Raw genomic sequence first — 115,343 nt, forward strand, 5'->3', positions numbered from 1 at the left:
GAGTTCGCCGGCTATCTCGGCTCTCTTGATGGAGTCGACGCTGAGGTCGGCTTCGAGGTCGAGGTCGGGTTCGATCATGTCGACGGGGTAGCCGGTACGTTCGCCGATCACGTCGAGGACGAGGGCCAGGACGGACTCGGCGGTCGGGGCGGTCCCTCTGGCGGGGGCGGAAGCGGGCGCAGGGGCGGCTACCGGGCCGGTCACCCGCTCGACCAGCGCGGTGATCGCGGCGGCGGTACGCGCCTTGGTCAGCTCTTCCACGTCGGTGTCGCCGGTCGTGGTGAGGCCGAGGCGGGTGGCGAGTTCGCCGGCTATCTCGGCTCTCTTGATGGAGTCGACGCTGAGGTCGGCTTCGAGGTCGAGGTCGGGTTCGATCATGTCGACGGGGTAGCCGGTGCGCTCGCCGATCACCTCGAGCACGACCGACAGCACCGAGCCACCTGCCGGTACGGCCACGGCGACCGGCGCGGCGGCGGGCAGAGCGGTCACCGTGACCGGAGCGTCGGTGTACGTGATCGGGGCGGGGGCGGGGGCGGGGGGACGTACCCCCGGATCCGCTCCCAGGTACCCCAGCATCACATCCCGCTGCGCCGCGATCATCTCCCGGCTCGTGCGCAGGAACTCGCTGATCAGGGCCTCGGATCCGGTGGCCGCCGCCACTGGTCCGACCGGGCTGCTGTGGGTCACGAGGGCCTCCGGGACGCGCTCGGCGGGGTGGAGTGCGGCGGCGGGGATCACGCCGTCCGCCGTACGGATCAGATGGCCGTCGACCGTCCACGCGGCGCGTCTGGGACGCGGGGCGCGGGTGTCGGCGGGGACCGCGTCCCGGCCCTGGAAGAGCCACGAGGCCTTGATGTCCGCACCGGCGACGGCCAGTTGGGCGAGCGCGGCGAGGAACCCGGGGAGACCGGCACGTCGGCCGTCCTCCAGGGCGACCGTGCGGTGCGGCCGGTCGCCGAGGACCGCGCCCACCAGCCGGGTCAGCACCGAGCCGGGTCCGGCCTCGACGAAGACCCGGGCCCCGGCCTCGTACATCGCCTCGATCTGGTCGGCGAACCGGACCGGGGAACCGATCTGCGCGGCGAGTTCGGCCCGGATCTCCTCGGGGCCCGGCGGGTAGCGGGTGGCCGTACGGTTCGACCAGACCGGGAAGTCGATGGGAGCGAACGGGACGTCGGCGAGCACCTCGGCGAAGGTCTCGCCGGCCGCCGCGACCAGCGGACTGTGGAACGCGCAGGCGACCGGGATGCGCTTGGCACCGAGCCCCTGGGCACGCAGTCGCTCGACGGCGGTGAGTACGTCCTCGGTGGGGCCCGAAATGACCGTCTGGCGGGGCGAGTTGCGGTTCGCCGTCACCACCGAGTCGGCCAGATGCGCGGCGGTGAGAGCCGCCGCGACCTCCGGTTCGCCCGCGGCGACGGCGGCCATGGTGCCGGGGTCGCCCTTGCCGGTGGCGCCCAGGATGGCGGCGGCGCGTGCGCGGCTGGTGCGCAGCAGGGCGTCGGGGGTGAGGGCGCCCGCCGCGGCCAGCGCGGCCAGTTCTCCGTAACTGTGGCCCGCGGCCATCGCCGGGCGCACTCCCGCCCTGGTCAGGAGCTGGAACGCGGCGAGCCCGGTCAGACCGAGCGCGGGCTGCGCGACGGTGGTGTCGGTGATGCGCTCCTGCTGCTCCTTGCGGCCCGTCTCGTCGAAGGCCGCCGGCGGGAAGAGGACGCGGGCCGTCGTCTCGTCGAGCCGCAGGTTGCGCTGGAGTTCGGGGAAGGCGACGAAGAGTTCGGCGAACATCCCGGGTCGCTGGCTGCCCTGCCCGGGGAAGAGCAGCGCCACGTCACCCGTCGCGTCGTCGTCGGCCGTGAACAGTCCTTCCTTCGGGGCGTGTTCACCGGCGACCGCGCGGCGCAGCAACGGCGTCAGCTCCTCGGCCGACCCGGCGACGAGGGCGATCCAGGTCCGGGCGCCCCGGGTGGTGGCGGCATCGGCGCGCCGGGACGCGGCGAGCGCGAAGTCCCGCAGCCGCCACGGTTCGTACGGTCCGGCGTCCGCCTCCACGAGGGTGAGCAGTTCGGAGGCGGCCCGTACCGCAGCCGCCCGGTCCGCGCCCCGGAACGTGAAGAGCTCGGCGGGCCAGTGCTGGGCCGAGGTGACCGGCGGCGGCCCGTCCTCGTAGGCCCTCAGGACTACGTGGAAGTTGGTGCCGCCGAAGCCGAAGGCGCTGACTCCGGCGACCCGTTCGGCCGGGGCGGCGGACCAGGGGCGGGCCTCGGTGTGGAAGGCGAACGGGCTGCTCTGCGCGTCCCAGGCCGGGTTCGGCTCGGTGAGGTGCAGGGTCGGCGGCTTCACGCCGGTGTGCAGGGCGAGCGAGGTCTTGATCAGCCCGGCCAGCCCGGCCGCGCACTTGGTGTGCCCGATCTGCGACTTGACCGAGCCGAGCGCGCACGCGCCGGGCGGAGCCCCGGCCTCCTCGAACACCCGGGTGAGGGAGCCGAGTTCGGTGCGGTCACCGACGACGGTGCCGGTGCCGTGCGCCTCGACGAGCCCGACCTCGGCGGGCGAGATGCGCGCGTTGCGGTAGGCCCGGGTCAGCGCGTTGTACTGGCCCTCGGGCCGGGGTGCGGTCAGGCCGAGCGCCCGGCCGTCGCTGGCGCTGCCGACGCCCTTGATCACCGCGTACACCCGGTCGCCGTCCCGCTCGGCGTCCGCGAGCCGCTTGAGGACGACACAGCCGACGCCCTCGCCGAGCGCGATGCCGTCGGCCGCGCTGTCGAAGGGCGCGGAGCGTCCCGAGGGCGAGAGGGCGTGCGCGGAGGCGAAGAGCAGGTAGTCGTTGATGCCGTTGTGCAGGTCGGCGCCGCCGCACAGCACCAGGTCGCTCGTCCCGCTCGCCAGTTCCTTGCACGCCACGTCGACGGCGGTGAGGGAGGAGGCGCAGGCGGCGTCCACGGTGTAGTTGGCGCCGCCGAGGTCGAGGCGGTTGGCGATCCGGCCCGCGATGACGTTGGCGAGGATGCCGGGGAAGGAGTCCTCGGTGAGCTTGGGCAGCCGCTCGTCCAGCGCGGGCGGCAGGCTCCCCAGGTAGGCGGGCAGGACGGAGCGCAGGGTCATCGCGTTGGACAGGTCGCTGCCCGCCTCCGCGCCGAACACGACCGACGCGCGGGCCCGGTCGAAGGACCGGCTGCCGTAGCCGGAGTCCTCCAGAGCGCGGCGCGCCGCCTCCAGGGCGAGCAGTTGCACCGGCTCGATGGCGGGCAGCGAGGCGGGCGGAATGCCGTACCGCAGCGGCTCGAAGGGGATCTCGGGGAGGAAGCCGCCCCAGCGGGACGGGGTCTTCTCCCCGGCGCCCCGCGGGTCGTGGTACAGCTCGGCGTCCCAGCGGGTCGCGGGCACCTCGGTGACGGCGTCCTCGCCCGCCAGCACGTTCGCCCAGAAGGTGGCGAGGTCGGGGGCGCCGGGGAACATGCAGGCCATGCCGACGATCGCGATGTCCAGCGGTTCGGGGGAGCGTTCGGCGGCGGGTTCCCCGATGCCCAGGGCCTCCCGCCGTGCCGCCAGGAAGCCGGCCGCGCCGCTGGTGACCGAGGTGTGCAGCTCGGCGACGGTGGTGACGGCGGAGCGCAGCACGGCGACCTCGCCGGCCATGAACATGCCCTCGGCGAGCTGTCTGTCCTCGCCGACCGGGCTCAGCCCGCCGTCGATCCGCTCGATGCCCTTGCTGGCCAGCCGTAGCCGCCCCACGTTGAGCCGCTCCAGCTGCTCCCAGGCCTCGCGGCCGGGTGTCCCGCGGGCGGCCAGGTCCTCCTTGACCGCGGCGAACTCGTCGGTGAACGGACTGCGGACACAGCGGGTGGCGTGTCCCGGCGCGGTCTCCAGGAGGTCGGTGCGCTCGGCGTCGATCACCTGCCGCTGGAACAGGGGCAGCACCGCGCCCGCGTTCACGGCCTCCTCGGTGAACAGGTACGCCGTGCCCATCAGCACGCCCACGGCCGCGCCCCGCGCGCTCAGCGGCGCGGCGAGCGCGGTGACCATGGCGGCGGAGCGTTCGTCGTGCACCCCGCCCGCGAAGAACAGCCGGAGTTCGGTGGCGGTGCCGTTCTTCGCGCCCGCCAGGAAGTCTTCGAGTACGCCGAGTTGCGCCTCCCACAGAGGGAAGCTGCCCCGCGGTCCGACATGGCCGCCGCACTCGGCGCCCTCGAAGACGAACTTGCGCGCGCCCGCTTCCAGGAACTGCTTCAGCAGCCCCGGCGACGGCACGTGCAGGAAGGTGGAGATGCCCACCTCCTCCAGCGCGGCGGCCTGCGCGGGACGCCCGCCCGCGATGATCGCGTGGGACGGGCGGATCTCCCGTACGACCTCCAGCTGGGCGGCCTTGATCTCCTCGGCGGCGAAGCCGAGGACGCCGACGCCCCAGGGCGCCTCGCCGAGCGCGTCCCTGGTCTGCTCCAGTACGGCGCGGGTCTGGTCGGCGCCGGACAGCGCGAGCGCGATGAAGGGCAGCCCGCCGTGGTTGCTGACCTCGGCGGCGAACGCGGCCTGGTCGCTCACCCGGGTCATCGGCCCCTGGGCGACGGGCAGTTCGCTCCCGAAGGGGCGGCTGCCCGTGCCATCGGGGCCGAGCGAGGGACCCGCGCCCTTCGCCGAGTCGAGAACGGGAGCCGCGCTCTTCGCCGAGTCGAGACCGGGCCCCGCGCTCTTCAACGCGTCGAGCACGGCGTCCCGTACGCCCCGTACCGCCGCGTGCACGGTGCCCCAGCGCTCCTGGAAACGGGCGGCGAGGAAGCCGTCCTGACCGATCTCGGGGGCCGGCGTGCCCTTCTGGGCACCCCGGCGCCGTACGACTCGGCGGCCGTCCTCCACGGTGGTCTCGGAGCCGTCGAGCCCGGCGAGCAGCGCGGAGGTTCCGGCGGGCAGTTCGGCCTCGGCCTCGGCGAGCAGGGCGAGCTGGGTGTCCAGGACGACACCGGCGCCGCCTCCCGCGACGACGGCCGCCGCGGTGTGCGGGCCCGCGCCGCCGCAGGCCCAGACCGGCAGGTCCAACTCGTCGTCGGCGAGGAGCTGTTGGAGGAGTACGAAGGTGCTCAGTTCGCCCACGGGACCGCCCGCCTCGTGGCCCCGGGCGATCAGCCCGTGCGCCCCGGCCGCGGCGGCGTATAACGCCTGCGCGCGGCCGGTCACCTCGACGAGTACGCGGTGGCTGGGGAAGTCGGCGGGCGTGCAGGAGGCGTCGAAGGTCAGCAGGACGGTGTGGACACAGGCGGGGAGGTCCCGCGCGGGAAAGGCATCGTTGTCGCGGAGTCGTACGCCGAAACCGGCGGCCGACCATTCCTCGGCCAGCGCGAGTTCCGCCGCCGCCCGGCGCCCACCCGCGGTGAGGTCGAGCACTCCGAGACCGCCCGCCCGAACGGCGGCCGCGGTGACCCGTGCCGAGGGGACGGCGAACGGGTTCAGGGCGACGACGATGTCCTCTACGGCAAACAGGCCGGACGTATCGAAATTCGGCACAGGCACGCGAACGCTCCAAATCGCACGAGGGTGAGGATTGGTGGGGGAGAGCGGAGAGCGCTTGCGCTTCACAACAAGCCGACAGCCGATGCGAAGCACGCTCATGCTTATTGCGCATCCACGTGAAAGTCAAACTCTCAAGGAGGCTGTCATTACCGGACGTAACACGGTCGACACAGCCACCGTTGAGTCAGGTGCGAGCTGGCAACAGAGGCCTTGTTCGGGGGAGTTGACAGGGTCGGTGACCGCTGGTCGGGTCGCCCCGCGACCCCGATTCGGCCTGCGGCAATGCCTGCTGACGTAGTGTCGAACACGGGGTCCACTTCGATCTTGCGGAAACGAACTGTTTCCCCCGCTGTAAATTGAAACTTTTATTAGTTCCCCTCTTCATAATCAAAATTCACGTTGGCCGAAAGGGTCAGATTTTGGCAGTTGAGGGTGAATGGCAACGATTCGTACTCGCTGGTAAGTTGGCTCATTTCAACAGCACAGCCCGGTCGCGGGAGCGGCCGGGCTGTGCTGGATCCAAAGGTGCCGGGGCGGGTCACTCGGCGTAGAACGTCGCGTCCGCCCTGGCGAGCGTCGTGTCGGCGGGCTGGGTGAGAGCAGGTAGTCGTAGTACCGGAGGTACCGGCCGGCGCCGCTGTACGACTCGAACGAGACACCGGAGGTCAGCGGGTTCGCGGCGTCGCTCAGTTCGGCACAGGAAGCCCCGCCGTACGCAAGACCCTGCGCTCGGCGTCGACCGCGAACACCTCGCACCCTTCGCGCGACGCGGCCCACTCGACGCCCTCCGCGCCCATCGCGAACGCCGCCGTCGCCGTCGCGTCCGCCTCGGTCAGTGACGGCGCCACGACGGTGATGCTGAGCAGCCCGGTGGCCGGGCGGCCGGTGCGCCCGTCGAGGATGTGGTCCCCGCGTTCGTAGCGCGCGGAGGTCGCCACCGCGCCGTCGGTGATCTCCAGCACCGTGCACAGCCGGTCGGCCCGCTCGGGATGGCGTACGCCCACCCGCCAGGGACCGCCCGCGGCCACCACGTCACCACCGGCGTTCAGACAGAACCGCGAGGTTCCCCGGCCGGTGAGGAGGTTCGCGGCCCGCTGCACCGACCAGCCCTTCACCATCGCGCAGGGATCCAGGCCGCGGCCGGGCAGCCGTACGTCGAACGCGCCGCCGGTCGCGACCCGGTACTGCTCGCACAGGCCGAGGACCTCGGTCAGGTCCGGGCTGAGCTCGTGGGGGGTGAGCTCACCCCGGTCGAGCCGGGACACCTCGCTGTCCGCACGGAACGGGCTGAAGCGGGCGTCGACCTCGCGCAGCCACGCGAACACGGGGTCCGCGGTCCGCTCGGACGCGCTCTCGTCGTCGATCCGCAGTGAGACCGGGAACCCCATGACCTGTTCGACGCGCCGCATCCCGCTATCCCTTCGCGTCGAGGGCGGCCTGCAGCGAGGTGACGTATCCGTCGCTGGTGATCGTGGCGCCGGACACCGAGTCGATGTCGGCGCTCTGTGCCTGGAGCGTCTCCTGGATCAGCTTCGGCACGGCCGCCGTGGTCTGCGGGTGGTTCGGCTGCTGGAGCATCCGCACCGAACTGATCTTGTCGCCCTCGAAGGTCACCTCCACCTGCACGGCGCCCTTGGAGGTGTTCACGGTGGAGCCCTGGACGACTCGGGAGGCCGCGGCCGAGGACGAGGAGGGCGAGGACGAGGACGAGGAGGGCGAGGAAGGCGACGGAGACGACGAAGAAGACGAAGACGGGGTCGAGGCGGGCGCGGCGACCTCGGTGGTCGTCGTCGTACCGCTCGACGGCGCGTAGCGCCACAGCGGGACCAGGCCGGCGATGGACAGGGCCAGTACGGGCAGTGCTCGTTTCACGGTGTCTCTCATCCCGCCAGGCTGAAACGCTCGAAGTGGATCTGCGGCTTGGGCACGCCCAGGTCGCGCAGGGTGCGCAGCACCGCGCTCGTCATGGCGGGCGGCCCGCACACGAAGACGTCCCGTTCGGCGACGTCCGGCACGAGCCGCGCGAGCTCGCGCGGCGCCAGCTTGTCCGGCGTGGCCGGTCCGGTCACCACGTGCAGCTCGGCTCCCTTGGCGTACGCGAGCTCCCGCAGTTCGTCGAGGAGCACCGCGTCCCGGTCGGTGGCCACCCGGTAGATGAGCACGACATGGTCGTGCAGGTCCTCCAGCAGGGCCCGGATCGGGGTGATGCCCACGCCGCCCGCGACGAGCAGGGTCTCGGAGCGGGTGCGGTGCAGGGTGGTGAAGGCGCCGTAGGGGCCTTCGGCGAAGACCCGTGTGCCCACCTTCAGATGCCGCAGGGCCGCGGTGCCGTCGCCGGCCGTCTTCGCGGTGAGCCGCAGCCGGTTGCCGTCCGGGGCGGCCGACAGGGAGAACGGGTTCGCCTGCCACCAGCGGTCCTTGGTCAAGAACCGCCACAGGAAGAACTGCCCCGCCCGCGCGGGCATCAGGTCGAGGTCGCGCCCGGTGACGTAGACCGAGACGACGTTGTCGGACTCGGGGACGACGGCCGAGACCCGCAGCTGGTGGCGCAGGTTCCGCCGCACCGGAAGGACCACCCGGCCCAGGAACACCGAACCGAGCGCGACGCCCCACAGGCCCCACCAGTAGGCGGTGGCCGCGGACGAGGTGGTGAAGGTGGTGCCCACCGCGACCTGGTGCGTGAAGGCCAGCACCACCGCCACATACGTGTAGAGGTGGATGAAGTGCCATGTCTCGTAGGCCAGCCGGCGCCGCGCGAAGCGCGCCGACACCCCGCCGATCACGAGGATCAGGGCCAGCGCGACGATCGCCCGCAGCACGCCCTCGGTCGTCGTGGCCAGCTCCACCAACTCGTCCCAGAAGGACGCCGACGCTGCCCCGGCGTAGCCGAGGGTGATGAACAGCGCGTGCGACAGCAGCGTCCACAGCAGGCCGAAGCCGACCCAGCGGTGCCAGGAGGTCAGCCGGTCCATGCCGATCCGGTGGTCGAGCCACGGCAGGCGGGCGACCAGCAGCAGCTGGAAGGCCATCAGGAGCGCCCCGTACAGGCCCGCCAGCCGGCCGAGCGTGATCAGGGTGTCAGGGCTGGGCCCGGCCTGGAGGAAGAACACGGTCACGACGGCCGCGTTCACGGCCAGCAGGGCGTACAGCCCGGTGCGGGCCACCACCTTCGGGCGTATCGCCGTCGGGGGCGGCTGGACACGTTCGACAGTGGTCACGGAGAGCAGCTCCTCGTTCGGGTGTGGGGACATCGAGCCTGCCCGGTGGGAGCTGTCGTTTTCCTGTCGGTCAACTTTCAAGTTTTTATCGATGTGGATCAGAGACGTCGGCGGCTATGGCGTCGGTGGCCACGTCACGCACTATGAGCAGGTGGAAAAAGTGCGCCTCCTGGTCGTGGACGACGACCCTCCCATCGCCGACCTCGTCGCGACGGTCGCCCGCTACGAGGGCTGGGAGGCGATGACCGCGTACTCCGGCGAGGACGCGCTGCGCCGCGCCGCCGAGTTCCACCCCGACATCGTGGTGCTCGACCTGATGCTGCCCGGCCTCGACGGGTTCGCCGTCCTCGACCGGCTGCGGCAGTCCGGGACGATGGTGCCCATCGTCTTCCTCACCGCCCGCGACGGCGTCGCGGACCGGGTCGCGGGCCTCACCCGCGGAGGCGACGACTACCTGGTCAAACCGTTCGCCGTGGAAGAGCTCATGGCGCGGCTGCGGACCGTCCTGCGGCGCGCCGCGGGCCCCGGCTTCCAGCGCTCCGTGCTCCAGGTCGCGGACCTGACGATGGACGAGGACACCCGTGAGGTGCGCCGCGCCGACCGGCTGCTCACCCTCACCCCGACCGAGTACGAGGTCCTGCGCTACCTCATGCGCAAGTCACCGACCGTCCTCACCAAGGCCCAGATCCTCGACCACGTGTGGGAGTACGGCTTCGGCGGCCGCTCCAACGTCGTGGAACTCGTCGTCAGCCGGCTGCGCCGCAAGCTCGACGGCAACAAGCTCGACGCCAACGGCGAGTCCGACAGCGGCGAGTCGCTCATCCACACCGTGCGCGGCGTCGGATACGTGGTGCGACAGGTCGCCGAGTGAGCGGCTCCGGGAGTCGCGGTGCGCTTCGCCGCCTGCGGGGCGCCTATCGCCGGACACGCCTGGGCACCCGGCTGGCCCTCGGCATCGGCGTGCTGTCCCTCGTCGTGTTCGCCGTCGTCGGCACGGCCCTGACGACGTACATGAAGGACTACCTGGAACGTCAGCTCGGCGAGCAGATGAAGCTCGTCCAGGTCACCCAGTCCAAGGACGCCCAGGCGCACGGCACCGTCCAGCGGCGGCCGTACTACGGCTGGTTCACCGCCGTGTACGACGTCAAGGACGGTACGGCGGTCCTACGCAAGCCCGCCGACGTCCCCGCCGACACCGCCGAACTCACCGCCGCCGCGCAGGCGTTGCCGGACGGAGGCGACGCGCATCTGCTGCGCACCGCGCACATCGCGGGCGAGGGCACGTACAAGCTACGCGCCTGCGAGGTCGACCCCGGGGTCGTCCTCGTCACCGCGGCGCCCATGCAGGACATGCGGGCCACCGTGCGGCAGCTGATCACGGTCCAGGTCGTCACCTTCGCGCTCGCCCTGCTGGGGCTCGTCGTGCTCGGCCGGACGGTGTTGCGGCGCGGGCTGAAGCCCTTCAGCGACATGGCGCACACCGCCCGCGGCATCACCTCGCACAACCTCACCGGCTCGGCGCGGCTGGAGGTGCGGGCCGGGGGCGGGCGCGGCGGACCCGAGGTCGAGGAACTGCGCACCGCGTTCAACACCATGCTGGAGCACATCGACGACGCGCTCGCCGTCCGCACCGAGGCCGAGCAGCGGCTGCGCCGGTTCGTCGCGGACGCCTCGCACGAGCTGCGTACGCCCCTGATGTCGGTACGCGGCTACGCGGACCTCTTCCAGTACGCCGCCGCCAACGAGCCCGAGGAACGCGAGAAGCACCTGGCCCGGTTGCGCGCCGAGGCCGCCAGGATGGGCGTACTCCTCGACGACCTGCTCCTCCTCGCCCGCCTGGACGCCGCCGAGGTGGAGACACCGCTGCGGCTGGAGGACGCGGACCTGGCGGAACTGGCGCGGGAGGCCGCGGACGCCTTCCGTGCCGGGCGAGGGGAGCATGCGCTGTCCGTGACGGCCGGACCCGACCCGGTGCGCCTGCGCCTGGATCCCCTGCGTATCCGGCAGGTCCTCGACAACCTGCTCACCAACGCCGCCATGCACACCCCGGCGGGGACGAAGGTGTGCCTGGAGGTGTCGGCCACGGGGACGGGGCGGCCCGAGCGCGCAGGCACGTCCGGCACGGCGGTCGTGCGGGTCTCCGACTCCGGGCCCGGGATCCCGGCCGCCGACCAGGAACGGGTCTTCGACCGGTTCTACCGCGTCGACAAGGCCCGCAGCCGCGACCGCGGCGGCAGTGGGCTGGGCCTCGCGGTCGCCCGCTCACTGGTCCGGGCACACGGCGGCACCATCGAAATGACCAGCCGCCCCGGCTCGACGGCTTTCACGATCCGCCTCCCCCTCCCGCCCGCGCTCCCGTGACCACGGGGGAGTACGTCCACGCGGCCGCCGTCGGCTCGCTCAGCCGGTGCCTCAGCCGGTCGCGCGGACGGCGTCGCGGATCAGTTCGGCGACCAGCTTCGGCCGGGACACCGCGACGGCGTGCGAGGCGCCCTCGACCTCCAGGGTCGTCGCTCCCGCACGCTTCGCGCCGAAGCGCTCGACCTCGGGGTTGATCGCCTGGTCCGCGGCGGCGACCAGGGCCCAGGAGGGCTTGGTCTTCCACGCGGCGGCGGTGGCCGTCTCCGTGAACGCCCCGGCGGCGAGCGGACGCTGGGCGACCGCCAGCACCTTGGTGACGTCGGCGGGGACGTCCGCGGCGAAGACGGACGGGAACGCCTCGGGGACGATGGTGACCTCGACGGCCGGGTCACCGCCCTCGACGGGATACGTGGCCTGCTTCAGGCTGCTGCCCAGCGGCGAGTCGGGGAAGCGCCCCTGCAACTCGCCGAGGCTCTCGCCCTCCTCCAGGACGTACGCCGCGACGAAGACCAGACCGACCACGTTCTCGGCGGTGCCTGCGACGGTGATGACCGCGCCGCCGTAGGAGTGACCGACCAGCACGACGGGGCCGTCGATCTGCGCGGCCACCGAGGCGATGTACGCGGCGTCGGAGGCGAGAGAGCGCAGCGGGTTCGGCGGCGCGACGACGGGGATGCCGTGGTTCTGCAGTTCCGCGATGACGCCGGACCAGCTGGCCGCGTCGGCGAACGCACCGTGCACGAGCAGGGCGGTGGGAGTGGTGTTCCCGGACATGACTGTCTCTCCTTGTCGGTCGTGTGGACCCGGTCAGCCCGCGTGCAGCGCGGTGTGCAGCGTGCGGGTGGCCATCGTCAGCGCGGCCTCGGCGGCGTGGGTGCCGCGCAGGGCGTTGAGCATCACGAAGTCGTGGATGATGCCCTGGAAGCGCACGGCGGTGACCGCGACGCCCGCCTCGCGGAGCTTGTTCGCGTAGGCCTCGCCCTCGTCGCGCAGGACGTCGGCCTCGCCGGTGATGACCAGGGCCGGGGGCAGGCCGGTGAGCTGCTCGGTGGTGGCGCGCAGCGGGGAGGCGGTGATCTGGGCGCGCTCGGCCTCGTCGGTCGTGTACTGGTCCCAGAACCACTGCATGCCGTCGCGGCGCAGGAAGTAGCCGGTGGCGAACTGGCGGTAGGAGCCGGTGTCGAAGTTCGCGTCGGTGACCGGGTACAACAGCACCTGCTGGAGCAGCGGGACATCGCCGCGCTCCTTGGCCATCAGGGTCAGGGCGATGGTCATGTTGCCGCCGACGGAGTCGCCGGCCACCGCGAGGCGGCTGCCGTCCAGGCCCTTGGACGCGCCCTGCTGCACGACCCACTGTGCGACGGCGTAGTTCTGCTCGATGGCGACCGGGTAGCGGGCCTCGGGCGAGAGGTCGTACTCGGGGAAGACCACCGCGGCCTCGGCGCCGACGGCCAGTTCGCGGACCAGGCGGTCGTGGGTGTGGGCGTTGCCGAACACCCAGCCCGCGCCGTGGATGTAGAGGATCACCGGGAGGGTGCCGGTGACGCCGGCGGGCTTGACGATCCGGGCACGGACGCTGCCCGTCGGACCGCCCGAGACGGTGATCCACTCCTCGTCGATGTCCGGCATCTCGATCTCGCCGGACTGCACCTCGTCGACGGCCTTGCGACCCTCCGCCGGGGCGAGGTCGAACAGGTACGGCGGATTGGCGGTGGCTTCCGCGAAGACGGCGGCCGCCGGTTCCAGTACAGGCTTGACCGGCTCTACGGCGTCGGACATGGGCATCTCCTGAAGCGTTGTTTCCTGGGTCGCCGGGCAGTGCTCCGGCCTCGCAGCCACGCTAGAGGCGCGGTGTGGGCGTGAATGGTCCCTCAGCGCACCGCCGTTGAACTCACAGCGCCCAACATGTCGAACCGCCGCACATCGGCGACCGCCTCAGCGGCGGCCGGCGGCCGCGCCGCGGCCGACGCTGTCCCGCCATTCGCTGGGCGACATGCCGTACGCGGCCCGGAAGACCCGGCTGAAGTGGGTGGCGCTCATGAACCCCCAGCGGTTGGCCACCGCCGCGATGGTCCGACTGCCCCGGGCCCGGATCATCAGGTCCCGGCGGCACTCCTCCAGCCGGCGCCGCTGGATCCACCGGCCGACCGTGGTGCCCTCGTCCTGGAAGAGCCGGTGCAGATAGCGCGCGGAGATGTGATGGGCCCCGGCGATCGTCTCGGGGGAGAGGTCCTCGTCGGTCAGGTGCAGGTCGATGAACTCCAGGATCCGGGCCATCAGCGGTGTCTGGGCGTCGGGCGTGCCGGTGGCGTCCCGGCCCAGCCGCTCGGTGGCGAGGGTGGCCAGCACGTTCACGGCGTTCCAGGCGAGCAGCTCGCCGACCGGCGGCCGGGACGAGGAGGCCGTGTCGGCGAGTTCGGACAGGAACGGTGACAGCAGGCGGCCCAGCCGGGACGCTCGGGGAACCGGCGTCCCCGCGAGCCGGGGCACGTCGGCCGCGTCGAGCCCGAGCGACTCGTACGGCACGAGGAACACCTTCATGCGGAAACGCTCGGGGAAGTCGAGCGTCGCCGGATCGTGCGCGTCGTAGAAGCAGATGTCTCCCGGCCCGAGGAAGACGTCCTCGGGCCGCCGCGGACCGTGCGCGCCGCTCCCGCCTCGTACGCCTGTCGCGCCCCGTACGCCTGTGGCGCCTCGTATGCCTACGAAGAGGTACTCGCCGCTGTCCCGGGCGACCAACCGGTGTGCCCGCCGGGCCGGGTAGGGCCGGCCCGCCCCGGGCAGCTCTGCGGGCGCCGCGCCCGGGACGACGATGTCGAGGCCCATGGGCATGCGGCACCTGCCGGTCTCACCCGTCTCACCGCGGTCGGTCCCCATGGTGCTGAAACTGGACGTCATCCGCCGTTGCCTCCGAGCCCTGCCGAACTGTCGAGAGGAGCGACGACGCCTCGTGGGACGGTCGTCCACTCCGCTCGGAGAGTAGGTCGGGCGGAGTTCAAAAAGAGTGACGCGGAAGTGACAGGGACTCCGCCGCGGCGGCCTCGGCGGCTTCCGCGAGCTCGGCGGCGAAGGCGCGCAGCAGGGTGTGCACGGTGTAGCGGCCCGGAGTGACTTCGCACACGAGATGGGCGTCGGCGAGACGGCCGAGGATCGGCCGGGCCTCGCGGGGCGACAGACCGGCGAGGTGGGCGGCGGTTTCCGCCGCGATGCCGGGGCCGGGGTGCAGCGCCACGAGGCGGAAGAGCCGGGCGTCGGCGGGCGGCAGCGACCGGTGGGACGCGGCGAACGCGGCGCGGGCGTCGGCCGTCCCGCCGACGCCCGCGAAGGCGTCGAGGCTCCCGTGCGCGGCGCGGAGTTCGGCGGCGAGGGCGGCCAGCGGGAAGTCGGGGCGGCTGACGGCGCGCGCGGCCACGATGGCCAGGGCCAGCGGCAGCCGGCCGCAGCGGTCGATGATCTCCTCGGTCGCCGCGGGCTCGGCGGCCGACCGCCGGTGGCCGACGCGCAGGGCCAGTGCGGCGCGGGCGTCGGCGGCGGACGGCAGGTCCAGACACAGCGGCCGCGCCCCGGAGGCGATCAGACCGGGCAGCCGGTCACGGCTGGTGACCACGGCCAGGCAGCCCGGGGCGGTGGGCAGCAGCGGACGTACGTGCTCGGTGTCGGCCGCGTCGTCGAGCACGACGAGGACCCGGCGGTCCGTCAGCAGCGCGCGGTAGAGGTCCGTGAGCGCGGCCATGTCGTTTGGGAGGTGCCGGGGCGGTGCTCCGAGCGCCGCCACCAACCCGCGCAGCGCCTCCACGGGTTCCGGCGCGGCCCTGGCGGCCGGGTCGCAGCCGCGCAGCTCGACGTAGAGCTGACCGTCCGGGAAGCGATGCGCGGCCTCATGGGCCCAGTGCACGACCGACGCGGTCTTCCCGACGCCCGCCATTCCGCTGACCAGGATCGTCCCGGGCGCCCCGGAGGACGCCGCCGCCCCGGCGAGGGCGGTCAGCTCCCCGAGCTCCTTGCTCCGACCGGCGAAGACCGTCAGGCCGGGCGGCAACTGGGCAGGCCGTGCGAGGAGTTCCACCGGTTCGGACAGTGCTGTCCTGACCGGTCGGTGCGCCGGGGACGCGGACGTGCGCAGCTCCTGACGGAGAACCCGGGTGCGGGCCTCGCTCAGCTCGGCGCCCGGGGCGACCCGCAACTCCGCGGCCAGTCGGCGCCGTACCTCCTCGTACGCCGTCAGCGCCTCGGCCTGCAGTCCGCAGGCCGCCAGCACCATCACGAGCCGGGCGTGCAGGGACTCGTCCAGGGGCTCCAGTGCGACGGCCCGGCGCAGGCTCGGCAGCACGAGGCCCGCCGTGCCGCACAGCAGGGCCGCGTCGGCAGCCATCCGTGTGGTGAGGACGAGTTCGTGCTCCACGGCGCGGAACAGGGCGTGCTCGCGAGCCGACGCGGGGATCCCCATCGCCACCGGCCCGCGCCACTCGCCGAGGGCCCCGACGAACTGCCGTACGGCCACCTCGGGCCGACCGGTGGCGGCCGCCCGCTTGCCCTGCAGGGTGAGCTCGCGGAACCGCAGCAGATCGATCTCGTCAGGCTCCGCGTCCAGGAGGTAGGCACCGGTGCGGCGCGGCAGACGAAGGCCGGGCGCCCGGGGCGACAGCCCCGGTTCGAGCAGCCGCCGCAGCGCGCCGACGTACCGGCGCACCACGTTCGGGGCGCTGGCCGGCGGACGGCCCGCCCACAGCACATCCACGATCTCGCTCACCTGCACCGGCCGACCCGCCCGCACCATGAGCAGCGCCAGGAGGGCGCGTTGCTGCGGGAACCCCAGATCGAGTTCCCGCTCCGCCCGTCGTACCCGCAAGGGGCCCAGCACCTCGAACCGCATCACCTCGTCGAACTCCCCTTCCCCCCACCCATGACGCTACGGGACCACCCTCCGTGCGCCCTCGGTCAGGTGGTCGGAGGCGGTTCGTCCGATCGGCCGTGAACGGCGCTCCCCGACGCGGCCGACGCCTGCCATGCGCTGGGGGACATGCCGTAGGCGTCCCGGAAGGTGCGGCTGAAGTGCGAGGGGCTGCTGAACCCCCAGCGCTGCGCCACGGCGGCCACGCTCAGCCTGCGGTTCGCGCTCCGGCCCAGCTCGCGTCGGCACGCGTCCAGCCTGCGCCGCCGTATCCACCGACCCACCGTGGTGCCCTCCTGCTGGAACAGCTTGTGCAGGTAGCGGACGGAGATGTGGTGGGCGAGCGCGATCGACTCCGGCGACAGATCCGGATCCGTCAGATGCTCTTCGATGAAGGCCCGGATCCGGGACACCGTCTCGGTACCGACGTCCGAGGCGTCGGGGGTTTCCTCCCCGAGGAGTTGCATGACGAGTACGGCGACGAGGTCGACGGCGTTGCGAGCGAACCGGTGCCCCGTCCTCGACCTGCGGAAGTCCGTCTCGGCGGCGAGCGCCGAGAGGAAGTTGGACACCAGCGCGCCGACACCCTCGTCGCCCCGCACGCGCCGGCCCATGACCCGGTGCAGGTCCGAGGGCGAGATCCCCAGGTGACTGCGGGGCACCCGGAAGACCGTCAGCCGACAAGGGCCGCTGAAACGCAGGTGGTCACGCCGGGCCGGATCGTGGAACACCAGGTCGCCGGGGGCCAGGAACACCTGGGTGTCGCCCCGAGTCACCGAGACCGAGCCCTGGACGTGCAGGCCCAGGTGCAGGTACGCGTCGTCGGTCGAGTCAGGCAGCCGGAAGAGACGACGTACCGGCTCGGTGTCGCGCGAGGCGTCGCGTGGGGCGGCGGAGTTCGCGTGCGGGCCGTACGTCTGCTGTGCCGCCGTCTCGAGGTAATTCTCGACGTCCATGCTCGCCATTGTGGATCGTCGGCGTCTTTGTGGTCCGGGAGTTTGGGTGTCGCAGGGGCGCGTGACCGAGCACTTGAGCCGGCCGGTCGAGCGTGTCGGCGTCGGTGCCATGCTCCCAGGCCGACGACGTGATCACTTGGCGCTGCTCTGCGAGATCGCCGTGTCGGTGGCACGGCATAGGGTGCGCCCAACAACCAACGGCCGCTGAGCGAGGGGCGAAGACATGCACGACGGGATTCGGTGGCTGGTCGATCTGGAGCACTGGATGTCCAGCGTGGTGTTCGCACGCGGGATGTCCGCGCAGGAACTGGCGGTACGTATGGGAGGCGACCGGGACGCGGCGACCGAGCCGATCACCGACGCCGCAGCGTGGGACCTCGGCGAGTGGTACCGCCCGGGCGAGGACGGCGATGGTGTGGTACGGGTCGGAGAGCATGGAGGCTGGTCGTTCGCTCTGGAGTACGGGGACTCGACCGGCGGGGACCGGCTGGCGGAGATCTCCCGCGATGGTGCCGAAGCCGTCCACTACGTGCCGATGCAAGAGCATCCGCCGGCCACCGTCTCTTACGCTCGGGACGGCGTGGAACTGTGCGGCTTCGGACTGGGCGAGGAAGTGTGGCGCTGGGGCCGGGAGCCTGACCTGCTGCTCCCGGACCTCGTTGCCGGGCACGTGCTGCAGCCCGACGGGACCACCCTCGTCGTTCACGAACGCGAGCACTACACGGATACCTACCGGCGCACCCTCGGCGTCATCGAGCAGCGGTTCGGCCTCTCGCTCTCCCCGGCCTACCTGAGGGAGGCCCGCCTGCCGGCGTATGCGGTTCGCGGGACCCCCGACACGCACATCTGAGGAGGCCGGCCGCTCGTCATCATGGCCTTCATCGCCCAACCCGGCGGACCTGTGCGGTCACAGCACTAGGGCTGTGCCACCGCATAACCGGGTACGGATGGCCACCGAACCGTCAGTACTACCGACTCCTCCTCCGCGAACCAGGAGTGGTCGACTCCGCGGCCCCACACGACGTAGTCACCCTGCTGTTCCAGGAGAACACTGCGGCCGGGTAGTTCGACGCGGAAGCGACCGCTGATGAGCAGCAGGAGGGCCGTTCGCTCCTCGCCTCTCACCCATTGCCTTCGCTCGTCACCACGCGGATGGACGCCCCATTTGATCTCAACAGCCTCGCTGTGGCGCGGATCGTCGGCGTTCTTGAAGTGTCCGAGGAGCCATCCCCGGTCCAGTGCCGCGTCCTTGCCCGCGCTGCCCACGTACACGCTCTCGTTCATGATCCGGACGCTAGCAGCCGCTCCTGCCGGCACGACCAGGGCTTTCGCAACAGGCGTTGGCGCTGCATCAGGCAACGTCCGCCCTGTCGACGACCCGGCGCGGCGCGGCAACCGGCGGACCCATTGGGCGGCAAACCCGCGTCGCTCGCGTCCCCCCCCCCGCGCCCCAGTCGCCAGAATCACCGAACGGTGAGGGGGAATCCGGCCCACCCCAGGAGGCGAACGGCGTGGAGCCTCCTCTACCACGCCTTCGCCTCGGCGGCCGTGCTCACCGGCGGCGGCCGGACCCTCGGCGCGTTCCCCACCCTCGCCGACATGTCCGCCCGCTACGCCGAGCTCGGCGCCCACGGGTTCGGCCGACGCGCTCGCGGGGCAGCGGATTGCTCACGAGGGTGCGGGGGCCGGGTTGCCGTAGTAGGCGTCGGGCCCGTGTTTGCGGGTGTAGTGGCGGGCCAGGAGGTGTGGGGGAGGTGGGGCTGTCGGGGACAGGGCCAGGGTGTGGATGGCCATGTCGGCGACGGCCTCGCAGATGATGGCGTGTTCCAGGGACTTGCGGGCGGTGGTGCCCCAGGTGAAGGGGCCGTGGTTGGCGACGAGGGCGGCCGGGACTTCGGCCGCCTTCTGGTCGTCGCCGGCCAGCACGTCGACGATGACGCGGCCGGTGTTGTACTCGTAGTCCTTCTTGCACTGGTCGGCGGTGAGGTCGGGGGTGCAGGGGACGGGGCCGTTGAAGGTGTCGGCATGCGTGGTGCCGAGGACCGGTATGTCACGGCGGGCCTGGGCGAAGGCGACCGCGTGGGTGGAGTGGGTGTGGGTGACGCCGCCGATGGAGGGGAAGGCCAGGTAGAGGCAGCGGTGGGTCTCGGTGTCGGTGGAGGGGCGCAGGTCGCCGTCGACGACCTCGCCGTCGGACAGCCGGACCGTCACCAGGTGGCCGAGGGCGAGGTCCTCGTAGGGGATGCCCGAGGGCTTGATGACGAAGACCCCCGCCTCACGGTCGACGCCGCTCACATTGCCCCAGGTCAGCGTGGCCAGGCCGACCTGGGGGATCGAGAGGTTGGCGTCCAGTACCTCTTGCCGCAGGCCGTCACGGACTCGTGCGGTCATCGGTGGTCTCCTTGCGTGCGGATCACGGGGGTCACAGGGCCTGGGCGAGACGGTGGTAGGCGGCGTTCCAGCGGATCTCCTTGGTGAACTGCTCGGTGCTGGTGCTCTCGTCGATGGTGAGCAGCTCTACGCCGGTCATGGCGGCGTAGTCGGTCAGGGTCTCGGTGTCGACGGCGGTGCTGAGCACGGTGTGGTGCGGGGCGCCGGCGAGCAGCCAGCTCTCGGCGGACTCCGCGAGCGAGGGGCGCGGCTTCCACACGGCCCTGGCCACCGGCAGGCGGTGCAGGGGTTCGCTCGGGGTGATGACGTCGACGGTGTTGGCGGTCAGCCGGAAGCGGTCGCCGAGGTCGGAGAGGCCGACGACCACGGCGGGGCCGGGGGCCGCGTTGAAGACCAGACGGACCGGGTCCTCGCGGCCGCCGATGGACAGGGGGTGGATCTCGCAGCGAGGGCGGTCGTCGGCCACAGAGGGGCAGACCTCCAGCATGTGGGCGCCGAGGATGCGCGGGGCGCCCGGGCCGAGGTGGTAGGTGTAGTCCTCCATGAAGGTGGTGCCGCCGGGCCGGCCGGCGGCCATGACCTTCATCGTGCGCAGCAGTGCCGAGGTCTTCCAGTCGCCCTCGCCGCCGAAGCCGTAGCCGTCGGCCATCAGGCGCTGGACGGCGAGGCCGGGCAGCTGGCGCAGGCCGCCGAGGTCCTCGAAGTTGGTGGTGAAGGCGGTGAAGCCGCCCTCGGTGAGGAAGGTGCGCAGGCCGATCTCCTGGCGGGCCGCGTACAGCAGCGAGTCGTGGCGGATGCCACCGGGGCGCAGTGCGGGGACCACGTCGTACGACTCGACGTATTCGGCGGCGAGTTCGGCGGCCTCCTTGTCCTCGACCTCGTCCACGACGGCCACCAGGTCGTTGACCGCGTAGGTGTTCACGGAGTAGCCGAACCGCAGCTGTGCCTCGACTTTGTCGCCCTCGGTCACGGCTACGTCGCGCATGTTGTCGCCGAAGCGGGCCAGGCGCAGGGTGCGTGAGGCATGGCGGCCGACGGCGGCCCGTGCCCAGGCCGCGATGCGCCGGACGACCCTCGGGTCGGTGGCGTGACCGGCGACGATCTTGCGGTCGATGCCGAGGCGGGACTCGATGTGGCCGAACTCGCGGTCACCGTGGGCGGCCTGGTTGAGGTTCATGAAGTCCATGTCGATGCTCGGCCAGGGCAGCGACAGGTTGTACTGGGTGTGCAGGTGCAGCAGGGGCCGGTCCAGCGCGCTGAGTCCGGCGATCCACATCTTGGCCGGTGAGAAGGTGTGCATCCACACGATCACGCCCACGCAGGTGTCGGAGGCACTCGCCTCCTGGCACAGCCGCCGGATCGACTCGGCGTCGGTGAGGACCGGCTTCCACACGATCTTGACCGGGATCTTCCCGGGGGCGCCGAGGATCTCGGAGATGCTCTGGGACTGTTTGGCCACCTGGTGCAGGATGTCGTCGCCGTACAGGCCCTGGCTTCCGGTGAGAAACCAGATCTCCTGGTTCGGGTAGGGCGTGGCGTTGGTCTCCATGAGGGTTCCTTTCCAAGGGAGTTGACCACCGGGCGGGGGTGCCGCTCAGGCGGACGCCTGGGCGCGGAGGTGGCGCAGGCGGTGCATGACCTCGTTGGCCCCGCGGCCGAAGTAGTCGTGCAGGAGCCGGTATTCGGCGTACAGGCGGTCGTAGGCAGCGGCCCGCTCGGGGTCGGGCCGGTAGACGGCCGGGCGGGCCTTGCCCATGGCGTGGGCGGCGGCCCGGATGTCCGGGTACGCCCCGGCCGCGACCGCCGCGTGCATCGCCGCGCCGAGCGCGGGACCCTGCGCCGAGTCGATGACACCGAGGGGGAGACGGGTGACGTCGGCGTAGATCTGCATCAGCAGCGCGTTCTTCGTCAGCCCGCCCGCGATGATCAGCTCTCGGACCGGCACACCGGACGTCTCGAACGCCTCGATGATGGTGCGGGTGCCGAAGGCGGTGGCCTCCAGCAGCGCCCGGTAGACGTCCTCGGGGCGGGTGGACAGCGTCAGACCCACCAGGACGCCGCTCAGGTCATGGTCGACCAGGACGGACCGGTTGCCGCTCTGCCAGTCCAGGGCGATCAGCCCGTGCTCGCCCACCTTCTGTTCGGCGGCGAGTGCGGTGAGGTGTTCGTGCGGGTCGCGGCCGAGTGCGGCGGCCTCCTCGGCGTACGACACGGGGAAGGCGGTGCGCACGAACCATCCGAAGATGTCTCCGACGCCGCTCTGCCCGGCCTCGTAGCCCCACAGGCCCGGCAGGATGCCCCCGTCGACGACCCCGCACATGCCGGGCACCTCGGCCCACTGGTCGGAGCTCATCACATGGCAGGTGGAGGTACCCATGATGGCGACCATCCGGCCCGGTTCCACCGCGGTGGCCGCGGGTGCCGTCACATGGGCGTCCACGTTCCCCACGCACACGGCGATGCCTTCGGGCAGGCCCGTCCACGCGGCGGCCTCGGCCGTCAACCCCCCTGCCAGGTCGCCGAGTTGGCGGATCGGCTGGTCCAGCTTGGCGGTCACGAAGTCGGCGAAGCCGGGGTTGAGCACGGCGAGGTAGTCGGGAGAGGGGTAACTGCCGTCCTGGAGCTGGCCCTTGTATCCGGCGGTGCAGGCGTTGCGGACGTAGGTGCCGGACAGGCGCCACACGATCCAGTCGGCGGCCTCGATCCAGCGGTCGGTCAGCTCGTAGAGTTCGGGGTCCTCCTCCAGCAACTGCAGGGCCTTGGCGAACTCCCACTCCGAGGAGATCTTCCCGCCGTACCGCCGCAGCCAGGGCTCCTTGCGTTCGTCGGCCAGTGCGGTGATGCGGTCGGCCTGGGCCTGCGCGGCGTGGTGGCGCCACAGTTTGACGTAGGCGTGCGGGCGACCGGCGAGGTCGGGCAGTTCGCACAGGGGCGTGCCGTCCGCGAGGACCGGCAGGACCGTGCACGCGGTGAAGTCCGTGCCGATACCGATGACCTGCTCAGGCCGCACACCGGAGCGGGCCAGGGCCTCGGGTACGGCGATCCGCAGGACGTCGATGTAGTCCGCGGGCACCTGCAGCGCCCAGTCGGGCGGCAGCGGGGTCCCGTCGGGGAGCTTCCGGTCGAGGACGGCGTGGGTGTACGGGTGCTCGGCGGCGGCCAGTTCGGCGCCGTCGGCGAGGCGGACCACCACGGCCCGCCCGGACAGCGTCCCGTAGTCGACTCCGATGACGTAGGTGTCGGGGTGGGTGTGTTCGCTGTGCTCGGCGTTCACCACCGGGTCGCCCTTCTGTTCGGTATTTCGTGTTCTGTTCGACATGCTGGATGAGGTGGAGAGAGGAAATCTGCGGAGTAGGGGGTTCCGGTCGGGGCCAGGCTCAAGTGCCCGAGCCCCGACCGGGGTTGGGCGTCAGCCGGTGACCGGCGCGACGGTGATGCGGTCGATGTTCGGTGCGTAGGCGCCGGCGTCGGCGAAGGTGACCGTGTTGGTGCCAGCGGTGAGAGTGACCGGGACGGGCAGGTCCCAATAGGTGGACCAGCTGTAGTTGTTGCGGAACATGACGGTCTGCGCGGTGCCGCCGTTGATCGAGATCTGGGCCGCCCGGGAGACGACGTTGGTGTTGTAGTTCCCGGAGCCGGAGACCTGGTCGTTGGCGTAGCGGACGTTCATGACGTACCGCCCGGCACTGGCGGCGCTCACCTTGACGGTGAGGGTGTTGGCCGAGCCGTTGCCGATGTAGCCGACGTACTTGCCACCGGAGGCCCAGGTGTCCGACGTGGCGACGGCGGTTCCCGCGAGGGTGCCGCTCTCGGCCTCGTAGGCGGTGACGCCCGTGGTGTCGGCGCTCGCGGAGACGCGCAGGTCGCGCAGTGTCAGCGTGGTGGAGCCCGAAGTGGCCGCGGTGATGCGGTTGTTGCCCGCCGACAGGTACAGCCGCGAACTCTTGTCGGTGAGCGTGCCGCTCGTGGTGGCGAGGGTGACGGCGGTGGCGCCGTCCAGGGTGAGGGTGCCGGACCCGTTGGAGGAGTAGTCGGTGTGCACGGTGTAGTAGCCGTCGGTCGGCGCGTAGACGTCGAAGGCGGCGGAGGAGCCCGAGGTCAGGGCCAGGGCCCCGGCACCGGTCGTGCCGGAGGCCGTGTAGCTGTAGGTGGGCGAGCCGGTGATGTCCGCGTACGTGGCCGGGTAGGAGGTGTCCGCGGTGGAGGCCGCGGTGAGGTCGATCTTGTCGAGGGTGACCTCGTTGGTCCCCTTGGCCAGGGTGATCGTGTGGGTGCCCGCGGTCAGGGACACCGAGGCGCCGGCCGTGGAGCGGTAGGTCCAGTTCAGCGTCGGCGAGTAGGTGACCGTCTGGGACGAGCCGCCGTCGACGGTGAGGGTCTGGGTCGCCGGGCCGCCGGACTGGTTGCCGTAGAAGACGTTGAGGTTGTACGTGCCCGTGGTGGGGACGCTGACGCTGAAGGCGACCTTGCTGTCCGTCTGGTTCAGGCTGCCGACGTCCTTGGTGCCCGAGGTGGCGTAGCCGTAGGCGTTGGAGACGGAGCCCTGGGTGTAGACGGTCCCGTCCGTGATGGTCGCGTTCTCGGCCTCGTACGACGCCGACCAGGGCGTGCTCGCCGCGGTGGGCGTGCCGGTGCCCGCGGGGTTGACGACGATCCGGTAGGCCGCCATGGGGTCGAGGTTGGTCAGCGGCACGGTGATGCTGCCGTCCGAGGCGACGGTGTACGTACTGCGGGCCAGCACGGTCGGCGCGGGGCCCGCGCCCTCGTAACCGCTCCAGGCGGTGCGCTCCACCGAGACGTTGACGGTGCTGCCGAACGACGACGGTATGTGCTGCACGACGGTGTTCGCCGAGCCGGAGGTGCCGCCGCCGAGGAGGACCTGGGCCTGCTTACGGCCGGTGTCGAGGGACGCGATGCCCTGGAGCGTGTCGATCACGTTGGACTGCGGCGGGGTCACCTTGGCGGTCTGGCCGGTCAGCGCCGCATACCAACGCAGCAGCCACCAGTCGCCGTTGGGGACGTTGGTCTGGCTGACGTTGCCGTCCAGGTTCCCCGCGATGTCCCAGTACGCCTGGTCGGCGTAGACCTTGTTCCGTTCGAACATGGACATCCACTGGACCATCTGGCCCGGGACCGACAGGTCGCGGCGGTCACCGTACTCGTTGATGTTGACCGGCCGCGCGCTGATGCCGGCGTTGCTCTCGATGGTCCGGTAGGCGGCGAGGTTCCCCTCGAAGTTGGACAGGGAACTGGGGTCCAGTTCGTGCCAGGTGGTCATGTCCGGCAGGACGTTGTTGGCCTTGGCCCAGGGGTAGAAGTCCCCCATCAGGCGGGCGTCGTAGTGGGTCTCGTTGGGGCCGGCGATGCGGGCGTTCGGGATGATCGAGCGGATCTTGTTGTAGACCGTCGTCCAGTCGCTCTCGAAGCTCGCGAGCGCGCTGTTGTACGTGGCGGTGGTCGAACTGCCCAGCCCCGTGTACCAGTTGCCGTCCGGCTCGTTGAACGGCACCCACACGAACGTGCTCGCGTCGGAGCGGGCCGCGACCTTGCTGACCATCGTGTCGACCTTGGACAGATAGTCGCTCAGCCCCAGGTTCTCGTACGGCCACTGGGCGTAGATGTCCTGCATGTAGATCAGGTTGTCGCCGCCGCCCCCGCGGGCGAAGGCGGGCTGGACGGCCAGCGCGTCACCGTTGGGGTGCTGGGTGCCGTCGGGCGCCTTCTGGGCGATGCTCGTCATGTGCAGGGGCGTGACCAGGCTGTCGCCGGGCACGCCGTCGTCGCTGAGTCCGTACAGGGCGCCGTTGGCTCCGTGCATGACCGCGCCGGTGGTCGTGCCGAGATCGACTGTCAGCTGCGGGGTGGCCGCCTGCGCGGCGGGGACGGTCAGCGCCGTGCCCACGAGGGTGGCGGTCACCACGACCGCGCCCATGAGGCCGCGGACAGAACGGGGTCTGCGAGGTGTTCGAGGCATGGCTGTCCTCCTCCTCCCGCGGTGTCGCGGGAGGCTGTCGGTGTGCTTCGGGGTGACCTGGGCGGGCGAACGCGCCGCGCCCGGGAGCTACTTGACGGCGCCGCTCGTGATGCCGGAGACGATGCGGCGCTGCGCGATGACGAAGACGAGGACCATGGGGAGGCTCATCATCACAACGTAGGCGAAGATCAGGTGCCAGTTGTTGAGGTAGAGCTGCGCGTTGGCGACCTGGTAGAGGTTGAGCGGGAGAGTGGCCTTGGCGCCGCCGCCGAGGACGAAGAAGGCGTAGAAGATGTCGCTCCAGGCATAGAGCATCACCATGATCGTCGCCGTGGCGATGACCGGGCGCAGCAGCGGCAGAATGATGCGGAAGAAGACCCGCACCGGTCCGGCGCCGTCCATGCGGGCGGCCTCCTCCAACTCCTCGGGGAGTGCGCGGATGAACCCGGTCATGAAGAAGATCGAGGTGGACAGGTACATCCCGGCGTAGACGCCGATCATGCCGGGACGGGTGCCGGCCAGGCCCAGTTGGCGCAGCTCCATGACGATGGTGATCACCGCGGGAGGCAGCAGCAGCCCGCTGATGCTCAGCGCGTACAGGGTGTCGACCAGGCGCCCCTTGCGGCGGGCGAACACCCAGGCGGCACCGGCCCCGAGGAGCAGGACGAGGACGACGGACGGGGCGACGACCAGGAGGCTGTTGACGAAGCCCTGGACGACCTTGCCCTCGTCGAAGCTCTGCTGGTAGTTCGCGGCGGCCTGGACGTGGTGGGGCAGGGAGAGGTTGGGCTTGATGGCCTCCGCCTGCGGCTTCACCGAGGTGACCGCCACCAGCCACAGCGGGATGCCGATGGTGACGGCGGCGATCAGGAGGACGGCGAGCGGCTGGACCCAGCGCAGCGGGCGCAGGCGTGCGGGGGCGAACGCGGTAACGGTGGTCACTGGTTGTTCTCCCTGCGGCGCAGGCCGACGATGACGGGCACGGCGAGGACGACGACGATCAGGAAGAGCACCAGGCTCATCGCCGACGCCTGCGCGTACAGGCCCTGGCCGAAGATGCGGAACATGTAGATGTTGAACACCTCGGTCTCACTGCCGGGACCGCCCCCGGTGGTGGCCTGGACGATGTCGAAGGTGTTCATGGAGCCGATCAGCGCGGTCGTCACGTTGAAGGTGACCGCGGGCGCGAGCAGCGGGAACCGGACCGACCAGAAGGTGCGCCACCAGCCGGCCCCGTCGATACGGGCGGCCTCCAGCACATCACCGGGCATGCTCTTCAGGCCCGCCAGGTAGATCAGCATGGCCAGGCCCATCCACTTCCAGCCGTGGATGAGGGTCACCACGACCAGCGTCCACGTGGTCGAGCCGAGCCAGGGGGTGTCGACGTGGTGCCCCGCCAGCGAGGACAGCATGCTGTTGAGCGCCCCGTCCTGGGCGAGCAGGGCGCGGAAGATGTAGCCGACGGCCAGCGCGGAGATCAGCACCGGGAGGAAGAAGACCGCGCGGAAGAAGCGGTTGAAGCGGGTGTCGCGCTCCAGCAGCAGGGCGAGGGCGAGACCGAAGCCGTTCTGGAAGACGGCCACGAGGACCGCGTACACAAGGGTGATGCGGATGTCACGGGCCATCGACCCGTCATGCAGGATGGTGCTGAAGTTCGACAGGCCCACGAAGCCGATCTGTGAGTGGAACGCCGACCAGTCGGTGAACGGGTAGACGAAGTTCAGCAGGTTCGGCAGCAGGAAGAACACGCCGAACACGGCGAGCGCGGGCAGAGCGAACCACCACGGCTGGTTGGCCTTGCTGCGGAGTCGGTTGCGACGGGACGGCCGGTCCTGGTCGTCGTCGTGATCTCGGTCCTTCGCACGCGTGGCGTCGATAGCGTCCATCGTGGCGGTGTCCACCACTTTCTTGACCTCCGGTACGGGGCCCCGGGCACTCCGCCGACGGGCGGCCCGGGGGAGGGGCTGGGCTGGGGGTGTCCTGTGGATCAGGCCGGCTCCAAGAGGCGGTGCCTTCGAAGCCGGGCCGAGCGGGCTGTGGTTGGTCCAGCTGCAAGGCCGAGGAGGGCGTCGACGCGATGGGGGTCCCCCTGCTCGAGCGAAGTCGAGAGCTCGGGGGGAGTCGGCAACCGACGACAACGCCGCTGGGTCCCCCCACGCCCTCAGAGCAGTGGGGGAGTGCGTGCCCCCCCCGCGACTCCGGCGTGATCCACAAGGCACCCCCTGAGGGGCGCCGGTCAGAAGCCGGAGACGCCGCGTGCCTTGAGGACCTGCTTGAACTGGTCCTCGGCAGCCTGGGCGACCTGGAGCGGGGTCTTCTTGCCGTAGATCATGTCGGCGAGGGCGAGGTGCATGTCGGGAGCGGTGAGCGCCTTGACCTGGAAGACACCCGAGGCGGTGGACAGCGCCTTGGCCTGGGCGATCGCGGTCTGCGGCAGGCCGTCGGGGTTGGCCACGGACGGCTCCACGGACACGAGCTTGTTGGCCTTGAGGTAGGCCGGGTAGTCCGGGCCGAGCCAGAAGGACATGAACTGCCGGGCGGCGTTCTGCCGCCTGGCGTCACCGGTGTTGAAGGCGACCACGCCGTTGGTCTGGTCGGGGGAGTACTCGGCCTTGGCGGAGCTGTTGGCGACGGGGAACCAGCCGAGCTTCTTGTCGATGTCCGCCGTGCTGGAGGTCGCCTGGATCTCGGACTGGAGTGCGGTGACGTTGAGGGCCATCGCGGCGGTGCCGTCCATGATCGCCTTGCCCTGGTCGACGAAGGTGGCGGTCTTGTAGTTCTTCTGCGCCAGGCCGCCGTCGAGGACCTTCGTCTTGTACTTGGTGATCGCGTCGACGATGGTCTTGTTGGTCCAACTGTCCTTGTTCTTGTTGAGGTTGTCCCAGAAGGACTGCGGCAGGTCCGTCATCTGGGCCTGGACCTGCCACTGCAGGGGCCACTTGTCGCCGCCGACCTCGAAGAACGGGGCCACGCCCGAGACCTTCGACTTGATCTTCGCGGCGTCGGCGAGCATCTCGTCGTAGCTGGTCGGCATGGTGGTGATGCCGGCCTTCGCGAAGACGTCCTTGTTGTAGTAGACGCCGAGGACCGCGGGGCTGGTGACGATGGCCGCGTAGCGGTGGCCGTCCACCTGGCCGAGGGTCTTCTCCGTCGTGCCGAGCTTGGAGACCCAGTCCTCGTTGTCGAGCTGCAGCAGGTTCTTGGCCGGCTGGACGAACGGCAGGGTGCTGCCCGTGGGCTGCCAGAACATCAGGTCCGGCTTGACGCCCGAGGCGAGCTTGGTCGGGACGTTCGACTCGTAGGGGTCGGGTATCACCTCGGTGGTGATCTTGGCCCCGGTGGCCTTCTCGAACGCCTCGATGGCCTGCTTGGGCTCCGAGACGCTGTTCTGGGCGACCCACATGGTGAGGGTGACGCCCTTGAGGGAGGCGGTCGGGTTGACCGAGCCCTCGGGTGCGGCGGCCGTGGTGGCACCCGTGCTGTCACTGCACGCGGTCGCGGTCAGCCCGAGAACACAGGCGGTGGCAAGGACGGAGACGGCTCTTCTCATGGCGAGATCCTTGGTCGTACGCGGAAGGGAGGCGGGGCGGTGCTGCGGAGTCGGGCGATGACTGCGGGGAAGGCGGCCGACGGATACGGCGAGCGCGGGCGCAGCGGACGTGTCGGATATCGCGAGTGCGGACGTCCGGTGAGGCTCATGCGTCGCGTGGCCCCGAGCTCTCCCGGAGGATGAGGGTGGGTTCGGCCGGTACCGGAGCGGGTTCCTGCTGAGCGGTGTCGAGTTGGGAGCGCAGCAGCCCGAACGCGGCGCGGCCCAGCCCGTGGAAGTCCATGCGGACCGTGGTGAGGGACGGGGTGACGAAGCCGGAGTGCGGGGCGTCGTCGAAGCCGATGACGCTGATGTCCTGCGGGACCCTCCGACCCGCGTGGTGCAGGGCCCGCAGGACACCCAGCGCCAGGTCGTCGTTGCCGCACAGGATCGCGGTGACGTCCTGGTTCCGGGCGAGCTTCTTGCCGGCCTCGTATCCGGCCTGGGCGTCCCAGCCCTTGCCGCACGGCGCGGGCGGGGTGACGCCGGCCGCTTCCAGGGCCTGGCGCCAGCCTTCGGCACGAGGTCCCGCCAGACGCCGGGTTCCGGTCGAGGCGGGAATCGCTACGTAGTGGACGTTCTCGTGCCCGAGTGCCAGCAGGTGCTCCGTGGCGGCCCGTGCCGCCTCGCGGTCGTCGGCCCACACCGCCGGACGGCCGGGTGTACGGCCCGGCGGCGGCGCTTCCACCACCGCCGCGCACGGCACATGTGCCGGTACGCGATCCAGGGCGGCGGCACCGAGGCGGTCGAAGCCGATGACCACCACGCCGCCACCGGTGTCGGCGGCCGCGGCGATCGTGCGGTCCAGGTCGTCCTCGGGTGTCACGACCCGCACGCCCAGCGTGTATCCGGCGGCGCGGGACGCCTCCTCCAGGCCCTGCAGGGTGGCCGCATAGCCGTAGAGGACGGTGTTCGACGTGATGACCGTGACCGACCGGGTCACTCCGCTGGCCAGTGCGAACGCGGTGGCGTTGCGCCTGAACCCCAGGGCTTCGATGGCCGCCTCGACCCGCTTGCGGGTCTCCTCCCGGACGTTCGGGTGGCCGTTGATGACCCTCGAAACGGTCTGGTAGGAGACGCCCGACGCCTGGGCGACGTCGCGAATACTGGCGGCCTTCTGCTGCCCCTGACGGGGGTCGCCGTGGCTGCCGGAGCTTGTGTGACCGGTCACATCCATGCCAGGATTGTGAGCGGTCACAACGTGGGCGTCAAGAGACCGTAACTGGGGATTTACCTTTCGAACACGCCCGACGGCGCGGCACATTCCTCTCCCGCCGAGTGCGAATCACCAGCTCAGCAACCACGAAAGCCACCGCAGGACCGAACCATCCCGGAAGGGGAAAATGCGTTGACCGCTGTCGTCGCAACAGTCGAGAGGTCCCGTATCTGGTCGCACCCGGAGCTCGGGCTGCACGCCGTCCTGGACGCCACGGGGTCGGTGAGACTGGGGACACCCGGCCAGGACTGGGCCCGCCTGGTCCCCCTCGTCGAGGTCACCGCGACCGGCCACGGGCGCATGTGGTCGGGAGATCGATTCATAGAGACGGCCATCGGCGACCGTCTGACCTACCGCGACCACGAGACGGTGCGGGACGGACGGGACGGAGGCCGGGAGCGTACGACGATCCGGCTGGCGGACCCGGCGACCGGGCTGGCCGCCGAGGTCACCCTGGAGGCAGGCTCCGGCGCCGACTCCGGTGCGGGTTTCCTGCGCGCACGGGTACGTCTTGTCAACGAGGGCGCCGCTCCGCTCCGGCTGGAGAGCGTCACGACCCTGGCCCTCGGTGGCATCTCCGACGCCGACGGCGGCCTCGACGGACTGACCCTGCACTGGGCGGACAACGACTGGCTCGCCGAATGCCGCTGGCGGCAGGCCGCGTTCCGCGACGAGGTCGTCCCGCTGAGCCGAGCGGCCCACGGCCACGAGGGACGCGGCTGCTTCGAGCGCTACTCACAGGGCAGCTGGTCCACCGGCCGCCACCTCCCCGTCGCCGCACTCACCGACCGGGAGGGCCGCGCCTGGCTCTGGCAGATCGAGTCCAGCGCGGGCTGGCGCTTCGAGACCGGCGAACGCGAGGGCGCGGCCTACGTCGCCCTGTTCGGACCCGACGACGCCCACCACCAGTGGCACCACACCCTCGCCCCCGGCCAGGAGTTCCACACCGTCCCCGCCGTCTTCGTCCGCACGGAGACCGGCGGCCTGGACGCCGCCTTCGGGACCCTCACGGACTACCGCCGCGGCATCCGTCGCGACCACCCCGACCACCACACCCTCCCGGTGATCTACAACGACTACATGAACACCCTCATGGGTGATCCCACCACCGAACGGCTCCTGCCCCTCATCGAGGCGGCGGCGACCGCGGGCGCCGAGGTCTTCGTGATCGACGCCGGCTGGTACGACGACGACGCTCAGGGCTGGTGGGACGCCGTCGGCGCGTGGGAGGCCGCCCCCAACCGCTTTCCGGGCGGCATTCAGGAGGTTCTGGACGCCATCCGTCGGCACGGTATGACCCCGGGACTCTGGCTCGAACCCGAAGTCGTCGGCGTACGCAGCCCCTTGGCGCACTCCCTGCCGCCCGAGGCGTTCTTCCGACGCGGCGGCCTGCGCGTCACGGAACACGGCCGCCACCACCTGGACCTCCGTCACCCGGCCGCCCGCACGCACCTCGACGAGGTCGTGGACCGGCTGGTCGGCGAATGGGGCGTCGGATACCTGAAGCTGGACTACAACATCAACATCGGTCCGGGGACGGAGGGCGGCGTCGGTACGGCGAAGGGTGTCGAGAGCGCGGGCGCCGGGCTGCTCGGGCACCACCGCGCCCACCTCGACTGGATGACCGGACTCCTCGACCGCCATCCCCACCTCGTCCTGGAGAACTGCGGATCGGGTGGCCTGCGCATGGACTACGCGCAACTCGCGGTGGCACAAATCCAGTCCACCAGCGACCAGCAGGACCCGCTGCGCTACCCGCCCATCGCCGCCGCGGCCGCCACCGCCGCGACACCCGAGCAGGCCGCCGTGTGGGCGTACCCCCAGCCGGACCAGAGCCTGGACGAGATCGCCTTCACCCTCACCGGCGCGCTCCTCGGCCGCATCCACCTCTCCGGCTTCCTCAACCTCATGAGCCACGAGCAGTTCGACCTCGTCCGCTCGGCGATCTCGGTCTACAAGGACCTCCGGCCCGAGATCAACGGCACGCACCCGTTCTGGCCACTGGGCCTTCCCACCTGGGAGGACGAGTGGATCGCCCATGGACTGCGGGGGCAGGAGGCCACGTACCTCGTGATCTGGAGACGCGGGTCCGGCGGCGGGACCGTCCCGAGTGGTGATGGCGACGGGACCGTCCCGGTCGGTGTCGGCGACGGGAACAGCCCCGCCGACACCGACCGCACACTCACCGTCCCCCACCTGCGGGGCGCGCACGTTCACACCACGGTGCTGCATCCCGCGACCGCCGGTGCCGCCACGGAGTGGGACGCGGGCGCCGGGAAACTGACCGTGTCCCTGCCTCGTGCCAACACCGCCGTTCTCCTCCGGCTGAGCCCCGTTTCACATGTATGACGTCCTCGACGGGCAGCACCCGATCGCTGGGCGCGTGGGTCCACCGACGAGTAGCTGTCGGCGGGGACGGAGGCCGGCGCGTCAGCCGGTCGGGCGGGAATGGCCGTCGGCAGCGAGGGCCGTGCAGGCGCCGGGCCCACGATCTTTGTCCGAGTGGTCGAGCAGCGGATGGACGGCTGTTCCTGGTGTGTGCCTGCGCCCTCGGGGGGACCGTCCCCAATGAGCCGCAAGGACGACTGACGGTGCTCCACGCGTCAGCGACAGCACGGCGACACGCGGGCCTGTCCGGCGGATCATGCCGCGGACGCGGGGTCTGGCACGCCCGCCCCCAAGCTCTTCGAGCAGGGGGTCCCCCCAGCGGCGTTGTCGTCGGCCGCCAACTCCTCTGCGCAGGGTGGCGGGTGATGCGCGGCCGGTAGCGCCGGGCATCACCCGCCGGGGAACGACTCAGTGCTTGTTGACCGCCGAGGCCCAGTCGAAGTTCACGCCCATCTGGGCGTACATGGTCGAGTACCCGACGAAGCAGTTGAACTTCTCGACCTTGCCGTTGTGCAGGTACCAGAAGTCGGCGGTCGGCACGTCGACCTTCGCGCCGGTCGGCTTGACGGTGCCCGCCGGCGACTGCAGCGGTCCCTCGAACGTGCCCTGGATCGACAGCTCGATGCTGACCACGTCGCCGTTCACGGTGATGCGCTTGAGGTCACGGTGAACATCGGGGAAGAGGTTGGCCATGTAGGGCAGCACGTCACCGAGCGCCTTGCCCCGATATGCCTGGCCGGCGACCATGTCGTTGAAGACGCCGTCCTTGGCGAAGCTGTTGACGAACGTGTTGACGTCCAGGCTCTTGCCCTCCGCCACGTGGTAGGCGCGCAGGACGACCGCGAGATTGGCCCTCTCGTGCTTGGTCAGGTGGCGGTCCGTGAGCGGCAGCTTCGCCAGTTCGCCAGGAGTCAGGTCCGCGTGGACCGCCGTACTGCTGTGGACCGCCGCATTGCTGTGGGCGGGGCTTGCGGCCTGTGTCGGCGCAGCGGCGATGGAAAGACCACCCAGGATCGCTATCGCGGCCGTGGCGGTGATCGACTTCCGGCTGAGCAGCTTCATGTCGTGTTCCTCCAGGTTTGTTCTCAGGATCTGAGATCCGTCGCAACGGTCTCTCCGGCGTTCTTAGTAAATCAAACGCTCGCTTGAGCTTATGGACGGCAGTGCAAGTCGTCAAGCCAATGTTTGAATTGTGTGGTCGCGCAGCCGTGGAGGCGCGCCCACGCGGCCGTGTCGCGGCTGGTCGGATCGGGTCTGCGGCAGCGATCCGGGGCGGCGTTCGGCGACCCGGCCGTCCGCTCTTCGGGGCTTCGGGGTCTTCAACCGCCGCTTCGAGGTGGGGTGTTCGATCGGCGAGTGCTCGGCGCGTACTCGGCGCGCACGTGGGCGGCCTCCGCCTTCTCGCGGGCCTTGGCACCGGTGCCGCGCTTGGCGTCACGCTTACGTTGGGATCGGATTCGCTCGAGTTCAGCCCCGATCCGTGAAGCGACTGTTTGACAATGTACTCAAGCGGCTGCTTGAATATATGCCATGATACGGGCGGAAAAGACGGACCTGCGCCGAGAGGCCGGTCAGCGCACGCGGGACGGCCTGCAGACGGCCGCCCTGGAGTTGCTCGCGCAACGAGGCCAGGAGGGCGTGACACTCCGCGAGATCACAGATCGCGCCGGAGCCAACGTCGCCGCGGTGAGTTACCACTTCGGGTCGCTGAAGGCGCTGTGCGACTCGGCGATAGAGCACGCGTTGGAACGGTATCTGGACGAAAAGATCCTGGAACTCGATGCCCTCGCCTCCACTGCGACACTCCATGAGGTGGCGGCAGCGTTCGCCCGGCCGATGGTGCGCGCACTGGCGGCCGGTGGACAAGACCTGGCCGTGATGCGGACTGTGGCGCGCGTCGGCATCGAACCGCCCCAGGGGTGGGATCGGCTGGACGGCAAGTTCGACCAGAGCCGCCGGGCGGCCCTCCGGGTGCTGACAGCGCACCTTCCCGGAGTCGACGAGCAGGAACTGATCTTCCGTACGCGATGCGCAGCCGGCCTGCTGAACTGGCTCGCGCTGGCACCCATCGGCACCGAGCTGGCCGCCATGTCCGCCGAGCAGATCGAGCGGCAGCTGGTCCCCGTGGTGGCCGGGGCGTTCCGCGGTGACGCGGACTGACCTGCGGCGCAGCCGGATGAGCGACCGGTGGCTGCTGAGTCATCCGGTGGCTGCTGAGTCATATGGATGTGCGCGCCGGCCACGACAGTTCTGTTTGGTGATACGTCCAGCGTTTAGCGCAAATGCCGACCTGGGCGGGTGATGCTCGACGCGATGTTCTATAAGGCGCGCACGGGCGTCCTGGGGGAGGAGCTGCCCGAGCGGTTCAGTGCGTGGAAGGGCATCCACAGCCGGTACAAGACCTGGCGCAAATGCGGGGTCTGGGGCCAGATCATGGCCTCCCTGCCCAACGCTGGTCAGCAGGTGTGGACGCCGCCTCTGGTTTCGTCGCCGCGAGTTGAGGTGGACCCACGCATGATGACCGAGGAAGAAGCGGTACCCCTAGGAATGGGGGTGCCATCACCGGTGTCGAGCTTCCTGAGCCGTCGCGGCCCGATGATCCGCTGGCGGCCGAGTTGGCCGGGCTGCTTTCGAACTGCCGACGCCTGACCGCGGCTCAGGCCGAGCGCGTGTGTGACGAAGCGAAATCGATGCTCATAGCAGTGCCCGATGATGCCACTTGCGAAGACTGGAACCGCGTCTTTCACCAGCACGGGAGATGGTGGGGGGCGCCGAGGCGATGAACGTTGCTTGAGCCGACAGGGCTTCCCGCGCACCCTGAGGCTTCCAACCTGGCAGTCTCACGACGAGGTTGGAAAAGCCTCCGTGTCCGCGATCTACATTCAGGCATCGTTCGCCCAGCTGCTTGGGTGCCACGATCCGGCACTCGAACATTCCGAGAAGCACCCACTCCGCCGGAACGCTCATAACTACGGATGAGATTCTCCCCAGGAACGGCTTCTCCGGGAGATCATGGAGACCTTGGAAGGCCGGTCTACCCGTGGAACTGCCAAAGGCACGGTGGGTCATCGTCGCAGACAGGGCCATCTGGGCATCAGTCGGTTCTTGGTCTCATGGTGGTACTCACGAGGCGCCGGTGCTCTTCCGACGCGGTCAGGGGTGTGCCACCTGCGGGTTCGCCGCCGTACCGAAGAGCGGCAAGGCCGGCCGGCCGATTTCGGCAGCCTGCCTGGCCGTGCAGTTCGGCGCCAACTCCAGATCACGCTTCCTACAACGCAGGGACAGGGAGTTCGCCCGAGCCTCGGACGACCAGGTGGGTGGGGACGGTGATGGTGCGGGCGCGGGTGCGGTCGCCGTCGAGTCGGGTCAGCGCGGTGGTCGCGGCTGCCCTGCCGAGTTCTTCCGCGTCCTGGGCGACGACGGTCAGGGCCGGCTCGAGTGCCTCGGCGAGCGAGACGTCGTCGAAGGCGACGACGGCGACGTCCTTGCGCTTGCTGCGGGCCAGTTCGGCGACTATCCCCAGCGCCATGATGTTGTTGCCGGCGAACAGGGCTGTGGGGGGATCGGCCAGGCCGAGGAGTTGCGCGGTCGCGGCTTCGGCCCCTCGCTGGTCGTGGGCGTTGGCGACGAGCGAGCGGTCGTGGGGGATGTCGGCTTCCTGCAGCGCAGAGCGGTAGCCCGCCAGACGCTCGCGGCGGGTGTACAGCTTTACGGGCAGGTCGCCGACGAAGCCGATGCGCCGGTGTCCGTGGGCGATGAGGTGGGCGACGCCGTCGTGGGCTCCGGTGCGGTTGGAGCTGACGATGCTGTCCGTGGCGAGGCCGACTCCGGGTCGGTCGAGGAAAATCACTGGCAGTCCCGCCGTACGGTGGGACTTGAGGTGGGAGTGGTCGGCGCCGACGGACGGGACGACGATCAGGATGCTGACGCGGCGGGCGAGGAACTTGTCCGTCAGGGCGCGTTCGCGCTCGGGGTCGTCCGCGGAGGAGCCCATGAGGAGGGTCAGTCCGCGTTCGCGGACGGTGTCCTCGATGGCGCGGGCCACGGCTCCGAAGAAGGGGTTGGCGAGGTCGGGGATGACCAGGCCGATGGTGGTGTCCGGGCCGCCGACGCGGATGTTGCGGGCCATGAGGTTCGGCTGGAAGCCGAGCTTGGCCACTGCGGCCAGTACTTGTTCCCTGGTCTGCGCGGAGGCGGGTCCGTCCTCGTTGAGGACTCGGGAGACCGTCTTGGCGCTGACGCCGACTTCGCGGGCGACGTCGGCCAGGGTGGGGCGGCGGTTCGCTGCCATGGAGAAACCGTCTCCTGAGGGCTCTCGGTTCCGGCCGCGGCCTCGGCCGGAAACTGCGAGAGCTGGGTTGTGCTGTCAGGTGGCCTGGACTCCGGCGGCCTTCGCGGCCTCCGAATCCGCTACGACAGTATCTCCGGCTTCGTCGACGGTGAGAGCGCCGGTCATGATGGCGACGACCTCGGCCATGGAGTAGTCGGAGGGCTTGATCACGGCAGCGCGCCGGCCGAGGCGGTGGACGTGGATCCGGTCGGCGATCTCGAAGACGTGGGGCATGTTGTGACTGATCAGGACGACCGGCATGCCCTTGTCGCGGACCCGGCGGATGAGGTCGAGGACCTGGCCGGACTCCTTGACGCCGAGGGCGGCGGTGGGTTCGTCCATGACGACGACGGAGCGGGCCCAGGCGACGGAACGGGCGACCGCGACGGCCTGGCGCTGTCCGCCGGAGAGCGTCTCCACCGACTGCGTCAGCGAGCGCAGGCCGATCTTCAGGTCGGCCATGTGCTCGGCGGCCTCCTGGCGCATGCGCTTCTTGTCCAGCATGCGGAAGACACTGCCGAGGACGCCGGGGCGGCGCAGCTCGCGCCCGAGGAACATGTTCGAGGCGATGTCCATGGCGGCGGCCACGGCGAGGTCCTGATAGACCGTCTCGATGCCGTGGGCGCGTGCGCTCTGCGGGCCGGAGAAGGCGATGGACTCGCCGTTGAGCCGTATCTCGCCCGCGTCGGGGATTACCGCGCCGGTGAGGGCCTTGATCAGGCTGGTCTTGCCGGCGCCGTTGTCGCCGATGACGGCGAGGACCTCGCCGGGGAGCAGGTCGAAGTCGGCGCCGTCGATGGCGGTGACCTGGCCGTACCGCTTGACCAGACCGCGGGCCTGCAGCACGGGCGTGGGGGAGGAGGTGGCGGTCATCGGGCCTTCTTCCGGGAGAGCTGGTCGACGGTCACCGCGAGGATCACCAGGACTCCGGTGATCAGGGTCTGGTAGATGGAGGCGACGCCCATCAGCTGGAGACCGTTGCGGAACACGCCGACGATGAGGACGCCGATGAAGGTGCCCAGGACCGAGCCGCGCCCGCCGAAGAGACTGGTGCCGCCGAGGACCACGGCGGTGATGCTGTCGAGGTTGTCGGTCTGCCCCGCCTGCGGGTCGCCGACTCCGGTGCGGGAGATGAGCAGCAGGGCGGCGATGCCGTACAGCAGGCCGGCGACGGTGTAGATGCCGATGGTCAGGCGGGAGGTACGGATGCCGTTCAGCCGGGCGGCCTCGGCACTGTTGCCCAAGGCGTACACGTGCCGGCCCCAGCCGGTGCTGCTCAGCGCGTAGGCGAGCAGGAGGAACAAGGCGATGGTGACGAGGGAGCCGTACGTGATGTCCGTGTGGCCCAGCGGGAAGGTCTCCCCGAGGGCCGTCAGCGGGCCGGGCAGGTTGGTGACCGTCTGCTCCTCGGAGTAGATGTGGGTCAGCGCGAACGCCACGTTGAGCATGCCGAGGGTGACGATGAACGGCGGCAGCGGGATCTTCTGCACCAGCAACCCGTTGAGCAGACCGAACCCGCCGCAGACCGCCAGGCCCAGGGCGATGGCGAGGAGCGGGGGCAGGGAGCCCTCGGCGGCCATCTTGGCGATCACGATGCTGCCGAACGCCATCACGGCCCCGCACGACAGGTCGATCCCCGCCGTGAGGATGATCAGGGTCTGCCCGATGGCGAGGGTGCCCACGACCATGACCTGCTGCACGATCAGCGAGAAGTTTCCGCCGGTCAGGAACTGGTCGGTCGAGAAGGAGAAGAAGGCGCAGGCCAGGAGGAGGGCGGCCAGGGGTCCGGTGGTCGGCGCCATGAGCAGTCTGCGGGCCGTGGTCGGTGCCTTGAGCTCCGAGTACGGCGTTGTCGTGGCTGTCATGCGAAGTCCTTGTCGGAAGACAGATGTCCTTGTCGGAGGACGAGGGCAGAAGCCCCGCCGACGGGACAAAGGGGGGCGGCCGTCCCTGGTCGGGGAGGTGGGCCGACCGCCCCGCTGAGGGGAGTGGCGGTGTCGTACGGTCCTGGGGCTGTCGTCACCTTCCCGCCTGCCTCGGGCGGACGACGGGAATGTGACGACAGGCCCTGGGGGGCTCAGCCCCAGCAGTTCTCCAGGCCGTAGGCGGTGTCCTTCGACGTGACCCCGTCCTGCGCCTTGTCGGTGATCAGCGTGACGCCGGTGTCGGTGTAACCGGACGCCTTCTTGCCGTCCTTGGCGTACGTCACGACTGCCTTGACGCCTTCGGCGGCCATCTTCAGCGGGTACTGCTGCGAAGTCGCGGCGATCTTGCCGTCCTTGACGGCCTGGGTGCCGGTGCAGCCGCCGTCGACAGAGACAATCAGGACGTCCTTCTCCCGGCCCTTGGCCTTCAGCGCGGTGTACGCGCCCAGGGCCGCCGGTTCGTTGATGGTGTAGACGACGTTGATGTCGGGTGACTTCTGCAGGCAGTTCTCCATAGCGGTCTGGCCCTTGGCCTGGTCGCCACCGGTGTCCTGGGCGCACACGACGTCCTTGTCGGTGGCGCCGAAGCCCTTCAGGAAACCGTTGTGTCGCTGGACGCCGACGGAGACGCCCGGCGCCAGGTCGAGGGCGGCTATCTTCGCCGTCTTGCCCTTCATGGCGGCCTTGGCGTACTCGCCGATCAGCTGGCCGGCCTTGAGGTTGTCGGTGGCGAAGAGGGCGTCGACCGCGCTCTCCGGCTCGGTCGGCGTGTCCAGCGCGATGACCAGAACACCCTTGGCCCGGGCCTTCTCGATCGCGGGCACGATCGCCTTGGAGTCGCTCGGGGTGATCAGGATGCCCTTTACCCCGGCGGCGACCATGTTCTCGATGGCGGTGACCTGCCCGGCGTTGTCCCCGTCGAACTTGCCTGCCGCGGTGGACAGTTGGGCACCGTTCTCCTTGGCGGCCTTCTCCGCGCCCTCCTTCATCTTCACGAAGAACGGGTTGGTGTCGGTCTTGGTGATCAGACCGACTTTCGCCTCGCCCGAGCCGGAGCTCGTGGAGCCCGAACCGGAGCCGGACCCGCAGGCCGTCAGGCTGAGTGCCGCGACGCCCGTGACCGCGGCGGCTCGGAGGAGGGACGAGGGCAGGCGAGTGATGCGAGACATGATCGACTCCTGTGAGATAGCGGGTGGCACGGGGGTTGGGATCAGAGCATGCCGCCCGGGGTGTCATCGTTGACTTATGTCATCGTTGACACTGCCTGGCCAGGATGATGGACTCCGGATCCCGGCAACGTCAATGCCTTCCACTCGTCACAAATCGGCAACGTCCGTAGCCGTCGGCTCCGCGCGGCCGGTCAGTGACTGTGTCGCCGCGCCGCCCCTTTGCCCGGTCTTTCAGAGCCTTTCCGAGAGAGAGCAGCCCATGAGCCCGCGTCAGATCACCGTTCTGGGAGAGTGCGTCGCGGACGCCTTCGCCGAACCGGCAAACGCCTCGAACGAGCTCGCCCTGCGGGTGCTGCCTGGCGGCGGACCTGCGAATACGGCGGTGGCCCTGGCCCGGCTGGACACGCCGGCCCGCTTCCTCGCACGCCTGTCCGGCGATGTGTTCGGCCGTCTGTTCCGGGCCCACCTGGAGGCGTCCGGCGTCGACCTGTCGTACGCCGTCGCCGCCGCCGAGCCCAGCACGCTGGCCGTGGCGGAGCTGGACGCCACCGGGCAGGCCGCGTTCTCGTTCCACGCGCAGAACACGGCCGACTGGCAGTGGACTCCAGGGGAACTGGCAAGGGTGGATCTGTCCGAAACGGTCTGTGTGCACACCGGGTCGCTGGCGCTGGTCCGTGAGCCCGGCGGGGCGGTGGTGGAGGAGTTCCTGGCGGCTGCTGCTCCGCGGGCCACCATCAGCATCGATCCCAACGTCCGGCCGCTGCTGGTGCGCCCCGAGGTCTACCGCGCCCGGCTGGCGCGCTGGTGCGCTCTCGCCGACATCCTGCGGCTGAGCGAGGACGACCTGGAACTCCTCCTGCCGGGCACTCCGCCCGAGCAGGCGTGCGACATCTGGCATGCGGCGGGAGTACGGCTCGTCGTGATCACGCTCGGCGCCGACGGCGCCCTGGCCTCGCTCGACGGCGAACGGCTGCGGGTGCCCGCGGTGGCCACGCGGGTCGTCGACACGGTCGGCGCGGGGGACTCCTTCACCGCCGGCCTGCTGCACCACCTCGGCGCCCGCGGACTCCTCGGTGGCCGGCTGGCCGATCTCGGTCTCGACGAGGTCGCGGAAGCCTGCCGGTTCGGCACCCGGGTCGCGGCCCTGACCTGCTCGGTCGCCGGTCCCAATCCGCCGTGGCGGAACCAGTCGGCGCAGCTCACGGCCGCCGGCGGCGCCTGACGGGCGGGCGGGCCGCGCCGGGCGGTTCCGCCCCAACCCTTGACGCATCGGCCGGATTCCGCTCATCATCGGGCACTTGATGTCATCGATGACACAAGTCAACGATGACACCCCTGGTTCGGTCGCGTGGACGACGACGCCGACCAGGGCGTCACGTTTCGGCCGGTCCACGCACGAGCCGCAGGCTCCGCCCAGTGGACGGCCACAGCACAGGAGACACCATGAGTTCTGGACGCGTATCCCGGCATGCTCTCGGACACCCAGGCCCAGCTCGTCTCCCAGGAGACGTCCGTCAACCTGATCGTCGACGGCAAGGTCGTCCGCAGCGCCACCGGCTCCAACAGCGAGACCCTGGACCGGGCCTCCTTCGACATGCGCTCCTACGCCGGCCAGCGGTACATGATCGGCTGGATGGACAACTGGGACTACAGCGGGCCATCCCCACGTCACCTTGGCGCGGCGCGCAGAGCATCCCGGGAGATGGCCCTGTGTACGGTCGACGACAGCATCCGGCTGACCAGCCGGCCCGTGAACAGCGTGTCGTCCCTGCGGCAGCCGCACGCGGTGACCGTCCGGCGTCACCTCTCGACATCGAGGCGACCTTCTCCCTCAAGGACGCCGAACGCTTCGGTCTGAAGATGCGCACCGGCGCGAATGGCGAGGAGACCGTCATCGGCTACGACACCACGACTCAGTTCACGACCGGCGCCCACAACTGACGCCCACAACTGACGCCCACGACCGACGCCCACGACTGACAAGGACACGAGACCGTGAAGAAAACCCTGCTCGCCGAGTTCACCGCCCGCGAGGGAGCACAGGACGAGGTCGCCCGTCTGATCGGCGACTACGCCCTGAAGGTGCGCGAGGAAGAGGGCAACCTCGCCTTCGACGTCTACACCAAGGCAGCCGCCCCGCGCGCCTTCTGGATCTTCGAGGTGTACCGGGACGAGGACGCCTTCCAGGCGCACCTGAAGGCCCCGTACGGCGGCCCTTTCAACGCCGCCCTCGTTCCGCTGATCGAAGAGGACGCCTCCGTGCTGACGTTCCTGAACCCGCTGGCCACGAATCCGTGACGAGCCGTTGACAAGGGCCTCCACCGGGGCGCGGTCTCATCCCGCACTCACTTGCCAAAACGATGGGGCACCACTTGGGCAGGCGGATCGGGACAAAGGACGTGGCGGCAGTCGCCGGAGTCTCGGTCACGACCGTTTCCCACATCCTCAACGAGGTCGAGGGCAAGCGCGTCAACACCGAGACCCGGCGGCGCGTTCTGGAGACGGCCCGGCAACTGGGGTACGCGCCCATCGGAATGTCCGCACTTGAAGCCCGCAGGCGCGATCGCTCTTCGTTGCTTCGGAGCGATCCGCGCTGACGCACCGCGTGCTCGCGCTGACGCACGGCGTGCTCGCGCTGAAGCCGGACAACGCGCAAGGGCGACACGCGCCTATCGCTCACAACCTCGTCAGGGGCGATTTCCCGCAGCGGGGGCCAGGCTCTCCCAGTCAGCGGTGCGGTCGCACCAGCGCCGCAGGAGTACGCGGTCGTGGCCGACGGCGAGCAGACCGGCCCCGGTGCTGCTGCGGTACTCCTCGACGACCGTGACCAGTGCGGCGGTGGTCGACGCGTCGAGCATCGCGGTCATCTCGTCGCAGATCAGCCAGCGGGGGCGCAGCACGAGGGCGCGGGCGAGGCAGGCGCGTTGGAGCTGACCGTCGCTGACTTCGTGGGGGCGTCTGCCCAGCAGGTCGGGGGTCAGACCGACGGTGGCGGCCAGCTCTGGGACCCGTTCGCCCGTCTCCTCGCGGCGGTCGGTGGCGCGCAGTGGTTCGGCGATCAGGTCGGTGAGCCGCAGCCGGGGGTCCGCGGAGAGCCTGGGTTGCTGGAAGACGACCCCGACGGCGGTGCGCAGTGCGCGCGGGGCGCGGTGGCGCCAGCGGCGCACGGGCTCGCCGTCGGCGGCGTACCACCGAGGATCCACGACCCGGCGCATGGCAACCAGATCCGGCTTGCGGGGCCGGCGACCGCGGATGACACGCGGCCCTTCCAGCCAGCCGAAGGCGCTCACCGGTCGCGTACTCTCCGTGGACGCCGCACCCGTCAGGACACGCAGCGGCGTGAATTCGCAGGGCTAGGGTTACTGCCCATGTGGTTAGGACAGGCGCCCGGGGGCGAGCAGAACTCGCACAGCCAGAACGTCCACCAGCGGCGAAACCCGCACCAGCAGCCGGGGTGGCCGCCCGGCGGGGGCGGCGGGAAGCGGGCGAAGGCAGTCGCGATCGCGGCGGCCACGGTCGTGGTCATGGCCGCCGGCGTCACCGGCTTCCTGCTCCTGAGCGGCGGCAGAGACGACAACGCCGACAGTGGCGGCAAGAACGCGAAGGCTTCGGCGAGTGCCTCGCGGAGCGCGACGGCCTCGGCGTCCGGCAGCCCGCTCGGGGGCGGAGCGGCTGAGAGGCCGACCATCCCCGGCTGGAAGGTCGTCGTCAACCCCAAGTGGGGCACGGCCTTCGACGTGCCGCCGGGCTGGGACGTCAAGGGGCCGGACACGCTGATCGGCTTCGATGACAGCAAGGTTGACTACAACAACCCCGAGAACTGGGGCAAGACCGTCATCGTCATGAGCGCACCAGCGGTCCTCCGGGAGAACTGGTGCCTGTCCGACGACGGCAATGAGGGCCGCGTGGACGGCACAGCGCTGGCCGCGGCGGGCACGAAGGGAGCCAAGGGCGCCAAGAGCACCGCCGATGCCGCATTGAGCCAGGTGGGCTGGTGGGTGTACGGCGGTTACACGCAGCCGGACAAGAAGAGCATCATCGACGACGAGGTGGCGAAGCCGTACACGACCAAGTCCGGTGTCAAGGGCAGTATCGCCCGCGCCCGGTCCAGGAACACGCCCCAGAAGGGCAAGTGCGCGACTGACGGCAAGGCCATGACGTTCGGCTTCACGAACTCGGCGGGCGACTTCGTCGCATGGAACCTCTACGGCGCCACGGGCGTGAAGGACGAGCTGCCGGACTCAACCATCATGAAGATCCTCAGTACGGTACGCCTGCACGGGAACCCGACGGGTTCCTGAGCCGGGCACCGGCGGCATTCCCGGGTCCCCTCGCCTTCGGTGGGGATACTGATGATTACGGTGGCAAGAGCGACGACGGGGGCGGACGTACATGGCGAGGCAGGCGGATTCCGGCGGCGGGCCGCACATCACCAACACCGCGGTCGACTGCACAGCCGACTACCTGATCCAGATCGGGATCCTCAAAGGTGATCTCAATGTGACCCTGCGCGTGGAGCCACCGCCGCCCGATGACGATGCTCCGCTGGCCACGGCCGAGCGGCGGCTCGCGCGCAGTCTCCTGCATCGGTGGCGGGCCGAGGCCGACGCCTGGGACATGACCGATCCCGAACCGCTGCCCGTGCGTTGGACGCCCAGCCGGCGAGTCGCGTCCGCCGGGGAGTACATGCCCGCGGGCTCCGGGACCGACACCATCGCCGGGGCCTTCCTCATGCTCCGGCCGCGACGGCGCCTGGTCGTCCTGGGCTCCGCCGGGTCCGGCAAGACCGTGCTCTCCGTCCTGCTCACCCTCGAACTCCTCGCCCGCCGGCTCACCCAGGGCGAGGACGACGTGCCGATCCCGCTCGTGCTGTCCCTGGAGTCCTGGGACACTCGGCGGCAGTCGCTCACCGAGTGGCTGGTGGACCGGCTGCGCCAGGACCACCCGGGTCTGCCGCCCGTGGACGGCGTGCACCCGGCCCGCCGACTCGTCGACGATCGGCGGGTGCTGCCCGTCCTCGACGGCCTCGACGAACTGCCCCCGCACCGCCGCGCCGAGGTACTCGACGCGCTCAACGCCGGCCTCGGAAGCGAGGCGGACGCGGTACTGGTCTCCCGCACGGCCGAGTACGGGCACCTCGACCAGGAGGGCAAGGGCCTGCGGCACGCGACGGTGATCGAGTCGCTGCCGCTGCGCCCCGCCGACGTGGCGAACTACCTCCGCAGGGCCCAGCCTCCGGCCCGCACCGCGGCCTGGTCACGCCTGCTGGAGACCCTCCAGAAAGAACCCTCCGCGCCGGTCTCCTGGGCCCTGACCAGTCCGCTGATGGTGTGGCTGGTACGCCGGTCCTATGAGCAACATCCAGCGGATCCACGGGAGTTGGTGGACCGGAAGCGGTTCCCGACCAGGGCTGCCGTCGAGGCGCACCTCCTCGACCGGATCGTGCCCGCCGCGTTTCCGCCACGCCCCCCGGACCCGGGTCGGCTGCACCCGCCCCGCGCCTGGGACGCCGAACGGGCCGATGCCTGGCTTGCGTACCTGGCACTGCTGCTGAGCCGTCGCGAGGAGTCCGAACTGGCCTGGTGGCGGCTGTACGCGGCGCCATTGCCCCGGCTGCTCGCCCTTCCCGCGCTGCTCGCGACCGGCATCTTGCTCTCCCTCGTCATCAAGGCAGGCATGTCCGGCTATGCGGAGAGCGCCCCGCTGGGCGACCTGAGCGTGACGACGGCCGTGACCGGTGGGATCATCTTCGCCGCCATCGCGCGCTCGGTGACCGCCTCCTGGTTCGGCCAGCGGCTCACCGAGCCGCGACGTAGCGCGAACCCGCTGCTGTTCATCCACGCGCTGCGCTCCCTCGACCGGCATGCACGGGTGGGCCCGCTGGTCCGCCTCGCGACTCTCGCGGGCGGTCCCGCCCTGATCGTCCTCCTCCTCTCCTTGTACGTCTTCGTGACGCCGAACCCCGTCCTGGTCTGGTTCTCCGTCGGGGGCGTACTGCCCGTCCTGCTGATGATCGTGTACGCGGCTCCCGCCGACACCGTGGACGCCGCCACCCCCGACGAACTGCTGCGCGGCGAGCGGAGTGCGCTTGTCACGACGCTGACGATGGTGGCCCCGCTCATCGGAGCCGGTGTGGGTGCGTTCTTCGGGCTCAGCGGCGGAAGCTGGGGCTGGGGTGCGGCCGTCGGCGCCTGGGCGGGCGCCTCCGCGACGCTGGTGCTGCTCAGTCCGTGGAGCCGCTGGATTCTCGCCAAATGCTCCCTCGCGGCGACGGGCCGGGTCCCGTGGTCTCTGATGGCGTTCCTCAAGGACGCACGCGCCGCGGGCCTGCTGCAACTGTCAGGCGGCACCTACCGCTTCCGCAACCACCGGATTCAGGAGCGTCTGGCGGAGCGATACGCCCAGGAACGGGGAACGGCTTCGCCCAGCTCCGAGCCGCCCCCCGTCCCCGCTCTCGCGGACTCTCGTGACTTCACGGTGGAACACACCGCGGACCACTACCGCCTCCGCGGCAGGTCGCGGAGGCTGTCGCTGGCCCACTGGGCCGTTCTGGGCCCGCTCATGGCCGTCTTCGTCGTTCGGTTCAGCGTGACCGGACAGTGGCAGGACCCGGCCTCATGGCTGGTGCTGGTCTTCTGGCCCTTCATCGGCACCGTGATCACCGTGACCGGGTTCCTCATGCCGCGGCGGCGGCTGGAGCTGGAACTGACCCGAGACGGCGTCACCTCCGTGATCGGGCGCAGGCAACGCTCTTACGAGTGGCGGCACGTCGAGAGGATCACCGTGCGCCGCGCGGTGATCCGGGGCCGGGACGCGCCCTTCTACGCACTGCAGGTCCGGCTTCTCGCCGGCGCCCGGCGCCCGCCGCGCCGCTCCCGCCTGGGCGAGGGCTGGTACTTCGTCCTGCCACTCGGCTCCTCCTCGAGTGTGGATCCCCAACTCGCCGCGGCTCTGGCTGACTTCGCCGGGGTACGTTGGACATCGCCGTCCGTTGACCGCTGAGCCCTCAGCAGAGCGGCTCGGTGTCCACGGAGGCCGTGAGGAGAGCCAGGCAGCGTGCCGTCACGGTGTGGTCGTCCTCGGTGATGCCGACGGCGTAGGCGATGGGGGCACGGCCCGTGGCCCCCTGGGGAGCCGTGATCCGCCAGCGCGCCTCGTACGTGTCGTGCGCCCCCAGTATCCGGGGCGGCCGTCCGACGAGGGTGGCGTTCCAGCCCGCGGGCAGCAGGGGCGGCCGTACGGTGATGGCGAGGTCACGTGCCGTGGCGTTCTCCACGGCGAGCCGTCCGCCGTCCGCCGGGTGCAGGCGCAGAGCGTCGGAGCTGGTCCAGCGGATGTCGAACTCGCGCAGGCGAAGCTGCTGTTCCTCGTCGTCCTTGGCGACCAGGGAGAGGCCCAAACCGATACGGACGGAGTCGACGGGCTCCGGGACGGGGATGTCGTAACCGTACGTCTTCGTGAGGTAGGGCCCCTGCTTCTGCTCGCGACCGTGTTCGGAGCGGAAGTCGACCGTGCGGGCGCCGACCTGGCCCTCCACGTCGACTCCCAGCGAGAACGACGACTTCACGCTGTCCGGGTCGAAGACCACCGACACCTCGCTCAGCGGCAGCGGCATCCCGAAGTCCGCCCTCAGCCAGTTGTCCTTCTGCGGCGATCCCTTGACCGACCAGTAGCCCGCGTGGCCCGACAGGGCGGCGGACGGTTGGTGTCCCGGCGCCGAGTAACTGGCGCTGAGCTTCGGCCAGTCCTGGGTGGCGGCTGCGGCGAGGTCGACCTGGCGGACCGAACCGGTCAGCGGATGCCGCCACTTGTCGTACCTGCCGGGCAGGCCGAAGAAGGCGGCCGGCGGCAGCACACCCGCCTGCAGGAGAGCCAGGGCGAGCGGTACGACCAGGTACCCGGCGAAGTGGGGCAGCAGGAAGGCGCGGCGGGCGACGCGATGTCGGGGGAGGCGGAACGGGGTGCTCTCGGGGCGGCGTACGAGCGGAGGCGCCATGCTCTCCCCGGAACCGGCGGTACCGGCCATACCGGCGAGCCACCGCGACGTCTCCCCGAGCGCTGCGGCCGGGACACAGCGCACCGTGATGCCCGTGGCATCGAGCGCGCGCAGCAGGTGGCCTCCGCCGTCCGCGTCCAGTCGCGCGCGCACGGCGGTGTCGTTGTCGTCGCCGCGTACGGGGGTGTAAAGCAGCGCGAGACGGCGCGGACGGCGGCGCGCGGGCAGGGCGTCGATGACGTGCAGGACCCGGGTGACGGCGTGCACGGCGTCACTGCGGGCGGCAGGGTCGTCCACCACCAGCAGCAGTCCGTGGGCCCGGCGCAGGACGTCCAGCGCGGCCACCGACTCCTGACTGCCGTACGCGTCGCCTGGCGGGTCGTAGCACAGGACAGGAGCCCCGTCCGTGCGCACGAGCGGCGGCTCGGCCCCGGACGTGGCGCCCAGTTCGGCCAGCACCTGCCGGTGCACTCCGGCGCGCTGCGCGCCCGAGTCCCCGACGAGAACGACCACCCGCGCCCGTTCGTATCCTGCCGGCAGCGCCTTCCCGCAGTGCGGACAGCACGCGTCCAGGCGGCGCACGCCGAAGACGGCGGGCAGGCGAGTGCCGCAGTGGCAGCGGTGGTGGAGGGCGCCGTACCGGTTGGGCACCAGCTGCCGGTGTCCGGCTCGGCATGTCGGGCACAGCCTGACCGGGCGGCCGATGATGCGCCCGCAGCCCATGTACGGGCACGGCGCCGACCCGCGGCGCAGCGCGCGCCCCGTCCGCCCGACCGCCGCGCACACCGCCCACCACAGGGTCCACAGTGCCCGGCACAGCGCCCACGCCAGCAGCGCGAACAGCAGTGGAAGGATGCTCAGCGCAGTCGCGGCCAACACGACGGCGACGGTTGTGAGCAGGAAAGCCGGGCGCAGGAAGAGCATCAGGAAGCCCTCCCCGCCGGTCCCGCGGAACCAGTCTTCCACCCGGCCGACCGTGAATCGCTCGGCGTCGCCCATCAGCCGTTCGTACTGCTCAAGTCCGTCCCACCAGGTCACGCGCAGGTCGCTCGGCGCGGTGACGCAGAGGTAGCCGGGGATGGCCGGTTCGCCGTGCGGGTCGGGTGGCGTGTGTGCTGCCCGGCCGAAAGTCCCCCAGACGGTGCGCAGTTGGGTCCACATCAGCAGGGGCAGGGTGACGAAGACGCCGTAGCAGATGGTCAGCACGACCAGCAGGATGATCGTCAGGAACAGTATGACGAGGTCTGCCACGGTTCACTCCCTCTCTCGGGCCGGCCCGCGCCGCCACAGCAGCCGTGGTGCCCGCACCGGCTCCGGCTCCTCGGCGCGTACCAGGTCGCGCAGGGCTTCGTAGGTCTCCGTCTCCTCCCACAGCCCCTGCCGGTACAGCCGCAGGATCCGCAGTGCGGCCGGCCGAGGCTCCCCGGGTGCCCGGCGCAGCACGTGCAGTGCGGTCCCGGGGGTGTCGGCGAGCATTTCCGGTGCTTCGTCCGCGAGGGAGGCGAGGGAGGCGCACGCCTGCGCGTCCAGAGCGCCGGTCCGCAGTTCCGCGGAGGCTTCGAGGGCGGCGAGCAGCCCGGCGAGGACGGCCGGCCGGTACGCCTCGGGCAGCTCGGCGAGCGCGGCCCGTACGTCGCCGAGGGGTGCGGTCTCCTCGGCGAGATGGCGCGCGGCAGCGTCCCTCAGGCGCTCGGGAGCCAGGCCCGCAGCCTCCGGCCGGACCTCCGCAAGGGCATGTACCAAGCCCACGAGCCCGGAGCTCTCCCCGCCCAAAGCCCCCGCCTCGCCGTCCGGCGCGAGCAGCGCGCACCCGGTCCGCAGCCGCCGTACGCCTGCCTCGGCGCCGTCCGCGGGGCCCGCGTCCCACAGCTCTGCGACCGCGTCCACGACGTCGAGACGCTCGCTCCCCAACGCGCCGGCGAGGAACCGGGCTGTCGGGCTCGGCTCCGGGCAGCCGTCCCCGGCCAGTTCGTCGAGGTGGAACACAGGCCCCTGTGCCCGCTCCGCGGTCTCAGGCAGGGTTCCGCTCAGATGGCGGTGGTCGTCCTCCGGCCGCGCGGTGTACGTCGTGAACGTCAGCCGGGCGGCCAGGCCGGTGGGCAGGGCGTACGAGACGGCGGCGATCCAGTCGACGACACGCTCCGGGTCCCCGGAGATCAGGGTGGCACCGCGGCCCTCGTCGGCCAGCGCTTGCAGGACCGCGGTGAGCAGCCGCTCCAGGAGGCGGATGCCGGGGTCGCCGGCACCGGCCAGCAGGCGGCCCACGCGGTCGGGTCCGACGGCGCTGCCGGGGACGAGCTGGGTGAGGTCCGGCAGGTCGTGGCCGTCGTCGGGCGCCGGCGTCGAGGCCCAGTGAGCTGCGTCCCACAGCTCGACGGGGCGCAGACCGGCCAGTTCGTCGGGGGTGACGTACAAGGCGTGGCAGAAGTGGTTGCCCCAGCGGCCGGTGTAGTCCTGGCCGGTGAAGCGGGTGCGGGTCAGCACGGCCATGTCGTCGTCCGGTCGGTCGTAGGCGAAGGCCACGGGGAGATGGCGGTGTCGGTCTGCGCCAGGGGGAGGCGTGTACCCCGTCAGCGGGCGCAGGACGTCGAGTGCAGGGCGAGCCGTTGGGGAGACGGCGGTGAAGCGGAAGCCGCCGTGGCGTGCAGCGTCCGAGGGCGGGGCGGACGTGTAGTGCGCCTGTCCTGCCATGTGCGTCACCTCTGTCCCCGGTCGAGGGCGCCGAAGCGGTGCAGCAGCCACATCAGGGGGTCCTCCACTCGATGCGGGCGTACGACGCCGCCGAGTCCGAGGCTGCCGCCGTGCCGGGGCGCGGTACCGAGGGTGGACAGCGCGAACAGCTGGTAGTCGGTGCAGAACTGGTGCAGCCGCGCGTCGAGTTGGTGTTCCTGCCAGCGCCGCAGCAGGGCCTGCAGTTCGGCGTGGACGGCGGCTCGGTCGTCGGCGTCGAAGACGGGTCCGGGGCGGCGGGTGCGGTGCAGCGGGGAGTTGTCCGGCAGATGCGGCCACAGGAGATCGGCCTTGGTGAGGACGACCGCGACCGGCACGGTCACCTTGCTGCCTTCGCTCAGGTGGCCCAGCACCCGGGCGAGCACTTCGCCCGACCGGCCGGGCACCCCGTCGTCGTCCTTCAGTGGTGCGCCGGGCAGGTCCCGCGGGTCGACGAGGACGACGACGGCGTCGGCCGCGGCGAGGTAGCGCAGTTGGGTCTCCATGCGGTCGCGCGAGGTGAAGTGCTCGCCTGCGGTGTCGAGGAAGACCAGGGTCACCACCTGCTCGCGGGCTCGTCCGAAACGGGCCCGCCGGGTGCGGCTGAGGCGGTGCACGAGAGGGCGGCCGACGTCGTGCTCGGCGGTCTTGGGGACAGTGTGCTGCTCCTCGTACAGGTGCCGTTCGTAGCGTTCGTGGTAGTCGGCCATGGTGTTGTCGTCGCAGGGCAGCAACGCGGCGTCGAGTTCGGCGCCGAGGCGGTGCAGCAGTTCGTGCACGAGGACCCCGATGTAGGTGCTCTTGCCGGAGCTGACCGGTCCGGCGAGCGCCACCAGCCTTCCGGGGGTGCGGAGATAGCCCTCCGGCAGCCGACCCGCGCAGGCGGTGCAGCGCAGCCGAGTGGTGGTGCGCCCGCAGGCGCCGCACACGGCCGAACCGGCCAGGGGGTCGCGGGACGCGAGGCCCTGGCCGTCGGCGCAGGCGGCGGCGCCGCTCACGCAGACGTACGCGATCTGCGCGCGGGAAATGCTCCGGAAGCAGTGCGGGCACACCCAGGTGCGGCGCCACGGCAGTCTCACGTCCACTCCCCCTAGGTGACCTTGAGTGTGTGCTGCGGCGGATCGCGCAGCACGAGTGCCTCGCCGACGGCGAAGCAGCGCAGCCGGCCGCTCGGGCCGCGGGCCAGGCGCGCCGACAGCTTCACGTCCTGCTCCGGGCCGAGCGTCACGTCGGCGGCTTCGGCGAGGACGTCCCCGTCGGAGGGCTCCAGCGGCCAGACCGGGCCGCGCGAGCGCACCAGCAGCAGCCGCTCGGCTCGTACGGTGGAGCGCGCCGTGAAGACGGCGGTGACCGTGCGGCGTCCGGGCAGGCCGTGCCGCTCCAGCCGGTAGTCGACCTCGGCGCGCGGTGGCAGTACCGCTGTGCTCGGCGGGCCGTATGCGGGCACCCCGCCGAGCAGGGCGATCGGCCGCACCTCAACTTCCACCCCGGCGCCGTCCGCGACCGGCAGCCGTACGCCCGCCTCGTGCCGGTAGGTGGCGCGGCTGACGGCGCGCCGCTGCTCGCCCGCCTCGCCGGGGATCCGCCAGATGACCTCGACCTCGTCGCCGCTGTCGGGCGGCCAGTCGAAGACGACGGCCACGCCCGTGCCGCCGTGCCGGGTGAGCGAGGGCGTGCCGAGCGCCTGCGCGGCGGCCACAGCGTGTGCTCCTATGACGGCACGTTCCCCGGCGACCGTGACCGAGAGCACCATGGTGGGCCGGCCCGGCGGCGCGAACCGCAGCCCTTCCGGGGCGGGTTGCGCCACGATCGGACGCCCGGGGAGCTCCGCCGTGCGCAGCAGGGTGCCGGCCGGCCACGGGGGCACGTCGTCGAAGCCGTACAGGCGCACCTCTCCGCCGGGTGGCGGGTCGAAGCGTGCCATGAGGTGGTCGTCCACGAAGCGGATGTCCAGGTCGGTGACTGGCTCGGGCGGCGCGAGCGGCGTGGCGGTGCGCCGGACACCCTCCGTGCGCACGGGCAGTCCGTCGTCGGTGCGGTAGACGACGCGGATGCGGTAGTGGTACGTCGTGCCGTTGGCGAGCCCATCGTCCGTGAAGCCGTCGCGGCGGGCGGCGACCCGCGCTTCCTCGCCGTCCGCCGCGGTGCGGACGACCTCGACGGACTGGGCGTGGTCCGGGCAGGTCCAGCAGGCGGTGATCTGCCCCTCCCCGGGGCGCAGTTGGGCGCCGGTGACCTCGGGCCAGTGCACGACGGGTCCGCGCACCACGAGCGGCGAGGGCGCGCTGCCCGGTTCGGCGGCCCGGGACACGGCGACCGCGTAGTACAGCGGGACGCAGACCGGGGGCGAAGCGTCCAGGTGCGAGGTGGCTCGCGGCGACGCCAGCGTCAGTTTCGTGCCGTCGGCCGCGCTGTGCGGCGGGCGCCGCTCGGTGCGCAGCAGTACGTACTCTGGTTCGCCCGCCGTGGACGGTGAGGGCCGCCAGCTGACGGTGACACCCGCGCTGTCCGGGGTCGCGGTGAGGCCGGACACCGGGTGAACCGCGAGGCGACGGCGCACGGCGTCGGTTCCCTGCAGATCGCGGACTGCCGCTTCTGCCTGTTCCAGCAGGTCCCAGGCCCGGTCCGCCTCGGCCGGCGGCAGCCGGCGCGCACGGTCCACCAGGCCGCGCGCCTCGGCGAGTTTCCCGCGCACATGCTCGACCAGTGCGCGCGCGTCCGCGGCGAGCGAGCCCGGAGGCACGCGGTCCGCCACGGCCGCCGCCTCGGCGAGCCGCCCGGCCGCGGCCAGGCGGCTCAGCCGCTCCGACACGGGATCCCCGGCCGCCTCGTGCAGCACCGCGAAGACCAGCCGCGGCGCGTCGTCCTCGGCGACGGACAGTTCCTCCACCGCGTACGCGAGGAGCGTGGCCGGGGTCGCGCGGGCGGCATGTCGCTTTCGCAGCGGAATCGCCAGTTCATGGAGCAGGATCCCGGCGAGTCCCTCCGGGCCCTGCTCGGCCAGCACGCTCCGTACGGCGGCTGCCACGGCCTGGGCCGCGGTATGTGCGGCGCCGTGGGGCAACCGGCCCCAGCGCCGCGTCGCATCCTCGATGACCGGTCGGTCGGCCGGGGACGTGTCGAAGACCCGTACGGGCTGCTCGGCCCGCCCGCCGGGCGTGCCCGTCGCAAGGAAGTCGCCGAGGTGCCGCAGCCCCAGCACCTCCAGATGGCCGGGGCAGCGCGCGTACGCGGGGTGCGGTACCGACCACGACAGCGGGTCGGGCTCGGCGATGCGCAGCCCCAGGGCAGGCAGCAGGTCCCGTACCTGGTCCTCGTGGACCCGGTGGGCGGCGGCAATGTCCTCGACCGTGCTCTCGGCGAGCATGCCGAGCCCGCCTGCAGCCTCCTCCAGGGCCGCGCGCAGCCGGGTCCGGTCGGATTCGGCGCGTAGGCCGTGCGCCTCGAGGGCCGCCCGCAGTCGTCCCAGGTCCCCGGCGGCGGCAGCGTCCAGCAGCGGCTGGTGGATGAGGTGCCCGGCCTCCAACTGCTCGATGACCGCGCGGTACTTGAGCCGGGCCCGGCTGCGGCGCCAGCAGGCGCGGACCGCAGTGACCGCCTCGGCGACCGCGGTTGGGTCGAGGTGCTGCGGCAACTGGTAGCGCGTGCGCAGGTCCTCGGTCACGGGCAACCCGGCGTCAAGCACCTCGCGCCGGTAGCGCAACTCGTCGAAGGCCACGGCCCTGTTCCCCCGCTCTGCCCTCGGTCAGCCGATCCGCTGGCGGCTCATCGCGACCCGCGCCTCGTCGACCGCCTCCTGGGACAGCCCTCCGATCTGGAGGGAGATCTCGATCTGCTCGCTGGTCTCCTGCTCGGTGGCGACGACGGTGAGGAGCCCGGACGTGTCGAGTGTGAAGACACACTGGAAGGGCCAGCGGGCGGGTTTGTTCGGCGGGATCTTCAATGTGCCTTGCGCGACAGTGGTGTTGTGCTCCACCTCTTCCGACTCCACCGCGCCCGACTGTTCCATCACCTGGATCCGGACCTGCCGCTGGCCGTCGCGGAGGGTGTGGAAGTCGTCGGTCACCGATGCCGGCAGAACGTCGTTGGCGTGCACGAGGTGGGTGACGTACTCCCGGCCGGTGTCGATATCCGTGACCTTGATGCCGTAACCGCGCGAGGCGACGGTGGAGATTTCGTAGGGGCGGTGGGTCAGGCCGGTCTCCGGCACGTCCAGTGCCTGCCCCGCGGGGAGTTCACCGCTGGAGACGATGTACGCGGCCCGGTCGAGGGCGTAGAGCGCGGCGCCGCGGGCCACCGCGAGGTCCGGGTTGTGCAGTCTGGGCTCGAAGCCGAACTGGGTGCGCAGGGCGGCGGCGACGGCGGGCATCTTGGTGGCGCCGCCGACGAGCAGCACATCGTCGAAGGCCGGTACACCTCGCTCGGCGGCCAGTTCGACGGTGCGGCGGGTGATGTCGACGGTGCGGTCGACCAGGTCGCGGGTCAGCTCCTCGATCAGCCCCCGGGTCAGCTCCACCGGTTCGACCCTGCCCTCGTGCATGACGCGGACGGTGTAGCGCTCACGAAAGGACAGCGCCTTCTTCGCCTCCTCGGCGTCCTTGCGCAACTGCGTCTCGGACTGGGGGTCGGACAGCGGGTCGTCGACGTCCGGGAACCTCTCGCGGAAACGCTCCACCAAGTGCATGACGACGCGGTCGTCGAAGTCGCTGCCGCCCAGCTCCTTCGCGCCGTCCGTGCACAGCACGGTCAGCTCGCGCCCACGCAGGGTGAGCACGGTGGTGTCGAAGGTGCCGCCACCCAGGTCGTACACGAGGATGGCCCGGTCTCCGCGCTCCTCGTCACCCTCCAGGGCCCCGTAGTCGAGCGCGGCCGCGATGGGCTCGGCGACCACGTCGAGCACGTGCAGTCCGGCGATCTCGCCGGCCTTGCGGGTGGCGTCCCGCTCGGCGAGCCCGAAATAGGCGGGCACACTGATCACCACGTCGCGCGGCTCGCCACCGCCGGCGGCCTTCGCGTCCTCGACGAGTTTGCGCAGGATGCGAGCGGAGATCTCCTCGGGTGTGTAGGTGCGGCCGTGGAACTCGCGTGGCACCACATCGCCCATGTCCCGCTTGATGAGTTGCACGACGTGCTCGGGATCGAGGACGGTGGCGTCCTTGGCGCTCTGCCCCACGACGGCGCTGTCGGCGCTTTCGAAGTAGACGACGGACGGTGTGGTGTCCGCCCCTTCGAGGTTGCGCAACACGGTCGGTCTGCCGACGTCGTCGATCCGCGCTACGCAGGAGTAGGTGGTCCCCAGATCGATGCCGTATACGGCCATACGGTCTCCCGCCACCGGGACGGCCACGCGTTACGCCCGTCCCGTCTGTTGTCTCGCCAGTTGTCCTTGCAAGTCCTGCTTGTTGAGCCCCACCGTAGAAGGAGACGCTCACGGGGCTTCCGGTTCCCACCGGGAAACCACGACGTCGGCCTTGCGCACCACCCGCTCCCCCTGAACGAATCCGGCCGCCACGACGCGTGCCACCGTCCGGTCCACCTCAGGCCCTTCGGCGGCGGCGCGGCCCACCGGGCGCTGCAACGCCATGTCGAATGCCTCGCCGGGCCGGGGGACGTACCGCTCGACGCCGGTCCTGGCCACGGTGTCCGCCGCTTCGTCGGCCAGCGCGGTCAGCAGGGCCCGGAGTTCGTCGACGCCGAGCGGGCCGCTGACGTGTTCGGCCTGACGCAGGATCTGGTCGTGGAGCCGAATCAAGGAGTGGCGCACGAGATCGAGCGCCACCTGCACCTCGCCTCGGCGCAACCGCTCGACCTCGTCGTGCAGCCTGGTGACGATCTCCTCACGGCGTTCGGCGAGCTGTTGCTGACGAGTGAGTGCTGCGGTGAACTCGCTTGCAAGCGCACATGGTTCGGCACGTTCCGACACATCGATCACAGTAGACCAAAGAGGCACGACGCGTCAGCGGAGCGTAGTGCGATCCTCTGCCGACGAAGGTCGATGCGAGGAGGGCGCCGAGCAACTTCTTTGCGCACATCGCCCGTGCCGGTCCGCATACCCGCCAGTGCCTCGGCCAACTCCCTAGCATGCTCAGCGCTGTCGGCCGCCTCGACCAGGGCCGTCAAAGGGCCCTCGTCGCGGGGCTCTCCTTCCGACGGCCGTCGTCCGACCAGGTTCGCCGGACGTTCAGATCTGCTCCCCCACCGCTGCCGAACACATGTCGCGGGTGAGCCGTTTGCCCGTCGAATTCCTATGTGGCAGCTTACTGTGTTCGTGAAAACGGTGGCCGGTTGTTCGCCGCCGCCGGGGATGGCAGGGGGTCGGGATGCTGGATTGGGTGGCCGCGCTCGCGCAGGCGGGTGGTACGACGCTGGTAACGGCGATGGCGAGCGATGCGTGGCAGGGCGTACGGGATGCGTTCGGGCGGCTGTTGGGTCGGGGCGACGCGGATCGTGAGAACCGAGCGCTCGCGCGCCTGGATGCGGCTGCGGCGACGGTCGCGCAGACTTCGGGGCAGGACGGTGACGCCGTGCTCGGCCAGGTCGCGGGGCAGTGGCAGACCCGACTGCAGGACTTCTTGGAGGAGTATCCCGAGGCCCGTGCGCAGCTTGAAGCGCTGATCGAGGAAGCCGGGAGCCAGGTGCCCGAGGAGCATGCCGTACACGTGACCCAGACGATCTCCCGCAGCACGGTCAAGGGAAACGCCGTCCAAGTCGGCATTGTGCGCGGCGACTTCACCATCGGCCGCGAGCCCTCCTGACAACCGCCCGTCGTGACAGTGCCGGACAGTGGGAACAACGGCGAGCGGTCCGCCCTGCAGCACCGGCAACGACCGTTGCCACCCGATCCGCTCGGCGAGCACCGTCGCGGGCATCCGCGGGTACTCCGCCAGCGACTCACCGATCGCCGGCTCCACCGCGTCCACGATCGAGCCCTTCGGCACCCGCCGGTACTCCGGCGGGTCATCGCTGGCCACGGCCCGCCGCACGGTGTTCCGGGCGATCCCCGGATGGCGCGGCAAGAGGGGCTCAGAGCCAGTCCCGCCGCTTGAAAATCAGGTACAGACTCACGCAAACCACCCCCATCAGGCCGATCGCAAAGGGGTATCCGAAGCTCCATCCCAGCTCCGGCATGTTCGCAAAGTTCATGCCGTAAATAGTTCCAACCAGCGTGGGAGCAAACAGGATCGCCGCCCACGACGAGATCTTCTTGATCTCCTCGTTCTGTTCGAAGCCCGCCTCCGCCAGTGCGCGCATCTCGGCGTTCTGCTGCTGGGTGACGAGGGTGGCGTTGACGGTGAGGATGTCGGTGAGGGCCTGGCGGAAGCCGTCGACGCGTTCGCTGGTGTGGGTGACGTGGTCGGCGACGTCGCGGAGGTAGCGCTGGAGTTCCTCTTCGGTGCCGTACTTGGCGAAACCCGCCATCAGGCCGTGCAGCATGCCGACCAAGGGGCGGGTGGCGCGCTGGAACTCGACCATTTCGCGGGAGAGTTCGTAGATGCGGCGGGACACCTCGGGGTCGCCGCGGAAGACCTCGGTCTCGATCTCGTCGATGTCGTTCTGGACGCCGGAGACAACGGGGACGTAGCCGTCGACCACGGAGTCGAGGATCGCGTAGAGGACGGCCTCGGGGCCGAGTTTCAGCAGCTCCGGGGAGTCCTCCATACGGCGGCGCACCGCCGACAGGTCCGGCGCCGCGCCGTGCCGGACGGTGATCACGAAGTCGGGGCCCACGAAGACGTGCAGCTCGCCGAAGTAGACCTCCTCGGCCGCGTCCAGATAGCGGGCCGCGCTCAGGACGACGAAGAGCGTCTCGCCGTAGCGCTCCAGCTTCGGACGCTGGTGTGCCTCCATCGCGTCCTCGACGGCGAGCGGATGCAGGTCGAACTCGGCCGCCAGGGAGAGGAGTTCGGCCTCCGTGGGGCGGGCCAGGCCGATCCATGCCATGCCGGACGGCTGTTCGCGCAGCTCTCGGAAGGTGTCGGCGAGGGAGGTGGGGGTCGAGACCCGTACGCCGTCGCGGTACAGGGCCGCCTGTACGACGCTGTCGGTGGCGGGTTCCGGCTCCGGCGGGTCGGCGCGCGGTGCCGGGGGTGTCGCGCCGGTCGCGGCCGGTGGGTTCAGGGCGCGTCGCCAGACGGGCTTTCTGCCGTTCTTGGCAGCCGGACGGGGGCGTCGCTCGGACATTGCGGCTGCCTCCCATGTCGCAGGTACGTCGCTGTGATCACGAAGAAGGATATACGGGTCAAATGTCGCGGGCGGTGGTGGGCGTACTGTCCGGGCGGGCGCTCCGGTGGAGGGCTCCACCGATTGCGGACAGAAGGTGTCCGCAAGTCCCGTTAGCGTGCACAGCATGACGACGAAGACGAGCGGCGTGGACGGGAACCAGAACACGAACCAGAACACGAACCAGAACGCGAACCAGAACGGGAACCAGAACGGGAACCAGAACGCGAACGGGAACGGTGGCGGCACGTCGGTCGGTGGCGGGAACAGGGCACGCGGCGTCGGCGGCCACCCCGCACCCGTGCTCGACCCCCGCGCCCTCAACCGCGCGACCCTCGCCCGCCAGCTCCTCCTGCGCCGGTCCGCCGGTCGTGGCTCCACGGACGCCGTCCGGCACCTCGTGGGTCTTCAGGCGCAGAACGTGAAGCCGCCGTACTACGCCCTCGCCGCCCGGCTGGAAGGGTTCCGGCCCGAGGAGCTGTCGACGGCCATGGAGGACCGTGCCGTCGTCCGCATCGTGACCCTGCGCTCCACCATCCACACCCACACCGCCGACGACGCCCTCACCCTGCGACCGCTCGTGCAGGGGGCCCGCGACCGGGAGCTGAACAACTTCCGCAAGGGGCTCGCCGGTGTCGACCTGGACCGGCTCGCCGTGATCGCTCGGGAGCTGGTGGAGGCCGAGCCGCGCACGATGAAACAGCTGCGTGAGGAACTGCTCGTCCACTGGCCGGACGCCGACCCGTTCGCGCTCTCGGTAGCCGCCCGCTGCCGGCTGCCGCTCGTCCAGGTCACCCCGCGCGGACTGTGGGGCCGCAGCGGCCAGGTCGCGCTGACCACCGCCGAACACTGGCTGGGCCGTCCCACCGAGCCGTCCCCGGGCCCCGACGCGGCCGTCCTGCGCTACCTCGCCGCGTTCGGGCCCGCCTCCGTCAAGGACATGCAGACCTGGGCGGGGCTGACCAGGCTGCGCGAGGCCTTCGAACGCCTCCGCCCGCGACTGCTCACCTTCCGTGACGAGAACGGCGTCGAACTCTTCGACCTGCCCGACGCGCCCCGCCCCGACTCCGACACCCCGGCCCCGCCCCGTTTCCTGCCCGAGTTCGACAACCTGCTCCTCTCGCACGTCGACCGCTCCCGGGTGGTGCCCGCCGGTCTCAAAGGGCGTACCTGGGCGGGCAACCAGGCGTACTGCACGCTGCTCGTCGACGGATTCCTGGGGGGTCTGTGGCGACAGGAGGGGGACGTGCTCACCATCGAACCCTTCGGCCGGCTCACGAAGGTCCAGCGGCAGGAGGTGGTGGCGGAGGCCGAGGGGTTGCTCCGGACGCTGTCCGGCGCGTCGGCGTCGTACGACATCCGCTTCGGGACCGTGGCCGCGTAAGACACGTAACCGCAGGACTCAGTCCGCGCGGCCCGTGACCGCCACCGTCACGCCGAGCCCGATCAGAGTGCAGCCGCCCGCGCCCCCGATCAGCGACAGCCGACGGTCCGAGCCGGCGAACCAGGAGCGGGCCGCGGACGCCGTCAGTCCCCACAGGGTGTCGGTGACCAGCCCGATGGAGATCGGGATCAGACCGAGCACCAGCATCTGTAGGGGCACCCGCCCCGCCGAGTGGTCCACGAACTGCGGCAGCACGGCCGCGAAGAAGACCAGACCCTTGGGGTTGGTGAGGCCGACGAGGGCGCCGTCCAGGACGGTCCGCAGATCGCCGCGCGCCGCGGCCACGTGCTCCTGACGCAACGCCGAGGCCTTCATCTCCTTGCGGTGCCGGAACGCCCGCACCCCCAGCAGGACCAGATACGCGGCACCCGCCAGCTTCACCACCAGGAAGACGGTCAGCGAGCGCTCCACCAGTGAGCCGATCCCGAAGGCGACCGCGGCCACCAGCAGATACGAGCCGACGACATTGCCCAGCGCCGTCATCACCGCCGTGCGCCGGCCGTGCGCGAGCGCCCGTCCGATCACGAACAGCACACTCGGCCCGGGAATCACGATCACCAGCAGCGACATCGCCGCGAAGGCCAGGAACCGGTCCGTGGACACCATGCCCATCACCCCCAACGGCCGCCATTCAAACAGGGGCCCTACAGTCCCGGACATGGAACTGCGGCAACTCGTCTACTTCGTCACGGTCGCCGAGGAACTGCACTTCGGGCGGGCGGCGGAGCACCTGCACATCGTGCAGTCGGCCGTCAGCCAGCAGATACGGCGGCTGGAGCGGGAGCTAGGGGCCGAGCTGTTCGACCGTTCACCGCGGCACGTACGGCTGACGGGGGCGGGGGAGCGGCTGCTGCCCGAGGCGCGGGCGGTGCTCGCCGCCGTGGACCGGGCCCGCGCGGCGGTCGCCGCGGCCGAGGTGCTGCGCCTGGGCACCAGTACCGGACTCGGCGCTCACCTGGACCGGGTGCTCGCGGGCATCGCCGAGCAAAAGCCCGCGGTCCAGGTCGAGCTGGTCTCGCTGCCCGCGCAGGAGCGGCTCGCGCGGGTCCTGGACGGTCGCCTCGACGCCGCGTTCGTACGAGGCGCGGAGCCCCTGCCGGGCGTACGCGTGCTGCCGCTGTGGCCCGATCCGCTGGTGGCCGCGCTGCCCGCCGGGCACCCCTTGGCCGCCCGCGACGGGATCGACCTCGCCGAACTGGCCCCACTCCCGCTGAGCATCACCGCGCGCCGGACCAACCCCACCCTGGTCGACCTGGTCGTCAGGGCCTGTCACGACGCCGGCTTCGAACCACTGCCAGGACCGGTGAGCGGCTCCCTGCAGGACACCCTCGCCAGCATCGGTACCCGGCCGCTGTGGACGGTCGTCTACGCCTCGCACGCCAGCGTCCTGCACAGCCCACGGGTCGCCTTCGTTCCCTTCCGGGCGCCGGGACTCGCGCTCACCACGGGACTCGCCGTGCACGGCACGACGCCGACGCCTCACCTGGACGCCCTGCTCGCGGCCTGCGGCGATCACGAGAACTGATCGCTGCGGTCGCGGTCCGCTTCTTGGTCGACGAGCCCCCGCGCGATGAACTGAACCCGTAGCCGGAAGGCGGCCGCAGCCGCCCCAGAAGAAGGAGTTCAGCCATGCCCATCGTCACCATTCAGCAGGGTCCGCGCGACGTCGAGCTCAAGCGGGACCTCGTCAAGCGCGTCACCGACGCCTTCGTCGACGCGTACAAGATCCCCGCCGAGAGCGTGCACGTCTGGATCCACGAGGTGCCGGCGGACAGTTGGGGCAGCGCGGGGAAGCTGACCGCCGACAAGTAGAGGGGAAGAGCGGGGAAGAGCGGGGAAGAGTGGGGGAGGAATGGATAGGGGGCGTTGCGGGCCGCTCGTGGAGGCTCGCAACGCCCCCTGGCTTTCACCTGAGGGGTGCTCAGGAGTCTGGGGAGCTGGTCGGCCGCAGTGACTGACGAACAGTCACCGGCGACTGGTGGCTACGAGTTGATCTGCGTCTTCACCAGGCTCGAGAAGGTCGTCAGGCGGGTGTAGACGCCCGGGTAGCCGGCCTCGGCGCAGCCGTTGCCCCAGGAGGTGATGCCCGCGAGGACGCCGCCGATGAGCAGCGGGCCGCCGCTGTCTCCCTGGCAGGTGTCGGTACCGCCGTTGGTGTAGCCGGCGCAGACCATGTCGCTGGCCACGAAGTCGGAGCCGTAGGAACCGGCGCAGCTGGAGTTGGACACGATCGGGACGGTCGCGGTGCGCAGCTGGTTGGAGGAGCTGCCGCTCTCCGAGGTGGTGCCCCAGCCGATGATGCGGGCGGTGGCGCCGGCGGCGTACACACCGGTGTCCGTGGAGGCGACGTACGACGCCGGGGTGTACGACATCGACGTCGACAGGGTCAGTACGGCCACGTCGTCGCCGTTGGTGGCGTCGGTGTAGTCGGGGTTGATCCAGATCTTGCTGACCTTGCTGACCGTGCCGTTCGTGCCGTTGAGGTACGTTCTGCCGCCGACGACGCGGACGCTGCTCGTGGTCTCGCCGACCATGCAGTGGGCGGCGGTGACGACCTTGTTGGCGGCGACCAGGGTGCCGCCGCAGAACTGGTTCTGCGAGGCGTCCGTGATCTGCATCATGAACGGGTACGCGGTGGTGGTCGTCGTCGTGCCGCCGACGATCGGCTGGGGGGCGGCGACGGCGCCGGGTGCGCACAGGAGAGCGGTCGCGGCGGCGGCAGCGGTCGCCGTACAGAGAGCGGCGGTCTTCTTGGCGCGGTTGAGCCCGAACATGGATCTCCTCAGAAGTTGCCGGTGGGGGGACGCGCGGGTGTGGGGGGTGAGGCACGGCGCCTGTGGGCTGACGCCGTGTGCCCGAGCGAGCGGCACGACGCTCACGCTAGAAGGCGGAACGTTCCGCATCCAAGAGGGGAACCCCCTAGGCGAGTTGCGGGAGGGAAAACCCTTGCTTGAGAGACGCGGGGTTTAGGCACCGTTCTGTCGACTGCGGGTGGGTGGGGGTTGCTCGCGCAGTTCCCCGCGCCCCTTCAGGCGCGCAGCCCCCAAGGAGGGCTGGGCCCTGTCGGGCGGCGGGGGCGAGGAGGATTCACCCGCTCCGGCGCTCCGCAGCCAGCCGAACGATGTCCACCCGCGACCGGATCCCCAGCTTCCGGTACACCCGCGTCAGCGTCGCCTCGACGGTCTTCACGCTGATGAACAGCCGCGCGGCTATCTCCCGATTGGTGGCACCCTCCATGACCAGCGCCGCGACCTGACGCTCCGTCGCGGCGAGGCTGTCGAGCGCGGCGGGAGCGAGCGGCGTCGTGGCCGAGACCACCGCCGGCCCGGACGCACTCGCGGACTCCACCTGCCGCAGCCACGGCAGCGCCCGGCAGCGACGGAACAGCCGCGTCGCCTCGTCGTACGAGGTCGGCCCCGGCCGGTGGGTGCGCAGCCCGGCGAGAGCGTACGCCGCCCGGGCCTCCTCCAGGCCATAGCCCAGCTTGCCCAGCCGGTCCTGAGCGGCCGTCAGCTGACGTACCGCGGGCCCCTGTTCACCGCGTGAGGCCCGCACCAACGCCTCCGCCCGGTCGAGCACGGCGAGCACGCTCTCCCGCCCGAGCCGCAGCGCCCGCGCCCGCGTGGCGTCGATGACGTCCTGCGCCTCGACCGGCTCACCGATCCGCACCAGCGCCTCGGCGAGGTCGCCGTGCCAGCGCCCCCGAGCCGGGTCCGTGACCCCGAGCCGCTCCTCCAGCTCCCGTACCCGCCGCAGGGACTGCACCACCGCGAGCGAGTCCCCGGCCACCAGCTGGGCGTGCCCGAGGGCGCCCAGGGCGCGCGAGAGGTACACCAGGTCGCCGTCCTCCTCGGCGCGGTCCACGGCCTCCCGGGCCAGCGCCAGCGCCCGGTCGACGTCGCCGCCCGCGGCCTCGGCGAGCGAGGTGAACATGGCGGTGGCCGCCTCGCCGATCCCCGTGTCGCGGGCCAGCCGCAGGCTCTCCCGGGCCAGGTCGAGCGCCCGCCCGCAGTGCCCGGAGCGCAGCTCGGTCTCGGCGAGCCCGCGCAGGAAGTGCACCTCGCTCTCGACCATCCCGCGCCGCCGCACCTCGCGCAGCAGGGCGGTGATCGTGGTGCGGGCCTCGGCGAGCTGGTCGCCCATGATCAGCCAGCGGAAGCGGGCGGCGCCGGCGCCGTTGTGGTCGCACGCCACCCGGGGGTCCTGCGGTTCGCGCATCGCCCGCTGGATGGTGGCGGGTGCGCCCGGGTGGCCCATCAGGGTCTCCATCTGGGCCTGGAAGCCGAGCGCGAGGAGTTCGGTGGGCCGGTCCCCGGCGCGGGCGGCGAGCTGGGCGGCGATCGCCGCCTCCTCACGGCCCTTGGCCATCTCGCCCTCCAGCAGCAGGGCACGCCAGGCGAGTTGGTAGCGCACGAGCGCGAGCAGCCGGGGGTCCTCGCCCGCGTCGGCGAGGGCCTGCGGGAAGACCGCGTCGACCTCGGCCATGGCCTGTCCCGCCGCGTCGATGACGACCATCCAGGCGCGGACGCGCTCCGCCGGCGCGGTGACCCGGCGGAGCGCGTCGCGGGCGATGTCCCGCGCGAGGTCCGACTCCCCGGCGGTCAGCGCGTCCTCGGCGGCCTGCAACCGCCGCTCGTCCGGGCCGGGAACGGTCTCCGGGGGAGTGTGCCGGGCCGCGAGCAGCCCCAGCCCGGCCGCGACCGAGGGCGCGCCCCGGTCCCTGGCCACGGCCGCCGCCTCCCCGAGCCGGGCGGCGACCTGCGGATCGGTACCGGTGGTGGCCAGGGCGAGGTGCCGGGCCCGTTCGATGAGGTCGGAGGCGGCCGTGGAGAGCGCGGCATGGGCGGCGCGGCGTTCCTGGGCGCTCGCCTCCGCGTACAGGGCGGCCGAGATCATCGGATGCGCGAACCGGATGCCCGGTGTCTCGCGCTCGGTCGCCAACAGCCCGAGCGAGGCGGCGTGCGCGGTCTCGGCCTCGGCGTTCTCGCGCCCGGCGGCGTGCAGCAGCGCCAGCGTGGGGCGGGCGCCCGCGCTCGCGACGAGCAGGGTGTGGCGGGCCTCGGCGGAGAGCATCTCCAGACGGCTGAGGACGAGCGCGCGCAACGAGGTCGGCACGGGCAGCGGTTCGCCGGGGTTCGGCCGGGCAGGATTCTCGGCGAGCGCGCGGCCGAGTTCCAGCGCGAAGAGCGGGTTGCCGCCGCTGGTGCGGTGGATGTCGCGGACGGTCGTGCGGGGCAGCCCGGTGTAGCCGCGGTGGCCGAGGAGTTCGGCGACCTGCGCCCGGGAGAGCGGGTTGAGCCGCACGGCGAGGGTGTCCGGCGGGGACGCGCGTAGATGGCGGTCGTGCTGTTGGTCCCGTGGCTCGGTGTCGGTGCGCACCGCGGACAGCATCCGTACGGGCATCTCGCCGAGCCTGCGGGCGGCGAAGCCGAGCAGTTCGGCGCTGGCCGGATCCAGCCACTGGAGGTCGTCGGCGACGATCAGGACCGGACCCTGGGCGGCCAGCGCGCGGAACACGGAGAGGACCGCGAGGCGCAGGGCGAGGCCGTCCCGTTGCAGGGTCGATTCTCCGCGGCCGGTGAGGGCCGATTCGAGGGCGGTGCGCTGCGGGGCGGGCAGCCGGTCGGAGACCTCGTCCACCACCAGGCCGAGGAGGTCGGCCAGGGCGAGGAAGGGCAGATGGGATTCGGACTCGGTCGCCGAGCAGCGCAACACGGTGTGTGCCGATTCGGCGCATTCCGCGGCCAGCGCACGCAGGACGGTGGACTTTCCTATTCCCGCGGGGCCGTGCACCAGCACGCTGCCTCCGTCGGAGAGCTGCTCGCGTGCCCCCGCGAAGAGCTCCTCCCGGCCGATGACCAGGTCGGGGCGGGGTCTCGCAGGCTCCTTGAAGTCCCCTCGCACGGTCACCGCTCCCCTCGCATGTCGTGTCCGAGCCAATATTAGGCAACGACGCTTTGAATTTCGGAGTCTCGGGGTGGTGAGGGAAATAACAGGAGTGTCGGCATAGCGTATTTCAGGGAGCCGCCGTCTGAATGAAAAGCGCCAGTTGGGGGCCGCGGAGCGGCCGGTGATGGGGGGTCCGAAGCGGCTATAAGGGGCGGATGGGTGGGAAACCGTCGCGGAGCGACGGAGAAGAGGCCGCGGAGCGACGGAGAAGAGGCCGCGGACGGAGAAGAGGCCGCGGAGCGGACAAGGCCGGGGCAGCCGGAAAGCTACGGCAACAACCCAACCCGCCGCGCAGCGACCACCGCCTCCAACCGAGTGTGCGCACCGAGCTTCCGCATGGCCGAGCGCAGATACCCCTTGACCGTCTCCGGCCGCACCCCCAACCGCTCGGCGGCACCCCCGTTGGTGGCTCCCGCCGCGACGCAGGCGAGGACGTCCACCTCGCGCGGAGCGAGGTCGACGCGAGGCGTCCGGGCGTCGGACGCCGCCGCGCCGGCCAGCCGCCCGCACACATCGAGCAGTTCGGCCCGCAGCGCCGGGTCGACGATGCGCGGCGCCAGTGCCCGCAGCGCCCCGTGCGCCTCGCGGACCTCCTCCCACGCGGGGCTCCCGGCCGCAGGTTCGGGCTCCCGGGCGACGGTCAGCAGCCCCTGCGCCTCGTCCCGTACGACCAGCGCCTGCTCCACGTCCCGGGCCGCCGCCACCGCCGCGCCGAGCGTGCGGTCACCCAGGGGCTGGGCCGTGCGCAGGGCGCCGTACAACACCCCGCGCACCCGGCGGCGTACGACGACGGGTACGGCGATCACGGAACACAGGCCCTCCGTGGCGACCGCCACGTCGTACTCATGGCTGATCTGCCGGGAGGCGGAGTAGTCCGTCACCGCGCAGGGCCGGGCCAGCGCGACCGCCTTGCCGCCCAGGCCGTTGCCCGAGGACACGGCGAGGGCGCTGAGCGCGGGCGTCGCCGTACCGCTGAGTTCGCTGATACGTACCTGGGCGCGACCGGGTTCGACGAGGCCGCCGAAGGCGACCGGCAGTCCCGTGGTGCGCCGCAGTCGTACCAGCGCACCACGCATCTCCACCGCCTCGGCCGTGTCTGCTGCCACGCGTTCGCCCCTTCTTCGCGGCGTACCCCCGTTCGGGGGTGGTGAGACCTCCATCACGGAATACACGATGGTAAGCGGCTGTGCGGCAACGAGGAGGACACATGACGGTGACGAACGGTGCGACGGACGAGTTCCGCGCCGCGCGGGACTTCCTGCTGGCGCACCGCGCGGACTACGCCACGGCGTACGAGGGGTTCGACTGGCCCCGCCCGGAGTCCTTCAACTGGGCGCTCGACTGGTTCGACGTCATCGCACGGGGCAACGACCGCACCGCCCTGCACATCGTCGAGGAGGACGGCGAGCGCGCCGAGTTCTCCTTCGCCGCCCTCTCCGAGCGTTCGAACCGGGTGGCCAACTGGCTGCGCGCGCGGGGTGTACGCGCCGAGGACCGCGTCCTGGTCATGCTCGGCAACCAGGTGGAGCTGTGGGAGACGGCCCTCGCCGCGATGAAGCTGCGCGCCGTCGTCATCCCCGCGACCACCCTGCTGGGCCCCGCCGACCTGCGCGACCGGGTGGAGCGCGGCCGCGTCCGGCACGTGATCGCGCGCGCCGAAGAAGCGGAGAAGTTCGACGAAGTGCCCGGCCGCCAGACCCGGATCACGGTGGGTGGAGCGCGGCCCGGCTGGCAGTCCTACGAGGAGGCGTACGCCGCCGACCCGGGCTTCGAGCCCGAGGGGGTCACCCACTCGGACGATCCGCTGATGCTCTACTTCACCTCCGGCACCACCGCCCGCCCCAAGCTCGTCGAGCACACCCACGCCTCCTACCCGATCGGTCATCTGTCGACGATGTACTGGATCGGGCTCAAGCCCGGCGACGTGCATCTGAACATCTCCTCGCCCGGCTGGGCCAAGCACGCCTGGTCCAACCTCTTCGCGCCCTGGAACGCGGAGGCGACCGTCTTCATCCACAACTACACGCGCTTCGACGCGGGCCGGCTGATGGCGGAGATGGACCGGGCGGGCGTCACCACCTTCTGTGCCCCGCCCACGGTGTGGCGGATGCTCATCCAGGCCGACCTGACACAGCTGCGCACCCCGCCGCGTGAGGCCGTCGCCGCCGGTGAGCCGCTGAACCCGGAGGTCATCGAGCAGGTGCGGCGCGCCTGGGGCGTCTCCATCCGGGACGGCTTCGGGCAGACCGAGACGGCCGTCCAGGTCTCCAACAGCCCCGGGCAGCAGCTCAAGACGGGCTCCATGGGACGGCCGAGTCCCGGCTTCCGCGTCGAACTCCTCGACCCGGTCTCGGGTGCGCCCGGGGCGGTGGAGGGGGAGATCGCGCTCGATCTGTCGGCGCGGCCGGTGGGTGTGATGACCGGCTACCACGGCGCCGCCGACCGTACGGCGGAGGCGATGGCGGGCGGCTACTACCGCACCGGTGACATCGGCGCCCGGGACGAGGACGGATACATCACCTACGTCGGCCGCGCCGACGACGTGTTCAAGGCCTCCGACTACAAGATCTCGCCCTTCGAGCTGGAGAGCGCCCTGCTGGAGCACGAGGCGGTGGCGGAGGCGGCCGTCGTCCCGGCCCCCGACGAGCTGCGGCTCGCCGTCCCGAAGGCGTACATCGTCCTCGCCGCGGGCCACGAACCCGGCCCCGACCTGGCGAAGGTGCTCTTCGAACACTCGCGGACGGTGCTCGCGCCGTACAAGCGCATCCGCCGTCTGGAGTTCGGCACACTCCCCAAGACCATCTCCGGCAAGATCCGCCGGATCGAGCTGCGCGAGGCCACGGCCGCGGGCTCGGACGCCGAGTACCGCGAGGAGGACTTCCGGTGAGCGCACTCTCCTATGCGCACGGGACCAGTGCGACGACCCTGCTCGGCGACACCATCGGGGCCAACCTGGACCGGGCGGTCACGGCCTGGCCGGACCGGGAGGCGCTCGTCGACGTCCCGTCCGGGCGGCGCTGGACGTACGCCCAGTTCTCCGCGGACGTCGACGAGTTGGCGTACGCGCTGCTGGCCACCGGCATCGCCAGGGGCGACCGGGTGGGCATCTGGGCGGTCAACTGCCCGGAGTGGGTGCTCGTCCAGTACGCCACCGCCCGCATCGGCGCGGTCATGGTGAACATCAACCCGGCCTACCGCACCCACGAGGTCGAGTACGTCCTCCAGCAGGCCGGCATCTCGCTGCTCTTCGCCTCCCTCAGCCACAAGAGCAGCGACTACCGGGCGATGGTCGAGCAAGTGCGCGACAAGTGCCCGCAGTTGCGGGAGGCCGTCTACATCGGCGACCCGAGCTGGGACGCCCTGATCGGGCGCGGGACCCCCGGTCGGGCCGAGGAACTCCGTTCACGTACAGGGGAGTTGTCCTGCGACGACCCCATCAACATCCAGTACACCTCGGGCACGACGGGCTTCCCCAAGGGGGCGACCCTCTCCCACCACAACATTCTCAACAACGGCTATTTCGTGGGCGAGTCGATCGCCTACAGCGAACAGGACCGGATCTGCATCCCCGTGCCCTTCTATCACTGCTTCGGCATGGTGATGGGCAACCTCGCGGCGACCTCGCACGGCGCCTGCATGGTCATCCCCGCGCTCTCCTTCGATCCGGCGGCGACGCTCCGCGCGGTCCAGGACGAGCGCTGCACCTCGCTGTACGGCGTACCGACCATGTTCATCGCGGAGTTGAACCTCCCCGGCTTCGCGACGTACGACCTGTCCTCGCTGCGCACCGGCATCATGGCGGGCTCGCCGTGCCCGGTCGAGGTGATGAAGCGGGTGGTCGCCGAGATGCACATGGCGGAGGTCTCCATCTGCTACGGCATGACCGAGACCTCGCCCGTGTCCCTGCAGACCCGTAGGGACGACGACTTGGAGCACCGCACCGGCACCGTCGGCCGGGTGCTCCCGCACCTGGAGGTGAAGGTCGTCGACCCGGCGGATGGGGTGACGCAGCCGCGCGGCACCGCAGGAGAGCTGTGCACCCGCGGCTACAGCGTGATGCTCGGCTACTGGAACGAGCCCGAGAAGACCGCCGAAGCCGTCGACGCGGGGCGCTGGATGCACACGGGCGACCTCGCGGTGATGCGTGAGGACGGGTACGTCGAGATCGTCGGCCGCATCAAGGACATGATCATCCGCGGTGGCGAGAACATCTACCCGCGCGAGATCGAGGAGTTCCTCTACGCCCATCCGAAGATCGCCGATGTCCAGGTGGTCGGGGTGCCCCACGAGCGCTACGGCGAGGAGGTGCTCGCCTGCGTCATCCCGCTCGACCCGGCCGACCCCTTGACGCTGGAGGAACTGCGCGCCTTCTGCGAGGACCGGTTGGCCCACTACAAGATCCCCAGCCGCCTGGAGGTCCTGGAGTCCTTCCCGATGACGGTGTCGGGGAAGGTCCGCAAGATCGAACTGCGGCAGACGTACGCCGACTAGGGCGCTTCCCCCTGCCGGGGTTCAGGCCCGCGTGCCGGGTTCAGGCGCCGGTGGCGAGGAGTTCGTCGGCGTGGGTGTTCACCGGCTGGGGAGTGCCCGTGAGGTCGAGGACGAAGAGGGGGATCCCGAGGGCGTCGGCGCGGCGGCGGGCGTCGTCCGCGTACCCGGCCAGGGAGAAGTAGACGCATCCCGTGGACTCCGACATGGCCGTCAGCCACAGGCACTCCACGTCGCGCAGTGTGGCCGGGCGGACGGTGGGGTCCACCTGCGCCAGGATGCCGCGGGCGGCGAGTCCGATGCCCGAGGGCGGGCGCTGGTCCGCCCTGCGGATGTCGCGGTAGCCGAGCCACCGCAGATACAGCGAGGCCGCCGTCACGGCGTCCCGGGCGGTACGGATGGTCACCGGCTGGAACACCGGGCGCGGTGTCGGGGTGGTGCGGGGCAGCGGGACGTGGTCGGGGAGGAGAGGGCTTCCCGGCGCGGCGGGGGCGGGTGACGCCCCTGCGGTACTGAGGGGCGGCGACCCGGCGGTACCAGGGGGCGGCGGCTTCGGAGTGTGCGATGCCGCCTCCGGTTCCGGTGCCGTCTCCAGGTCCGCGGGGGCGCCGGTGCCCGGCACGACCTCCGCGCGCAGGGGGCGCCGTACCCCTCGTACCGGAATCCGCAGCATGGTTCCGCAGGGGCAGCCCAGTTCCGGCTGGGGCCACTGGTCCGCGCGCCCGCAGGTGTCGCACGGGACCGTGACCCAGTCCTCGTCCCACGTGCGGTGGGTGACCGGCGCGGGATCGGCGAGGCGGTCGAGCGGGGGCGTGACGGGGGCGCCGCACACGCACGGGTACGACGGCGCGGCAAAGAGATGCTCGCGACGGCAGGCCGGACACCGCACCGGCACGCTCTCGGCCATGGCCCACTCCAGGACGTCACGTCGGGACAGCGTGTCCATCGTCCTCCAGGCGGGGGGCCCGCGGCAGCGAAACGCGTCGACAACCCCCGTCCCTGCCCCCTGCGGATCCAGCCGCGTGCGCGCCCTTGACGCTCTTCGGTACGCCACCTACATTACTTCCAGATAGTAGAAATTAATTTCCGCAATGTGGAATTTCCCTACTGCGGAATCACCAGGAATCACCAGCTCTCCGCGGGGCGCGACGGGAGCGCGAATCCGACAGCCGAAGCAGGAGTACTCCATGGCTCGTATGACCGCTGCCCGCGCGGCAGTCGAGATCCTCAAGCGCGAGGGCGTCAGCGACGCGTTCGGCGTCCCGGGCGCGGCGATCAACCCCTTCTACGCGGCCCTCAAGGCCTCCGGGGGGATCGGCCACACCCTTGCCCGCCATGTCGAGGGCGCCTCGCACATGGCGGAGGGCTACACCCGCACCCACCCGGGCAACATCGGCGTCTGCATCGGTACGTCGGGACCCGCGGGCACCGACATGATCACCGGCCTCTACTCCGCCATCGGCGACTCGATCCCGATCCTGTGCATCACGGGCCAGGCGCCGACCGCCGTGATCCACAAAGAGGACTTCCAGGCCGTCGACATCGCCTCGATCGCGAAGCCGGTGACCAAGATGGCGGTCACCGTGCTGGAGGCGGCCCAGGTCCCCGGCGTCTTCCAGCAGGCCTTCCACCTCATGCGCTCCGGGCGTCTGGGCCCGGTCCTCATCGACCTGCCCGTCGACGTCCAGCTCACCGAGATCGAGTTCGACCCGGAGACGTACGAGCCGCTCCAGGCGTACAAGCCCGCCGCCAGCCGTGCCCAGATCGAGAAGGCGATCGGGCTGCTGAACGAGTCCGAGCGGCCTCTGATCGTCGCAGGCGGCGGTGTCATCAACGCCGACGCCTGTGAACTCCTCGTGGAATTCGCCGAGCTGACGGGCATCCCGGTCGTCCCGACCCTGATGGGCTGGGGCGTCCTGCCCGACGACCACGAGCTGAACGCCGGCATGGTGGGCCTGCAGACCTCGCACCGCTACGGCAACGCGACCTTCCTGGAGTCCGACTTCGTCCTCGGCATCGGCAACCGCTGGGCCAACCGTCACACCGGCAAGCTGGACGTCTACACGGCGGGCCGCACCTTCGTCCACGTCGACATCGAGCCCACCCAGATCGGCAAGATCTTCGCCCCGGACTACGGCATCGCCTCCGACGCGAAGGCCGCGCTCGAACTGTTCGTCCAGGTGGCGAGGGAACTCAGGGCCGAGGGCCGGCTGCCGGACCGCTCCGCGTGGGCCGCCTCCGCCCAGGAGCGCAGGGCGACCCTCCAGCGCCGTACGCACTTCGACGACATCCCGATCAAGCCGCAGCGCGTCTACGAGGAGATGAACAAGGCCTTCGGCCCGGAGACCCGGTACGTCTCCACCATCGGCCTCTCGCAGATCGCCGGCGCCCAGATGCTGCACGTCTACCGGCCCCGGCACTGGATCAACTGCGGCCAGGCCGGACCGCTCGGCTGGACGATCCCCGCCGCGCTCGGCGTCGCCAAGGCCGACCCCGAGGCCTCCGTCGTCGCCCTCTCCGGCGACTACGACTTCCAGTTCATGATCGAGGAACTGGCCGTCGGCGCCCAGCACCGGATCCCGTACGTCCATGTCCTGGTCAACAACTCCTACCTGGGCCTGATACGCCAGGCGCAGCGGGCCTTCGACATCGACTTCCAGGTCAAGCTGGAGTTCGAGAACATCAACTCGCCCGAGCTCGGCGTCTACGGCGTCGACCACGTCAAGGTCGTCGAGGGCCTCGGCTGCAAGGCGATCCGCGTCACCGACCCGGCCGAGCTGGGTGCCGCCTTCGAGCAGGCCAAGAAGCTCGCCGCCGAGTACCGGGTGCCGGTCGTCGTCGAGGCGATCCTGGAGCGCGTCACCAACATCTCGATGTCCACGACGAACGACATCGCAAACGTCGTGGAGTTCGAGGAGATCGCGACCGAGCCGGGCCACGCGCCCACGTCCATCAGGACGCTGAAGGTCTGAGGTACGCGTCCCTCACGTATCAGGGGCGGTTCACCGTTCGGGTGAGCCGCCCCTTGTGTTGTACCCCCGTGTTCCCCCGTACCCCCCCGTTCCCCCGTACCCCCGTACCCCCGTCACGAGGCCCGCCGCCCCCGTGCCGGCGGGCCCCGTGTGCCGAGAATGTGCCCATCACCGGGGTGAGTTGAAGCCCCTGGGGTCGTGTTCAGAGCTTGATTTGAGGGTTGCGTAGCCGGCGTACGTCCACTGGCGTACGTGTCCGAGGCGTGTTCTCAGTCGTCCGGGAGCTCGAGCTCCTCGAATCCCGGCCAGTGGTCGGGGCCGCCGCCCTGCCAGTCGATGATGTCGCTCTTGTCGACCTCGATCTCGTCCAGGTCGACCTCGGCCCGCCGCAGGATCTCGACGACGTCGTCGAGGTGGTAGGCGACACCGAGCGTCTCGTCCCCCGTGGTGACCCGTCGAGAGCCGTCCAGTGCCGGGGCGTGCACGACGATGCTGGGATAGTCCATGCTTTCAGGCTGCTGTGCTCCGGCCGACTCCGCACCCCGGGAGCGCGCCGAGGCGCCGGGTACGGAGTCCGTACCCGGCGCCTCGCTCGGTGTGTGACGGGGACCGCGGTGGCCGCGACGGAACCGGAGCCTGCCTTCCCTCAGGTCGAGAAGAGGGTCCCGGGACCTTCACCACCGCACTGGCTCGCATCCGCCGCGGTCCTCGTCGTGCCCGCGTGCCACCGGCGACCACCCCTCATCCGGGTCGCTCGGGTCCTCGCGGGCCGCGCGTCACCGGGCCGACCTCCCGTCTGGCCCGGTGACGCGGTCAGGGGGTCAGTCCTCGCGCAGGGCGTGGACCGCTTCCGCCACGCGCCGGCCGTACTCCGGGTCGGCGGCGTGGAAGTGGGCGAGGTTCCTCTCGACGACGTCGTCGCGGGAGACCTGTGCGAGGCCGCCGGCGATGTTCGCGATCAGCCGGGACCGCTCCTCGGCCGACATCAGGCGGTAGAGCTCGCCCGCCTGGAAGAAGTCGTCGTCCTTGGTGTGGAGGGGAGCCTCGTGGGCGCCGGTCCAGCCGGCGACGGCCAGCGGGGCCGACAGCGGGCGGCCGGTGTCGGCCGGGCCGCCGTAGGAGTTCGGCTCGTAGTTCTTGGCGGCGCGGCCCTGCGCGTTGGACGCCATGAAGCCGTCGCGGCCGTAGTTGTCCGCGGTCGTGGCCTTCGGCGCGTTCACCGCGAGCTGGGTGTGGTTGACGCCGAGGCGGTAGCGGTGGGCGTCCGCGTAGGCGAACAGCCGGCCCTGGAGCATCTTGTCGGGGGAGGGGCCGATGCCCGGAACGAAGTTGTTCGGGGAGAACGCGGCCTGCTCGACCTCGGCGAAGACGTTGTCGGGGTTGCGGTCCAGGACCAGCCGGCCCACGCGCTGGAGCGGGAAGTCCTTGTGCGGCCACACCTTGGTGAGGTCGAAGGGGTTGAAGCGGTAGTCCGCCGCCTCGGCCGCGGGCATGATCTGGACGTAGAGGGTCCAGGACGGGCGCACGCCCCGTTCGATCGCCTGGAGCAGGTCCGTCTGGTGGGAGTTCGGGTCCTTGCCCGCGATCTCCTGCGCCTGCTCGGTGGAGAGGCTGCGGACGCCCTGGTTCGTCTTGAAGTGGTACTTGACGAAGAAGGCCTCTCCCTCGGCGTTCGTCCACTGGTAGGTGTGCGAGCCGTAGCCGTTCATGTGCCGGTACGAGGCGGGGATGCCGCGGTCGCCCATCAGCCAGGTCACCTGGTGCGTGGCCTCGGGGGCGTGCGCCCAGAAGTCCCAGACGTTGTCCGGCTCCTGCTTGCCCGTGAACGGGTCGCGCTTCTGGGAGTGGATGAAGTCGGGGAACTTGAGCGGGTCCTTGATGAAGAAGACCGGGGTGTTGTTCCCGACGAGGTCGTAATTGCCCTCCTCCGTGTAGAACTTGACCGCGAAGCCGCGCGGGTCGCGGACCGCGTCCGCGCCGCCCAGGTTGTCGGCGACGGTGGAGAAGCGCAGGAAGACCTCGGTGCGCTTGCCGACCGTGTTCAGGAAGTCGGCGTGGGTGAATCCGGTGACGTCGTCCGTGACCTCGAAGTGGCCGTACGCGCCGGACCCGCGGGCGTGCACCACGCGCTCCGGGATGCGCTCGCGGTTGAACCGGGCGAGCTTCTCCAGGAGGTGCTGGTCCTGGAGGAGGAGCGGGCCGCCTGCGCCGGCGGTGGCTGAGTTCTGGTTGTCGGCGACCGGAGCGCCGGACTCGGTCGTAAGCACGCGCTTCGACATCGTGGACCTTCCATGCGAGGGGCAGCGGAAACCGACTTCCGCTTTGTGGAGCCTAGGTTTGGGGCGTTCCGGACGTCAACAGTTTGTTGAAGTGGGTTGGGTTCCGGGTGGCGCCGCCGCTTGGGCGCGACAGGACAGGTGTCAGCGACGACACCACCCGGAAGTCTCGGTACCGCCCCGGAGTGCTCGGGGCCGCGCCCGGCATGTCAGGCCGCGCCCGGCGCGTCTGGTCGTGCTCGACGCATCCGGGCGTGCCCGAGGCGCAAGGGTCGTGCCCGGCGTGACCGGGCCGTGTCAGAGTTGTGCGCCCGAGAGGCGCTCCACGGATCGCAGGAGGGCCGAGTGGTCGAGGCCGCCGTCGCCCTGGGCGCGCAGGGAGGCGACGAGCTGGGCGACCACGGAGCCCACCGGCAGCGCGGCGCCGACCGTGCGGGCGGCGTCCGTGACGATGCCCATGTCCTTGTGGTGCAGGTCGATGCGGAAGCCCGGCTTGAAGTCGCGGTTCAGGAAGTTGTCCTTCTTCCGCGTCAGTACGGTGGAGCCGGCGAGCCCGCCGCCCAGGACGTCGAGCGCGGCCTTCAGGTCCACGCCGGACTTCTCCAGGAAGACCACGGCCTCGGCGCACGCCTGGATGTTCACGGCCACGATCAGCTGGTTCGCGGCCTTCACGGTCTGGCCGGAGCCGTGCGGACCGCAGAGCACGATGGTCTTGCCGAGCGCCTCGAAGATCGGCTCGGCCTCGTCGAAGTCGGCCTGCTCGCCGCCGACCATGATCGACAGCACGGCCTCGATCGCCCCGGCCTCGCCGCCGGACACGGGAGCGTCCAGGACCCGGATACCCTTCGCGGCGGCGGCGTTCGCGAGGTCCACGGAGGTCTGCGGGGTGATCGACGACATGTCGATCAGCAGCGCGCCGGACCTCGCGTTCTCCAGGATGCCGTCGGGGCCGTACGCGATGGCCTCGACCTGCGGGGAGGCGGGCACCATCGTGATCACCACGTCGGCGTCCCGCACGGCCTCGGCGATCGAACCGGCGGCCGTACCGCCCGCGGCGGCGAGGCGCTCCAGCTTGTCCTGCTCCAGCGTGAACCCGGTGACGTCGTACCCGGCCTTGACCAGGTTCTCCGACATGGGGGAGCCCATGATGCCGAGACCGATCCAGGCGACCGCCGGGCGGGTCGGACGGTTCGGGCGGGAGGAATCTGCGAGGGTGCTGCTCATGAAGGTGCCTCTCTGACTGCTGTGATACGTCGATGAGTTGCCGCTCAGCGGGCGGCTCGGGCCTCGGCCGGCAGCCAGTCGAAGGCCGCCGCGCTCGGACGGTCGCCCGGCTTGTACTCCAGGCCGACCCAGCCCTCGTAACCCGCCTTCCGCAGCCGGCCGAGCAGGTCCTCCAGGGGCAGGGTCCCGGTGCCCGGGGCGCCGCGGCCGGGGGTGTCGGCGATCTGCACGTGGCCGGTCTTCGCGGCGTACCGCTCGATCACCGACGGCAGGTCCTCGCCGTTCATGGACAGGTGGTACAGGTCCATGAGGAACCTGGCGTTGCCGAGGCCGGTCGCCTCGTTGACCCTGTCGACGACGGCGACTCCCGCCGGGGCGCTCACGAGGGGATAGAGCGGTGACTCGGGCTGGTTGAGGGTCTCGATCAGGAGGATCGCGCCGATCCGGTCGGCGGCCCGTGCCGCGAGGACCAGGTTCTCCAGTGCGAGCGCGTCCTGCTCGGCCGCCTCCACACCCTCGACGCGGTTGCCGTAGAGCGCGTTGAGGGCTTCGCAGCCCAGCGACCGCGCGAAGTCGGCCGCCACGTCGATGTTGGCGCGGAACCTCTCCGACTGCGCGCCGGGGATCGACAGCGCGCCCCGGTCGGGACCGGGCAGCTGTCCGGCGTAGAAGTTCAGCCCCGTGAGCTGGACGCCCGCGTCCACGATCGCCTTCTTCAGGGCGTCGAGTTCGGACCGCTCGGGGGTGGGGGAGTCGACCCAGGGCCACCACAGCTCGACCGCGGTGAAGCCCGCCGCGGCGGCGGCCGCGGGGCGCTCCAGGAGCGGGAGTTCGGTGAAGAGGATCGACAGGTTGACGTTGAAGCGTTGCTCGGTGGCTGTGCCCCATTCGGAACCCGGCATGTGGCTCGGCGCTCCCTTCCGTGTCGAGACGTTCGGCGGCGAGAGTAGAGACGTCATTGAATTCCGTATTGCGGAAGTTAGTTTCTGCTTAATGGAAGACTGCCGCCGGGCGTCGAGGCTTGTCAAGAGGGGGCTGCCGGAAAATCGGCACCGCGCAGTAGGTTGAGCGCGTGCGATTGGGAGTGGAGTCCTGCGGCGCGGCTCTGACCTGCGCGAACGCGCACTGATCCGCCCTGACCTGCGGAGACGCTCCTCGCTCGTTCGCGTTGCTTCGCAGTGTTTTCCGGGCGTGTGTGCCCTGGATGTGCCCTGTGGGAGACGGTCGCAGTGGTCCCCGGCTCGATCTGCGCTAGCGGCGCCTGTGTCGGACGGGGGTGTTCGCCACTTGCTGCGCCGCAAGTGCTTGACGGGCCAGCGGCCGAGGGGCGCATTATGTGCGGTGTGGGCGTTACGGGTGATGTCTTGACGCTGAAATGATGCTCGTGACGCTCATTTGACGCTCGTTCTGATGGGGTGCCAGGTCGCCTGTTGGGCAGGTCAGGCCCTGTCAGGGTGGTGAGTATCGCTGGAGCGCCGAGAGCAGGCGACGCTCTGCGCGGAGCTGCTGGTTCCTGCAGAGCCTGTGCCCGGGCTCGCGTCAGTCACGCTCAGCAATGCACGGACCACCTGCTCGCTTCCGCGCCGACCGAGTGGGCGACCCACGGGTCTCGGGGAGGCAGTCGGAGGGCGCCGGCGGCGACCTTGTTCGGTTTCGACGCGACGCACCAGTCCCGTGGAGCCAGCAGGACGCTGAGGGTCACCACGAGAACCAGCCAGAGTCGGAGGTCGCCCAGGACCTGCGCGTCGTTGGTCAGCCTCGGGGCTAGGTAGAGTGCGCCGAAGGAGACCAGCGACCAGACGGGCACGGGCCGACGCAGCCCCAGGGCCTCCCAGACCAAGGCGCCGAGCAGGAATCCCGCCGAGTAGTAGTCGTAGACGCCGGGATCCAGCAGGAGTCGCGCGCCGATGCCGAGCAGCGGCACCGCCACCCAGCGCCCTCGGAGGATCGCGGCCGCCCCAAGCACGCAGCCGAGCACGAGTTGCGCCGGCCGGTCCCACGACGGCGTCCCCGCCGCCGACACCCCGAGCGCGCGGAGCGCCGAGGACGGCTCGTTGACGATGTGGTACTGGGTCGCACCCAGCGTCGCGGGGTCGGCGACGACGAAGGGCAGCCAGGCCAGCACCACGACGGCGACGGCGTAGAACGCGACATACCGTAGTCGGTCGCGGGCCACGGCGAGAGCCAGCGGCAGGAAGACCAGAGCCCACGGCTTGGCGTCCACGGCTAGGCCCAGGCTCAGTCCCGCCAGTGCCGGGACGTCAGCGAGGACCGCCCGGATCGCCAGTGCCGCGAAGAGCAGCGCCAGCACGTCGTCGAGGTGGCTGTAGTGCACCGCCAGCGATGCCCAGACGATCAGGAACACCGCACCGGCGGCCGCGACGGTCATCCGCAGGGCCTGCGGGCGCGACCGCAGATCCGGCTGCCGGGCCAGTGCCGTCTGCTCGATCAGCCGCAGCACCAGAAGGCCGACGCTCATCATCGTCAGCTGGGCGGCGACGACCCCGCCGAGGTTCCCCAGAACCCAGGCGCAGAGAAAGGCCAGTGGTCCTATCTGCAGGTTCGGGTAGTTCGCATAGAGGTGCAGGCCCCCCGCCGGCGAGGCTCCGGAGCCGGAGAACAGCAAGGTGCTGCCGTTCGCGAAGTAGTGCCACGAGTAGCCGCCGCCTCGCAGGTCCGCCAGGAACCAGACGGTCGCCCAGAGTCCGAGGAACCACCAGTGCCAGGCGGCCCCGCTCCGCGCGGGGCGGCTGCTCTGATCAGCCATCCTCATGCCTCTCTGGTGGTCGACCCCCTGCCTGGGATGACTCCCCTGACCGCTCCCAGGTTCCGCACAACCATGAGATTCAGGTACGGAGCGTCTGAAACTCGGCCTGGGACGGTGGGCCTGTGCGTCAGCGCCGGCTCATCACGCCGTCAAAGCCAGCATCATGTGAAACCGGCGGTCCGAGGTCGGCCGCCGATGTCCTTGTGGACAGCTGGCCGAACACCTCTGCGGCCGGCCCGGCGTGGTCTCACCATGTCCAGCCGTGGCCGCCGCTGTTGTGGGACAGGGCCAGGACGGCGGTGACCACGGTGAGGTACTGGGTCGGGCGGCCCTGACTGAACAGGGCCGCCAGGGCCCAGGCGAGAGCCGTGTACCACGGCATCGACCACGGTGCCGCGAGGACCCAGGCGAAGGCCAGCGCGAACGGCAGGGCGATGACGGAGGGGGCGTCCGGAGCGGCGCGGCGGCGTAGCGCCCACGCCAGCGCGAGCATCACCACCGGCCACAGCACGCTGACGATCGCCGCGGTCGAGCCAGGGCCCAGGACCGTGGTGGCGCACTGATCGAAGACCGCCCACAAGGAGGGTGCAGAGACCAGTCGGGAGGCCGCGGAGAGCGGGGCCAGTGCGTGCGCGCCGTAGGCTCCGTAGAGCGCGGCCAGGGTCAGCGCGGCCGCGCATGCCTGCCGGGCGGCCGGTCGCCAGCTGCCCGAACGCAGCAGCGGCCAGACCAGCCCGACACCGAACAGGCAGGCACTGATCTTCACACCGCAGGCAAGGCCGACCAGCCCTCCCACGATCAGGTCGTGGTGCCACCGGGCCGCCCTGCGGGCGAGGTGAACCGCGCAGACGGCCAGGCCTGCGACGAGGGTGTCCAGGTGCCCACCCTCGACCAGCACACCGATCAGCAGCGGATTGACGCTCCACAGCAGGCCCGCACGGACCGGATCGTCGGCGGTCCGCAGCAACAGGTACCCGGTACCCACGAAGACGGCGGCGTTCGCGAGCATCAGCGCCCAGATGGTCAGCCACGGCCGCTCCTGGCCGATGAAGGCCGCAGCGCCCTGCCACCACGTCGCCACCGGCCCGTACACGGAAGGTGTGTTCCGCCACGCCTCGCTCACCAGGTGGGCGTACGCGCCGCCCAGCCGGGCGGGAGTCGTCACGTACGGGTCACCGCCGAGCGCAGCGATGCGGCCGTACGCGGCGTAGCTGGCCGTGTCGGAGGAGCCGACGGGGGTGAGGTTGGCGACGGCGAGCGCGGTCATGGCGCCGAGCCGGAACAGGAGCCGGGCATCGGGTCTCCAGCCCCGCTCATGGGCCTTGAGCATGCTTAGCGTGCCCCAGCACGACAGCACGACGGCCGCGATCGTGGCCGTCTGGGAGACGGTGCCGGCCATGGCAGGCAGCCGGAGCCAGGGGATCGGTGCCCTGAGCGTGTTGTGGTTGGGCGCGCTCGCGCCGACCAGAGCGAACAGTGCGATACCGGCCCCGGCCATCCACACCGCTGGGCGCGGTGTCGGCCGGTCGACGACCATCGGCTTCCGCGGGGGAATTCTCCGCATCGAGGCCGCGAGACGCAAAGTCCACTCATTGTGGTTGGTCGTCAAAGTCACTCTCCGGGGTGTTGCTCCAGTTCGCGGCGAGGGCTGCCATGACGATCTTGCCCGCGATCTTGTGGCCGCCCTCGCCGCTGTCGGGCACCACGGCCGCCGCCGCATCGCCGCTCCTCCGGCAGATTGCCCAGCGGTTGCCGCAGCAGCTCTACGTCCGTGGCGGGCAGCCTGTCGACGAACCGGGCGAGCACGGCCTCGGGGTCCGGGTCGGACTCCAACGCCAGGTGCATCCGGCGAGCGGTCATGCCCTGACGGCGGTGAGCGGACAGGAATGAACGACTACGCCAGAGCCGATCGTCTACATAGCTGTAGATGATCGGCGGCTGCAGGGGGTTCCCGCAGCTCGTGTCCGGCAGCGGCTATCCGTGGTCGCAGAGCGGGCCGACCTCGTAGCCTCGCTCCGTGCAGGTGTCGAGGATGCGGGGGAGCGCGCCGGGGGCCGAGGTGCAGTCCGAGTCGTGCAGCAGGATGGTGCTGCCGCCGTCGAGGTCCGCGGTCACCGTGCGGTGGACCGACTCGGGTATGGCCCGCGCGGTCCAGTCCTCGCCCCAGCAGGTCCACAGCACGGGGGTGAGTTTGAGGCGCCGGGCTGCCACGTGTGCGGCGGTGGACATGATGCCGTACGGCGGGCGGAAGAGCGTCGGCCGGGTGCCGGTGATGTCGGCGACCGTGCCGCGGGCGCGGGCGAAGTCGTCGTAGTCGCGCGCGGGCTTGCGCAGCAGCAGCGGCCGGTGCCGCCAGCCGTGGACGCCGATCTCGTGGCCCGCCGCGGCGATCTCGCGCACCACGCCGGGGGAGCGGTGCGCAGCCAGGCGGTCGGGCGGTCAGGCGGTCGCGCGGTCAGTGGGCGCTGGAGCGGTGCTCGGAGTGTTCGAGGCGGTTCTCTTCCGTCACGTGGGCAGGGGCGGGACGGAGGCCCGCTATAGGGGAGTGGGCGATATGTGTGTGCATGGCGGCATGGTGCCCGTGCGGGACGGGCGGGGTGGGTGAAGCGCGCCGGCAGTCAGGATGCGTTCAGGTGCCCGGTGGCACGGTCGGACAACGTGACCTATGAAACGTGTGAGAGTCAGGTGGTTCCGCAGGCCGGTCAGCCCTCCGGTTCTCGGGGCCGGCTGCGTTCGAACAAGGTGCCCGAGGTCACCGTCTACTTCTGGATCATCAAGGTGCTGTGCACGACGGTCGGCGAGACCGCGGCGGACCTGCTGAACGAGAAGACGGGTCTCGGGCTGACCGGTGTGTCGGTGCTGATGAGTGCCCTGCTGGCCGTCGTCCTGGTGGTCCAGTTCCGCTCCAGCGGCTACCGGCCGGGCGTGTACTGGTCGGCGGTGGCGCTGATCAGCGTCGTCGGCACGCTGATCAGCGACAACCTCACCGACAACATGGGCGTGCCGCTGGAGACGAGCACCACGGTCTTCGCGATCGTCCTCGCGGTCGTGTTCGCCGTCTGGCACCGGCGCGAGCGCACCCTGTCCATCCACCACATCGATACCACCAGCCGCGAGTCCTTCTACTGGCTGGCGGTCCTGTTCACCTTCGCACTCGGCACCGCAGCCGGTGACCTGGTGTCCGAGCGCATAGACCTTGGCTACTGGCTGTCCGCCGTGCTCTTCGCGATGGCCATCGCCGCGGTGGCCATCGCGCACTTCGCGCTGGATCTGGACGCGGTGTGGAGTTTCTGGATCGCCTACATCCTGACCCGCCCGCTGGGCGCCTCGATCGGCGACTACCTCTCCCAGCCCACCAGCAACGGCGGCCTCGACCTGGGCGCCGTCGTGACCAGCGCTCTGTTCCTGGCAGTCATCCTCGGACTGGTCACCTACCTCTCCGTCACCCGCAGGGATGTCGCCGAACCGGAGCACCCGTCGGGGTACGCGGCCTGAGCCACGAGCCAGTCCGGTACTTCCTGCCAGCAGCTGCGGCCGCGCTCGACTGCTGGTTCATCCCACCCGTGGAGAAGCACGCACAGGTGGTCGAGCGAAGGCAGGGGAGTTCAGCCAACAGGCGCCGAGAGGACGGCGCTGCTGGTCGTCGGGAGAGCGGGGTGTCGGCGGCGGTTGAATCAGAGTTCGGCCCGCCGAGAGTGGGGGACGACCGTTAGGGAGGAGAGGTGCGTGTGTGCATGGAGCCATGCTGCTCGTGCTGCACGAGTGGGGCGGGTGATACACGGTGGCAGTCAGGATGCGTTCAGGTTCCCGCTGGCACAGTCGAGCAGTATGACCAATGAAACCTCTGAGGGTCAGGTGCTTCCAGAGGCGGGCACCCAGCAAGGAGACCGGCAGCGAGTCGGCGAGCAACCAGCCGAGGCGGGCCCACACCGCCTCTCCGGCACTGGGTAGGGAGTGCCAGGAGAGCCTTTGCGTGGCCAGGAGGGGGAGGCCGCACGGGGGATCGGGCGGCGCGAATTCACGCGCTCCGCAGATTGAATTCTGGGACGAAGTTCCCAGAATTTCAGCCAAAGGCGTGTCCTGTATCACACGGGGCAATCTCAAGGCCCCGCCTATAAGGTATGTCGCCGTCGGGCCATAACAGGTGTACAGAAAGTCCTTGCGCAGGCCAAGGAAAGAATAAAAGCAGAGGTCATTCCGGGAATGCGAACCGTGCCGCGGATATCGCCCCCGGCGGCGCGGCCCGGGCGGGCTTGACGAGCAATCGAAGTCATCCCGCCGTCCTGCGGATCCAAGGCTGCGCTTGTCTACACAGTTGTAGACAGTTACCGTTCCGCAGACGTGAGGGGCGCCCCCTCTGTGCTGCCGCCCGTTCTATGTGAGGGTTACATGACAACTGTGACGACGCCCGAGAGCTCTCGGACGCATGTCAAGCAGATGCTGAACAAGGTTCCCGAGGTCACGATCTGGTTCTGGATCATCAAGATCTTGTGCACCACGGTCGGCGAAAGCTTCGCCGACTGGATCAACATGAACCTCGGCGTCGGCCTGATCAACACCTCATTGATCTTCACCGCGGTTCTGGCCGGTGTCCTGGGCTGGCAACTCACCACCAAACGCTACGTCCCGTTCGTGTACTGGCTCACCGTCGTGGTGGTGAGCGTGACCGGCACGCTTTACACCGACATCCTCACCGACAGCCAGGGCGTTCCCCTCGCGCTGAGCAGTAGCGTGTTCGCCTGCATCCTCGCCGTTGTCTTCGGGATCTGGTACGCCCGCGAGCGGACCCTGTCGGTCCACAGCATCACCACCCGCCCCCGTGAGCTCTTCTACTGGCTCGCGGTCCTGGTCACTTTTGCCCTCGGCACCGCGACCGGCGACTGGACCCTGGAACTGACCGGCTGGACTCCGGGCGTCTCCGTGCTCCTGCCTCTCGGGTTGATCGGCGCGATCGTCCTCGCATGGCGCCTCGGTGCCAACGCGGTGCTCTCCTTCTGGCTGGCCTACATCCTCACCCGCCCGCTCGGCGCCAACCTCGGCGACTGGCTCGGCTCGCCCAGCGGCGACGGCGGCCTGGGCCTCGGCACCGCGGCGACCAGCGTGATCTTCCTGGCGGCGATCCTCGCCACGGTCGTGTACCTCACGCTCAGCCGCAGCGATGTCATCGAGACCAACGACCTCACCGATACCCCACGAGCGCTGAACCCGGCGCGTGAGCGGATCATGCTCGGTTACTACGCCGTCGTAGCGGTCGCGACTGCGGCCCTTCTCATCTGGGCACACCACCAGCCCCACGCGGCCGCGGCCAGCGAGTCCGACACCCCGGCACCTGTGACCGCCCACCTCACCCCGAAGCAGGCGACGTCGCCGTTCCCTCCGGCTGAGATCGCGAAGTTCCGCACGATCACAGCTGACACCCTGGCAAAACTCAACTCGGGCAACCAGCAAGCCGCGACCACCCGGGTGACCGACCTCGAGACCGCTTGGGACGATGGCCAGTCCACCCTTGAGCCCAAGAGCGAGCAGTCCTGGCACTTCCTCGACAGCGAGATCGACCACGTCCTGAAGGCACTGCGCGCTTCGAACCCCGACAAGGCCACCGAGGTCAAGGCACTCAACACCCTCCTCACCTCACTCAGCTAACTGGCCACGAATGCCGGACTGCCTCGACGCATCCCCTGCGCCGGGGCAGTCAACATTCCGAACCGCACTCGGCACATGGATCGCCAACCGCCGCGGCCGCCAGGCCGGCCAAAGGGCTGAGCGGGCACGGCATCGCTGTGGTCGAGGAACTGGTGGCCGACGTCCTGGTGACAGACCTGGCTGAAGCGATTCGGTAAGGACGTGGTTCCGGTTGGCCGTGACGCTCGTTTGACGTTTCGAGCGTCTGACGGACCCTCCAGTAGGGCCGTAACTGCCCTCTGGCCTGGGATCACTCAAGATCCTCTCTCCTGGTGTGGGCGTTACGGGTGATTTCTTGACGCTGAGCGGATCAGGGCGGTGCGGTCGGGGAGGGCGCCGACGACGTCGGTGTGGCGGCGGATCTCCTTGTTGAGCGCGGGAGGCATGCCCTGGTCGGTTAGGGTCGCCTTGTGACGGGCGAACCGGCTCCGTCGCCGTGAAATTGATCGGCCTGCGGTGCATCGTGGCTGTGGAGCAGTCGACTGATGCGTCCCCGTTGTCCCCTGATGTGCCCTCGCGGTGGGTGATCTGGGTAAAAGAGCAGGTCAGAGGCGTGTTCTGGGGGTACAGTGCGATTGAGAGTGGAGTTCACGACCGAGCCCTTCGACCTCGACGAGGCGCCCCCGCACGCGCTGGTCGCCCGCGAGGTCATCGAGGCGGCCGAGCTGGACGCCGTGGACGTCGGCCCGTTCGGCAACACCGCCGAGGGGGAGGCCGACGCGGTGCTCACCGCGGTCGACGCGCTGCTGCGCCGGGCTCTGGCGGCCGGCGCCACCAGGGTCTCGCTGCAGGTGAACGCGGTCGGGGAGGGCGATAAGTGACCGGCATCGGAGACGACCCCTTCGTCGCGGCGGTCAAACCGCTGGTCGATGCCATGGGGGGCGAGATGGTGGCGCCCGACGAGGCCGGCCCCGACGATGTCGTGCTCTCCTGGGAGGGTGCGGACGTGGTCGCCGTACGGCTGCCGCAGCTGGCCGACTCGCTCGATCACATCCTGGCCGCCCTGGAGCGCAAGCAGGGCAAGCCGCTGGCCGACCTCGACCGCAAGTCCAAGCAGGAGGTCGTACGGGTGCTCGAGGCCCGCGGAGCCTTCTCGGTGCGGCACGGCGTGGAGACGGTGGCGAGCGCGCTGGGTGTCAGCCGCTTCACCGTCTACAACTACCTGAACCGCGAGAAGGAGGCCTGAGCGCCGGGCGTCGGCGGTTGCCTCGCGCCGGGCGGCGGTTGTTACCTCGATTTTTCAACAAAGTGTTGACGTGGTGTTTCCGAGGGCGTTAGCTAGCCGCAGCCCGTCCAGCACAAGGCCACGGAGGCTTCCCGTGACTTCGAGTACGACACCCGGCGGCCTCGCCCGGTTCAATGCCCTGGAGGAGCACGCGGCCCAAGCCGCCCTCCATGAGGCGTGCGCCTCGACGGCCTGGGTGCGCGCCCTGCTCGCCCGCCGCCCGTACACCACCCCCGACGACCTCTTCGCCGCGAGCGACGCCGCCATGGCCGAGCTGACCGCCGAGGACCTGGCGGAGGCGATGGCGGGGCACCCGCCGATCGGGCGGCCGAAGCCCGGGGACCCCACCTCCTCCCGGGAGCAGCGCGGCATGGCCGGCGCCACCGCGGAGCTCAAGGAGGAGATGCTCGAACTGAACCTGGCGTACCAGGAGAGGTTCGGCCATGTCTTCCTGATCTGCGCCACCGGCCGGACCGGCGAGCAGATGCGCGACGCGGTCAAGGAACGGATCGGCAACTCGCCCGAGCGGGAGCGCGAGATCGTCCGCTCCGAACTGGGCAAGATCAACCGCATCCGGCTGGCCCGTCTCGTGGAGGAGGAGAACGCATGAGCACCGACACCACCGCATCCGTGTCCACACACATCCTGGACACCAGCGTCGGACGCCCCGCCGAGGGTGTCGCCGTCCGGCTCGCGGCCCGCGTCGGCCGTACGGCGGACTGGCGGGAGCTCGGCGGCTCCGCGACCGACGCGGACGGGCGGTGCAAGGACCTCCCGGCGCTGCCGGAGGGGACGACCCACGTACGGCTCGACTTCGAGGTCGAGGCGTACTTCGAGAAGAAGCAAGCCGATGCGCAGCAGGACGCCCCCGCGAATCGGGACAGCGGTGCGAGCGGAGTGTTCTTCCCCGAGGTGACGATCACCTTCGCCGTCAGGCCGGGCGAGCACTACCACGTACCGCTGCTGCTCAACCCGTTCGGCTACTCCGTTTACCGAGGGAGCTAGCAGAAATGACTGACAATTCCCGCCGCGGCCGCCCTGTGATGCTGGGACAGAACCAGTACGGCAAGGCCGAGAACCGCGTCGTGAAGATCACCCGCGACGGCGCGACACACCACATCAAGGACCTGAACGTGTCCGTGGCGCTGAGCGGCGACATGGAAGAGGTCCACTACTCGGGCTCCAACGCCAACGTCCTGCCGACGGACACCACCAAGAACACGGTGTACGCCTTCGCCAAGGAGTACGGCATCGAGTCCGCCGAACAGTTCGGCATCCACCTGGCCCGGCACTTCGTGACCTCGCAGGAGCCGATCAAGACGGCGCGCATCCGCATCGAGGAATACGCCTGGGAGCGCATCGAGACCTCCGACGCCAACTCCAGGTTCATCGGCGCCGACGACGTCAAGCACTCCTTCGTACGCAAGGGTCAGGAGACCCGGGTCACCCAGATCACCTATGACGGCTCGTCGTGGGAGGTCATCTCGGGGCTGAAGGACCTCGTCGTGATGAACTCGACGAACTCCGAGTTCTGGGGCTACGTCAAGGACAAGTACACGACGCTCCCCGAGGCGTACGACCGCATCCTGGCCACCCAGGTCTCCGGCCGCTGGCGCTTCAACTGGACCGGCGACGAGCAGAAGATGCCCAACTGGGAGAAGTCCTACGACCAGGTCAGGAAGCACATGCTCCAGGCCTTCGCGGAGACCTACTCCCTGTCGCTGCAGCAGACCCTGTACCAGATGGGCTCGCGGATCATCGAGAACCGCAGCGAGATCGACGAGGTCCGCTTCTCGCTCCCCAACAAGCACCACTTCCTCGTCGACCTGGAGCCGTTCGGGCTCGAGAACGATACCGCCGAGGGGGCTGTGTACTTCGCGGCCGACCGGCCCTACGGACTGATCGAGGCCACCATCCTGCGCGACGGCTGCGAGCCGCACATCCCGGTGGACCTCACCAACCTCTGAGCCCACTTCTGCACCAACCTCCGAGGCCTTGGCGAAGGCCCCTCCCTCGGCACCCGTGGCATCGACAGCCGCGGCACTCAAACCTCCTAGGGTCCTGCCGTGCCCACCCCTCGAAACGAAGAAGGACGCACCATGGCAGCATCGGCAGAAGACCGGCGCATCGTCATCGAGAACTGTGCGATCGCGACGGTGGACGCGGGCGACACCGAGTACGCGTCGGGCCATGTCGTCGTCGCGGACAACCGCATCGAGTCGCTCGGCGCGGGCAGGGCCCCGGAGGGCCTGGAGAACGTCGTACGCCGTATCGACGCCACGGGCCACCTCGTGACCCCCGGCCTGGTCAACACCCACCACCACTTCTACCAGTGGATCACCCGAGGCCTGGCCACCGACCACAACCTCTTCAACTGGCTCGTCGCGCTCTACCCGACCTGGGCGCGCATCGACGAGCGGATGGTCTCCGCCGCCGCGCAGGGCTCCCTCGCCATGATGGCCCGCGGCGGCGTCACCACCGCCATGGACCACCACTACGTCTTCCCGCAGGGCTCCGGCGACCTGTCCGGCGCCATCATCCGGGCCGCCCGCGAGATGGGCGTCCGCTTCACCCTCGCCCGCGGCTCCATGGACCGCAGCGAGAAGGACGGCGGGCTGCCGCCGGACTTCGCCGTCGAGACCCTCGAAGGCGCCCTCGCCGCCACCGAGGCGACCGTCGACGAGCACCACGACCCCTCCTTCGGCGCCATGACCCAGGTGGCCGTCGCGCCCTGCTCGCCCTTCTCCGTCTCCACCGAACTCATGCGTCAGGGCGCCGAGCTGGCCCGCCGCAAGGGCGTACGACTGCACACGCACGGCTCGGAGACCGTGGAGGAGGAGCAGTTCTGCAAGGAACTGTTCGGCATGGGCCCGACCGAGTACTTCGAGTCCACCGGCTGGCTCGGCGAGGACGTGTGGATGGCGCACTGCGTCCACATGAACGACTCCGACATCGCCGCCTTCGCCCGTACGAAGACCGGTGTCGCCCACTGTCCCTCGTCCAACGCCCGTCTCGCGGCCGGCATCGCCCGCGTCCCCGACATGCTCGCGGCCGGCGTCCCGGTCGGCCTCGGCGTCGACGGCACCGCCTCCAACGAGTCCGGCGAACTCCACACCGAACTGCGCAACGCCCTCCTCATCAACCGCCTCGGTGCCCATCGGGAAGCCGCCCTGAACGCCCGTCAGGCACTGCGCCTGGGCACCTACGGCGGCGCCCAGGTCCTGGGCAGGGCGGCGGAGATCGGCTCCCTGGAGCCGGGCAAGCTCGCCGACCTCGTGCTGTGGAAGCTGGACACCCTCGCGCACGCCTCGATCGCCGACCCGGTGACCGCGCTGGTCTTCGGCGCGGCGGCCCCGGTCACGCTCTCGCTCGTGGGCGGCGAGCCGGTGGTGGAGAACGGCCGGCTGCTGCACGTCGACGAGGACGCCATCGCCCGCGCCACGCGGGAGGAGGCGCAGCGCCTCGCGCGGATCGCCGCGGAGGCCTGATCGCCGTACGCAATCTCCTTGGGCCGTAAGGCACTTGGACCCGTCCGGCACTTGATCTCCGGCCGAGGGGGACGGCCCTCGGCCGGTAGCCGTGGACCCGAGCGGGGTCCATGGTGGCCGTCTCCGGGGCGCGCATGGACATGCGCGCCCCGGAACGGTCCCTCTCGCCCTTTTTGAGGCGTTCCGTCCCACCGGTCCCGCACGACCGCGCACCACCTCCTGAAACCCACGTCAGAGCCGACGTGTTACCCGCCCGGAGGAGCCGCCGTGACCGCCCACCCCGTCGACGAGAAACTGCCCGCACTCAAGATGGCCACCACGGGTCTGCAACACGTGGCCGCCATGTACGCCGGAGTCGTCGCCCCACCCCTGATCGTCGGCGCCGCCGTCGGTCTGTCCCCCACCGAGCTGACCTTCCTCACCGGCGCCTGCCTGTTCACCGCGGGCCTCGCCACCTTCCTCCAGACCCTCGGCTTCTGGAAGATCGGAGCGCGGCTGCCGTTCGTCAACGGCGTCACCTTCGCGGGCGTCGCCCCCATGACCGCCGTCGTCGCCTCCACCAAGGACAAGTCTGATGCCCTGCCGGTCATCTTCGGCGCGGTGATGGTCGCCGGCGTCCTGGGCTTCGTGGCGGCGCCCTTCTTCAGCAAGGCCGTCCGCTTCTTCCCGCCCGTCGTCACCGGCACCGTCATCACCCTCATAGGTGTCTCGCTGCTGCCGGTCGCCTTCGGCTGGGCGCAGGGACCCGATCCCGCGGCGCACGACTACGGTTCGCCGACCTACCTGGGCCTCGCGGCGGCCACGCTCGTGCTCGTGCTGCTGCTGCGCCGCTTCACCCGCGGTTTCGTCAAGCAGATCGCCGTGCTGCTCGGCCTGGTCATCGGCACGCTCGTGGCGATCCCGTTCGGTGTCACGGACTTCGGTCCGGTGACCGAAGCGGACGTGGTCGGCTTCCCGACGCCGTTCCACTTCGGTGCCCCGCAGTTCCAGCTCGCCGCGATCCTCTCGCTGTGTGTGGTCATGGTGGTCTCGATGACCGAATCGACCGCGGACATGCTGGCGTTGGGCGAGATCGTCGAGCGTCCCGCCGACGAGCGGACCATCGCGGCGGGCCTGCGCGCGGACACCCTCGGCTCGGCCCTCAGCCCGCTCTTCAACGGCTTCATGTGCAGCGCCTTCGCTCAGAACATCGGGCTGGTCGCGATGACGCGGATCCGCAGCCGGTACGTCGTCGCCACCGGCGGCGGTTTCCTGGTGCTGATGGGCCTGTGCCCGATGGCCGCGTCGCTGATCGCCGTCGTACCGCGCCCGGTCCTCGGCGGGGCAGGCGTCGTCCTGTTCGGCTCGGTCGCGGCCAGCGGCATCCAGACCCTGGTCAGGGCCGGCCTGGACAAGGACAACAACGTCCTGATCGTCGCCGTGTCGCTGGCCGTCGGGATCATCCCGATCACCGCGCCGGACTTCTACCACGCGTTTCCCCAGACCGCGCGGATCGTCCTGGACTCGGGGATCTCCACGGGGTGCGTGGCGGCCGTCGTGCTCAACCTCGTCTTCAACCACCTGGGCCGAAACCGGGACGACGACGAGGTCACGGCCCCGATGGAGCCGGGCGAGGAGATCGTGGACCGGCGCACCGGTCCCGGCCCCGCGGCGGTGGGCGCGTAGGCCCTGTCGTCAAATTCCCGTCTGCCCCGGAATTTGACGACAGGACCTAGCGGTCCGGGTCAGGATCCGCGTCCCAGGGGCCGGGTGATCCGCACCCCGGGGGCCGGGTCTCGGTCTCAGCCGATGTGGTAGCTGTCCCCGTACACCTTCCAGTTCAGTGGCGGATCGAGATTCAGGTTCCGCTTCTGCAGGAACACCCGCTGTTCGGTGTCGACCCGGGTCGTGTCGGAGTGGGCCTCCTCCTGCTTCATCGCCCAGACGCGCGCGTCGAGGAAGGCGTTCAGATACGTCACCTCGTCGCCGCCCTGGGCCGGCGGCTTGGCCTTGGCCAGGGCACGCCTGCGGATGTTGCTGAAGCTGGTGCTGTCGCCGCCGTCGCCGTGCATCACGATGGCGTCGTAGTAGGTGAACTGGCCGAGGACACCGATGCCGTCGGTCTTGCCCTGGGCGACGGCGGGGTTGAAGTAGACCCGGTCCCGCTCGTCGTTCTGGGCCTGCTGGAACGCGGTGTCCTGGGCGGCCTTGCGCCAGTCGGCGGGGAAGCCGGGGTCCAGGCCCTGGTGCGAGTCGCTGCCGTTCACCTCGCGCAGGGCGGGCAGGTACTTGGCGAGGACGTTGCCCGGCTTGCGCTGGGTGTACAGCTCGACCAGGTCCAGCATGTCGCCGGTGCCCGAACAGAAGCCGATGATGCCGGCCGTGTAGCCGCGCCCGTCACCGATGTCCTCGATGTACTTGTACTGCGCCTTCCAGTCCAGCGAGGAGTTCTCCGCGCTGGAGACCAGCTTCATCGCGATCTCCTTCTTCGCCGGGTCGTCCAGACCGCCGGCCGCGGCGGCCTGGGACCGGGTCGCGAGGAGGGGGCCTGCCACCAGCGAGGCTCCGATCAGGGTGAGCAGTGTGCGCCGTGAGGTGTGGAGCTGGGGACCTATGTGGGGGGTGTGCACGGTACCTCCGATGAGGGGAGTGTTGCGTCCACGTACTGTTAGGAAAGTTTCCTACCAGAGATTGCGGACGGCGTACACCCGCGCAACGAGACCGAGTTGGCGTTCCCTCCACAGCTGCCGGGTGCCCCTGGGGCAGGGTCTCAGCCGGCAGTCCTGGTCAGGACCGGTTACGAGGGGAAAGGCGCGTCATCAAGGGCTCGGGCCGGGCGGTGGAGATGTACGGGACGTGTCCCCGTCCCGGTCGCAGGATCGCCGCCGCCAGGACCAGGGCCGCCAGCGCGATCCCCGTGGCCACCGTGAACGCAAGCCGGTAACCGTCCGCCATGGCCGCCACGGCCCCCTCGCCCCCGCCGGTCAGACGCTCCGTACGACTCGCCGCCAGCGTGGTCAGCGCGGCCAGCCCCAGCGAACCACCCACCACCTGCGTGGTGTTGAAGAGCCCGGAGGCCAGTCCCGCGTCCTCCTCCCGGGCGCCCGTCATGGCGAGCCCCGTCACCGCGGGCATCGCGGCCGCGAAACCGGCGGCGAGCAGCAGCATCGCCGGCAGCACGTCGGCGACGTACGCGCCGTCGGCCGGGGCCCGGCTCAGCAGGGCCATGCCCCCGGTGATGAGGACGAGCCCGGCGAGCAGCACCCGGTACGGTCCGAACCGGGCGATCGTCCGCGCGGACAGGGTCAGCATCAGCACCCCGATCGCGATCGGCGCCGGGAGGAACGCGGTGCCGGTGGCCAACTCGCTGTATCCGAGTACGCGTTGGAGGTAGAGAGCGCCGATGTACTGGAAGCCGAACATCCCCGCGATCATCAGGATCTGCACCCCGTTGGCGCCGCTCAGGGCGCGGGAGCGGAAGAGCCGCAGCCGCAGCAGCGGACGGGCGGCCCGCGCCTGACGCAGGACGAAGCCGACGTAGAGACCGAGCGTGACCACGGCCAGGGTGAGCGTGGTCCCCGGATTCCGGTCGCCGGCGCCCACGATCGTGTACACCGTCAGCATCAGCGCGCCCGTGACCAGCGCCGCCCCGGGGTAGTCGGCGCCCTTGCCGAGCCCGACTCCCTGGTCCGGGGCGAGGACCCGGAGGGCGGCGAGCCACGCGACCACTCCGATCGGCAGGTTGATCAGAAAGATCCAGTGCCAGCCGACCGTCTGGGTCAGCGCCCCGCCGAGGAACGTGCCGAGTGCCCCGCCCGCCGCGCCGACCGCACTGAACACCGCGATGGCGCGAGCCTGTTCGCGCGGTTCGGGGAAGAGCGCGACCAGCATGCCGAGGACGACGGCCGAGGTCATCGCCCCGCCGACACCCTGCAGGGCGCGGGCCGCGACCATGAGGCCCCGGCCGGTGGCGACCCCGCACAGTACGGACGCCGCCGTGAACAGCACGAGCCCGGCGGCGAACATCCGCCTGCGCCCCACGAGGTCACCGAGCCGGCCCATGAGCAGCAACAGCCCGCCGAACGGGATCAGATACGCGTTCACCACCCAGGCGAGCCCCGGCCCCGAGAACCCCAGATCACCCTGGATCGCGGGCATCGCGACGGTGACGATGTTCCCGTCCAGGATCGTCATCAGGGTGCCCGCGCACAGGACGACGAGAGAGGCCCAGCGGGAGTAGGTTCGGGGTACCGGCGGCTCGGACGGTGACTCGGTCCGGAACGGCATGGCGACGACCTCCATGTATGCGACCGCGTATGCGACGCGTTTCCATAGGTGCACGACTTGTAACGGGGTACATCGTGAGTGACCATGGAGATCGGTATAAGGAGGCACCTCAATGTCCCAAGGGAACACCGGTGTTACCCCGCAGGTCGTGCACGCGCAGGCGTGCCCGGTCCGCGAGGTTCTTGACAGGGTCGCCGGGAAATGGAGCGTGCAGATCATCGTGGCCGCAGCGCACGGCCCGATCCGCTTCACCGAACTGGAGCGCAGCATCGAGGGCATCAGCCGCCGCATGCTGACCCTCACGCTGCGCAATCTGGAGCGCGACGGACTCCTCACCCGGACCGTCCACCCGACGGTCCCGCCCAAGGTCGAGTACGAACTCACGCCGGTGGCCGCCGAGTTGCACACCACTCTGCTGTCCCTGACGGACTGGGCGGAGCGGCACCGGGTCACGATCGCCGAGTCGCGCGCCGCCTACGACGCTCAGCACAGCCCGGAGCTGCTGGACGCGTAGACCGCACCACGCGGGGTGGGCTCAGAGGCCGAAGACGCCCGGATCGGCGGCCAGCGCGCGGAAGTACACGCGGGGGTCCGCGACGAGCCTGCGCTCCTTGAGGTCCAGCAGCCCACCCACCGCGGTGAACTCGGCGGCCACCGTGCCGTCCGCCTTCCCTGGACGTCGGTCTCGTACCCGCGGACGGTCACGGGCACGGAAAACGGCTCAGCCACAGCATTCCCTTCTTCGACCGTGCGTACGACGGCCGGAACGGACGCCACTCTGCTGAGGGGTGGAACGGGGTCGAGGGGCCTCATGCCCGTCGGGGTGAGGCAAGCACATACCGCGCTCCCGTACGCGGCTCCGTGTGCTCGCCGACCTGCCAGCCGGCCTTCTCCAGCGTGGTCGCGCAGGCCCGCAGCGCCTCGACGTCCGGCTCGCGCACGGCGACGGCCTCCGGCTGCGGAGTCGCCCGCACCCGGTAGCCGGGGCCTTCCCCCGCCGCGGGGTCGTGCCCGGCGGCCTCCAGGGCGAGCGCGGCGGCCTGCACCAGATGCGTACGCTCCCACCCGCACGGACGGTCCATCGCCGCGTCCCGATTGGTCATTCGCCGCAGCTCCAGCAGCCCCTGCCAGGCACTGTGCACCTCACGTGTGCGGGAGGGGCCGCCAACGACGTTCTCCTCGCCGCCGATCCGCGCGGTGAACACGCCCGAGTCGGAGATGGCGGCGCGAGGCTCAGGGGCCGCCGTCGGCTCGGGCGTCTCGCGTATCCGGTGCCCGGCGGGCGTCAGAAAGTGGGCGTGCGGCGGCCGCGGATGCCGGAAGGCGAGCCCCCGCTTCACCAGCGCGGCGAGCTGCGCGTCCGTCCCCTTCAGCCGCCCGGTCACCGGGTCCGCCGCATCGATGACACGCCGCTGCGCGACGGTCGGCGGTCGTGTCATGACGGCACCCCTTTCCGCGGCCGAAGGGCGACGCCCCCGATGGGCCGACCCCATTCCCGGCCCACTCGAAGACTACGACGGGGGTCTGACATTCCAGCCGGCGACGACATGCCGCCGATGCTCGGTGCTGAGCCGGCTCACCGTCCCGGTGGCGAGCTGGAACAACGCGCCGTCCGAGGCCCGCAGCCCCAGCCGCCGCGCGGTCAGCACCCGCAGAAAGTGCCCGTGGGAGAAGAGGACGACACTGCCCTCCGCCTCGGCGAGTGCCGCGTCGACCTTGGCGAGCATCCGCTCCGCCCGCGCCCCGACCTGCTCCAGGCTCTCCCCGGGGTGGTCCGGCGGCCCCGGCGCGACGCCGTCGTCGAACAGGAACCAGTCGGGCCGGGTCCGGTGGATCTCCACGGTGGTGACCCCTTCGTACCCGCCGTAGTCCCACTCGCACAGGTCCGCGTCCACTCGCGCCCCCTCGACCCCGGCCAGCCGCGCCGTCTCCCGCGCCCGCTGCATCGGGCTCACGAACGCCGCCGCGATGTGGTGCGAGGCGACCAGCGGGGCCAGCCGCTTGGCCTGCTCGCGGCCGTTCTCCGTCAGCGGGATGTCGGTCGATCCGGTGTGCCGCCCGGACAAGGACCACTCGGTCTCGCCGTGCCGCACGAGGAGCAGGTCACCCATGGCCGACACCCTTCTGCGGTCCTGTCACTCCCTCCGTACGGTGTCATCGCCCCCGGAGGTCCGCAGGTCGGAGTGCGCCATACGGCGCCCCTACTGCCGATACCCGCCCAGGAACCGGCCGATCCGGCTGATCGCCGCGTCGAGGTCGTCGGCGTGCGGGAGGGTGAGGATGCGGAAGTGGTCGGGGCGGGGCCAGTTGAAGCCGGTGCCCTGGACGACCTGGATCTTCTCGCGGAGGAGGAGGTCCAGGACGAACTTCTCGTCGTCGTGGATCTTGTGTACCTCGGGGTCGATGCGCGGGAAGGCGTACAGCGCGCCCTTGGGCTTGACGCAGGAGACGCCCGGGATCTCGTTGAGCTTCTCCCAGACCCGGTTGCGCTGTTCGTGGAGGCGGCCGCCGGGCGCGGTCAGTTCGTGGATGGACTGGCGGCCGCCGAGCGCGGCCTGGATGGCGTACTGGGCGGGCGCGTTGGCGCACAGCCGCATGGAGGCCAGCATGGTCAGGCCCTCCAGGTAGTTGCGGGCGTGCTGCCTGGGGCCCGTCACCACCAGCCAGCCCGAGCGGAAGCCCGCCACCCGGTATGTCTTGGACAGGCCGCAGAAGGTGAGGACCACCAGGTCGGGGGCGAGCGCCGCGGCCGAGTGGTGGACGGCGTCGTCGTAGAGGATCTGGTCGTAGATCTCGTCCGCGAAGACCATCAGGCCGTGCCGGCGGGCGAGGTCGAGGATGCCCTCGATGATCTCCTGGGGGTAGACCGCACCGGTCGGGTTGTTGGGGTTGATGATGACCACCGCGCGGGTGCGGTCGGTGATCTTCGACTCCATGTCGGCCAGGTCCGGGTACCAGTCCGACTGTTCGTCGCAGAGGTAGTGGACCGCCTTGCCGCCCGCGAGGGTCGTGACGGCCGTCCAGAGCGGGAAGTCCGGGGCGGGGATGAGGACTTCGTCGCCGTCCTCCACCAGCGCCTGGACCGCCATGGAGACCAGTTCGGAGACGCCGTTGCCGAGGAAGACGTCGTCCACGCCGACCTCCAGACCCCGTTCCTGGTAGCGCTGGGCGACCGCGCGGCGGGCGGAGAGGATGCCGCGTGAGTCGGTGTAGCCGTGCGCCTGCGGCAGCATCCGGATCATGTCCTGGAGGATCTCCTCCGGCGCCTCGAATCCGAAGGCCGCGGGGTTTCCGGTGTTGAGGCGCAGCACGCTGTGGCCTGCCGCCTCCAGTGCGTCGGCCTGCTCGATCACCGGGCCGCGGATCTCGTAACAGACCTCGCTGAGCTTGCTCGACTGCCGGAACTCCATGCGCTGTGCCCTCCGGTTCGTGGTGTTGCTTGGTTTTACCAAGTGAGTGCTTGGAAAGTCCAACAACATGTCTAGACTGCGTCGCATGTCACCTCGCCGAAGCTACGACCAGTACTGTTCCGCGGCCCGCGCGCTCGACGCCGTCGGTGACCGCTGGACCCTCCTGATCGTCCGCGAGCTGCTCGGCGGCCCGCGCCGCTACACCGATCTGCACGCGGATCTGCCGGGCGTGAGCACGGACGTCCTCGCCTCCCGGCTCAAGGACATGGAGCGCGACGGACTGACGACCCGACGCCGACTGCCGCCGCCGGGCGCCGCGTACGTCTACGAACTCACCGGCCGGGGGCGTGAGTTGCTGCCCGTGCTGCAGGCGCTCGGGGAGTGGGGTGCGCCCTCGCTGGGCGAGCGCGGAGCCACGGACGCCGTACGGGCGCACTGGTTCGCGCTGCCGCTGCTGCGGGGCCTGGCGGGGGAGGGCGCTGCGGGACTGGTCGAAGTCCGCCTGGAGGAGGGTGAGTTCCATGTGTGGCTGGGCGCCGAGGAGGGGCCCGTGTACGGGGACGGGCCCGCCCCGGAGGAGCCGGACGTCCGGCTCGGCCTCGACACCGGAACCTGCACGGATGTGAGCCGCGGGACCTCGACCGTGCTGGACGCGGTGCGCGACGGACGTATCGAGGTCACCGGGGAGAGCACCCTCGCCAAGGTGCTGCGCGGGGACTGACGCCGCTACGGGGCCCCGTAGTCGTCCCGTGCCGCTCGCGCCAGACACTTCCAGCGCATTCGAAAACATTGCGGGTGGCGGGGCGGCGACCTCAGGGTGGCCGCATGGGTATCAAGAAGTCCCTGGCGGTGCTGTTCAGCGCCGCGGCGCTCGCGGTCGGCCTCGGCACCACTGCCGCGCCCTCCGCGTCCGCTGCGAGCGGTTGCTGGTACAGCGGGAGCCACTGGTGGTGCGACAACCGCTCCGGCGCCCCGGTCTACGGCTACAAGGACCTGGCCCGGTTCTACCCGGACTCCAGCCGCGTCGTCGGCCACATGTACTCCAACCCGAGCTGGTTCCAGTGCCGTTACGACGGCGCCAACCCGGACGAGTACGTGGGCGGCCCGCATCCCTACCGCTGGGAGTGGACCGAGGCCGACAACGGGGAGTACGGCTGGATGAAGGACACCGCCATCGGCAGCGAGACCAACACGCTTCCGGCCTGCTGGTAACGCACCACGCACAACGCCCCAGCACCTCACCGGACCGGAACCCGGGCGGGGGAGAGGTCCGCCGTGCCGAGGGGGCACGGCGGGCCTTCGCCGTCACGGAGCCGTCACGGAGCCGCCACGGACGCCTACGTGTGGCTAGGCGCCAGGCGGCACCCGGGAAGGCCGCCCGGACCCCCGGGTCAGCGCGTACCCGCCGATGCCCGCGAGCGCCGCGAGGATGCCGCCGATCGCGGTCCACACCCAGCGGTCGGACCACCAGCCGGAGGCCCAGCCGTCGTCGGGCTCGATGGACGACAGCGCGGCCGTCGACGAACCCGAGCCGGAGTCGGACTTCTCGGCGCTCGTCGCGATGCCCGGCACCAGCGGCTTCGCCAGCGAACCGTCCACCGCCGCCGACCCGCCGATGTCCTTGGAGTCGACCTTGACCTCGGCCCCGATCGGCAGACCCAGGTCGGAGGCCTGGAGCCCGGTGACGGTCAGCCGGACGTAGTACGTGCCCGGCAGCGGGTCGTTGGCCCAGGTCTCCGACCAGGAACGGACCGTGCGCAGGGTGCAGGCCAGTTCCACGGTGGCCGCGTCCTGTGCCGCCGTCCGTGTCTGTGCCCCGTACTGGCAGGCCTGGCGGCGTCGCAGCCCGTCGTAGACGTCGAGCTGCCAGGTCTGGCCGGCGTGCCGCGTGGAGGCCTCCGGGAGCTTCACCGTCGCCTTCACGGTGGGCCGCTGCCCGGCGTCCGCGGGGAACGACCAGTACAGGTAGTCGCCCGTGGACCCGCTGGCGGTGGCCTGCTGGCCCTGCTTGATCTCGGTCGCCGTACGGAACGACGTGCCGGCCTGGGTCGGCGCGGCGCTGTCGCCCGAGGGGCTCGCGGAGGGCGAGGAGTCGGCCGCGGCGGGCGCCGCGGCGATCCCGAGCAGCAGCAGGGCGGTGCCCAACACTCTTCTGACACGCATCAGTTGGTCCTCCAGACCGCGATCCGCAGGCGCGAGATCCAGCCCCACAGCACACCCGCGAGGAAGCCGGTGAGCACGAGGGCGCCGAGCAGCCACCAGCCGCGGCCGAGGCCGAAGGAGGCCACGTCGCTCGCCTGGTCCGGCCCGTCCACGACGTCGACCGTCAGCTCCACCGGCATGCCCGGCGCGGCCTTCACGCCGCTCGCCGCCGAGAAGGAGTTGGACACCTGAAGACACACGGTCTCGGCGGGGGCGTTCTCGTCGTCGCTCTCGGCCTTGGGATAGCGCAGACCGGTGGAGATGGCGTCGGTACGGCCGTTGCCCGCCGCCTCGCCGCGCACGATCTCACGTCCGTGCACGGTGACCGCGCGCAGCAACACCCCGTAGTCCGGGTTGACCTCTCGGTCGGCCGCGACGCTCACCGAGGCGCGCAGCTCCTGGCCCGGCTTGACGTCCACGCGGTAGTAGCGGTGCTGCCCGAACTCCTCGCGGTCCGTGTACAGCCCGGACTTCAGCGCCGGGGCACTCGTGCAGGCGGCGGCGCCCTCCACGGCGACCGGCGTCACCACCGGGTCGGCGGCGCGCTTCACCAACTGACCGACGCGGTCGGTGAGTTCTTCCTTGTGCTGGACCGAGGTGTACGTGCCGCCGGTCGCGTCCGCGATGCAGCTGAGCTGGTCGCGGGTCTTGGCGTCGGGCACGAGCCCGAGGGTGTCGATGGTGAGCCCGATGCCCTTGGCGGCGATCTCGCGGGCCACCTCGCAGGGGTCGAGCGGCTGGCAGGTGTCCTCGCCGTCGCTGATCAGCACGATCCGCCGGGTGCCGTTGCCGCCGTCGAGGTCGTCGGCCGCCTTGAGCAGCGCGGGACCGATCGGCGTCCAGCCGGTGGGCGTGAGGGTCGCGACGGCGGTCTTCGCCTCCGTGCGGTCCAGCGTGCCCACCGGGTACAGCTGGGCGGTGTCCTTGCAGCCCGTCTTGCGGTCGTTGCCGCGGTAGTTGGCGCCGAGGGTCCGTATGCCGAGCTGGACCTCCTCGGGTGTCGCGTCGAGCACCTCGTTGAACGCCTGCTTCGCCGCGGACATGCGCGACCCGCCGTCGATGTCGCGCGCCCGCATCGAACCGCTGACGTCCAGCACGAGTTCGACCTTGGGAGCGGCCTGCTCCGCCGTTTCGTCGGCGACCGCTCCGGTCGGGAAGGCGATCCCGGCCGTCAGGGCGGCGAGCAGGGCGCAGACTCCTGCCGCCAGCCGTTGTCTTGTGATCATCGCAGGATCCTATGGAGCAAAGGTGCCGGGCTTCAAAACGATCTACGAACTATTGGGTGGCGAACGGGTTGGGAAGTTGAGCCCAACTGTCCCCGGGCGTCTCGGGAGAAAGCCGCATCAAGGTCAACGCCTTGGTCGGCAACGGCTCTTCGAGCAGCGCCGTCAGGTCCGGGGTGCGCGGCAGATCCCGTACGACCGTCTCCAGGGTCTCCCGCAGCACCGCCGAGGATCCCGCGGTCGCCCCCAGCGTGCCGCCGATCAGCGAGCCGAACATCTTGCGGCGCAGGGTGGTCACGTCGTCCGTGACGATCCGTCCGGACAGCGCCGGCGCCGGGATGCCATGCCGGGCCAGCCGGGCCGGGCTCACGCGGATGTCGGCCAGATCGCGGTAGACGAGCCGGACCGGGGCGCCGGTGGCGGACAGTACGACCAGGAGGTTCTGGCCGTGCGCCTCCAGGGCCACCCCCAGGTCGAGCAGCCGCAGACAGACGGCGAGCGCGAGGCGGCTGAAGTCGGCCAGCCAGGCGGCCGACCGGGACAGCTCGGTGGTCGCGAGGGCGGCCACCGGCAGGACGCGCTCGCCCGGTTGCGCGTACACGTCCGGGGACTCGCGCAGCACCGCCGCGAGGTCGGGGGAGTGGGCCGTGACGGCGCCCAGGGTGCGGGTGACGTGCAGCAGGCCGTCCGTGCGGGCCGCCATGTCCTCCGCGAACGCCGACACCGTCGCCGACGTCTCGATCGAGTAGACCGAGATGTCCCGCACGGAGGAGGTCAGCCGGGCGCTCAGCGCGGTCTTGATGTGCGGCCCGTCAGGGAGGGCGAGGGTGCGCAGCGACATCAACGGGTGCGCGGGGACGACCTCCTGGGGCGCGGTACGCAGGACATGCGCCGTCTGCCAGGGGTGGACCGGGATCAGGAAACGGTCCTCGTCCCGCAGCCACTTGGGCCACTCGCCCCGGACCAGACAGTCGTCGACGGCCACCAGGCCCAGTTCCACCACCGGCCGGTGCTCCGGCCCGTACGCGAGCTGCTCGGCCACGGAGAAGCCGGGACGCGAACGGCAGTTGGGGTGGTACGGGTGTCCGTCGACCACCCGCTGCTCCCACTCCCAGCCGGTCGCGGGCTCCCGGCCGGCGGCGGCCTGGTCGGCGCGCGAGAGGGCCAACGAGGCGACACTGTGGTCGAGTTCGGCCGCGAAGGCGGCGGAGTGGGGGACGGCGAGGGCCGTCATGAGCCGCGCCGGACGGTCGTACACCGTGTCGTCCAGCCGGACCTCGGTGACGTACGCGGCGGTCGCGTACGGATCCGGGCGCGGGCCGTACAGCCTCCGGCCGTCGGCGAGGTGGAGCGTGAGCCCGTCGGCCCCCGGCTCGCGGCGCGCGATCCACGGCATGGGCTCATACGCCAGCGCACGCCACAGACGGCTCAGCACGGCCGCCCGGGCGCCGGGGAGCCCGGCCGCGTACGGCGCCGAGAGGGCGGGGTGTACGGCGCTCAGCTCGTCGGCGAGCGCTGCCTCGGCGTCGGGCGTGGGGGGACGGTGCACGGTCGGGCTCCTTGGGTACGGGGACTGTGCGTCGCGGTCGCCCGCGCCGACAGACATACTGATCACCAGTGCACCGTATGGAACGAATGGATCGCGTGGATTCCATGCCCCCCAGGTACCGCAGGGACGAGATAGAAGAGGCCGCCGACGCGTACGCCGCCGCGCCGCTGCTCAATTGTCTGCTGCGAGAGGTGGGGGAGCCCGCCGCGGACCCCGGCCGGGTCGCCGAGGGCTCCGGTGTGTTCCGGCTCCGCTCCAGTGGGCGGCTGCTGCGGGTGCGGGGGACGCGCAGGCCCGTGGCGCCCGAGGTGTACGCCGTCGGGGCCTGGCACCGGCTCACCCACGCCGAACTGGTCAAACTCACCACCGAGGAACTGCGCGGATTCACCGGTCTGTCCAACCCCGAGCTGCCCGCCGAGATGATCGACAGCCGGGACACGGTGGCCGCGCTGCTCACCGCCCGCCTGCACGCGACGCCGCCCGCGGAGCCGTACATCCGCTCCGAGCAGTCCCTGATCACCGGGCACCCGTACCACCCCGCGCCCAAGGCCCGCGGCGGTGGCCCCGTCACCGGCTGGCTGCCCTACGCGCCCGAGGCGTACGCCCGCTTCCCGCTGGAGCTGCTCGGCGTGCGGGAGGACGCGGTCGTCGAGGAGGGCGACACCTCGGCGCTGGACGGCTTCGGGCCGGCTCCGGAGGGTTACCGGCTGCTACCGGCCCACCCCTGGCAGCTCGACCTGGTCGGCGCCCGCCCGGAGATCCGGGAGGCCTTCGCGGACGGCCGGCTGATCCGCCTGGGCCGCACCGGGCGCCCGCTGTGGCCGACGGCCGCCATCCGCACGCTCTACGCCCCCGAGGACGACGTCTTCGTCAAGTTCAGCCTCGACGTGCGCATCACCAACGACATCCGCCGGTTGTGGCGCCACGACCTGCTGAAACTGCGCCGCACCGACGAGGCGACAGCCGCCGCGTTCGCGACCACCGGCGCGGGCGCCGCCTGGCTGAGCGACCGCGGCTACCGCACCGCCGACTTCGCCTTCGAAGAACTCGCGGTCCTCGTCCGCGACGGGCTGCGCGAGCACGTCCTCCCCGGCGCGACCCCGCTGCTCGCCGCCGCCCTGATCGAGCGCTTCGAGGGCAGTCCCCTCGACGGTCTCACCGACCCGTCCTCCTGGTGGACGGCGTATCTGCGCCAGGTCGTACCGCCGGCGCTTGCGGCCTTCGCGCTGCACGGCGTCGTCATCGAGGCACACCTCCAGAACACGGTGGTGGCCGTGGACGCCGACGGCATCCCCGTGCAGGCGCTGTTCCGGGACGCGGAGGGCGTGAAGCTGCTCACGGACGTGGACCGGGCCGCCGGATGGGAGCGGCTGGTCTACTGCCTGATCGTCAACAACGTGTCGGAACTCGCCGCCCTGCTCGCGGAGGACCACCCGGGCTGGGACCCGTGGCCCGCCGTACGGACCGAGCTGGCCCGGCACGGCCTGCCCGGTATCGCGCACGAGATCGCGGAGCTGCTCGCCGCCCCCACGCTCCCCGGCAAGACGAATCTGCTGCTCCGCTGGACGGGCGCGGACGGCGCGGACGCCCGCTACCTCCCGCTGCCGAATCCGCTGGCGCGCGCCTAGGGCCAGGTTCCCCCTCGGCTGGGTACATGTCCTGGTGGCGGGGGCAGTGACCAGCTCAACTCCCGTGCCGCGCAACGGATCTGGGGCAGACCCCACCCACCACCTACGGGGTCGCCGCCGTCGGCACGCCGACAAGGCGAGACGAACAACGGGGGGACGGCAGATGAACGTGATGACGGAGCGATCCGACCCGGGCGGAGCCGCGCACACGTCGGCATCCGCGTCCGGCGAACGACGGTACGATCACCGTCGGATTAGCCCGTTGGGTCGCCGCGGGTTCCTCCGCCGTGGGGGCACTCCGTCCGTGCCCTGCTTTCCGGGCAGGCCAGGTGCATGGTCCAAGTGCGATGTCCGCGCTCTGACGAGCAGCTTGCGTAGGGAAAGGGAGAATCGCTCCGATGGCCAATGAGGACGCCGTGTCCGAAGAGTCGGGCAGCGAGCGTGTGATCGCCGGCCGCTACAGTCTGCTGTCGCCCCTCGGCGCGGGCGGCATGGGCACCGTGTGGCGCGCCTACGACAAGGTGTTGCAGCGCGAGGTTGCCATCAAGGAGGTCCGGGCGCCTGCCGGACTGGCGGCGCCCGACATCGAGCGGATGTACACGCGGCTGGAGCGTGAGGCGTGGGCCGCGGCCCGGGTGGCGCACCGGAACGTGGTGACCGTCTACGACGTGGCCATGGAGGAGGGCCGCCCGTGGATCGTCATGGAGTTGGTCCGCGGTCAGTCGCTGGCCGACCTGCTCAAGGCCGAGGGCCGGCTCTCCCCGCAGCGTGCCGCGTTCATCGGCCTCGAGGTGCTCGCCGCGCTCCAGGCCGCCCACGAGACCGGTGTGCTGCACCGCGACGTGAAACCGGCCAACGTGCTGATGGCCAAGGACGGCCGGGTGGTGCTCACCGATTTCGGCATCGCCATGATCGAGGGCGATTCCGCGCTCACCATGACCGGCGAAGTCGTCGGATCGCCCGAATTCCTGGCTCCGGAGCGGGCGCTGGGCCGGCGGTCCGGGCCCGCGTCGGACCTGTGGTCGCTCGGCGTGCTGCTGTACGCGGCCGTCGAGGCACGCTCCCCCTTCCGCCAGAACACCCCGCTCAGCACCCTGCGGGCCATCGTGGACGCGGAGTTGCCGCAGGTCCGCCGGGCCGGTGCCCTCACTCCGGTCATCGAGGGGCTGCTGCGCAAGGATCCGGACGAACGTCTCACTGCCGAGCAGGCGGAACAGGACCTGCGGATCATCTGCCAGGGTGGCGTCCCCGACGCGGGAATCGTGCAGCCGCCTGCTGACTCCCCGACCGTTTCGGTGCAGCCCACGACACGCACGTCTCCCGCGGATCCTGGGGAACTGCCCACGGTCACGCATTCCCTGGCGCAGCCCACGGTCGCGGACCCTGCGGTGCAGGCGACGGTGGCGGACCCTGCGGTGCAGGCGACGGTGGCGGACCCTTCGGTGCAGGCGACGGTCGCGGATCCTTCGGCGCAGCCCACGGTCACGTATTCCCTGGCGCAGGCGGGGGACGCGGATCCTTCGACGCAGCCCGCGGTCGCGGCTCCCGCGGTGCCGGATCCGCGCGCCGCGGGAACACCCGCCTCCTCCGTCCCCCCGGTTGACGCGCGGCGCAGCCGGCGCAGCATCGCGCTCGTCGCCGCGGGCGTGTCCCTGTGCGTGCTGGCGCTGGCCGGGGTGGGCTATGCGCTCATGAACGACGGAAACGGAAGCGGAGATCGGCAGAGCGCCGGCAAGGCCACCACAGGCGCGGGTTCGGCCTCGAAGAACGCCGAGAACGCCACCGCCTCGAGCACACAGGGCGACGACCAAGGCGGCTCCGCCACCCTGGGGGTGCGGGTGACGGTGACGGGTTCGCACACGACGTACTCGGGACAGTGCCCGCCGCCGAGTGAGCAGGCGCCCACCTTTACGGCGACGTTCTCGGTGGACCGGCTCCCGGCCCAGTTCTCCTACCGGTGGGTGTCCAAGGACGGCTCGGTGACCGATCCGCACTGGAGGACGCTGGTGTTCTCGGATGACGGAGGGCTCAGCAAACAGGACACGGTGAGCCTGAGCACGTGGGCGGAGGCCGGAAAGCTCGAGAGCGAAATCGGCGTGGAGCTCAAGGCACCCTTGCACGGCAAGTCCAACATGGTGCCCCTGTCGCTGACTTGCGAGGCCGGAACGGGCTGAGGCATGCCGTCCGGGCACCGACCGACGGCTCGGACCGCGTTGCGGACCGGGGCGGACCTCGGTCCCGGCCGTCCCGTGCCCGGAGTTCTGCCGCAGCGCGGCGAGGTGTCCGGATCGCGGCCCCGCAACGAGGCGCGGAACGAATTTGTCGCAAGAATCGAACTAAACCAGGTCACGTTCACGTTTGAGTGAAGGCTCCGGTCTCGTGTCGGGTCAGCCGCGTCACGCGGCCTCTCTTTCGCAGTTGGATGTCGTTCATAAGGAGTATGAGTGCCATCGGTCATCTTGGGGCAAACGGGCCCCTTCACTGGTCAAAGCGTGGTCCTGAGCGCTGCTCCACTGACCTTCGGTCGCAAGAGTGACAACGACGTCGTGATCGTCAGCGTCAACGCCTCCCGTCTGCACGCCGAAATCATCGAGGAGGACGCCGGCTTCGTGGTCTACGACCGCAACAGCCGCAACGGCACCTTCGTCAACGACCAGCGCATCACACGGCACGTACTGCGCTCCGGCGACCGCATCCGAATCGGTGAGGAGACCTTCCTCTTCGAGTCGCAGGACGCCATGGAGACGGTGATGGATCTCTCCCACCTGGACGCACCCCGGGTGAGTGCCTCCGCGGACCCCGGCATCCTCAGGGTCACCGTCACCGGCGGTGGCCCGGTGGGCCTCGCCTTCGCGCTGACGCTGGAGAACATGCTGCGCGGGCGGGTCTCGATCACGGTCTACGAAGGGCGGTGGATCAAGAACGGCTCCACCGTTGTCTGGAAGGACGAGACCCAGGGAAACGTCCGTCGCCAGCAGGTCGTGACCATCCAGAGCCGGCAGTACCTCGCTCTGCCTGAGGAGATACGGTCGGCGCTGTTCGAGGACGCGGGCGACTATTCGGAGATGTGGCCCGTCGGACCGGACTCCGTCGACGGTCTGCCTCCCCGCAACATCCGGATCGCCTACGTCGAGGACCGCCTGCTGGAACTGGCGAACAAGAACGCCGCGATCCGACTGGTGGCGGAGCGGTTCGACTCGTCGGAGCATCAGAGTCGGCTCTCGCAGGAACACGTCCTGGCGATCTGCGAAGGCGGACGATCCCGCACGCGGGAGCACTACGCCGACCGCTTCGGCGCGGCCGACGCCTCGATCTACTCCCTCGACGGCGACCATCTGCAGGACGTGGTGCTGGGACTCCGGGTGAAGTCCCCGCTCTCGGACCAGATGAGCGTCCTGCTGACCGTCTCTCAGAACAGGTTTCTGCTCAACTCGCTGCGCGGCGAAGGCTTCTTGAACATGCGGCTCACCCGCGAGGAGGCCCGAAACGTGATCGGCATCGACCCGGTCCGTCAGGTCTTCGAGGAGTGCATCGCCGCTCGCCCCTGCGTCATGAGCCGCGAAGAGGACCACGAGTTCCGCTGTCCCACGCACGGAACCCTCTTCCTGCCCGCCCTGCTGCGCAGTTCGCCCTTGTGGAGGCGGATCCGGGAAGGACTGAAGCTGTTCGGCGTGCCCGAGAACGACCTCACCGCGATCACGTCGTTCCGACTGGACATGGTGCAGCGCCCGCGATTCACGGCGCAGCTGAGGCGCCCGACCTCGACGGGCCCCGGCACGTACGGCTTCCTGCTGGGCGACGCGGCCAACGCCATCCATTTCTGGCCGGGTCGCGGTCTCAACAGCGGTCTCGCCTCCGCCACTTCGCTCGCTCGCTCCCTCAGCCGCACCTGGCAGGGCAAGCCGCTGCGCGACGCCGACTTCATCCGGCACGAGGCGGCCATGTCCATGCTTCAGTACCGGCACAAGAGCCGGGCCTGGAACGCCATGGTCACCACCGACGAGCAGGGCGTCACCCGCGCCATCAAGGACATCATCGCCCGCAGCATGGAACCGGAACCCGGCGACGGCTCCGAACCCGAACACGCGTCCCTCGACGCCCTGCTGGAGCGCATGAGCGCGATACGCGAGCGCCTCGCACCCCGTCTCCCCGGTATGCCCACTGACGAGGAACTGCGCGACCACCTCCTGACGCTGGACCCGGCCACGCTCCGCACCCTCCAGGAAAGCGGTGCGTGGGACACCCTCATCGTCGGCGGGGAGGAAGCCGACATCGATCTCTTCTACCAATCGGACTCCCCCGTCTACGTCCCTCGCCCCATTGATCCCCGCATCGGCCCTCCGGCCCTCGTGCCGCAGGATTCCGTGCCCTCCAACCCGGTCTGAGGCCGGGCGGGACATCGCGCGGCGAGGAGAACACGGCTCCTCTTCCTCCCGAAGAAGAGGAGCCGTGTTCTTCGAAGTCGTACAGGGCATGATCATGATGGAGGCGAGCGGCGCACGTCGATTACCTTGGTTGCGTATGTCCGAGGTTGGTCATGGATTGTAAGGTCAGGAAAATGTACGGCCTGAGAAAATGCTGAACGAGGTCACTGCAACCCGCTATATCGCACCCCTGCGGTCCGGAGGGTCCGTGCCCGGAGTCGTCGAGGCCGACGACCTCGGGACGTATGTCGTGAAGTTCACGGCCTCCGCCCAGGGCCGCAAGGCACTGGTCGCCGAGGTGATCGTCGGTGAGCTGGCGCGCGCCCTCGGGCTGCGCTTCCCCGAGCTGGTCCTCGTCCACTTCGACCCGGCCGTCGCCGAGCACGAGCCGCACCAGGAGGTCCAGGACCTGCTGCGCGCCAGCGCCGGCCTCAACCTCGGCATGGACTATCTGCCGGGCGCGAAGGACTTCACCCCGGAGATCGCCAAGACGTTCCCCGTCGACCCGCTGGAGGCGGGCAAGGTCATCTGGCTGGACGCCCTCACGGTCAACGTGGACCGCACGATGCACAGCTCGAACCTGATGGTCTGGCCGACCTTCGGCATCGCGCCCCCTCGGCTGTGGCTGATCGACCACGGCGCCGCCCTCGTCTTCCACCACCGCTGGGACGCCTCGGCCCCGGAGAAGGCGTACGACTTCCGCAGCCACGCCCTCGGCGGTTACGCCCCGGACACCCGCGCCGCCGACGCGGAACTGGCGCCCAAGGTGACGGAGGAGCTGCTGCGCGAGGTCACCGCCGAGGTGCCGGACGCCTGGCTCGCGGAAGAACCCGGTTTCGCGACCCCGGACGAGGCGCGCGAGGCCTACGTCCGCTATCTCCTCGCCCGCGTGAAGGCCTCCGCGGACTGGCTCCCCACGGACTTCCCGAGCCGCGAACAGCTCGCCGCCGAGGACGCGGACCGCGCGGCGAAAACCCAGCAGGGCCGCCCGAACTGGCTCAAGCGGGTCCCCGACCTGCACGGCAAGCCGACGGCTGAACAGGATTGGTCGGTGCACCTCGGATGACAGACGTCCAGCAAGTCCAGATCGAATACTGCACCCAGTGCCGCTGGCTGCCCCGCGCGGCCTGGCTGGCCCAGGAGCTGCTCACCACCTTCGAGACGGAACTCACCGAGCTGTCCCTGAAGCCCGGCACCGGCGGCGTGTTCGTCGTCCGCGTGAACGACGAGGTGGTCTGGGACCGGCGTGAGCAGGGTTTCCCGGAACCGACGGCCGTGAAGAAGCTCGTACGCGACCGAGTGGCCCCGGGAAGGTCCCTGGGCCACTCGGACAAGTGAGCCGCCTCGGAGGTCAGCCCTTGAGCTGCTCGTACGCCGGAAGTGTCAGGAAGTCGGCGTAGTTCTCGTCGAGCGCGACCTCCAGGAGCAGGTCGTGGGCCTGCTGCCAGTGACCGGCGGCGAAGGCCTCCTCGCCGATCTCGGCGCGGATGTTCGCCAGCTCCCGGGCGGCGACCTCGCGGGCCAGCTCCGGGGTGGCCTTCACGGTGTTCCCCGCGTGCTCGAACTCGACGCCCGCGTTGATCCACTGCCAGATCTGCGAGCGGGAGATCTCGGCGGTGGCCGCGTCCTCCATGAGGTTGAAGATGGCGACCGCGCCGAGCCCGCGCAGCCAGGCCTCGATGTAACGAATGCCCACCTGGACGGCGTTGACCAGACCGTCGTACGTCGGCCTGGCGTCGAGGGAGTCGACGGCGATCAGGTCCCCGGCGGCGACCGACACGTCCTCGCGCAGCCGGTCCTTCTGGTTCGGCTTCTCGCCGAGGACGGCGTCGAAGGAGGCCATCGCGATCGGGACCAGGTCCGGGTGGGCCACCCACGAGCCGTCGAAACCGTCGCCCGCCTCGCGATCCTTGTCGGCCTTGACCTTCTCGAAGGCGACCTTGTTGACCTCCTCGTCGCGCCGGGAGGGGATGAACGCCGCCATGCCGCCGATCGCGTGCGCGCCGCGCTTGTGGCAGGTGCGGACGAGGAGTTCGGTGTAGGCGCGCATGAACGGGGCCGTCATCGTCACCGCGTTGCGGTCCGGCAGCACGAACTTCTGGCCGCCGTCACGGAAGTTCTTGACGATGGAGAAGAGGTAGTCCCAGCGGCCCGCGTTCAACCCGGAGGCGTGGTCGCGGAGTTCGTAGAGGATCTCGTCCATCTCGTACGCCGCCGTGATCGTCTCGATCAGGACGGTCGCGCGGACGGTGCCCTGCGGGATGCCGACGTAGTCCTGCGCGAAGACGAAGACGTCGTTCCAAAGGCGGGCCTCGAGGTGCGACTCCGTCTTCGGGAGGTAGAAGTAGGGGCCCTTGCCGAGGTCGAGCAGGCGCTGCGCGTTGTGGAAGAAGTAGAGGCCGAAGTCGACGAGCGCGCCCGGGACGGGTGTGCCGTCCGCGTCGACGAGGTGACGCTCGTTCAGGTGCCAGCCGCGCGGACGCATGACGACCGTCGCGAGCTCGTCGTTCGCCTTCAGGGCGTACGTCTTGCCGGACTTCGGGTCCGTGAAGTCGATGCCGCGGGTGTACGCGGCGATCAGGTTGAGCTGACCGGTGACCACGTTCTCCCAGGTGGGTGCCGAGGCGTCCTCGAAGTCCGCGAGCCAGACCTTCGCGCCCGAGTTGAGGGCGTTGATGGTCATCTTGCGGTCGGTGGGGCCGGTGATCTCGACACGGCGGTCGTTCAGGGCGGCCGGGGCGGGGGCCACCTTCCAGGAGTCGTCCGCGCGGATGGCGGCGGTCTCGGGCAGGAAGTCGAGCGTGGAGGTGCGGGCGATCTCGGCGCGGCGCTCCGCGCGGCGGGCGAGGAGCTCGTCACGCCGGGGCGTGAACAGCCGGTGCAGCTCGGCCACGAAGGCGAGGGCCGCGTCCGTGAGGACCTCTTCCTGCCGGGGCAGGGGCTCGGCGTCGACGATGGCCAGCGGGGACGGCGCTGGTGCGGACATGAGCTGTCACTTCCTTCAGCGAGCGTGGCACCGGGTGCCAGGCGACCCGGGTAGGGAGATCGGCGCCTGGAGAGCAGCCCGGCGCTTCTGAACAGTGGATAATAGTTTCCTCATGGTGGAAGTTCAATGGTTTGTTGATGTCGAGATTCTCCAGGTCGAGGCAACGTGGCGCTCAGTGCCACGCCGTTCACTCAAGGTGTCCTAGATCGTCCTCCGTGTCGATGTCGTACGGCTCCGCCACGTCACCGCACTCGACGAGCGTGATCGCCGCCTCGTGCTCCTTCAGATAGGCGCGTGCTCCCCGGTCGCCGGTGGCACTCGCCGCGACACCGGCCCAGTGGGCGGCGCCGAAGAGGACGGGATGGCCGCGCACTGCGTCGTACGCCGCGGAAACCAGCGAGGTGTCGTCCTGGTAGGCGGCGAGCACCCGCGCGACCGCCCGCGGCCCGATGCCGGGCTGGTCGACCAGCGAGACCAGTGCCGCCCGCGCGCCCGTGCCGGCGAGCGAGCCGAGCCCGGCCCGTAGCGACGAACCCATGCCGTGCTCCCACTCCGGGTTGTCCACGAGCACACACCCGTCGAGCCGCGCCCGCTCCCGTACGGCGTCGGCCCGCGCCCCCAGCACCACGTGGACGCGCGTGCACCCGGCCGCGCGCAGCACCCCCACCGCGTACTCCACGAGGGGGCGCCCCCGGTGTTCGAGCAGCGCCTTGGGCCGCCCGCCGAGCCGTCGCCCCCCGCCCGCAGCGAGGAGCAGCCCGGCCACCTGGTCTTCTCTGTGTGTCATACGCCGTCTTCCCTGTGCGTCATACCTCCTGCATACCTGACCCGGCGCCGAGGGCACGGTTTCGCGGGGCTGAATTTCGGCCCGCGCGGTGGCGCCACCGCATCGGGTGGCGTTTACTGGCCCGCGTCCCCCGGCGCCCGACCATCGCCATGGGGTGTGGGACAGACCGGCGAAGGGCGTGCGCACAAGGACGTGCGAGGGGGCGAGCTGTGTTGCGGAGCTTGGGACAGAGGCCAGTGACCGGCAGCGACGAGGATCCGAGGGTGGCGGAACTGCGGACCGCCGTCTCCCGGCTGCGCCGTGAACTCGCCACGCATCCGGCCGAGTTCCCCGACCGGGGCATCGCCGAGGACGAGCTCGCGGCGCTCGCCGCGATGGCCCTCAGCGGTATGCCCGAGATACCCCGGCTGCGCCGCTCCTTACTGTTGATCGCGGGCGCGATCGGCTCGGTCAGCGCGCTGTCGACCGGCCTCGCGGGCGTACGCAGCGCGGTGGAGCTGTTCGGGGAACCGCCCCGGCGCCCTTGAGGGGCCGGGGTCCTTCTCCGGGTGCGCTTTCGGAGTACCGCTCACGCCACCCAGTGCGGGCGGCCCGCCTCCGCCCCGGCCGCGGTGAGCCCGCTGTCCAGGGCGGTCGTGAGCCGGCGTACGGCCTCGTCGAGCACGTCGGACGGCAGGGTGTAGGGGAAGCGCAGCCGGTGCTCATGGGTGCCCGGGTCGGCGCCGAAGCGGGAACCGCCCTCGATGCGCAGGCCCTGGGCCAGGGCCGCGCGGGCCAGCGACGAGGCGATCGGGCGGCCCAGGTCGATCCACAAGGTCAGTCCGCCGGGCGGCAACTGCCAGCGCCAGTCCGGGAGATGGCGGGCCAGTGAGTCGGCGAGCGCGTCCCGCTGGGCGCGCAGCCGAGGCAGCCGCTCGCGCAGCACCTCGTCCGTGCGCGCCAGCAGTCCGAGCGCGACCAGCTGGTCCAGGACCGAGCCGCCCATGTCCGTGGGCACCCGCGCGGTCGCCAGCTCCGTGATCAGCCGGGATCCCGCCCGTACCCAGCCGAGGCGCAGCCCGCCCCAGTGCGTCTTGCTCAACGACCCCACCGTCACGACCTGTTCGCCCGTCCCGCGCGGCGCGAGCGAGGCGAACGGCGCCGCTCCGGGCACATCCAGCGCGATGTCCGTCATCGTCTCGTCGATCACCAGCCAGGTGCCGGTCGCGCGCGCCGACTCCAGTACGGCCAGGCGCTGTTCGAGCGGCATCAGATGCCCGGTCGGATTGTGGAAGTCGGGGATCAGATACGCGAGCCGGGGCGCCGCCTGCCGCAGCGCGCAGTCGATCAGCCCCGGGTCCCAGCCCTCCGCCGTGACGGGCACGGGGGTGGTGCGCAGTCCGGCGCGGCGCATCGCGTCGAGCGCGTTCGGGTACGAGGGGTTCTCGACCAGGATCCGGTCACCGGGCCGCCCGAGCAGCCCGAGCGTCAGCGAGAGGGCCTGCTGCGCGCCGTTCGTGATGAGGATCTGGTCCGGCAGCGTAGGCAGCCCGCGCCGGGTGAACCGCTCGGCGACGGCGGCCCTCAACTCCGGGATCCCGTAGGGGTGATAGCCGGGTGTCGAGGCGCGCCGGGCCAGCAGGACGCCCGCCTCCGCGAAGGCCTCCGCGAGCTCCGCCTCGGGCGCGCCGGGCGCCGCGATGGCCAGGTCGATCACCCCGTCGTCGGCCGGGAAGGAGGCCACATTGGCCGGTCGGTGGCCGTCGGGCAGCTCCGTCCACGTTCCCGCGCCCCGCCGGCTCCGCGCGAACCCGTCCTCCCGCAGCAGGTCGTACGCCGCCGTCACCGTGGCGCGGCTGACCGTGAGCGCGGAGGCCAGCTCGCGCTCGGCGGGCAGCCGGATGTGCAGTGCGATCCGGCCGTCCAGGAGCAGCCTGCGTACACCGTCGGCCAGCGCGCGATACCCGAGGCGGCCGTCGGCGTGGGGCACGGCGGACAGCAGCGCGGCGAGCTGCCGGCTTCCCAGCGTCCTGTCCATTCCGTGGACCACCGGTCCGTTCACCATGCCAACTCCCTTGCATTGGCCCTGTAGGGCAGGCCAATCAGCGTACAGACTTCCGGGACCAGGGGAAATCGTCCCACCGCATTGGCCTGGGAAGGGGAGCGGAGTGATCTCGATCGACGCCGGACACGTCTGCGAGAAGGGGAGCATCGGCGCCAAGGGGAGCATCAGCGCCAGGGGAAGCGTCGGCGCCAAGGGAAGCGACCGCTGCCTCACCGATCGTGGGGAGCGGGAGATGCAGCGGCGCCAGGAGGAGCGGATGCCGGGGGTGCCGGTGCGGGAGTGGGTGCGCAGGCTGGTCGCGGGGCGCCGCTTCACGGCCCGTGCCGGTGGGGGGCTCGGGCTGCCGCGGCTGCGCCGGGGTGAGTCCTGATGGCGGCCGCCGGACAGGTGGTCGTCGGCGTCAGCGGCTCGCTCGCCAGTCTCGCCGCGCTGCGGGGCGCCGCCCGTGCCGCCCGCGACAGCGGCCGCGTGCTC

General features: G+C 70.7%; 91 protein-coding genes and 5 pseudogenes. 39 read left to right on the forward strand and 57 right to left on the reverse strand.

The features are described from left to right. The 4 genes from ACFZDJ_RS33970 to ACFZDJ_RS33985 all read right to left on the reverse strand — a co-directional run. Positions 1-5,502: beta-ketoacyl synthase N-terminal-like domain-containing protein (locus ACFZDJ_RS33970; protein WP_391064601.1), on the reverse strand; the 5,502-nt coding region annotated here is incomplete at its 3' end. Between the two features lie 686 nt (positions 5,503-6,188). Then, positions 6,189-6,911 (reverse strand): FAD:protein FMN transferase, encoded by a 723-nt coding sequence (locus ACFZDJ_RS33975; protein ID WP_390934490.1) that lies wholly within the window; start codon positions 6,909-6,911, stop codon positions 6,189-6,191. A gap of 4 nt (positions 6,912-6,915) precedes the next feature. After that, positions 6,916-7,374, reverse strand: coding sequence for an FMN-binding protein (locus tag ACFZDJ_RS33980; protein ID WP_390934488.1), 459 nt, complete (start codon positions 7,372-7,374; stop codon positions 6,916-6,918). A gap of 8 nt (positions 7,375-7,382) precedes the next feature. Then, complete coding sequence (locus ACFZDJ_RS33985) at positions 7,383-8,753, reverse strand: ferric reductase-like transmembrane domain-containing protein (RefSeq protein ID WP_390934486.1); 1,371 nt, start codon at positions 8,751-8,753, stop codon at positions 7,383-7,385. 58 nt (positions 8,754-8,811) lie between these two features. Between ACFZDJ_RS33985 and ACFZDJ_RS33990 the strand changes: the two genes are divergently transcribed. After that, positions 8,812-9,591 (forward strand): response regulator, encoded by a 780-nt coding sequence (locus ACFZDJ_RS33990; protein WP_390934484.1) that lies wholly within the window; start codon positions 8,812-8,814, stop codon positions 9,589-9,591. Continuing rightward, the gene (locus ACFZDJ_RS33995; protein ID WP_390934482.1) at positions 9,588-11,081 is read left to right on the forward strand and encodes an ATP-binding protein; all 1,494 of its coding nucleotides are present in this window, start codon (positions 9,588-9,590) and stop codon (positions 11,079-11,081) included. Before ACFZDJ_RS33990 ends, ACFZDJ_RS33995 begins: the two co-directional genes overlap by 4 nt. A gap of 51 nt (positions 11,082-11,132) precedes the next feature. On the opposite strand, the gene ACFZDJ_RS34000 is transcribed toward ACFZDJ_RS33995, so the two are convergent. The 5 genes from ACFZDJ_RS34000 to ACFZDJ_RS34020 all read right to left on the reverse strand — a co-directional run bounded on the left by ACFZDJ_RS34000 (position 11,133) and on the right by ACFZDJ_RS34020 (position 16,928). After that, a complete protein-coding gene (locus ACFZDJ_RS34000) occupies positions 11,133-11,855 on the reverse strand; it encodes an alpha/beta fold hydrolase (protein ID WP_391064604.1) in 723 nt (240 codons plus the stop codon). Between the two features lie 33 nt (positions 11,856-11,888). Then, complete coding sequence (locus ACFZDJ_RS34005; RefSeq protein WP_391064607.1) at positions 11,889-12,860, reverse strand: alpha/beta hydrolase fold domain-containing protein; 972 nt, start codon at positions 12,858-12,860, stop codon at positions 11,889-11,891. Positions 12,861-13,016: 156 nt separating this feature from the next. After that, a complete protein-coding gene (locus ACFZDJ_RS34010) occupies positions 13,017-13,958 on the reverse strand; it encodes a helix-turn-helix domain-containing protein (protein ID WP_391064609.1) in 942 nt (313 codons plus the stop codon). A 118-nt stretch (positions 13,959-14,076) separates the two neighbouring features. Beyond that, positions 14,077-15,954: a BTAD domain-containing putative transcriptional regulator gene (locus ACFZDJ_RS34015; RefSeq protein WP_391064913.1), complete on the reverse strand. Its 1,878-nt coding sequence runs from the start codon at positions 15,952-15,954 to the stop codon at positions 14,077-14,079. 65 nt (positions 15,955-16,019) lie between these two features. Further along, positions 16,020-16,928, reverse strand: coding sequence for a helix-turn-helix domain-containing protein (locus tag ACFZDJ_RS34020; RefSeq protein ID WP_391064611.1), 909 nt, complete (start codon positions 16,926-16,928; stop codon positions 16,020-16,022). Between the two features lie 223 nt (positions 16,929-17,151). Here ACFZDJ_RS34020 and ACFZDJ_RS34025 point away from each other — a divergent pair, with 223 nt between their 5' ends. Further along, the gene (locus ACFZDJ_RS34025; protein WP_391064614.1) at positions 17,152-17,778 is read left to right on the forward strand and encodes a DUF6461 domain-containing protein; all 627 of its coding nucleotides are present in this window, start codon (positions 17,152-17,154) and stop codon (positions 17,776-17,778) included. Between the two features lie 65 nt (positions 17,779-17,843). Here the strand turns inward: ACFZDJ_RS34025 and ACFZDJ_RS34030 are convergent, their stop codons facing one another. From ACFZDJ_RS34030 to ACFZDJ_RS34075, 10 genes and pseudogenes are all read right to left on the reverse strand, one after another. After that, positions 17,844-18,212 carry a signal peptidase I gene (locus tag ACFZDJ_RS34030; RefSeq protein ID WP_101401670.1) on the reverse strand — a complete coding sequence of 123 codons (369 nt, stop codon included), beginning with the start codon at positions 18,210-18,212 and terminating at the stop codon, positions 17,844-17,846. 384 nt (positions 18,213-18,596) lie between these two features. Next, positions 18,597-19,319, reverse strand: a complete 723-nt coding sequence (gene araD / locus ACFZDJ_RS34035) for an L-ribulose-5-phosphate 4-epimerase AraD (RefSeq protein ID WP_384915885.1) — start codon at positions 19,317-19,319, stop codon at positions 18,597-18,599. 31 nt (positions 19,320-19,350) lie between these two features. Next, positions 19,351-20,868 carry an L-arabinose isomerase gene (araA, locus tag ACFZDJ_RS34040; RefSeq protein ID WP_390934467.1) on the reverse strand — a complete coding sequence of 506 codons (1,518 nt, stop codon included), beginning with the start codon at positions 20,866-20,868 and terminating at the stop codon, positions 19,351-19,353. Between the two features lie 45 nt (positions 20,869-20,913). Beyond that, positions 20,914-22,638, reverse strand: a complete 1,725-nt coding sequence (araB, locus tag ACFZDJ_RS34045) for a ribulokinase (protein WP_391064618.1) — start codon at positions 22,636-22,638, stop codon at positions 20,914-20,916. A gap of 90 nt (positions 22,639-22,728) precedes the next feature. Continuing rightward, the gene (locus tag ACFZDJ_RS34050) at positions 22,729-25,293 is read right to left on the reverse strand and encodes a CBM35 domain-containing protein (RefSeq protein ID WP_391064621.1); all 2,565 of its coding nucleotides are present in this window, start codon (positions 25,291-25,293) and stop codon (positions 22,729-22,731) included. Between the two features lie 87 nt (positions 25,294-25,380). After that, on the reverse strand, positions 25,381-26,235 hold the full coding sequence (locus ACFZDJ_RS34055) for an ABC transporter permease subunit (protein ID WP_391064624.1): 855 nt from the start codon (positions 26,233-26,235) through the stop codon (positions 25,381-25,383). After that, entirely contained in the window at positions 26,232-26,891 is a 660-nt protein-coding gene (locus ACFZDJ_RS34060) for an ABC transporter permease subunit (RefSeq protein WP_391064627.1), read from the reverse strand. Before ACFZDJ_RS34060 ends, ACFZDJ_RS34055 begins: the two co-directional genes overlap by 4 nt. Then, a pseudogene (locus tag ACFZDJ_RS34065) lies at positions 26,885-26,929 on the reverse strand (hypothetical protein); the annotation flags it as partial. The pseudogene ACFZDJ_RS34065 and the gene ACFZDJ_RS34060, both read right to left, overlap by 7 nt. A 600-nt stretch (positions 26,930-27,529) precedes the next feature. Then, on the reverse strand, positions 27,530-28,843 hold the full coding sequence (locus tag ACFZDJ_RS34070) for an extracellular solute-binding protein (protein WP_391064630.1): 1,314 nt from the start codon (positions 28,841-28,843) through the stop codon (positions 27,530-27,532). Between the two features lie 145 nt (positions 28,844-28,988). Further along, on the reverse strand, positions 28,989-30,059 hold the full coding sequence (locus ACFZDJ_RS34075; RefSeq protein ID WP_390934457.1) for a substrate-binding domain-containing protein: 1,071 nt from the start codon (positions 30,057-30,059) through the stop codon (positions 28,989-28,991). A 171-nt stretch (positions 30,060-30,230) separates the two neighbouring features. On the opposite strand from ACFZDJ_RS34075, the gene ACFZDJ_RS34080 reads away from it, so the two are divergent. Beyond that, positions 30,231-32,447 carry an alpha-galactosidase gene (locus ACFZDJ_RS34080; protein ID WP_391064634.1) on the forward strand — a complete coding sequence of 739 codons (2,217 nt, stop codon included), beginning with the start codon at positions 30,231-30,233 and terminating at the stop codon, positions 32,445-32,447. A gap of 447 nt (positions 32,448-32,894) precedes the next feature. Here ACFZDJ_RS34080 and ACFZDJ_RS34085 read toward each other — a convergent pair whose 3' ends face one another. Further along, positions 32,895-33,548, reverse strand: coding sequence for a nuclear transport factor 2 family protein (locus ACFZDJ_RS34085; RefSeq protein ID WP_391064637.1), 654 nt, complete (start codon positions 33,546-33,548; stop codon positions 32,895-32,897). 468 nt (positions 33,549-34,016) lie between these two features. Here ACFZDJ_RS34085 and ACFZDJ_RS34090 point away from each other — a divergent pair, with 468 nt between their 5' ends. Both ACFZDJ_RS34090 and ACFZDJ_RS34095 read left to right on the forward strand, forming a co-directional pair. Continuing rightward, positions 34,017-34,646, forward strand: a complete 630-nt coding sequence (locus ACFZDJ_RS34090; protein WP_390934453.1) for a TetR family transcriptional regulator — start codon at positions 34,017-34,019, stop codon at positions 34,644-34,646. A 141-nt stretch (positions 34,647-34,787) separates the two neighbouring features. After that, positions 34,788-35,135, forward strand: a complete 348-nt coding sequence (locus tag ACFZDJ_RS34095; RefSeq protein WP_391064916.1) for a transposase — start codon at positions 34,788-34,790, stop codon at positions 35,133-35,135. A gap of 619 nt (positions 35,136-35,754) precedes the next feature. On the opposite strand, the gene ACFZDJ_RS34100 is transcribed toward ACFZDJ_RS34095, so the two are convergent. The 4 genes from ACFZDJ_RS34100 to ACFZDJ_RS34115 all read right to left on the reverse strand — a co-directional run bounded on the left by ACFZDJ_RS34100 (position 35,755) and on the right by ACFZDJ_RS34115 (position 39,910). Continuing rightward, complete coding sequence (locus ACFZDJ_RS34100) at positions 35,755-36,777, reverse strand: substrate-binding domain-containing protein (protein WP_391064640.1); 1,023 nt, start codon at positions 36,775-36,777, stop codon at positions 35,755-35,757. A 75-nt stretch (positions 36,778-36,852) separates the two neighbouring features. Next, entirely contained in the window at positions 36,853-37,689 is an 837-nt protein-coding gene (locus tag ACFZDJ_RS34105) for an ATP-binding cassette domain-containing protein (protein WP_391064643.1), read from the reverse strand. Then, a complete protein-coding gene (locus ACFZDJ_RS34110) occupies positions 37,686-38,681 on the reverse strand; it encodes an ABC transporter permease (protein ID WP_391064646.1) in 996 nt (331 codons plus the stop codon). Before ACFZDJ_RS34110 ends, ACFZDJ_RS34105 begins: the two co-directional genes overlap by 4 nt. Positions 38,682-38,893: 212 nt before the next feature. Beyond that, entirely contained in the window at positions 38,894-39,910 is a 1,017-nt protein-coding gene (locus ACFZDJ_RS34115; protein WP_391064649.1) for a substrate-binding domain-containing protein, read from the reverse strand. 259 nt (positions 39,911-40,169) lie between these two features. Here ACFZDJ_RS34115 and ACFZDJ_RS34120 point away from each other — a divergent pair, with 259 nt between their 5' ends. The 4 genes and pseudogenes from ACFZDJ_RS34120 (at position 40,170) to ACFZDJ_RS34135 (ending at position 42,507) form a co-directional block, all read left to right on the forward strand. After that, positions 40,170-41,132, forward strand: coding sequence for a PfkB family carbohydrate kinase (locus tag ACFZDJ_RS34120; protein WP_390934446.1), 963 nt, complete (start codon positions 40,170-40,172; stop codon positions 41,130-41,132). Positions 41,133-41,353: 221 nt separating this feature from the next. Continuing rightward, positions 41,354-41,767, forward strand: a pseudogene (locus ACFZDJ_RS34125) (hypothetical protein); the annotation flags it as partial. 138 nt (positions 41,768-41,905) lie between these two features. After that, complete coding sequence (locus ACFZDJ_RS34130) at positions 41,906-42,208, forward strand: antibiotic biosynthesis monooxygenase family protein (protein ID WP_330308893.1); 303 nt, start codon at positions 41,906-41,908, stop codon at positions 42,206-42,208. Positions 42,209-42,309: 101 nt separating this feature from the next. Then, a complete protein-coding gene (locus ACFZDJ_RS34135; protein ID WP_391064652.1) occupies positions 42,310-42,507 on the forward strand; it encodes a LacI family DNA-binding transcriptional regulator in 198 nt (65 codons plus the stop codon). 90 nt (positions 42,508-42,597) lie between these two features. On the opposite strand, the gene ACFZDJ_RS34140 is transcribed toward ACFZDJ_RS34135, so the two are convergent. Beyond that, entirely contained in the window at positions 42,598-43,200 is a 603-nt protein-coding gene (locus ACFZDJ_RS34140) for an ATP-binding cassette domain-containing protein (protein ID WP_391064655.1), read from the reverse strand. A gap of 78 nt (positions 43,201-43,278) precedes the next feature. Here ACFZDJ_RS34140 and ACFZDJ_RS34145 point away from each other — a divergent pair, with 78 nt between their 5' ends. Both ACFZDJ_RS34145 and ACFZDJ_RS34150 read left to right on the forward strand, forming a co-directional pair. After that, on the forward strand, positions 43,279-44,211 hold the full coding sequence (locus tag ACFZDJ_RS34145) for a hypothetical protein (RefSeq protein WP_391064658.1): 933 nt from the start codon (positions 43,279-43,281) through the stop codon (positions 44,209-44,211). A 91-nt stretch (positions 44,212-44,302) separates the two neighbouring features. Further along, positions 44,303-46,912 carry an NACHT domain-containing protein gene (locus tag ACFZDJ_RS34150; RefSeq protein ID WP_391064661.1) on the forward strand — a complete coding sequence of 870 codons (2,610 nt, stop codon included), beginning with the start codon at positions 44,303-44,305 and terminating at the stop codon, positions 46,910-46,912. Between the two features lie 4 nt (positions 46,913-46,916). Here ACFZDJ_RS34150 and ACFZDJ_RS34155 read toward each other — a convergent pair whose 3' ends face one another. The 6 genes from ACFZDJ_RS34155 to ACFZDJ_RS34180 all read right to left on the reverse strand — a co-directional run bounded on the left by ACFZDJ_RS34155 (position 46,917) and on the right by ACFZDJ_RS34180 (position 56,538). Next, a complete protein-coding gene (locus ACFZDJ_RS34155) occupies positions 46,917-49,157 on the reverse strand; it encodes a hypothetical protein (RefSeq protein WP_391064664.1) in 2,241 nt (746 codons plus the stop codon). A 3-nt stretch (positions 49,158-49,160) separates the two neighbouring features. Further along, positions 49,161-50,597 carry a hypothetical protein gene (locus ACFZDJ_RS34160; protein ID WP_391064667.1) on the reverse strand — a complete coding sequence of 479 codons (1,437 nt, stop codon included), beginning with the start codon at positions 50,595-50,597 and terminating at the stop codon, positions 49,161-49,163. Positions 50,598-50,602: 5 nt separating this feature from the next. Next, positions 50,603-51,694 (reverse strand): ATP-binding protein, encoded by a 1,092-nt coding sequence (locus ACFZDJ_RS34165; protein ID WP_248297075.1) that lies wholly within the window; start codon positions 51,692-51,694, stop codon positions 50,603-50,605. Positions 51,695-51,705: 11 nt separating this feature from the next. Beyond that, a complete protein-coding gene (locus tag ACFZDJ_RS34170; RefSeq protein WP_391064669.1) occupies positions 51,706-54,333 on the reverse strand; it encodes a hypothetical protein in 2,628 nt (875 codons plus the stop codon). 27 nt (positions 54,334-54,360) lie between these two features. After that, positions 54,361-55,935: an Hsp70 family protein gene (locus tag ACFZDJ_RS34175; protein ID WP_385375292.1), complete on the reverse strand. Its 1,575-nt coding sequence runs from the start codon at positions 55,933-55,935 to the stop codon at positions 54,361-54,363. 108 nt (positions 55,936-56,043) lie between these two features. Next, positions 56,044-56,538, reverse strand: a complete 495-nt coding sequence (locus ACFZDJ_RS34180; protein ID WP_248297076.1) for a nucleotide exchange factor GrpE — start codon at positions 56,536-56,538, stop codon at positions 56,044-56,046. Between the two features lie 397 nt (positions 56,539-56,935). On the opposite strand from ACFZDJ_RS34180, the gene ACFZDJ_RS34185 reads away from it, so the two are divergent. Next, positions 56,936-57,370, forward strand: coding sequence for a hypothetical protein (locus tag ACFZDJ_RS34185; protein WP_391064953.1), 435 nt, complete (start codon positions 56,936-56,938; stop codon positions 57,368-57,370). 54 nt (positions 57,371-57,424) lie between these two features. Here ACFZDJ_RS34185 and ACFZDJ_RS34190 read toward each other — a convergent pair. Beyond that, positions 57,425-57,616 (reverse strand): annotated as a pseudogene (locus ACFZDJ_RS34190) (IS21 family transposase); the annotation flags it as partial. A 22-nt stretch (positions 57,617-57,638) separates the two neighbouring features. After that, the gene (locus tag ACFZDJ_RS34195) at positions 57,639-58,796 is read right to left on the reverse strand and encodes a CorA family divalent cation transporter (RefSeq protein ID WP_390934427.1); all 1,158 of its coding nucleotides are present in this window, start codon (positions 58,794-58,796) and stop codon (positions 57,639-57,641) included. A gap of 166 nt (positions 58,797-58,962) precedes the next feature. Here ACFZDJ_RS34195 and ACFZDJ_RS34200 point away from each other — a divergent pair, with 166 nt between their 5' ends. Next, positions 58,963-60,219 (forward strand): DNA glycosylase AlkZ-like family protein, encoded by a 1,257-nt coding sequence (locus tag ACFZDJ_RS34200; RefSeq protein ID WP_391064672.1) that lies wholly within the window; start codon positions 58,963-58,965, stop codon positions 60,217-60,219. Between the two features lie 18 nt (positions 60,220-60,237). Here the strand turns inward: ACFZDJ_RS34200 and ACFZDJ_RS34205 are convergent, their stop codons facing one another. Then, positions 60,238-60,885: a LysE family transporter gene (locus tag ACFZDJ_RS34205; RefSeq protein ID WP_391064676.1), complete on the reverse strand. Its 648-nt coding sequence runs from the start codon at positions 60,883-60,885 to the stop codon at positions 60,238-60,240. Between the two features lie 52 nt (positions 60,886-60,937). Between ACFZDJ_RS34205 and ACFZDJ_RS34210 the strand changes: the two genes are divergently transcribed. Next, positions 60,938-61,804 carry a LysR substrate-binding domain-containing protein gene (locus ACFZDJ_RS34210; RefSeq protein ID WP_391064679.1) on the forward strand — a complete coding sequence of 289 codons (867 nt, stop codon included), beginning with the start codon at positions 60,938-60,940 and terminating at the stop codon, positions 61,802-61,804. A 101-nt stretch (positions 61,805-61,905) separates the two neighbouring features. After that, a pseudogene (gene dmpI, locus ACFZDJ_RS34215) lies at positions 61,906-62,091 on the forward strand (4-oxalocrotonate tautomerase DmpI); the annotation flags it as partial. Between the two features lie 170 nt (positions 62,092-62,261). On the opposite strand, the gene ACFZDJ_RS34220 reads toward dmpI, so the two are convergent. The 3 genes from ACFZDJ_RS34220 to ACFZDJ_RS34230 form a co-directional block, all read right to left on the reverse strand. Then, entirely contained in the window at positions 62,262-63,053 is a 792-nt protein-coding gene (locus ACFZDJ_RS34220) for a trypsin-like serine protease (RefSeq protein WP_391064682.1), read from the reverse strand. A gap of 313 nt (positions 63,054-63,366) precedes the next feature. Then, entirely contained in the window at positions 63,367-66,189 is a 2,823-nt protein-coding gene (locus tag ACFZDJ_RS34225; RefSeq protein WP_390934422.1) for an AAA family ATPase, read from the reverse strand. 305 nt (positions 66,190-66,494) lie between these two features. Beyond that, on the reverse strand, positions 66,495-67,334 hold the full coding sequence (locus tag ACFZDJ_RS34230) for a LuxR C-terminal-related transcriptional regulator (RefSeq protein ID WP_391064685.1): 840 nt from the start codon (positions 67,332-67,334) through the stop codon (positions 66,495-66,497). Between the two features lie 101 nt (positions 67,335-67,435). Between ACFZDJ_RS34230 and ACFZDJ_RS34235 the strand changes: the two genes are divergently transcribed. Together ACFZDJ_RS34235 and ACFZDJ_RS34240 are read left to right on the forward strand one after the other, a co-directional pair. Further along, a complete protein-coding gene (locus ACFZDJ_RS34235; protein ID WP_391064688.1) occupies positions 67,436-69,115 on the forward strand; it encodes an AMP-binding protein in 1,680 nt (559 codons plus the stop codon). Further along, positions 69,112-70,719 carry an AMP-binding protein gene (locus tag ACFZDJ_RS34240; protein ID WP_391064691.1) on the forward strand — a complete coding sequence of 536 codons (1,608 nt, stop codon included), beginning with the start codon at positions 69,112-69,114 and terminating at the stop codon, positions 70,717-70,719. Before ACFZDJ_RS34235 ends, ACFZDJ_RS34240 begins: the two co-directional genes overlap by 4 nt. Positions 70,720-70,759: 40 nt before the next feature. Here the strand turns inward: ACFZDJ_RS34240 and ACFZDJ_RS34245 are convergent, their stop codons facing one another. Further along, positions 70,760-71,623: a hypothetical protein gene (locus ACFZDJ_RS34245; RefSeq protein WP_390934607.1), complete on the reverse strand. Its 864-nt coding sequence runs from the start codon at positions 71,621-71,623 to the stop codon at positions 70,760-70,762. 280 nt (positions 71,624-71,903) lie between these two features. On the opposite strand from ACFZDJ_RS34245, the gene gcl reads away from it, so the two are divergent. Beyond that, positions 71,904-73,688 carry a glyoxylate carboligase gene (gene gcl / locus ACFZDJ_RS34250; protein WP_391064694.1) on the forward strand — a complete coding sequence of 595 codons (1,785 nt, stop codon included), beginning with the start codon at positions 71,904-71,906 and terminating at the stop codon, positions 73,686-73,688. Between the two features lie 269 nt (positions 73,689-73,957). Here gcl and ACFZDJ_RS34255 read toward each other — a convergent pair whose 3' ends face one another. From ACFZDJ_RS34255 to ACFZDJ_RS34280, 6 genes are all read right to left on the reverse strand, one after another. Next, a complete protein-coding gene (locus tag ACFZDJ_RS34255; protein WP_168497084.1) occupies positions 73,958-74,194 on the reverse strand; it encodes a hypothetical protein in 237 nt (78 codons plus the stop codon). Positions 74,195-74,509: 315 nt separating this feature from the next. Further along, positions 74,510-75,967: a catalase gene (locus ACFZDJ_RS34260; RefSeq protein ID WP_391064697.1), complete on the reverse strand. Its 1,458-nt coding sequence runs from the start codon at positions 75,965-75,967 to the stop codon at positions 74,510-74,512. Positions 75,968-76,261: 294 nt separating this feature from the next. Beyond that, entirely contained in the window at positions 76,262-77,188 is a 927-nt protein-coding gene (locus tag ACFZDJ_RS34265) for a 2-hydroxy-3-oxopropionate reductase (RefSeq protein WP_384916031.1), read from the reverse strand. A gap of 44 nt (positions 77,189-77,232) precedes the next feature. Beyond that, complete coding sequence (locus ACFZDJ_RS34270) at positions 77,233-78,090, reverse strand: TIM barrel protein (RefSeq protein WP_391064700.1); 858 nt, start codon at positions 78,088-78,090, stop codon at positions 77,233-77,235. 647 nt (positions 78,091-78,737) lie between these two features. Beyond that, the gene (locus ACFZDJ_RS34275) at positions 78,738-79,955 is read right to left on the reverse strand and encodes a hypothetical protein (RefSeq protein WP_391064703.1); all 1,218 of its coding nucleotides are present in this window, start codon (positions 79,953-79,955) and stop codon (positions 78,738-78,740) included. A gap of 247 nt (positions 79,956-80,202) precedes the next feature. Further along, a complete protein-coding gene (locus ACFZDJ_RS34280) occupies positions 80,203-81,519 on the reverse strand; it encodes a hypothetical protein (protein WP_391064706.1) in 1,317 nt (438 codons plus the stop codon). A 98-nt stretch (positions 81,520-81,617) separates the two neighbouring features. On the opposite strand from ACFZDJ_RS34280, the gene ACFZDJ_RS34285 reads away from it, so the two are divergent. Then, positions 81,618-81,845, forward strand: coding sequence for a hypothetical protein (locus tag ACFZDJ_RS34285; RefSeq protein WP_391064708.1), 228 nt, complete (start codon positions 81,618-81,620; stop codon positions 81,843-81,845). An 84-nt stretch (positions 81,846-81,929) separates the two neighbouring features. On the opposite strand, the gene ACFZDJ_RS34290 is transcribed toward ACFZDJ_RS34285, so the two are convergent. After that, on the reverse strand, positions 81,930-82,382 hold the full coding sequence (locus tag ACFZDJ_RS34290) for a polysaccharide deacetylase family protein (protein WP_391064919.1): 453 nt from the start codon (positions 82,380-82,382) through the stop codon (positions 81,930-81,932). 231 nt (positions 82,383-82,613) lie between these two features. Between ACFZDJ_RS34290 and ACFZDJ_RS34295 the strand changes: the two genes are divergently transcribed. From ACFZDJ_RS34295 to ACFZDJ_RS34335, 9 genes are all read left to right on the forward strand, one after another. Then, the gene (locus tag ACFZDJ_RS34295; protein ID WP_391064711.1) at positions 82,614-83,450 is read left to right on the forward strand and encodes a hypothetical protein; all 837 of its coding nucleotides are present in this window, start codon (positions 82,614-82,616) and stop codon (positions 83,448-83,450) included. A gap of 894 nt (positions 83,451-84,344) precedes the next feature. Then, positions 84,345-85,598 carry a hypothetical protein gene (locus tag ACFZDJ_RS34300; RefSeq protein ID WP_390934409.1) on the forward strand — a complete coding sequence of 418 codons (1,254 nt, stop codon included), beginning with the start codon at positions 84,345-84,347 and terminating at the stop codon, positions 85,596-85,598. A gap of 608 nt (positions 85,599-86,206) precedes the next feature. Continuing rightward, positions 86,207-86,458: a hypothetical protein gene (locus ACFZDJ_RS34305; protein WP_097286782.1), complete on the forward strand. Its 252-nt coding sequence runs from the start codon at positions 86,207-86,209 to the stop codon at positions 86,456-86,458. Beyond that, on the forward strand, positions 86,455-86,823 hold the full coding sequence (locus ACFZDJ_RS34310; RefSeq protein ID WP_101401685.1) for a helix-turn-helix domain-containing protein: 369 nt from the start codon (positions 86,455-86,457) through the stop codon (positions 86,821-86,823). The genes ACFZDJ_RS34305 and ACFZDJ_RS34310 overlap by 4 nt, the downstream gene beginning before the upstream one ends. A gap of 133 nt (positions 86,824-86,956) precedes the next feature. Further along, a complete protein-coding gene (gene uraD / locus ACFZDJ_RS34315) occupies positions 86,957-87,472 on the forward strand; it encodes a 2-oxo-4-hydroxy-4-carboxy-5-ureidoimidazoline decarboxylase (RefSeq protein WP_391064715.1) in 516 nt (171 codons plus the stop codon). After that, on the forward strand, positions 87,469-87,867 hold the full coding sequence (gene uraH, locus ACFZDJ_RS34320) for a hydroxyisourate hydrolase (protein ID WP_384916056.1): 399 nt from the start codon (positions 87,469-87,471) through the stop codon (positions 87,865-87,867). Before uraD ends, uraH begins: the two co-directional genes overlap by 4 nt. Before the next feature lie 5 nt (positions 87,868-87,872). Continuing rightward, a complete protein-coding gene (pucL, locus tag ACFZDJ_RS34325; protein ID WP_390934406.1) occupies positions 87,873-88,829 on the forward strand; it encodes a factor-independent urate hydroxylase in 957 nt (318 codons plus the stop codon). Positions 88,830-88,961: 132 nt separating this feature from the next. Beyond that, positions 88,962-90,350 (forward strand): 8-oxoguanine deaminase, encoded by a 1,389-nt coding sequence (locus ACFZDJ_RS34330; protein ID WP_360276323.1) that lies wholly within the window; start codon positions 88,962-88,964, stop codon positions 90,348-90,350. Positions 90,351-90,617: 267 nt separating this feature from the next. Further along, a complete protein-coding gene (locus ACFZDJ_RS34335) occupies positions 90,618-92,015 on the forward strand; it encodes a nucleobase:cation symporter-2 family protein (RefSeq protein ID WP_168512569.1) in 1,398 nt (465 codons plus the stop codon). Between the two features lie 116 nt (positions 92,016-92,131). Here ACFZDJ_RS34335 and ACFZDJ_RS34340 read toward each other — a convergent pair whose 3' ends face one another. Beyond that, positions 92,132-92,959, reverse strand: coding sequence for a chitosanase (locus tag ACFZDJ_RS34340; protein WP_384916068.1), 828 nt, complete (start codon positions 92,957-92,959; stop codon positions 92,132-92,134). 157 nt (positions 92,960-93,116) lie between these two features. Beyond that, complete coding sequence (locus tag ACFZDJ_RS34345; RefSeq protein WP_391064922.1) at positions 93,117-94,523, reverse strand: MFS transporter; 1,407 nt, start codon at positions 94,521-94,523, stop codon at positions 93,117-93,119. A gap of 205 nt (positions 94,524-94,728) precedes the next feature. Here ACFZDJ_RS34345 and ACFZDJ_RS34350 point away from each other — a divergent pair, with 205 nt between their 5' ends. Beyond that, a complete protein-coding gene (locus ACFZDJ_RS34350; protein WP_384916071.1) occupies positions 94,729-95,130 on the forward strand; it encodes a winged helix-turn-helix transcriptional regulator in 402 nt (133 codons plus the stop codon). Positions 95,131-95,151: 21 nt separating this feature from the next. Here the strand turns inward: ACFZDJ_RS34350 and ACFZDJ_RS34355 are convergent. From ACFZDJ_RS34355 to ACFZDJ_RS34370, 4 genes and pseudogenes are all read right to left on the reverse strand, one after another. Then, positions 95,152-95,286, reverse strand: a pseudogene (locus ACFZDJ_RS34355) (thioesterase); the annotation flags it as partial. Positions 95,287-95,425: 139 nt separating this feature from the next. Beyond that, on the reverse strand, positions 95,426-96,055 hold the full coding sequence (locus tag ACFZDJ_RS34360) for a hypothetical protein (RefSeq protein ID WP_391064720.1): 630 nt from the start codon (positions 96,053-96,055) through the stop codon (positions 95,426-95,428). Positions 96,056-96,127: 72 nt separating this feature from the next. Then, a complete protein-coding gene (locus tag ACFZDJ_RS34365; RefSeq protein WP_391064723.1) occupies positions 96,128-96,727 on the reverse strand; it encodes a histidine phosphatase family protein in 600 nt (199 codons plus the stop codon). 90 nt (positions 96,728-96,817) lie between these two features. Beyond that, a complete protein-coding gene (locus tag ACFZDJ_RS34370) occupies positions 96,818-98,026 on the reverse strand; it encodes a pyridoxal phosphate-dependent aminotransferase (protein ID WP_101401694.1) in 1,209 nt (402 codons plus the stop codon). Between the two features lie 85 nt (positions 98,027-98,111). On the opposite strand from ACFZDJ_RS34370, the gene ACFZDJ_RS34375 reads away from it, so the two are divergent. Then, positions 98,112-98,747 (forward strand): winged helix-turn-helix transcriptional regulator, encoded by a 636-nt coding sequence (locus tag ACFZDJ_RS34375; protein ID WP_390934402.1) that lies wholly within the window; start codon positions 98,112-98,114, stop codon positions 98,745-98,747. A 104-nt stretch (positions 98,748-98,851) separates the two neighbouring features. Beyond that, on the forward strand, positions 98,852-99,238 hold the full coding sequence (locus tag ACFZDJ_RS34380; RefSeq protein WP_391064725.1) for a hypothetical protein: 387 nt from the start codon (positions 98,852-98,854) through the stop codon (positions 99,236-99,238). Between the two features lie 135 nt (positions 99,239-99,373). On the opposite strand, the gene ACFZDJ_RS34385 is transcribed toward ACFZDJ_RS34380, so the two are convergent. From ACFZDJ_RS34385 to ACFZDJ_RS34395, 3 genes are read right to left on the reverse strand one after another with little or no spacing between them, the layout of a single operon-like run. Continuing rightward, positions 99,374-100,189: a hypothetical protein gene (locus ACFZDJ_RS34385; protein WP_391064728.1), complete on the reverse strand. Its 816-nt coding sequence runs from the start codon at positions 100,187-100,189 to the stop codon at positions 99,374-99,376. Continuing rightward, on the reverse strand, positions 100,189-101,454 hold the full coding sequence (locus ACFZDJ_RS34390; protein WP_391064731.1) for a VWA domain-containing protein: 1,266 nt from the start codon (positions 101,452-101,454) through the stop codon (positions 100,189-100,191). Before ACFZDJ_RS34390 ends, ACFZDJ_RS34385 begins: the two co-directional genes overlap by 1 nt. Before the next feature lie 49 nt (positions 101,455-101,503). Further along, positions 101,504-103,000, reverse strand: a complete 1,497-nt coding sequence (locus ACFZDJ_RS34395; RefSeq protein ID WP_390934398.1) for an IucA/IucC family protein — start codon at positions 102,998-103,000, stop codon at positions 101,504-101,506. Between the two features lie 104 nt (positions 103,001-103,104). On the opposite strand from ACFZDJ_RS34395, the gene ACFZDJ_RS34400 reads away from it, so the two are divergent. The 5 genes from ACFZDJ_RS34400 to ACFZDJ_RS34420 all read left to right on the forward strand — a co-directional run bounded on the left by ACFZDJ_RS34400 (position 103,105) and on the right by ACFZDJ_RS34420 (position 110,390). After that, the gene (locus tag ACFZDJ_RS34400) at positions 103,105-104,628 is read left to right on the forward strand and encodes an IucA/IucC family protein (RefSeq protein ID WP_391064734.1); all 1,524 of its coding nucleotides are present in this window, start codon (positions 103,105-103,107) and stop codon (positions 104,626-104,628) included. 398 nt (positions 104,629-105,026) lie between these two features. Continuing rightward, a complete protein-coding gene (locus ACFZDJ_RS34405; RefSeq protein ID WP_391064737.1) occupies positions 105,027-106,802 on the forward strand; it encodes a protein kinase in 1,776 nt (591 codons plus the stop codon). Between the two features lie 270 nt (positions 106,803-107,072). Next, positions 107,073-109,013, forward strand: coding sequence for an FHA domain-containing protein (locus ACFZDJ_RS34410; protein WP_391064740.1), 1,941 nt, complete (start codon positions 107,073-107,075; stop codon positions 109,011-109,013). 190 nt (positions 109,014-109,203) lie between these two features. Then, positions 109,204-110,118: a HipA family kinase gene (locus ACFZDJ_RS34415; RefSeq protein WP_390934395.1), complete on the forward strand. Its 915-nt coding sequence runs from the start codon at positions 109,204-109,206 to the stop codon at positions 110,116-110,118. Further along, positions 110,115-110,390 carry a SelT/SelW/SelH family protein gene (locus ACFZDJ_RS34420; RefSeq protein WP_390934394.1) on the forward strand — a complete coding sequence of 92 codons (276 nt, stop codon included), beginning with the start codon at positions 110,115-110,117 and terminating at the stop codon, positions 110,388-110,390. Before ACFZDJ_RS34415 ends, ACFZDJ_RS34420 begins: the two co-directional genes overlap by 4 nt. Before the next feature lie 13 nt (positions 110,391-110,403). On the opposite strand, the gene aceB is transcribed toward ACFZDJ_RS34420, so the two are convergent. Both aceB and ACFZDJ_RS34430 read right to left on the reverse strand, forming a co-directional pair. Beyond that, a complete protein-coding gene (aceB, locus tag ACFZDJ_RS34425; RefSeq protein WP_390934393.1) occupies positions 110,404-112,038 on the reverse strand; it encodes a malate synthase A in 1,635 nt (544 codons plus the stop codon). A gap of 187 nt (positions 112,039-112,225) precedes the next feature. After that, positions 112,226-112,825 (reverse strand): NTP transferase domain-containing protein, encoded by a 600-nt coding sequence (locus ACFZDJ_RS34430; RefSeq protein WP_390934392.1) that lies wholly within the window; start codon positions 112,823-112,825, stop codon positions 112,226-112,228. A gap of 209 nt (positions 112,826-113,034) precedes the next feature. Here ACFZDJ_RS34430 and ACFZDJ_RS34435 point away from each other — a divergent pair, with 209 nt between their 5' ends. Beyond that, the gene (locus tag ACFZDJ_RS34435; RefSeq protein WP_054237073.1) at positions 113,035-113,352 is read left to right on the forward strand and encodes a DUF5955 family protein; all 318 of its coding nucleotides are present in this window, start codon (positions 113,035-113,037) and stop codon (positions 113,350-113,352) included. 41 nt (positions 113,353-113,393) lie between these two features. On the opposite strand, the gene ACFZDJ_RS34440 is transcribed toward ACFZDJ_RS34435, so the two are convergent. Continuing rightward, the gene (locus ACFZDJ_RS34440; protein WP_391064745.1) at positions 113,394-114,869 is read right to left on the reverse strand and encodes an aminotransferase class I/II-fold pyridoxal phosphate-dependent enzyme; all 1,476 of its coding nucleotides are present in this window, start codon (positions 114,867-114,869) and stop codon (positions 113,394-113,396) included. Between the two features lie 103 nt (positions 114,870-114,972). Here ACFZDJ_RS34440 and ACFZDJ_RS34445 point away from each other — a divergent pair, with 103 nt between their 5' ends. Further along, the gene (locus ACFZDJ_RS34445) at positions 114,973-115,239 is read left to right on the forward strand and encodes a hypothetical protein (RefSeq protein ID WP_391064748.1); all 267 of its coding nucleotides are present in this window, start codon (positions 114,973-114,975) and stop codon (positions 115,237-115,239) included. Positions 115,240-115,343 lie beyond the last annotated feature (104 nt).

The sequence above is a fragment of the Streptomyces sp. NPDC007896 genome (genome assembly GCF_042959425.1).
GTDB lineage: Bacteria > Actinomycetota > Actinomycetes > Streptomycetales > Streptomycetaceae > Streptomyces.

What these genes read in the sequence shown, in the direction of transcription:
- ACFZDJ_RS34145 (WP_391064658.1), top strand. Translation starts at nt 43,279, where the DNA reads ATGTGGTTAGGACAGGCGCCCGGGGGCGAGCAGAACTCGCACAGCCAG.
- ACFZDJ_RS34200 (WP_391064672.1), top strand. Translation starts at nt 58,963, where the DNA reads ATGACGACGAAGACGAGCGGCGTGGACGGGAACCAGAACACGAACCAG.
- ACFZDJ_RS34400 (WP_391064734.1), top strand. Translation starts at nt 103,105, where the DNA reads ATGCCCCCCAGGTACCGCAGGGACGAGATAGAAGAGGCCGCCGACGCG.
- ACFZDJ_RS34120 (WP_390934446.1), top strand. Translation starts at nt 40,170, where the DNA reads ATGAGCCCGCGTCAGATCACCGTTCTGGGAGAGTGCGTCGCGGACGCC.
- ACFZDJ_RS34090 (WP_390934453.1), top strand. Translation starts at nt 34,017, where the DNA reads ATGATACGGGCGGAAAAGACGGACCTGCGCCGAGAGGCCGGTCAGCGC.
- araB (WP_391064618.1), bottom strand. Translation starts at nt 22,638, where the DNA reads ATGTCGAACAGAACACGAAATACCGAACAGAAGGGCGACCCGGTGGTG.
- ACFZDJ_RS34235 (WP_391064688.1), top strand. Translation starts at nt 67,436, where the DNA reads ATGACGGTGACGAACGGTGCGACGGACGAGTTCCGCGCCGCGCGGGAC.
- ACFZDJ_RS34000 (WP_391064604.1), bottom strand. Translation starts at nt 11,855, where the DNA reads ATGTCCGGGAACACCACTCCCACCGCCCTGCTCGTGCACGGTGCGTTC.
- ACFZDJ_RS34365 (WP_391064723.1), bottom strand. Translation starts at nt 96,727, where the DNA reads ATGGGTGACCTGCTCCTCGTGCGGCACGGCGAGACCGAGTGGTCCTTG.
- araA (WP_390934467.1), bottom strand. Translation starts at nt 20,868, where the DNA reads ATGGAGACCAACGCCACGCCCTACCCGAACCAGGAGATCTGGTTTCTC.
- ACFZDJ_RS34050 (WP_391064621.1), bottom strand. Translation starts at nt 25,293, where the DNA reads ATGCCTCGAACACCTCGCAGACCCCGTTCTGTCCGCGGCCTCATGGGC.
- ACFZDJ_RS34270 (WP_391064700.1), bottom strand. Translation starts at nt 78,090, where the DNA reads ATGCCGGGTTCCGAATGGGGCACAGCCACCGAGCAACGCTTCAACGTC.
- pucL (WP_390934406.1), top strand. Translation starts at nt 87,873, where the DNA reads ATGACTGACAATTCCCGCCGCGGCCGCCCTGTGATGCTGGGACAGAAC.
- ACFZDJ_RS34110 (WP_391064646.1), bottom strand. Translation starts at nt 38,681, where the DNA reads ATGACAGCCACGACAACGCCGTACTCGGAGCTCAAGGCACCGACCACG.
- ACFZDJ_RS34070 (WP_391064630.1), bottom strand. Translation starts at nt 28,843, where the DNA reads ATGAGAAGAGCCGTCTCCGTCCTTGCCACCGCCTGTGTTCTCGGGCTG.
- ACFZDJ_RS34085 (WP_391064637.1), bottom strand. Translation starts at nt 33,548, where the DNA reads ATGAAGCTGCTCAGCCGGAAGTCGATCACCGCCACGGCCGCGATAGCG.
- ACFZDJ_RS34025 (WP_391064614.1), top strand. Translation starts at nt 17,152, where the DNA reads ATGCACGACGGGATTCGGTGGCTGGTCGATCTGGAGCACTGGATGTCC.
- ACFZDJ_RS34345 (WP_391064922.1), bottom strand. Translation starts at nt 94,523, where the DNA reads ATGACGATCCTGGACGGGAACATCGTCACCGTCGCGATGCCCGCGATC.
- ACFZDJ_RS34265 (WP_384916031.1), bottom strand. Translation starts at nt 77,188, where the DNA reads ATGAGCAGCACCCTCGCAGATTCCTCCCGCCCGAACCGTCCGACCCGC.
- ACFZDJ_RS34010 (WP_391064609.1), bottom strand. Translation starts at nt 13,958, where the DNA reads ATGGGGACCGACCGCGGTGAGACGGGTGAGACCGGCAGGTGCCGCATG.
- gcl (WP_391064694.1), top strand. Translation starts at nt 71,904, where the DNA reads ATGGCTCGTATGACCGCTGCCCGCGCGGCAGTCGAGATCCTCAAGCGC.
- ACFZDJ_RS34095 (WP_391064916.1), top strand. Translation starts at nt 34,788, where the DNA reads ATGCTCGACGCGATGTTCTATAAGGCGCGCACGGGCGTCCTGGGGGAG.
- ACFZDJ_RS34275 (WP_391064703.1), bottom strand. Translation starts at nt 79,955, where the DNA reads ATGGCTGATCAGAGCAGCCGCCCCGCGCGGAGCGGGGCCGCCTGGCAC.
- ACFZDJ_RS34020 (WP_391064611.1), bottom strand. Translation starts at nt 16,928, where the DNA reads ATGGACGTCGAGAATTACCTCGAGACGGCGGCACAGCAGACGTACGGC.
- ACFZDJ_RS34015 (WP_391064913.1), bottom strand. Translation starts at nt 15,954, where the DNA reads ATGCGGTTCGAGGTGCTGGGCCCCTTGCGGGTACGACGGGCGGAGCGG.
- ACFZDJ_RS34115 (WP_391064649.1), bottom strand. Translation starts at nt 39,910, where the DNA reads ATGTCTCGCATCACTCGCCTGCCCTCGTCCCTCCTCCGAGCCGCCGCG.
- ACFZDJ_RS34370 (WP_101401694.1), bottom strand. Translation starts at nt 98,026, where the DNA reads ATGGAGTTCCGGCAGTCGAGCAAGCTCAGCGAGGTCTGTTACGAGATC.
- ACFZDJ_RS34175 (WP_385375292.1), bottom strand. Translation starts at nt 55,935, where the DNA reads ATGGCCGTATACGGCATCGATCTGGGGACCACCTACTCCTGCGTAGCG.
- ACFZDJ_RS34160 (WP_391064667.1), bottom strand. Translation starts at nt 50,597, where the DNA reads ATGGCAGGACAGGCGCACTACACGTCCGCCCCGCCCTCGGACGCTGCA.
- ACFZDJ_RS34375 (WP_390934402.1), top strand. Translation starts at nt 98,112, where the DNA reads ATGTCACCTCGCCGAAGCTACGACCAGTACTGTTCCGCGGCCCGCGCG.
- ACFZDJ_RS34385 (WP_391064728.1), bottom strand. Translation starts at nt 100,189, where the DNA reads ATGCGTGTCAGAAGAGTGTTGGGCACCGCCCTGCTGCTGCTCGGGATC.
- ACFZDJ_RS34300 (WP_390934409.1), top strand. Translation starts at nt 84,345, where the DNA reads ATGACAACTGTGACGACGCCCGAGAGCTCTCGGACGCATGTCAAGCAG.
- araD (WP_384915885.1), bottom strand. Translation starts at nt 19,319, where the DNA reads ATGACCGCACGAGTCCGTGACGGCCTGCGGCAAGAGGTACTGGACGCC.
- ACFZDJ_RS34420 (WP_390934394.1), top strand. Translation starts at nt 110,115, where the DNA reads ATGACAGACGTCCAGCAAGTCCAGATCGAATACTGCACCCAGTGCCGC.
- ACFZDJ_RS34100 (WP_391064640.1), bottom strand. Translation starts at nt 36,777, where the DNA reads ATGGCAGCGAACCGCCGCCCCACCCTGGCCGACGTCGCCCGCGAAGTC.
- ACFZDJ_RS34350 (WP_384916071.1), top strand. Translation starts at nt 94,729, where the DNA reads ATGTCCCAAGGGAACACCGGTGTTACCCCGCAGGTCGTGCACGCGCAG.
- ACFZDJ_RS34430 (WP_390934392.1), bottom strand. Translation starts at nt 112,825, where the DNA reads ATGACACACAGAGAAGACCAGGTGGCCGGGCTGCTCCTCGCTGCGGGC.
- ACFZDJ_RS34255 (WP_168497084.1), bottom strand. Translation starts at nt 74,194, where the DNA reads ATGGACTATCCCAGCATCGTCGTGCACGCCCCGGCACTGGACGGCTCT.
- ACFZDJ_RS34440 (WP_391064745.1), bottom strand. Translation starts at nt 114,869, where the DNA reads ATGGTGAACGGACCGGTGGTCCACGGAATGGACAGGACGCTGGGAAGC.
- uraH (WP_384916056.1), top strand. Translation starts at nt 87,469, where the DNA reads ATGAGCACCGACACCACCGCATCCGTGTCCACACACATCCTGGACACC.
- ACFZDJ_RS34360 (WP_391064720.1), bottom strand. Translation starts at nt 96,055, where the DNA reads ATGACACGACCGCCGACCGTCGCGCAGCGGCGTGTCATCGATGCGGCG.
- ACFZDJ_RS34415 (WP_390934395.1), top strand. Translation starts at nt 109,204, where the DNA reads ATGCTGAACGAGGTCACTGCAACCCGCTATATCGCACCCCTGCGGTCC.
- ACFZDJ_RS33990 (WP_390934484.1), top strand. Translation starts at nt 8,812, where the DNA reads ATGTGGATCAGAGACGTCGGCGGCTATGGCGTCGGTGGCCACGTCACG.
- ACFZDJ_RS34185 (WP_391064953.1), top strand. Translation starts at nt 56,936, where the DNA reads ATGCTGGATTGGGTGGCCGCGCTCGCGCAGGCGGGTGGTACGACGCTG.
- ACFZDJ_RS33985 (WP_390934486.1), bottom strand. Translation starts at nt 8,753, where the DNA reads ATGTCCCCACACCCGAACGAGGAGCTGCTCTCCGTGACCACTGTCGAA.
- ACFZDJ_RS34150 (WP_391064661.1), top strand. Translation starts at nt 44,303, where the DNA reads ATGGCGAGGCAGGCGGATTCCGGCGGCGGGCCGCACATCACCAACACC.
- ACFZDJ_RS34205 (WP_391064676.1), bottom strand. Translation starts at nt 60,885, where the DNA reads ATGGTGTCCACGGACCGGTTCCTGGCCTTCGCGGCGATGTCGCTGCTG.
- ACFZDJ_RS34220 (WP_391064682.1), bottom strand. Translation starts at nt 63,053, where the DNA reads ATGTTCGGGCTCAACCGCGCCAAGAAGACCGCCGCTCTCTGTACGGCG.
- ACFZDJ_RS34405 (WP_391064737.1), top strand. Translation starts at nt 105,027, where the DNA reads ATGGCCAATGAGGACGCCGTGTCCGAAGAGTCGGGCAGCGAGCGTGTG.
- ACFZDJ_RS34245 (WP_390934607.1), bottom strand. Translation starts at nt 71,623, where the DNA reads ATGGCCGAGAGCGTGCCGGTGCGGTGTCCGGCCTGCCGTCGCGAGCAT.
- ACFZDJ_RS33975 (WP_390934490.1), bottom strand. Translation starts at nt 6,911, where the DNA reads ATGCGGCGCGTCGAACAGGTCATGGGGTTCCCGGTCTCACTGCGGATC.
- ACFZDJ_RS34390 (WP_391064731.1), bottom strand. Translation starts at nt 101,454, where the DNA reads ATGATCACAAGACAACGGCTGGCGGCAGGAGTCTGCGCCCTGCTCGCC.
- ACFZDJ_RS34105 (WP_391064643.1), bottom strand. Translation starts at nt 37,689, where the DNA reads ATGACCGCCACCTCCTCCCCCACGCCCGTGCTGCAGGCCCGCGGTCTG.
- aceB (WP_390934393.1), bottom strand. Translation starts at nt 112,038, where the DNA reads ATGTCCGCACCAGCGCCGTCCCCGCTGGCCATCGTCGACGCCGAGCCC.
- ACFZDJ_RS34005 (WP_391064607.1), bottom strand. Translation starts at nt 12,860, where the DNA reads ATGTCCGACGCCGTAGAGCCGGTCAAGCCTGTACTGGAACCGGCGGCC.
- ACFZDJ_RS34380 (WP_391064725.1), top strand. Translation starts at nt 98,852, where the DNA reads ATGGGTATCAAGAAGTCCCTGGCGGTGCTGTTCAGCGCCGCGGCGCTC.
- ACFZDJ_RS34210 (WP_391064679.1), top strand. Translation starts at nt 60,938, where the DNA reads ATGGAACTGCGGCAACTCGTCTACTTCGTCACGGTCGCCGAGGAACTG.
- ACFZDJ_RS34260 (WP_391064697.1), bottom strand. Translation starts at nt 75,967, where the DNA reads ATGTCGAAGCGCGTGCTTACGACCGAGTCCGGCGCTCCGGTCGCCGAC.
- ACFZDJ_RS34195 (WP_390934427.1), bottom strand. Translation starts at nt 58,796, where the DNA reads ATGTCCGAGCGACGCCCCCGTCCGGCTGCCAAGAACGGCAGAAAGCCC.
- ACFZDJ_RS34030 (WP_101401670.1), bottom strand. Translation starts at nt 18,212, where the DNA reads ATGAACGAGAGCGTGTACGTGGGCAGCGCGGGCAAGGACGCGGCACTG.
- ACFZDJ_RS34075 (WP_390934457.1), bottom strand. Translation starts at nt 30,059, where the DNA reads ATGGATGTGACCGGTCACACAAGCTCCGGCAGCCACGGCGACCCCCGT.
- ACFZDJ_RS34280 (WP_391064706.1), bottom strand. Translation starts at nt 81,519, where the DNA reads ATGCGGAGAATTCCCCCGCGGAAGCCGATGGTCGTCGACCGGCCGACA.
- ACFZDJ_RS34330 (WP_360276323.1), top strand. Translation starts at nt 88,962, where the DNA reads ATGGCAGCATCGGCAGAAGACCGGCGCATCGTCATCGAGAACTGTGCG.